Origin of the sequence: Bradyrhizobium sp. CCBAU 45384 (assembly GCF_028128665.1) — a bacterium.
Taxonomy (GTDB): domain Bacteria; phylum Pseudomonadota; class Alphaproteobacteria; order Rhizobiales; family Xanthobacteraceae; genus Bradyrhizobium; species Bradyrhizobium manausense.
In genome coordinates this window covers 1-111,707 of record NZ_LBIZ01000106.1, presented here as the reverse complement: position 1 = coordinate 111,707, position 111,707 = coordinate 1, and the positions used below count along the sequence as shown (strand labels likewise).

Annotated in this window: 111 protein-coding genes, 3 tRNA genes and 1 riboswitch (1 of these 115 running past the window's edge); of the genes, 66 read left to right on the top strand and 48 right to left on the bottom strand. The window is 64.8% G+C overall.

Annotation, left to right across the window (positions count from 1 at the left end; translation table 11 throughout):
- The 3 genes from XH80_RS17275 to XH80_RS17265 form a co-directional block, all read left to right on the top strand.
- Positions 1-1,590: the 3' portion of an ABC transporter permease gene (locus XH80_RS17275; protein ID WP_271599601.1), read on the top strand. Its footprint begins 981 nt before the window's first position; only the last 1,590 of its 2,571 coding nucleotides appear in the window; its start codon lies beyond the left edge, outside the window; the stop codon is at positions 1,588-1,590.
- Between the two features lie 284 nt (positions 1,591-1,874).
- Complete coding sequence (locus XH80_RS17270; protein WP_057740728.1) at positions 1,875-2,666, top strand: Bax inhibitor-1/YccA family protein; 792 nt, start codon at positions 1,875-1,877, stop codon at positions 2,664-2,666.
- A gap of 287 nt (positions 2,667-2,953) precedes the next feature.
- Positions 2,954-3,484 (top strand): GNAT family N-acetyltransferase, encoded by a 531-nt coding sequence (locus tag XH80_RS17265; RefSeq protein ID WP_271599600.1) that lies wholly within the window; start codon positions 2,954-2,956, stop codon positions 3,482-3,484.
- 126 nt (positions 3,485-3,610) lie between these two features.
- Here the strand turns inward: XH80_RS17265 and XH80_RS17260 are convergent, their stop codons facing one another.
- From XH80_RS17260 to acnA, 3 genes are all read right to left on the bottom strand, one after another.
- The gene (locus tag XH80_RS17260; protein WP_057740723.1) at positions 3,611-3,982 is read right to left on the bottom strand and encodes a DUF2794 domain-containing protein; all 372 of its coding nucleotides are present in this window, start codon (positions 3,980-3,982) and stop codon (positions 3,611-3,613) included.
- A gap of 583 nt (positions 3,983-4,565) precedes the next feature.
- A complete protein-coding gene (locus XH80_RS17255; RefSeq protein WP_057740721.1) occupies positions 4,566-5,345 on the bottom strand; it encodes a DUF1223 domain-containing protein in 780 nt (259 codons plus the stop codon).
- Between the two features lie 217 nt (positions 5,346-5,562).
- Positions 5,563-8,283, bottom strand: coding sequence for an aconitate hydratase AcnA (gene acnA, locus XH80_RS17250; RefSeq protein ID WP_057740719.1), 2,721 nt, complete (start codon positions 8,281-8,283; stop codon positions 5,563-5,565).
- A gap of 240 nt (positions 8,284-8,523) precedes the next feature.
- Here acnA and ccmA point away from each other — a divergent pair, with 240 nt between their 5' ends.
- From ccmA to XH80_RS17225, 5 genes are all read left to right on the top strand, one after another.
- Positions 8,524-9,126 (top strand): heme ABC exporter ATP-binding protein CcmA, encoded by a 603-nt coding sequence (ccmA, locus tag XH80_RS17245; protein WP_271599599.1) that lies wholly within the window; start codon positions 8,524-8,526, stop codon positions 9,124-9,126.
- Positions 9,127-9,382: 256 nt separating this feature from the next.
- Positions 9,383-10,051: a heme exporter protein CcmB gene (gene ccmB / locus XH80_RS17240; RefSeq protein WP_271599598.1), complete on the top strand. Its 669-nt coding sequence runs from the start codon at positions 9,383-9,385 to the stop codon at positions 10,049-10,051.
- A gap of 91 nt (positions 10,052-10,142) precedes the next feature.
- A complete protein-coding gene (locus XH80_RS17235; protein ID WP_271599597.1) occupies positions 10,143-10,928 on the top strand; it encodes a heme ABC transporter permease in 786 nt (261 codons plus the stop codon).
- Positions 10,925-11,110 (top strand): heme exporter protein CcmD, encoded by a 186-nt coding sequence (ccmD, locus tag XH80_RS17230; protein WP_271599596.1) that lies wholly within the window; start codon positions 10,925-10,927, stop codon positions 11,108-11,110. Before XH80_RS17235 ends, ccmD begins: the two co-directional genes overlap by 4 nt.
- Entirely contained in the window at positions 11,107-11,700 is a 594-nt protein-coding gene (locus XH80_RS17225; RefSeq protein WP_271599595.1) for a DsbE family thiol:disulfide interchange protein, read from the top strand. The genes ccmD and XH80_RS17225 overlap by 4 nt, the downstream gene beginning before the upstream one ends.
- 41 nt (positions 11,701-11,741) lie before the next feature.
- On the opposite strand, the gene XH80_RS17220 is transcribed toward XH80_RS17225, so the two are convergent.
- From XH80_RS17220 to ftsY, 3 genes are all read right to left on the bottom strand, one after another.
- The gene (locus XH80_RS17220; RefSeq protein WP_271599594.1) at positions 11,742-12,923 is read right to left on the bottom strand and encodes a hypothetical protein; all 1,182 of its coding nucleotides are present in this window, start codon (positions 12,921-12,923) and stop codon (positions 11,742-11,744) included.
- Positions 12,924-13,118: 195 nt separating this feature from the next.
- Positions 13,119-13,721, bottom strand: a complete 603-nt coding sequence (locus XH80_RS17215) for a septation protein A (RefSeq protein ID WP_057740713.1) — start codon at positions 13,719-13,721, stop codon at positions 13,119-13,121.
- 146 nt (positions 13,722-13,867) lie between these two features.
- Positions 13,868-14,812, bottom strand: a complete 945-nt coding sequence (gene ftsY, locus XH80_RS17210) for a signal recognition particle-docking protein FtsY (protein ID WP_057740711.1) — start codon at positions 14,810-14,812, stop codon at positions 13,868-13,870.
- A gap of 60 nt (positions 14,813-14,872) precedes the next feature.
- Here ftsY and XH80_RS17205 point away from each other — a divergent pair, with 60 nt between their 5' ends.
- Both XH80_RS17205 and XH80_RS17200 read left to right on the top strand, forming a co-directional pair.
- Positions 14,873-15,574 (top strand): RluA family pseudouridine synthase, encoded by a 702-nt coding sequence (locus tag XH80_RS17205; RefSeq protein WP_271599593.1) that lies wholly within the window; start codon positions 14,873-14,875, stop codon positions 15,572-15,574.
- Between the two features lie 274 nt (positions 15,575-15,848).
- Complete coding sequence (locus XH80_RS17200; protein WP_271599592.1) at positions 15,849-16,958, top strand: DUF2336 domain-containing protein; 1,110 nt, start codon at positions 15,849-15,851, stop codon at positions 16,956-16,958.
- Positions 16,959-17,107: 149 nt separating this feature from the next.
- On the opposite strand, the gene mtaB is transcribed toward XH80_RS17200, so the two are convergent.
- Both mtaB and dapF read right to left on the bottom strand, forming a co-directional pair.
- A complete protein-coding gene (gene mtaB, locus XH80_RS17195) occupies positions 17,108-18,361 on the bottom strand; it encodes a tRNA (N(6)-L-threonylcarbamoyladenosine(37)-C(2))-methylthiotransferase MtaB (protein WP_271599591.1) in 1,254 nt (417 codons plus the stop codon).
- Positions 18,361-19,236 (bottom strand): diaminopimelate epimerase, encoded by an 876-nt coding sequence (gene dapF, locus XH80_RS17190; protein WP_271599590.1) that lies wholly within the window; start codon positions 19,234-19,236, stop codon positions 18,361-18,363. Before dapF ends, mtaB begins: the two co-directional genes overlap by 1 nt.
- A gap of 247 nt (positions 19,237-19,483) precedes the next feature.
- Here dapF and XH80_RS17185 point away from each other — a divergent pair, with 247 nt between their 5' ends.
- Both XH80_RS17185 and XH80_RS17180 read left to right on the top strand, forming a co-directional pair.
- The gene (locus XH80_RS17185) at positions 19,484-20,245 is read left to right on the top strand and encodes a GyrI-like domain-containing protein (protein ID WP_271599589.1); all 762 of its coding nucleotides are present in this window, start codon (positions 19,484-19,486) and stop codon (positions 20,243-20,245) included.
- Between the two features lie 5 nt (positions 20,246-20,250).
- Positions 20,251-20,955: an SIMPL domain-containing protein gene (locus XH80_RS17180; protein WP_271599588.1), complete on the top strand. Its 705-nt coding sequence runs from the start codon at positions 20,251-20,253 to the stop codon at positions 20,953-20,955.
- Between the two features lie 57 nt (positions 20,956-21,012).
- Here the strand turns inward: XH80_RS17180 and XH80_RS17175 are convergent, their stop codons facing one another.
- Positions 21,013-22,077: an MBL fold metallo-hydrolase gene (locus XH80_RS17175; RefSeq protein ID WP_271599587.1), complete on the bottom strand. Its 1,065-nt coding sequence runs from the start codon at positions 22,075-22,077 to the stop codon at positions 21,013-21,015.
- Between the two features lie 454 nt (positions 22,078-22,531).
- Here XH80_RS17175 and ffh point away from each other — a divergent pair, with 454 nt between their 5' ends.
- From ffh to XH80_RS17140, 7 genes are all read left to right on the top strand, one after another.
- Positions 22,532-24,076: a signal recognition particle protein gene (ffh, locus tag XH80_RS17170; RefSeq protein WP_271599586.1), complete on the top strand. Its 1,545-nt coding sequence runs from the start codon at positions 22,532-22,534 to the stop codon at positions 24,074-24,076.
- Positions 24,077-24,161: 85 nt separating this feature from the next.
- The gene (gene rpsP / locus XH80_RS17165; RefSeq protein WP_057740692.1) at positions 24,162-24,494 is read left to right on the top strand and encodes a 30S ribosomal protein S16; all 333 of its coding nucleotides are present in this window, start codon (positions 24,162-24,164) and stop codon (positions 24,492-24,494) included.
- Between the two features lie 10 nt (positions 24,495-24,504).
- Complete coding sequence (gene rimM, locus XH80_RS17160) at positions 24,505-25,059, top strand: ribosome maturation factor RimM (protein ID WP_271599585.1); 555 nt, start codon at positions 24,505-24,507, stop codon at positions 25,057-25,059.
- A gap of 101 nt (positions 25,060-25,160) precedes the next feature.
- The gene (gene trmD, locus XH80_RS17155) at positions 25,161-25,916 is read left to right on the top strand and encodes a tRNA (guanosine(37)-N1)-methyltransferase TrmD (RefSeq protein WP_271599584.1); all 756 of its coding nucleotides are present in this window, start codon (positions 25,161-25,163) and stop codon (positions 25,914-25,916) included.
- Positions 25,917-26,026: 110 nt separating this feature from the next.
- Positions 26,027-26,407: a 50S ribosomal protein L19 gene (gene rplS, locus XH80_RS17150; RefSeq protein WP_011083318.1), complete on the top strand. Its 381-nt coding sequence runs from the start codon at positions 26,027-26,029 to the stop codon at positions 26,405-26,407.
- A 328-nt stretch (positions 26,408-26,735) separates the two neighbouring features.
- Positions 26,736-28,142: a 3-isopropylmalate dehydratase large subunit gene (leuC, locus tag XH80_RS17145; RefSeq protein WP_271599583.1), complete on the top strand. Its 1,407-nt coding sequence runs from the start codon at positions 26,736-26,738 to the stop codon at positions 28,140-28,142.
- A 92-nt stretch (positions 28,143-28,234) separates the two neighbouring features.
- The gene (locus tag XH80_RS17140) at positions 28,235-28,444 is read left to right on the top strand and encodes a hypothetical protein (protein WP_271599582.1); all 210 of its coding nucleotides are present in this window, start codon (positions 28,235-28,237) and stop codon (positions 28,442-28,444) included.
- A 119-nt stretch (positions 28,445-28,563) separates the two neighbouring features.
- Here the strand turns inward: XH80_RS17140 and XH80_RS17135 are convergent, their stop codons facing one another.
- Both XH80_RS17135 and XH80_RS17130 read right to left on the bottom strand, forming a co-directional pair.
- Positions 28,564-29,070: a hypothetical protein gene (locus XH80_RS17135; RefSeq protein WP_271599581.1), complete on the bottom strand. Its 507-nt coding sequence runs from the start codon at positions 29,068-29,070 to the stop codon at positions 28,564-28,566.
- A gap of 146 nt (positions 29,071-29,216) precedes the next feature.
- Complete coding sequence (locus XH80_RS17130) at positions 29,217-29,477, bottom strand: hypothetical protein (protein ID WP_057740856.1); 261 nt, start codon at positions 29,475-29,477, stop codon at positions 29,217-29,219.
- Between the two features lie 152 nt (positions 29,478-29,629).
- Between XH80_RS17130 and XH80_RS17125 the strand changes: the two genes are divergently transcribed.
- The gene (locus tag XH80_RS17125; protein ID WP_271599580.1) at positions 29,630-29,851 is read left to right on the top strand and encodes a hypothetical protein; all 222 of its coding nucleotides are present in this window, start codon (positions 29,630-29,632) and stop codon (positions 29,849-29,851) included.
- Between the two features lie 7 nt (positions 29,852-29,858).
- Here the strand turns inward: XH80_RS17125 and XH80_RS17120 are convergent, their stop codons facing one another.
- On the bottom strand, positions 29,859-30,140 hold the full coding sequence (locus tag XH80_RS17120; protein WP_271599649.1) for a hypothetical protein: 282 nt from the start codon (positions 30,138-30,140) through the stop codon (positions 29,859-29,861).
- Between the two features lie 166 nt (positions 30,141-30,306).
- On the opposite strand from XH80_RS17120, the gene XH80_RS17115 reads away from it, so the two are divergent.
- Positions 30,307-30,705: a metallopeptidase family protein gene (locus XH80_RS17115; RefSeq protein WP_271599579.1), complete on the top strand. Its 399-nt coding sequence runs from the start codon at positions 30,307-30,309 to the stop codon at positions 30,703-30,705.
- 4 nt (positions 30,706-30,709) lie between these two features.
- Here XH80_RS17115 and XH80_RS17110 read toward each other — a convergent pair whose 3' ends face one another.
- Complete coding sequence (locus tag XH80_RS17110) at positions 30,710-31,513, bottom strand: helix-turn-helix transcriptional regulator (protein ID WP_271599578.1); 804 nt, start codon at positions 31,511-31,513, stop codon at positions 30,710-30,712.
- Positions 31,514-31,615: 102 nt separating this feature from the next.
- Here XH80_RS17110 and XH80_RS17105 point away from each other — a divergent pair, with 102 nt between their 5' ends.
- The 3 genes from XH80_RS17105 (at position 31,616) to XH80_RS17095 (ending at position 33,747) form a co-directional block, all read left to right on the top strand.
- Entirely contained in the window at positions 31,616-32,185 is a 570-nt protein-coding gene (locus XH80_RS17105; RefSeq protein ID WP_271599577.1) for a pyridoxamine 5'-phosphate oxidase family protein, read from the top strand.
- 91 nt (positions 32,186-32,276) lie between these two features.
- The gene (gene leuD / locus XH80_RS17100) at positions 32,277-32,882 is read left to right on the top strand and encodes a 3-isopropylmalate dehydratase small subunit (protein ID WP_188107837.1); all 606 of its coding nucleotides are present in this window, start codon (positions 32,277-32,279) and stop codon (positions 32,880-32,882) included.
- A 79-nt stretch (positions 32,883-32,961) separates the two neighbouring features.
- Positions 32,962-33,747: a hypothetical protein gene (locus XH80_RS17095; RefSeq protein WP_271599576.1), complete on the top strand. Its 786-nt coding sequence runs from the start codon at positions 32,962-32,964 to the stop codon at positions 33,745-33,747.
- A gap of 85 nt (positions 33,748-33,832) precedes the next feature.
- Here XH80_RS17095 and XH80_RS17090 read toward each other — a convergent pair whose 3' ends face one another.
- Together XH80_RS17090 and trxA are read right to left on the bottom strand one after the other, a co-directional pair.
- A complete protein-coding gene (locus tag XH80_RS17090; RefSeq protein WP_271599575.1) occupies positions 33,833-34,510 on the bottom strand; it encodes an LON peptidase substrate-binding domain-containing protein in 678 nt (225 codons plus the stop codon).
- 30 nt (positions 34,511-34,540) lie between these two features.
- Entirely contained in the window at positions 34,541-35,461 is a 921-nt protein-coding gene (gene trxA, locus XH80_RS17085; protein WP_220005010.1) for a thioredoxin, read from the bottom strand.
- A gap of 274 nt (positions 35,462-35,735) precedes the next feature.
- Here trxA and XH80_RS17080 point away from each other — a divergent pair.
- The 6 genes from XH80_RS17080 (at position 35,736) to XH80_RS17055 (ending at position 40,747) form a co-directional block, all read left to right on the top strand.
- A tRNA-Gly gene (locus XH80_RS17080) sits at positions 35,736-35,810 on the top strand.
- Positions 35,811-36,155: 345 nt separating this feature from the next.
- On the top strand, positions 36,156-36,569 hold the full coding sequence (locus tag XH80_RS17075; RefSeq protein WP_271599574.1) for a RusA family crossover junction endodeoxyribonuclease: 414 nt from the start codon (positions 36,156-36,158) through the stop codon (positions 36,567-36,569).
- Positions 36,566-37,207 carry a hypothetical protein gene (locus XH80_RS17070; RefSeq protein ID WP_271599573.1) on the top strand — a complete coding sequence of 214 codons (642 nt, stop codon included), beginning with the start codon at positions 36,566-36,568 and terminating at the stop codon, positions 37,205-37,207. The genes XH80_RS17075 and XH80_RS17070 overlap by 4 nt, the downstream gene beginning before the upstream one ends.
- Positions 37,208-37,294: 87 nt before the next feature.
- Positions 37,295-38,278, top strand: a complete 984-nt coding sequence (locus tag XH80_RS17065; protein ID WP_271599572.1) for an NAD-dependent epimerase/dehydratase family protein — start codon at positions 37,295-37,297, stop codon at positions 38,276-38,278.
- Positions 38,279-38,662: 384 nt separating this feature from the next.
- Positions 38,663-39,940, top strand: coding sequence for a PQQ-dependent sugar dehydrogenase (locus tag XH80_RS17060; RefSeq protein ID WP_057740666.1), 1,278 nt, complete (start codon positions 38,663-38,665; stop codon positions 39,938-39,940).
- Between the two features lie 213 nt (positions 39,941-40,153).
- A complete protein-coding gene (locus tag XH80_RS17055) occupies positions 40,154-40,747 on the top strand; it encodes a c-type cytochrome (protein ID WP_271599571.1) in 594 nt (197 codons plus the stop codon).
- Between the two features lie 168 nt (positions 40,748-40,915).
- On the opposite strand, the gene panE is transcribed toward XH80_RS17055, so the two are convergent.
- The 4 genes from panE to XH80_RS17035 all read right to left on the bottom strand — a co-directional run bounded on the left by panE (position 40,916) and on the right by XH80_RS17035 (position 44,687).
- Positions 40,916-41,839 carry a 2-dehydropantoate 2-reductase gene (panE, locus tag XH80_RS17050; RefSeq protein ID WP_271599570.1) on the bottom strand — a complete coding sequence of 308 codons (924 nt, stop codon included), beginning with the start codon at positions 41,837-41,839 and terminating at the stop codon, positions 40,916-40,918.
- Between the two features lie 102 nt (positions 41,840-41,941).
- Positions 41,942-42,550 (bottom strand): 2-hydroxychromene-2-carboxylate isomerase, encoded by a 609-nt coding sequence (locus XH80_RS17045; protein WP_271599569.1) that lies wholly within the window; start codon positions 42,548-42,550, stop codon positions 41,942-41,944.
- Between the two features lie 116 nt (positions 42,551-42,666).
- Complete coding sequence (locus tag XH80_RS17040) at positions 42,667-44,001, bottom strand: MATE family efflux transporter (protein WP_271599568.1); 1,335 nt, start codon at positions 43,999-44,001, stop codon at positions 42,667-42,669.
- 89 nt (positions 44,002-44,090) lie between these two features.
- Positions 44,091-44,687 (bottom strand): DUF2239 family protein, encoded by a 597-nt coding sequence (locus XH80_RS17035; RefSeq protein WP_271599567.1) that lies wholly within the window; start codon positions 44,685-44,687, stop codon positions 44,091-44,093.
- Between the two features lie 144 nt (positions 44,688-44,831).
- On the opposite strand from XH80_RS17035, the gene XH80_RS17030 reads away from it, so the two are divergent.
- The gene (locus XH80_RS17030) at positions 44,832-45,497 is read left to right on the top strand and encodes a glutathione S-transferase family protein (RefSeq protein WP_271599566.1); all 666 of its coding nucleotides are present in this window, start codon (positions 44,832-44,834) and stop codon (positions 45,495-45,497) included.
- 117 nt (positions 45,498-45,614) lie between these two features.
- Here the strand turns inward: XH80_RS17030 and XH80_RS17025 are convergent, their stop codons facing one another.
- Both XH80_RS17025 and ggt read right to left on the bottom strand, forming a co-directional pair.
- Entirely contained in the window at positions 45,615-46,913 is a 1,299-nt protein-coding gene (locus XH80_RS17025; RefSeq protein WP_271599565.1) for an MFS transporter, read from the bottom strand.
- A 96-nt stretch (positions 46,914-47,009) separates the two neighbouring features.
- Positions 47,010-48,761, bottom strand: a complete 1,752-nt coding sequence (gene ggt, locus XH80_RS17020; protein ID WP_271599564.1) for a gamma-glutamyltransferase — start codon at positions 48,759-48,761, stop codon at positions 47,010-47,012.
- 98 nt (positions 48,762-48,859) lie between these two features.
- Here ggt and XH80_RS17015 point away from each other — a divergent pair, with 98 nt between their 5' ends.
- The gene (locus XH80_RS17015; protein ID WP_271599563.1) at positions 48,860-50,248 is read left to right on the top strand and encodes an MFS transporter; all 1,389 of its coding nucleotides are present in this window, start codon (positions 48,860-48,862) and stop codon (positions 50,246-50,248) included.
- 118 nt (positions 50,249-50,366) lie between these two features.
- Here the strand turns inward: XH80_RS17015 and purH are convergent, their stop codons facing one another.
- The 3 genes from purH to XH80_RS17000 form a co-directional block, all read right to left on the bottom strand.
- A complete protein-coding gene (gene purH / locus XH80_RS17010; RefSeq protein ID WP_271599562.1) occupies positions 50,367-51,959 on the bottom strand; it encodes a bifunctional phosphoribosylaminoimidazolecarboxamide formyltransferase/IMP cyclohydrolase in 1,593 nt (530 codons plus the stop codon).
- Positions 51,960-51,983: 24 nt separating this feature from the next.
- Positions 51,984-52,066: riboswitch (ZMP/ZTP riboswitch) on the bottom strand.
- Between the two features lie 59 nt (positions 52,067-52,125).
- Positions 52,126-53,844 carry a heparinase II/III family protein gene (locus XH80_RS17005; RefSeq protein ID WP_271599561.1) on the bottom strand — a complete coding sequence of 573 codons (1,719 nt, stop codon included), beginning with the start codon at positions 53,842-53,844 and terminating at the stop codon, positions 52,126-52,128.
- A gap of 157 nt (positions 53,845-54,001) precedes the next feature.
- Complete coding sequence (locus XH80_RS17000) at positions 54,002-55,348, bottom strand: RsmB/NOP family class I SAM-dependent RNA methyltransferase (RefSeq protein ID WP_271599560.1); 1,347 nt, start codon at positions 55,346-55,348, stop codon at positions 54,002-54,004.
- A gap of 188 nt (positions 55,349-55,536) precedes the next feature.
- Between XH80_RS17000 and XH80_RS16995 the strand changes: the two genes are divergently transcribed.
- Complete coding sequence (locus XH80_RS16995; RefSeq protein ID WP_271599559.1) at positions 55,537-55,734, top strand: DUF1674 domain-containing protein; 198 nt, start codon at positions 55,537-55,539, stop codon at positions 55,732-55,734.
- Between the two features lie 58 nt (positions 55,735-55,792).
- On the top strand, positions 55,793-56,383 hold the full coding sequence (locus XH80_RS16990) for a thermonuclease family protein (RefSeq protein WP_271599558.1): 591 nt from the start codon (positions 55,793-55,795) through the stop codon (positions 56,381-56,383).
- Positions 56,384-56,438: 55 nt separating this feature from the next.
- Here the strand turns inward: XH80_RS16990 and XH80_RS16985 are convergent, their stop codons facing one another.
- Positions 56,439-56,954, bottom strand: coding sequence for a L,D-transpeptidase (locus tag XH80_RS16985; protein WP_220005027.1), 516 nt, complete (start codon positions 56,952-56,954; stop codon positions 56,439-56,441).
- 356 nt (positions 56,955-57,310) lie between these two features.
- Positions 57,311-59,257: an acetate--CoA ligase gene (acs, locus tag XH80_RS16980; protein WP_271599557.1), complete on the bottom strand. Its 1,947-nt coding sequence runs from the start codon at positions 59,255-59,257 to the stop codon at positions 57,311-57,313.
- A gap of 413 nt (positions 59,258-59,670) precedes the next feature.
- On the opposite strand from acs, the gene XH80_RS16975 reads away from it, so the two are divergent.
- Entirely contained in the window at positions 59,671-60,840 is a 1,170-nt protein-coding gene (locus tag XH80_RS16975) for a DNA topoisomerase IB (protein WP_057740634.1), read from the top strand.
- 104 nt (positions 60,841-60,944) lie between these two features.
- Here XH80_RS16975 and XH80_RS16970 read toward each other — a convergent pair whose 3' ends face one another.
- Positions 60,945-61,400 carry an SRPBCC family protein gene (locus tag XH80_RS16970; protein WP_271599556.1) on the bottom strand — a complete coding sequence of 152 codons (456 nt, stop codon included), beginning with the start codon at positions 61,398-61,400 and terminating at the stop codon, positions 60,945-60,947.
- A 101-nt stretch (positions 61,401-61,501) separates the two neighbouring features.
- Between XH80_RS16970 and XH80_RS16965 the strand changes: the two genes are divergently transcribed.
- Entirely contained in the window at positions 61,502-62,593 is a 1,092-nt protein-coding gene (locus tag XH80_RS16965; RefSeq protein ID WP_271599648.1) for an adenylate/guanylate cyclase domain-containing protein, read from the top strand.
- Between the two features lie 3 nt (positions 62,594-62,596).
- Here the strand turns inward: XH80_RS16965 and XH80_RS16960 are convergent, their stop codons facing one another.
- From XH80_RS16960 to tsaD, 3 genes are read right to left on the bottom strand one after another with little or no spacing between them, the layout of a single operon-like run.
- Positions 62,597-63,010 carry an EVE domain-containing protein gene (locus tag XH80_RS16960; protein WP_271599555.1) on the bottom strand — a complete coding sequence of 138 codons (414 nt, stop codon included), beginning with the start codon at positions 63,008-63,010 and terminating at the stop codon, positions 62,597-62,599.
- 2 nt (positions 63,011-63,012) lie between these two features.
- Positions 63,013-63,993, bottom strand: coding sequence for an NAD(P)H-dependent glycerol-3-phosphate dehydrogenase (locus tag XH80_RS16955; protein ID WP_271599554.1), 981 nt, complete (start codon positions 63,991-63,993; stop codon positions 63,013-63,015).
- 2 nt (positions 63,994-63,995) lie between these two features.
- A complete protein-coding gene (tsaD, locus tag XH80_RS16950) occupies positions 63,996-65,069 on the bottom strand; it encodes a tRNA (adenosine(37)-N6)-threonylcarbamoyltransferase complex transferase subunit TsaD (RefSeq protein ID WP_271599553.1) in 1,074 nt (357 codons plus the stop codon).
- Positions 65,070-65,219: 150 nt separating this feature from the next.
- Here tsaD and XH80_RS16945 point away from each other — a divergent pair, with 150 nt between their 5' ends.
- The 5 genes from XH80_RS16945 (at position 65,220) to XH80_RS16925 (ending at position 69,772) form a co-directional block, all read left to right on the top strand.
- Complete coding sequence (locus tag XH80_RS16945; RefSeq protein ID WP_271599552.1) at positions 65,220-65,981, top strand: uroporphyrinogen-III synthase; 762 nt, start codon at positions 65,220-65,222, stop codon at positions 65,979-65,981.
- A 66-nt stretch (positions 65,982-66,047) separates the two neighbouring features.
- On the top strand, positions 66,048-67,301 hold the full coding sequence (locus XH80_RS16940) for a COG4223 family protein (RefSeq protein WP_271599551.1): 1,254 nt from the start codon (positions 66,048-66,050) through the stop codon (positions 67,299-67,301).
- A 35-nt stretch (positions 67,302-67,336) separates the two neighbouring features.
- Positions 67,337-69,094 carry a heme biosynthesis protein HemY gene (locus XH80_RS16935; RefSeq protein ID WP_271599550.1) on the top strand — a complete coding sequence of 586 codons (1,758 nt, stop codon included), beginning with the start codon at positions 67,337-67,339 and terminating at the stop codon, positions 69,092-69,094.
- A gap of 101 nt (positions 69,095-69,195) precedes the next feature.
- Positions 69,196-69,271: transfer RNA gene (locus XH80_RS16930), tRNA-Thr, on the top strand.
- A gap of 123 nt (positions 69,272-69,394) precedes the next feature.
- Positions 69,395-69,772, top strand: a complete 378-nt coding sequence (locus XH80_RS16925; protein ID WP_271599549.1) for a hypothetical protein — start codon at positions 69,395-69,397, stop codon at positions 69,770-69,772.
- 72 nt (positions 69,773-69,844) lie between these two features.
- Here the strand turns inward: XH80_RS16925 and XH80_RS16920 are convergent, their stop codons facing one another.
- On the bottom strand, positions 69,845-70,909 hold the full coding sequence (locus XH80_RS16920) for a polysaccharide deacetylase family protein (RefSeq protein ID WP_271599548.1): 1,065 nt from the start codon (positions 70,907-70,909) through the stop codon (positions 69,845-69,847).
- A gap of 253 nt (positions 70,910-71,162) precedes the next feature.
- Between XH80_RS16920 and XH80_RS16915 the strand changes: the two genes are divergently transcribed.
- Positions 71,163-71,468 (top strand): hypothetical protein, encoded by a 306-nt coding sequence (locus XH80_RS16915; protein ID WP_057740616.1) that lies wholly within the window; start codon positions 71,163-71,165, stop codon positions 71,466-71,468.
- Positions 71,469-71,632: 164 nt separating this feature from the next.
- Positions 71,633-71,848 (top strand): hypothetical protein, encoded by a 216-nt coding sequence (locus XH80_RS16910; protein WP_057740614.1) that lies wholly within the window; start codon positions 71,633-71,635, stop codon positions 71,846-71,848.
- A 125-nt stretch (positions 71,849-71,973) separates the two neighbouring features.
- On the opposite strand, the gene XH80_RS16905 is transcribed toward XH80_RS16910, so the two are convergent.
- Positions 71,974-73,656 (bottom strand): MFS transporter, encoded by a 1,683-nt coding sequence (locus tag XH80_RS16905; RefSeq protein ID WP_271599547.1) that lies wholly within the window; start codon positions 73,654-73,656, stop codon positions 71,974-71,976.
- A gap of 138 nt (positions 73,657-73,794) precedes the next feature.
- Between XH80_RS16905 and XH80_RS16900 the strand changes: the two genes are divergently transcribed.
- The 7 genes from XH80_RS16900 (at position 73,795) to XH80_RS16870 (ending at position 81,643) form a co-directional block, all read left to right on the top strand.
- Positions 73,795-75,165: a hydrolase gene (locus tag XH80_RS16900; RefSeq protein WP_271599546.1), complete on the top strand. Its 1,371-nt coding sequence runs from the start codon at positions 73,795-73,797 to the stop codon at positions 75,163-75,165.
- A 34-nt stretch (positions 75,166-75,199) separates the two neighbouring features.
- Complete coding sequence (locus XH80_RS16895) at positions 75,200-76,567, top strand: cytochrome P450 (protein WP_271599545.1); 1,368 nt, start codon at positions 75,200-75,202, stop codon at positions 76,565-76,567.
- Positions 76,568-76,617: 50 nt separating this feature from the next.
- Complete coding sequence (locus XH80_RS16890; RefSeq protein WP_271599544.1) at positions 76,618-78,027, top strand: adenylate/guanylate cyclase domain-containing protein; 1,410 nt, start codon at positions 76,618-76,620, stop codon at positions 78,025-78,027.
- A gap of 239 nt (positions 78,028-78,266) precedes the next feature.
- Positions 78,267-78,752, top strand: a complete 486-nt coding sequence (locus XH80_RS16885) for a tellurite resistance TerB family protein (RefSeq protein ID WP_271599543.1) — start codon at positions 78,267-78,269, stop codon at positions 78,750-78,752.
- Between the two features lie 231 nt (positions 78,753-78,983).
- The gene (locus XH80_RS16880; protein WP_057740600.1) at positions 78,984-79,763 is read left to right on the top strand and encodes an SDR family NAD(P)-dependent oxidoreductase; all 780 of its coding nucleotides are present in this window, start codon (positions 78,984-78,986) and stop codon (positions 79,761-79,763) included.
- Between the two features lie 173 nt (positions 79,764-79,936).
- The gene (locus XH80_RS16875; RefSeq protein WP_271599542.1) at positions 79,937-80,731 is read left to right on the top strand and encodes a glutamine amidotransferase; all 795 of its coding nucleotides are present in this window, start codon (positions 79,937-79,939) and stop codon (positions 80,729-80,731) included.
- Between the two features lie 99 nt (positions 80,732-80,830).
- Positions 80,831-81,643 (top strand): enoyl-CoA hydratase, encoded by an 813-nt coding sequence (locus XH80_RS16870; RefSeq protein ID WP_271599541.1) that lies wholly within the window; start codon positions 80,831-80,833, stop codon positions 81,641-81,643.
- Between the two features lie 122 nt (positions 81,644-81,765).
- On the opposite strand, the gene XH80_RS16865 is transcribed toward XH80_RS16870, so the two are convergent.
- A tRNA-Ala gene (locus XH80_RS16865) sits at positions 81,766-81,841 on the bottom strand.
- Positions 81,842-82,026: 185 nt separating this feature from the next.
- Here XH80_RS16865 and XH80_RS16860 point away from each other — a divergent pair.
- Genes XH80_RS16860 through folD form a run of 3 tightly spaced genes read left to right on the top strand, consistent with a single transcriptional unit; the run spans position 82,027 to position 83,570 of the window.
- Positions 82,027-82,317, top strand: a complete 291-nt coding sequence (locus XH80_RS16860; RefSeq protein ID WP_271599540.1) for a YggT family protein — start codon at positions 82,027-82,029, stop codon at positions 82,315-82,317.
- Between the two features lie 22 nt (positions 82,318-82,339).
- Positions 82,340-82,684 carry a DUF167 domain-containing protein gene (locus XH80_RS16855; RefSeq protein WP_271599647.1) on the top strand — a complete coding sequence of 115 codons (345 nt, stop codon included), beginning with the start codon at positions 82,340-82,342 and terminating at the stop codon, positions 82,682-82,684.
- Between the two features lies 1 nt (position 82,685).
- Positions 82,686-83,570 (top strand): bifunctional methylenetetrahydrofolate dehydrogenase/methenyltetrahydrofolate cyclohydrolase FolD, encoded by an 885-nt coding sequence (folD, locus tag XH80_RS16850; protein ID WP_271599539.1) that lies wholly within the window; start codon positions 82,686-82,688, stop codon positions 83,568-83,570.
- A gap of 3 nt (positions 83,571-83,573) precedes the next feature.
- Here the strand turns inward: folD and ppa are convergent, their stop codons facing one another.
- Both ppa and XH80_RS16840 read right to left on the bottom strand, forming a co-directional pair.
- Complete coding sequence (gene ppa / locus XH80_RS16845; RefSeq protein ID WP_220003554.1) at positions 83,574-84,110, bottom strand: inorganic diphosphatase; 537 nt, start codon at positions 84,108-84,110, stop codon at positions 83,574-83,576.
- Between the two features lie 211 nt (positions 84,111-84,321).
- Positions 84,322-84,831 (bottom strand): GNAT family N-acetyltransferase, encoded by a 510-nt coding sequence (locus XH80_RS16840; RefSeq protein WP_027555342.1) that lies wholly within the window; start codon positions 84,829-84,831, stop codon positions 84,322-84,324.
- Positions 84,832-85,097: 266 nt separating this feature from the next.
- Here XH80_RS16840 and XH80_RS16835 point away from each other — a divergent pair, with 266 nt between their 5' ends.
- Genes XH80_RS16835 through XH80_RS16820 form a run of 4 tightly spaced genes read left to right on the top strand, consistent with a single transcriptional unit; the run spans position 85,098 to position 88,184 of the window.
- Positions 85,098-85,985 (top strand): dienelactone hydrolase family protein, encoded by an 888-nt coding sequence (locus XH80_RS16835; protein WP_271599538.1) that lies wholly within the window; start codon positions 85,098-85,100, stop codon positions 85,983-85,985.
- Positions 85,982-86,449, top strand: coding sequence for a DUF2269 family protein (locus XH80_RS16830; RefSeq protein WP_271599537.1), 468 nt, complete (start codon positions 85,982-85,984; stop codon positions 86,447-86,449). Before XH80_RS16835 ends, XH80_RS16830 begins: the two co-directional genes overlap by 4 nt.
- Positions 86,450-86,457: 8 nt before the next feature.
- On the top strand, positions 86,458-87,777 hold the full coding sequence (locus XH80_RS16825) for an SDR family oxidoreductase (protein WP_271599536.1): 1,320 nt from the start codon (positions 86,458-86,460) through the stop codon (positions 87,775-87,777).
- On the top strand, positions 87,777-88,184 hold the full coding sequence (locus XH80_RS16820) for a thiol-disulfide oxidoreductase DCC family protein (RefSeq protein WP_271599535.1): 408 nt from the start codon (positions 87,777-87,779) through the stop codon (positions 88,182-88,184). The genes XH80_RS16825 and XH80_RS16820 overlap by 1 nt, the downstream gene beginning before the upstream one ends.
- A gap of 92 nt (positions 88,185-88,276) precedes the next feature.
- Here XH80_RS16820 and XH80_RS16815 read toward each other — a convergent pair whose 3' ends face one another.
- From XH80_RS16815 to XH80_RS16785, 7 genes are all read right to left on the bottom strand, one after another.
- Positions 88,277-89,521 (bottom strand): flavin monoamine oxidase family protein, encoded by a 1,245-nt coding sequence (locus XH80_RS16815; protein ID WP_271599534.1) that lies wholly within the window; start codon positions 89,519-89,521, stop codon positions 88,277-88,279.
- A 271-nt stretch (positions 89,522-89,792) separates the two neighbouring features.
- On the bottom strand, positions 89,793-91,619 hold the full coding sequence (gene typA / locus XH80_RS16810; protein WP_220003560.1) for a translational GTPase TypA: 1,827 nt from the start codon (positions 91,617-91,619) through the stop codon (positions 89,793-89,795).
- Between the two features lie 242 nt (positions 91,620-91,861).
- Positions 91,862-92,134, bottom strand: coding sequence for a hypothetical protein (locus XH80_RS16805; protein ID WP_271599533.1), 273 nt, complete (start codon positions 92,132-92,134; stop codon positions 91,862-91,864).
- Positions 92,135-92,143: 9 nt separating this feature from the next.
- Positions 92,144-92,395, bottom strand: a complete 252-nt coding sequence (locus tag XH80_RS16800; RefSeq protein ID WP_271599532.1) for a hypothetical protein — start codon at positions 92,393-92,395, stop codon at positions 92,144-92,146.
- Positions 92,392-93,837, bottom strand: coding sequence for a radical SAM protein (locus XH80_RS16795; RefSeq protein WP_271599531.1), 1,446 nt, complete (start codon positions 93,835-93,837; stop codon positions 92,392-92,394). Before XH80_RS16795 ends, XH80_RS16800 begins: the two co-directional genes overlap by 4 nt.
- On the bottom strand, positions 93,818-94,534 hold the full coding sequence (locus XH80_RS16790; RefSeq protein WP_271599530.1) for a prolipoprotein diacylglyceryl transferase: 717 nt from the start codon (positions 94,532-94,534) through the stop codon (positions 93,818-93,820). The genes XH80_RS16795 and XH80_RS16790 overlap by 20 nt, the downstream gene beginning before the upstream one ends.
- A gap of 82 nt (positions 94,535-94,616) precedes the next feature.
- Entirely contained in the window at positions 94,617-95,384 is a 768-nt protein-coding gene (locus tag XH80_RS16785) for a Crp/Fnr family transcriptional regulator (RefSeq protein WP_271599529.1), read from the bottom strand.
- A 185-nt stretch (positions 95,385-95,569) separates the two neighbouring features.
- Here XH80_RS16785 and XH80_RS16780 point away from each other — a divergent pair, with 185 nt between their 5' ends.
- A complete protein-coding gene (locus tag XH80_RS16780; RefSeq protein WP_271599528.1) occupies positions 95,570-95,944 on the top strand; it encodes a response regulator in 375 nt (124 codons plus the stop codon).
- Positions 95,945-95,951: 7 nt separating this feature from the next.
- Here XH80_RS16780 and XH80_RS16775 read toward each other — a convergent pair whose 3' ends face one another.
- The gene (locus XH80_RS16775) at positions 95,952-97,499 is read right to left on the bottom strand and encodes an alkaline phosphatase D family protein (protein WP_271599527.1); all 1,548 of its coding nucleotides are present in this window, start codon (positions 97,497-97,499) and stop codon (positions 95,952-95,954) included.
- 192 nt (positions 97,500-97,691) lie between these two features.
- Positions 97,692-99,137, bottom strand: coding sequence for a TAXI family TRAP transporter solute-binding subunit (locus XH80_RS16770; protein ID WP_271599526.1), 1,446 nt, complete (start codon positions 99,135-99,137; stop codon positions 97,692-97,694).
- A 150-nt stretch (positions 99,138-99,287) separates the two neighbouring features.
- Between XH80_RS16770 and XH80_RS16765 the strand changes: the two genes are divergently transcribed.
- Entirely contained in the window at positions 99,288-99,590 is a 303-nt protein-coding gene (locus XH80_RS16765) for a 4a-hydroxytetrahydrobiopterin dehydratase (protein ID WP_057740564.1), read from the top strand.
- A gap of 91 nt (positions 99,591-99,681) precedes the next feature.
- Positions 99,682-100,062, top strand: coding sequence for a YkvA family protein (locus XH80_RS16760; protein WP_220003569.1), 381 nt, complete (start codon positions 99,682-99,684; stop codon positions 100,060-100,062).
- Positions 100,063-100,134: 72 nt separating this feature from the next.
- On the opposite strand, the gene XH80_RS16755 is transcribed toward XH80_RS16760, so the two are convergent.
- From XH80_RS16755 to XH80_RS16745, 3 genes are all read right to left on the bottom strand, one after another.
- On the bottom strand, positions 100,135-101,289 hold the full coding sequence (locus XH80_RS16755; protein WP_271599525.1) for a TAXI family TRAP transporter solute-binding subunit: 1,155 nt from the start codon (positions 101,287-101,289) through the stop codon (positions 100,135-100,137).
- A gap of 18 nt (positions 101,290-101,307) precedes the next feature.
- Positions 101,308-102,141, bottom strand: a complete 834-nt coding sequence (locus XH80_RS16750) for a hypothetical protein (protein WP_271599524.1) — start codon at positions 102,139-102,141, stop codon at positions 101,308-101,310.
- A 337-nt stretch (positions 102,142-102,478) separates the two neighbouring features.
- A complete protein-coding gene (locus tag XH80_RS16745; RefSeq protein WP_271599523.1) occupies positions 102,479-103,453 on the bottom strand; it encodes an NADPH:quinone oxidoreductase family protein in 975 nt (324 codons plus the stop codon).
- Between the two features lie 238 nt (positions 103,454-103,691).
- Here XH80_RS16745 and XH80_RS16740 point away from each other — a divergent pair, with 238 nt between their 5' ends.
- The 6 genes from XH80_RS16740 to argG all read left to right on the top strand — a co-directional run bounded on the left by XH80_RS16740 (position 103,692) and on the right by argG (position 109,786).
- Positions 103,692-104,531, top strand: coding sequence for an SDR family oxidoreductase (locus tag XH80_RS16740; RefSeq protein WP_271599522.1), 840 nt, complete (start codon positions 103,692-103,694; stop codon positions 104,529-104,531).
- Between the two features lie 114 nt (positions 104,532-104,645).
- Positions 104,646-105,317, top strand: a complete 672-nt coding sequence (locus tag XH80_RS16735) for an invasion associated locus B family protein (protein WP_271599521.1) — start codon at positions 104,646-104,648, stop codon at positions 105,315-105,317.
- A 166-nt stretch (positions 105,318-105,483) separates the two neighbouring features.
- Positions 105,484-106,686, top strand: a complete 1,203-nt coding sequence (rlmN, locus tag XH80_RS16730) for a 23S rRNA (adenine(2503)-C(2))-methyltransferase RlmN (protein ID WP_271599520.1) — start codon at positions 105,484-105,486, stop codon at positions 106,684-106,686.
- Positions 106,687-106,812: 126 nt separating this feature from the next.
- The gene (locus XH80_RS16725) at positions 106,813-107,307 is read left to right on the top strand and encodes a hypothetical protein (protein WP_271599519.1); all 495 of its coding nucleotides are present in this window, start codon (positions 106,813-106,815) and stop codon (positions 107,305-107,307) included.
- A gap of 269 nt (positions 107,308-107,576) precedes the next feature.
- Complete coding sequence (locus XH80_RS16720; protein ID WP_271599518.1) at positions 107,577-108,353, top strand: phosphatase PAP2 family protein; 777 nt, start codon at positions 107,577-107,579, stop codon at positions 108,351-108,353.
- 95 nt (positions 108,354-108,448) lie between these two features.
- Positions 108,449-109,786 (top strand): argininosuccinate synthase, encoded by a 1,338-nt coding sequence (argG, locus tag XH80_RS16715; protein WP_271599517.1) that lies wholly within the window; start codon positions 108,449-108,451, stop codon positions 109,784-109,786.
- 176 nt (positions 109,787-109,962) lie between these two features.
- On the opposite strand, the gene XH80_RS16710 is transcribed toward argG, so the two are convergent.
- The coding region (locus XH80_RS16710) for an OmpA family protein (protein WP_271599516.1) at positions 109,963-111,707 on the bottom strand (1,745 nt) is incomplete at its 5' end.

Here is a 111,707-nt window from a genome sequence, read left to right as displayed (position 1 = left end):
TTGCTCGCCGCGATCGGCTCGGTGATCGGGCTGGCGCTGGGAGCAGCGATGCCGTTCGCCATCGTCGGCCTGTTCGGCAAGCTGCTGCCGCTGCCGGTGGTGCCGGCCGTGCACGAGGGCGAGCTCGCGCTGTCCTTCGTCTACGGCCTGCTCACCGCGCTCGCCTTCGGCCTGTGGCCGCTCGGGCGCGTGCATGACGTGCCGGTCGCGGCGCTGTTCCGCGATACCATCGCCGCCGAATGGCACCGGCCACGGCTGGGCTATCTCGTGTTCATGGGGGTCGTCATCGCGCTGCTGGTTGCCGTGGTGATCGGCCTGTCCTTCGACAAGCGCATCGCCGCGGTGTTCGTGATCTCCTCCGTCGTCGTCTTCGCTGTCTTGCGCGGCGTCGCCGGCCTGCTGATGGCGATCGCGCGAAAACTGCCGCGCACGCGCTTCACCATGCTGCGGCTGGCGACCGCCAACATTCACCGGCCGGGCGCGCTGACGCCATCGGTCGTGCTGTCGCTCGGGCTGGGTCTCGCCGTGCTCGTCACCATCACCCAGATCGACGGCAATCTGCGCCGGCAGTTCCTGGCCGCGCTGCCCGACCGCGCGCCGTCGTTCTACTTCATCGATATTCCAAGTACGCAGGCCGCTCCCTTCGACGACTATCTGCGCCAGATCGCTCCTGGCGCGAAGGTCGAGGACGTGCCGATGCTGCGCGGGCGCATCGTCGCCGCCCGCGGGTTGCGTGCCGAGGACCTCAAGCCCACGACCGATTCCGAATGGGTGCTGCAAAGCGACCGCGGCCTGACCTATACCGGCGAGCTGCCGAAGGGTTCCAAGGTGGTCGAGGGCGAATGGTGGGGCGCCGATTATTCCGGCCCGCCGCTGGTCTCGATGGAGAAGAAGATCGCCGATGGCCTCGGCTTGAAGCTCGGCGACGAGATCGTGGTCAACGTGCTCGGCCGCGACATCCCGGCGAAGATCAGCAATCTGCGCAACATCGACTGGCAGGGATTGGGTATCAATTTCGTGCTGGTGTTCTCGCCGAACGCCTTCAAGGGCGCCCCGCACACCCACATCGCGACGCTGACCGAAGCCTCAGGCGATGCAACCGGCGACGGCAAGATCATCAAGCAGGTTGCGGATGCTTACCCAATGGTGACGAGCGTGCGCGTGCGCGAGGTCATGGAGACGGTCGGCGCGGTCGTGACCAATCTGGCGCTCGCGATCCGCGGCGCCAGCGCCGTGACGCTGATCTCGGCGATCCTGGTGCTGGGCGGCGCGCTCGCCGCCGGCCATCGCCACCGCGTCTATGATGCGGTGATCCTGAAGACCCTGGGCGCAACCCGGCTGCGGCTGCTCGGTGCCTATGCGCTCGAATATCTGCTGATCGGCCTTGCCACCGCAATGTTCGGCGTGATCGCCGGCAGCTTAGCTGCCTGGATGATCGTGACGCGGCTGATGACGCTGACCTTCGTCTGGCAGGGTGCAAGCGCGGCCGCCGTGGTTGCCGCCGCCCTGGTCGTCACCGTCGGGCTCGGCCTCGCCGGGACGCTGCTGGCGTTGAACAAAAAGCCCGCCACGGTGTTGCGGAATTTGTGACAAAAGGTAGCGGCCGGCCGCGCGGGAGCGGAATCGAAGGGATTCCCGCGATTAACCACGTCTGCTTGTCAGGCTCACGTCAGGATTGCGCCGCAAGGGCGACATTCAGCCGCGCGTGAACCGTTGCAGTGAATGTGTTAGTTTCCCACATATCGGATGGGTGCGGAGCCCCGATTGTTAGCCAAAATTAATGTCGGCAGGCATCGGTATCCGAGATAGAATTTGACGAACCGGCGGCATGGCACCCCCTGTGCCGGGCCGGGCCAACCAACGGGAATTCGACCATGTCGGACCTAGACCGCAATTACGCTTCTCCTTTCGGCAGGGCCGCCGGGCGTGTTGACGCCGCGACGGTCGACGCCGGACTGCGCGCCTACATGCTGCGCATCTACAACTACATGAGCATTGGCCTCGCCATCACCGGCCTTGCCGCGCTCGGTGTCTACATGGCCGCCGTGACCGATGTTCCGACCCCGGAAGCGGTTCGCGTCGGCAAGCTGTTCCTGACGCCGTTCGGCTACGCGATGTTCGTGAGCCCGCTGAAATATCTGTTCATGCTGGCGCCGCTCGCCATGGTGTTCGTGATCTCCGCGGGCATCAACCGTCTGGCCCCCTCGACCGCCCAGATCCTGTTCTGGGTGTTCTCGGCGCTGATGGGAGTCTCGCTGTCGACCATCTTCCTGGTCTACACGCATGACTCGATCGTTCGGGTGTTCTTCATCACCGCGGCGACCTTCGGCGCGCTGAGCCTCTACGGCTACACCACCAAGCGTGACATGAGCGGCATGGGCTCGTTCCTGTTCATGGGCCTGATCGGCATCATCATCGCGAGCCTGGTGAACCTGTTCCTGGCAAGCTCGGCGCTGCAGTTCATCGTCTCGGTCGTCGGCGTGCTGGTGTTCGCCGGCCTCACCGCCTGGGACACCCAGCGGCTGAAGAACGAGTACATCTACGGCTACGCGTCGGCCGGCGGCGACATCGCCGAACGTGCGGCCATCACCGGCGCCCTGTCGCTGTACTTGAACTTCATCAACCTGTTCACGCTGCTGCTGCAGCTGCTCGGCCAGCGCGACTAAGCGCTAGACCAGAGCGAACGGACACGAACCCCGGCCGAAAGGCCGGGGTTTTTGTTTGTGCGGCGCGCGCCACGCACACGCTGTCATCGCCCGGCTTGACCGGGTGATCCAGTACACCGAGACGTCAGTGGTTTATCGAGAGGCCGCGGCGTACTGGATGCCCCGCCCCCCGTGCGCAATCGCGCACTAGGCGGGGCATGACGGCGGAGAAGGTGGAGGCAATGAGGAGCATGGGGAAGCGTTGTTGCCCCTTCCAGCGTCCGCGAGAAGGCTCTAATCTCCTCCCCATGTCCGCACCCGAAATCAGGCCCACCATCGAGGCCGACCTTCCCGCCATCACCGCCATCTACCAGCAGGCCGTCCGCGAGGGCACCGCGACGTTCGAGCTGGATCCGCCTGACCTCGCCGAAATGACGCGCCGCTATCGCGTCCTGGTCGACGGCGGCTATCCCTATTTCGTCGCTGTGATCGACGGCAGCGTCGCGGGCTACGCCTATGCCGGCGCCTACCGGCCGCGTCCGGCCTATCGCTTCACGGTCGAGAACTCGATCTATCTCGATCCCGCCTTCCACCGCCGCGGCATCGGCTCGATGCTGCTGCAGCGGCTGATCAGCGAATGCGAGGCGCGCGGCTTCCGCCAGATGATCGCCGTGATCGGCGATTCCGCCAATGCCGGCTCGATCGGCGTGCACACCAGAGGCGGCTTCAAGATGATCGGCACGCATCCCAATGTCGGCCTGAAATTCGGCCGCTGGCTGGATACGGTGATGATGCAGCGGGATCTCGGTGAAGGCGCGAAGACGGTGCCGGGGAAGTAGGTCTCGTAGGAAGCAAGGTCTCGTAGGGTGGGCAAAGCGAAGCGTGCCCACGGTCTGTGACGAAGGAGAAAGGTCGTGGGCACGGCGCTTTGCGCCTTTGCCCACCCTACCGCACCGATCGTGTGGTCAGACCACCGCCAACTTCCGATCGATCACCAGCAGCACGCGCTCGAGCTCGTGGCCGCGGCGCAGGATCAGGCCGGTCGCCGAGATCACGCTGTACATGCCCTGCTTGCGCGCGAGCCGCGGATCTTTCTCGATCCGGTAGATCGGCACTTCGGAGGCGCGGCGAAAGACCGAGAACACCGCGCGATCTTTCAGGAAATCGATGGCATAATCCCGCCACTCGCCGTCGGCGACCATGCGGCCATAGAGATTGAGAATTCGGTGCAGCTCGAGCCGGTTGAATGTCACCCGGCCGGGTTGGGCGTTCGCAGCGGCGGGGCGCGCCACTGCGCGCTGCTCGCTCGGATCGGCATCCTCCGACGTCAAGCTCATGGGGCGCCTCCTCATCGCTCAGCCATGACCGCCTCCGCGAAGACCGTCCCCGGAACCGCGGATCATGACATCTGCATGATCGCGCCAACTGTTCCCGCCCGCAAGGGGCTCTTGAACGGCCGCCGAAGGATCAGGCCGACCTCGCCAACGGCCAGCTCGTCATGACACACGCGGCGGTGGAACTTCTCAGCGGCAAACCGTCACGGCATCGTTAGCAGGAATCACAGGATCGCCGCTTTTCCGCCCACCGCCCGCCGCCCTGCATTGCGAAAACACTGGTGTGCGTTGACCCGGTCCTTTCGGTTCCGGATTCCTCAGCCCCCAGCCCCCCGGGGTCGAACAGGATCGGGTCTGTACGCGCGACAAGGAGGGCCAACGCAAGTTGGTCCTTTTTTGTTTGTGGCGGGGTGTTTCACACCATTGTCATTCCGGGGCGCGCCACTTGGCGCGAACCCGGAATCCATTGGGCGACAGCACGCGCGGTGAAATGGATTCTCAGGTGCGCAATTGCGCACCATAGTTCGCGCTACGCGCGCCCCGGAATGACGAAGACAGATTGTCCTGAGAGAATTCTACGCGCGCTTCAATGCAGCGACGTGTACGCCGCGCCCAGCATCGGGCCAGGTCTCTCGCGGCTGCCGTCCTGGACGTAGACCACCGCACCATCGACGCCATCGCGCGACGTCAAATTTTCGATCGGCACGGTCCAGCTTTCCGGATGTCCGTGCCAGTCGCCGACCTTCAGTACATTGCGCACGACGTTGTGGTAGGTGATCTGCTGTCCGCGGTTCTCGCCGCGACTGATCTCGATTGGCACCGATTTCACGATCGAGCAGATCCAGACCTCGCCATGCGAGACCGTCGGCTCGTTGCTCGCAGCAACCGACACATTGATCTGCTTGCCCGCGAGCGACATGGTCACCGGCACGCTCATGACGCCCGTGCCAGCGTCGGTCTTGCCGATCGCGCTTTCGATGCCGGCGCGGTCGCTGCCGATGACATGCGCGGCGCCGTTGACCACGACCTGCGGCGTGTAGACCTCGCGGTCACCACGCATACGCGAATAGGCGCGCTGCCGCGCCGAGAAACGTGAATCCGCCAGCGTATCCTTCCAGCCGAGATAATCCCAATAATCGATCGGCATGCTCAACGCGATGATCGAGGGGTCCTTGGCGAGATCGCCGATGACCTTGTCGGCAGGCGGGCACGAGGAGCAGCCCTGCGAGGTGAAGAGCTCGACCACGGCGCGGGGATCCGCCTGGGCGGGGCGGATGACGGCGACGATGGCGCAGATGCCGAGTGCTCCTGACCAGAATGCTCCGGACCATCGCGAAACGAAATTAGAAACCATCATGCCAGTCATGTTGAAAGTCACACAGGTCACTCGTTGGGGGAAGATCTTATCGCCTGATGGTCACCGTAGTCTTACGGGCGCGGTACATTCAACTATCCAGGGCAGGATTTTGCGGGCGAACCCATCCGAAACATACCGCAAAACGTACGAAGGCGGCCTTTTGATAGGCCGCCTTGGTTTAACCTTCTACTCACGTCGCGGTGAGCCACCGTTCACAAATTCGCGCTTAAGCCGCGAGTTTACGCAGCACATAGTGCAGAATGCCGCCGTTCCGGTAGTAATCGAGCTCATCCAGCGTATCGATGCGGCAGAGCAGCGAAACGCGCTGCAGCGAACCGTCGCCCGAGACGATTTCCGCGGTCAGCTTCTGGCGCGGCTTGAGTTCGCCGACCAGGCCACGCAGCGTGACCTTCTCGTCGCCCTTCAGGCCAAGCGACGACCACGAGGTGCCTTCCTCGAAGGTCAGCGGCAGCACGCCCATGCCGACCAGGTTGGAGCGATGGATGCGCTCGAAGCTCTGGCAGATCACGGCGCGAACGCCGAGCAGGCGCGTGCCCTTCGCAGCCCAGTCGCGCGAGGAGCCGTTGCCGTACTCGGCGCCGGCGAACACGACGAGCGGCACCTGCTCCTGCTGGTACTTCATCGCGGCGTCGTAGATCGACATCTGCTCGCCGTCGGGCCAGTGCTTGGTCAGACCGCCTTCGGGGATGTTTCCATCCGCGCCCTTCAGCATGAAGTTCTTGATGCGAATGTTGGCGAAGGTACCGCGCATCATCACTTCATGATTGCCGCGACGCGTGCCGTATTGGTTGAAGTCAGCGGGGCGCACCTGGTGCTCGCTGAGATATTTGCCCGCAGGCGAGGTGAGCTTGATCGAACCGGCCGGCGAGATGTGGTCGGTGGTGATCTTGTCGCCGAACATGGCGAGGATGCGCGCCTCGACGATGTCGGTAACAGGCTCCGGCTCCTTCTTCATGCCTTCGAAATAAGGTGGGTTCTGCACATAGGTCGACGACATGTTCCAGCGATAGGTCTCGCTCTCGACCGTCTTGATCTTGCGCCAGTTGGCGTCGCCCTTGAACACGTCGGCATACTTCTTCTTGAAGATCGTCGAGGTCACGAACTTCTTCATGAAGGCGTTGATCTCCTTCGTCGTCGGCCAGATGTCCTTGAGGTACACCGGCTTGCCGTCCTTGCCTTCGCCGATCGGCTCGACGGCGAGGTTCTTGGTGACGCTGCCGGCGAGCGCATGCGCGACGACCAGCGGCGGCGAGGCCAGATAGTTCGCCTGCACATCCGGCGAGACGCGGCCTTCGAAGTTGCGGTTACCTGACAGCACGGCCGCAGCGACGATGCCGTTGTCGTTGATCGACTTCGAGATCTCCTCAGGCAGCGGACCGGAATTGCCGATGCAGGTGGTGCAGCCGAAGCCGACCAGGTTGAAGCCGACCTTGTCGAGATCCTTTTGCAGGCCGGAATCGGCGAGATAGCCCGCAACCACCTGGCTGCCCGGAGCGAGCGAGGTCTTCACCCACGGCTTGGCCTTGAGGCCCTTTGCAGCCGCGTTGCGCGCCAAGAGGCCGGCGCCGATCAGCACGCTCGGGTTCGAGGTGTTGGTGCAGGAGGTGATGGCCGCGATGACGACGTCGCCATGGCCAATCTCGAAGTCCTTGCCCTCGACGGGGAAGCGCTTCGTGGGCTCCTCGGCCTTCTTGTACTCGGTGCCGAGCGCGAGCGAAAAACCCTCGGCGACCGACGGCAGCGCGATGCGGCCTTCGGGACGCTTCGGACCCGCCATCGACGGCACGACGTCGGCGAGATCGAGCGTCAGCGTCTCCGTGAACACGGGATCGGCCGACTTGGCGGTGCGGAACAGGCCTTGCGCCTTGGCATAGGCCTGCACCAGCGCCACGCGCGGCGCGGCACGGCCCGAGGTCTTGAGGTAGTCGATTGCGGCGGCGTCGACGGGGAAGAAGCCGCAGGTCGCGCCATATTCAGGCGCCATGTTGGCGATGGTCGCCTTGTCGGCAACGGAGAGGTTGTCGAGGCCGGGACCGAAGAATTCGACGAACTTGCCGACCACGCCGAGCTTGCGCAGCATCTGCGTCACGGTCAGCACGAGGTCGGTCGCGGTGACGCCTTCCTTCAGCGCGCCCTTCAGCTTGAAGCCGACGACGTTGGGCAGCAGCATCGACAGCGGCTGACCGAGCATGCAGGCTTCCGCCTCGATGCCGCCGACGCCCCAGCCGAGCACGGCCAGACCATTGACCATGGTGGTGTGCGAGTCGGTGCCGACCAGCGAGTCAGGGTAGGCAACCTCGAAAGTGCCGGTCTTCTTGCCGACCGTCATCTTCTCCTTCTTGGTCCAGACCGTCTGGGAGAGATATTCGAGATTGACCTGGTGGCAGATGCCGGTGCCGGGCGGCACGACCGAGAAGTTCGAGAACGCCTTCTGGCCCCACTTCAGGAACTCGTAGCGCTCCTGGTTCTGCTTGTATTCTTCCGTGACGTTCTTGGCGAAAGCCTTGTTGTCGCCGAAGAAGTTCACGATCACGGAGTGGTCGATGACGAGATCGACGGGGACCAGCGGGTTGATCTTCTCAGGCTCGCCGCCGAGCTTCTGCATCGCATTGCGCATGGCGGCGAGGTCGACCACGGCCGGAACGCCGGTGAAATCCTGCATCAGCACGCGGGCCGGGCGGAACGCGATCTCATGCTCCAGCGACTTCTTGCGCAGCCATTTCGAGACGGCGACGATGTCTTCCTTCTTGACCGAGCGGCCGTCTTCGTTGCGGAGCAGGTTCTCGAGCAGGACCTTCATCGAATAAGGAAGTTTCGAAATTCCCTTCAGACCATTCTTCTCGGCCGTGGGCAGGCTGTAATAGACATAGGTCTTGGCGCCGACCTTGAGGGTCTTTTTGCATTTGAAGCTGTCGAGCGAGGTCATGTAGGAAATCCCAATTGTTAGACATACCCGGCAGGGTATTTTAACACCGTCAGCGTAGCAGGCTGGGTCGCTTGCAGGGGCAGGTTAAGTTGCTGCATCAAGTAGTTCCGGGCTTATAGAAGTTTTCTAACCGCGCCGCCACAGCCACAACAGGACCGAGCAAGCCGCGAGCCAAAAATTCTGATGCGCTACCCCAAGATTTCCTGAGGCCCGGCTGTGAACGGGTTGGTCCCAGTCAAGATGCAGCTGGCCGGACGCGGCGTGACTTGCGTGCGCGGCGGCCGCGAGGTGTTTTCCGGGCTCGATTTCGAGGCAGTTGCCGGCGAGGCCATGGCCGTGGTCGGCCGTAACGGATCGGGCAAGACCTCGCTGCTGCGGCTGATCGCGGGCCTGCTCATTCCGGCCGGTGGCAAGATCGTACTGGACGGTGGCCACGGCGACATGACGTTGCCCGAGCAGTGCCACTATCTCGGCCATCGCGATGCCCTGAAGCCGGCGCTGAGCGTGACTGAAAATCTGTCATTTTGGGCTGAATTTCTCGGCGGCGAGCGCGGCGACGCGGCTGAAAGCCTCGCCACTGTCGGCCTCGACCACGCGGCCCATCTGCCCGCCGCCTTCCTGTCGGCCGGCCAGCGCCGCCGGCTGTCGCTGGCCCGGCTGCTGACGGTGCGGCGGCCGATCTGGCTGCTGGACGAGCCGACCAATGCGCTGGATGCGGCCGGGCAGGACATGTTCAGCGGGCTGATGCGGGAGCATCTGGCGCGCGGCGGGATGATCATCGCGGCGACCCATGGGCCGCTGGGGATTGACGCGCGGGAGCTGCGGATCGGGGGGATGGTGTGAAACAGTCCAACCCTCAGCTTTCCAAGCGGCCGAGTTCGGCTCTCTGCGTTCCCTCTCCCCTTGTGGGGGAGGGTCAGGGAGGGGGGTACCACACGGGGACTCTCTCGGTCGACCGAAGTTCTTCTCTGCTCTCAAGTGCACCATTTCCTGGGCTACGCCCCTCCCCAACCCTCCCCCACAAGGGGGGAGGGAGCGCAGCGTGCGCGGGGCGCGAGCCGGGCTCTCATGGCCGTCTCGCAACCGCCGGGGGCCCCGCATGACCGCCCTCGCCGCCCTGATCCGCCGGGACATCAAGATCGCGCTCCGCGTTGGCGGCGGGGCGTTGATTGGCGTGCTGTTCTTCCTGACCGTCGTCGTCCTGATGCCGTTCGCGGTCGGGCCGGACCTGGCGCTGCTGTCGCGGCTGGGGCCGGCGATCCTGTGGCTCGGGGCGCTGCTGGCCAGCCTGCTGACGCTCGACCGGTTGTTCATGGCCGACCATGAGGACGGCTCGCTCGACCTGATCACGATGAGCCGGACGCCGCTGGAACTGGCCTGCGCCGCCAAGGCGCTGGCGCATTGGCTGGCCGCCGGCCTGCCGCTGATCGTCGCAACCCCCGTACTCGGGCTGCTGCTCAATCTGGACATGGTCGCCACGGCTGCGGTGGCGCTGACGCTGCTGGCGGGCACCCCCGCCCTGACCTTCACAGGCATGATCGGCGCGGCGCTGGCGGTGACGCTGCATCGGGGCGGGCTGCTGATGGCCGTGCTGGTGCTGCCGCTGTCGATTCCCGTGCTGATCTTCGGCGTTGCGGCCTCGCAGGCCGCGATCACGGGACCGCTGTCGTTCGGCGCGCCGTTCTCGATCCTCTGCGCGCTGTCGCTGGTCAGCCTCGTGGTCGGCCCGTTCGCGGCGGCGGCGAGCCTGAAACATGGCCTTGATTGAAACGAGCTCGGTTGCCTTGACCCCGATCAACTTTCGCCGCGCGCTTTCATGCTGATTGCGTGAGCAGTCCCGGGTGCTTTATCAGGATACAATGTCGCTGATCGACCTCGCCAACCCCACCAGGTTCCTCGCGCTCTCGGCGCGGGTGCTGCCGTGGCTCGCGGCCGCGACCATCGTCCTGCTCGCGATCGGCCTCTATCAATCCGCATACGCGCCCGACGATTATCAGCAGGGTGCGACCGTGAAGATCATGTTCATCCACGTGCCCAATGCGTGGCTGTCGATGTTCGTCTGGGGCGTGATGAGCGTCGCTTCGCTCGGCACGCTGGTGTGGCGGCATCCGCTCGCCGATGTCGCAGCGAAAGCCGCAGCTCCGATCGGCGCCAGCTTCACCTTCCTCGCGCTGCTCACCGGCTCGCTGTGGGGCCGGCCGATGTGGGGCACCTATTGGGAGTGGGATGCGCGACTGACTTCGGTGCTGATCCTGTTCCTGATGTATCTCGGGCTGATGGCGCTGTGGCGGGCGGTGGAAGATCCCTCGCGCGCGGCGCGCGCTGCCGCCGTGCTGACGCTGGTCGGCGCGCTCAATCTTCCGATCATCAAATTCTCGGTCGACTGGTGGAATACGCTGCACCAGCCGGCTTCGGTGATGCGCATGGGCGGCTCGACGCTCGACAAGGCGTTCCTGATTCCGCTCCTGGTGATGGCCGTCGCATTCACGTTGCTGTTCGTCACGCTGCACCTGGCCGCGATGCGCAATGAGATTTTGCGCCGGCGCGTGCGCTCCCTGCAGATGATGCAGGCGAGCCGCGTAGCGTTTTCGAGCGGAGTGGGTACCGGTTCGCGTGAAGAAAACGCGTCAAAAGGCGCCGCATGACGATGTCGCTCGGACCTTACGCGCCCTTCATTGTGACATCCTACGCGGCAGCGGCCCTCGTGGTCGCGCTCCTGATCGGCTGGGTCATCATCGACTATCGCAATCAGACGGAGCGGCTGCGCCAGCTCGAGCGCAGCGGGGTCACGCGCCGCTCGGCCCGCAGCGCAGTGGATGCACCATGAGCGATCAAACCACGTCCGCACCTCCGCAGCGCCGCACCTTCCTGATGGTGCTGCCGCTGCTCGCCTTCGTCGGACTTGCGGTGCTGTTCTGGTTCCGGCTCGGCAGCGGTGATCCCTCGCGAATTCCCTCCGCGCTGATCGGCCACCCCGCACCGCAGGCCACGCTGCCGCCGCTGGAGGGATTGCAGGCCGACAATGTGCAGGTGCCGGGCTTCGATCCCTCCGCATTCAAGGGCAAGGTCAGCCTCGTCAATGTGTGGGCGTCCTGGTGTGTGCCCTGTCATGATGAAGCGCCGCTCCTGAGCGAACTTGCCAAGGACAAGCGCTTCCAGCTCGTCGGCATCAACTACAAGGATACGCCCGAGAACGCCCGCCGTTTCCTCGGCCGCTACGGCAATCCGTTCGGCCGCGTCGGCGTCGACGCCAATGGCCGCGCCTCGATCGAATGGGGCGTCTATGGCGTGCCGGAGACTTTTGTCGTCGGCCCTGAAGGCACCATCGTCTACAAGCTGGTCGGCCCGATCACGCCGGATAATCTGAAAGCCGTGCTCCTGCCCCAACTCGACAAGGCGCTCAAAGCCGGAAGCTGACGATTTCGCCGATGAGCTCTCCGCGGGCTGAGCTCACGGAATCATCGCGACGATTGATCCGTGTGGCCTGCAAGCAGCCCGGCCACGACATCCCAGCCCTTCTCGAACATATGGCCGACCTTGTGACCGAGGGAATGGTCCGGTCGCAACCGCGGCGATTCCAGAATATGCGTCAGGTGGCGGTGATCGCCCGGAATGGTGCGGATCTCCGCAACGATGGCGGTCTGGACGGCGCTCATCAGGTCATCCAGGTGCTGGGCCCAGACGGACCCTTTGAGCTCGATCTCAGTCCTCAGTGTCTCCTCGATCCGGTAGATCTCGCCAACGATCTCCCTGGCGCGTACCGGGCGGTTGTTCCTGAGCGCAAACAACAGGAGGAGATGCTTCTCCTCGATCTGATCGAGCACCATTGAAACCGCAACCGCGAAGGGGGACGCTGCGATCCGCGCTGCGGTCCGGTCACCGGCCGGAGCGGTCGCGACGGACAGCAGCTCCCAGGGGATTTCCAGACGTCTTGCGAGGATCGTGAGCGCGAACGGCACGGCATCGACACGCTTCGCCTTGAGCGCGGTCAAAAGGCCAAGGACCTTGTCAAGGCTGACGCCCTCGAGCCGCGCAATCTTCGGCGCGAGCGCCCGGCCAAACTCCGCAAGCTCCCGCTGCATGTCGAGGTAGCGCAGCATCTTCTTGAGGTCGTCGAACGTCGCATGCGCGCTGGTATAGGCCATCAGCCCATCGCGAATGCTGGCAGCCCCCTCGGCCGAACCAAGCAGGCCGTTGAGGGAGATCAGGACCTTCTTCTGGAACGCCTGGGCCATCTGCCGCGCCTCGTGCTGCCTGTCGGCCGAGATGACATCCGTCGCTTTGGCGATGTAGTCCGCGGCCATGCTGCGCAGCATCTGCTCCGTCACGAGGCTCCAGATCGGCGCGAGCGATCCGCGGGCGATCTGGCCGCTATTGGCCCGCTCCGGCGCCCTGTCGACCAGGACCGGCTCGAGCGGCTCGAAGAAGTAGCGCGAGGGATTTCCGACCCGATAATGATTCTGGCCCGTGTTGCGAAACTCGGCACGCAGCGCCGCGATCAATGGCTCGGAATGCGGAATGTCTTCGCCGAGGGAATGTAGCCGCTCCAGTTCGGCAAGCAGGCGGCGCCGGACCTGCGGAGCGAGTTGCCGAAGGTACTGGATCAGATGTTCAGCGGTGTGGTCCTGTTTTGCGCTCACCACCGGGCCCTCCGGCGTGCCACCATTCTTTATGAGAAAGGCTACTGCCTTCGGCCCTTCAGGCAAGGCAAGGCGCTGAATAATTTCAGGTTGCGGTTACAGAGCAATGAAGGAACCGGCCGGAACCGCCGCCCGATCCGGAGCGCGCGCGTGAACAGGCTCGGTTGCCGTTAGCAGGCGGGAACCGGGCCGGCGCTAGCCCTTCCTGATATCCCCCGCTTCGGCCTCGCTGGTCTCCAGCGACACCGGCTCGATCCCATAGCGCTTGGTCAGCGGCATCTGGGCGATGGCGAAGATCATCGTGATGGGCGTAACACCGAACACCTTGAAGTTCACCCAGAAGTCCGTGCTCTGGGTGCGCCAGACGATCTCGTTCAAGACCGCCATGCCGGCGAAGAACAGCGCCCAGCGCAGCGTGAGGATGCGCCAGCCCTGCGGGGTCAGATTGAACATCTGATCGAACATCACCGCGATGAAGGAGCGGCCGAACAACAGGCCGCCGCCGAGGATCGTGGCGAACAGGCCATAGATGATGGTCGGCTTGAGCTTGATGAAGGTCTCGTCGTGCAGCACCAGGGTCAGCGTGCCGAACACCAGCACGATCACGCCGGTCACGATCGCCATGATCGGAATGTGCCGCGTCACCACATAGGAGGCAGCCATCGCCGCCACGATCGCGACCATGAAGGCGCCGGTTGCAGCAAACAGATTGAACTTCGCATTGACGAAGAAGAACACGAGCAGCGGACCGAGCTCGGTCGCCAGCTTGAACAGCGGATGCGGCTGGGTCTTGTCCATTCCTTGACCTTTGTTGTTGTCATGCCCCGCCTTGTGCGCAATTGCGCAATGGGGCGAGGCATCCAGTACGCTGCGCCGCCGCTTGTAGACCACAGGCGCCTCGGAATACTGGATCCCCCGCCTTCGCGGGGGATGACGAATAAAACCTACGATTCGATTCCGGCGATGGCGCGGGCGAAGTCGCGCGCGGTGAACGGCGCGAGATCGTCGACGCCTTCGCCGACACCGATGAAGTGCACCGGCAGTTTGAACTTCTCGGCAAGCGCCACCAGGATGCCGCCGCGCGCGGTGCCGTCGAGCTTGGTCATGACGAGACCGGTGACGCCCGCCGTGCGATGAAAGGCCTCGACCTGCGACAGCGCGTTCTGGCCGACGGTGGCGTCCAGCACGAGCAGCACCGCATGCGGAGCTGTCGCGTCCACCTTGCGGATGACACGCACGACCTTCTCGAGCTCGTTCATCAGCTCGGCCTTGTTCTGCAACCGGCCGGCGGTGTCGATCAGGAGCACGTCGATGTTTTGCTGTTTCGCCGCGGTCAGCGCATTGAAGGCGAGGCTCGCCGAATCCGAGCCCTGCGCGCCCGCGATCACAGGCGTCTTGGTGCGCTCGCCCCAGACCTTGAGCTGCTCGATCGCGGCGGCGCGAAAGGTGTCGCCGGCGGCGAGCATCACCTTGCGGCCTTCGGAGGCGAATTTTTGCGAGAGCTTTCCGATGGTCGTGGTCTTGCCGGAGCCGTTGACGCCGACCACGAGGATCACGAACGGCTTCTTGGCCGTGTCGATCTCGAGCGGCTTCGCCACCGGCGCCAGCACCTTCTCGACCTCGGTCGCGACCACGTCCTTGACCTCGTCGGCCGAGATCGCCTTGTCATAGCGCCCGGTGCCGACGGCATCCGCGATCCGCACCGCGACCGACGTGCCGAGATCGGCGCGCAGCAGCACGTCCTCGATGTCGTCGAGCATGGCGCGGTCGAGCTTGCGCTTGGTGACGAGGTCGGCGACCGCGGTCCCGAGCGAGGACGAGGTGCGCTTCAGCCCGTTGGACAGGCGGCGCCACCAGCTCAGCTTGGGGGTGTCAGTGGTATCGTTCATGGTGGCGGTGTGTTAGCCGTTCCGGCTCCCAAACGAAAGCCTTGACCGAAAGACCTGCAATTGCTCGATGTTCCCGAATTGACCACTGAGGAGATTTTAGCCCGCGTGCTCCACCGCGACGGCTTGATGCTGGTCATCGACAAGCCGGCCGGCCTGCCGGTGCATCGCGGCCCCAAGGGCGGCCCCAATCTGGAAGACTCCTTCGACGCGCTCCGGTTCGGTCTGCCGCGACCGCCGGTGCTGGCCCACCGGCTGGACAAGGACACCTCCGGCTGCCTGGTGCTCGGCCGCCATCGCAAGGCGACCGCCTCGCTCGGCCTCCTGTTCAAGCACGGCAAGATCGGCAAGACCTACTGGACCGTGGTCGAGGGCGGCCCTGCCGAGGACGAAGGCACCATCGACATGCCGCTCGGCCGGCTCAATGCCGAGCGTGGCTGGTGGCAGAAGCCCGACCCCGAGGGACAGAAGGCGATCACCAACTGGAAGGTGATGGGCCGCGGCGACGGCTTCACCTGGCTGGCCATGGAACCGGTGACCGGCCGGACCCACCAATTGCGGGTGCATTCGTCCGCGACCGGCTGGCCGATCTTCGGCGATAACATTTACGGCAACGGCCCGCGCTTCGGCGAGCCGAAGCTACATCTGCATTCCCGCGAGATCGTGGTGCCGATCTCCCGGAACAAGGAGCCGATCCGCGTGGTCGCGCCCGCCCCGCCCCACATGCACGAAAAACTCCGCGCCTGCGGCTGGAACGGGGAGTAGCAGCGGTGTTGCCTACCTCTCCCGCTTGCGGGAGAGGTCGGATCGCGAAGCGATCCGGGTGAGGGCTTTCTCCTCTTGGGGATTGTCCCATTGCGGAGACACCCTCTCCCCGGCCCTCCCCCGCAAGCGGGGGAGGGAGCGCGCCGACGCGGCCGCGACGCCCCGCTGAAACAGCGCGCTCTCCACATGGTTTACGAAACGTTCAGGGCTCGCCTCTAATGATAACGGTCGCTTAGAAAAAGCTTCCGTCATTCCGCTCAGGACGAGCAACGTCATGTCCACGGCCCAGCTATCGATCATCGACGAGGTCGAATCCGCGATCCGGACCGGCTCGGCGGAAAAGGGCATGGAGACCGCCCGGCGCGTCACCGACCTGTTTCTCTCCTCCGCCGGAAGCTTCAACGACGAGCAGATCGCGCTGTTCGACGACGTGCTCGAACGCCTGATCGGCACCATCGAGCTGCGCGCCATCGCCGACGTCGCAGCGCGCGTGGCGCTGGCCGAGATCAGCGCCCAGCTCGCGCCCATCGCACAGGCACCGCCCTCGGTGATCCGCCGCCTCGCCAACAATGACGAGATCCGCATCGCCGGCCCCGTGCTGCAGGAATCCGCCCGGCTCGACGATGGCGAACTGGTGAAGATCGCCGCCAGCAAGAGCGAGCCGCATCTGCTCGCGGTCGCCGGCCGCTGGTGGCTGAAGGAGATCGTCACCGACGCGCTGCTGGCGCGCCGCTATCCGAGCGTCAGCAAACGTCTCGCCGCCAATCCGGGCGCGCGCGTCTCCGGCAACGGCTTTGCCATCATCGTCGGCCAGGCCGAATCCGATCCCGAGCTTGCCGTCAGCGTCGGCGTCCGCGTCGACCTGCCCTCGGATCTGCGCCGCCAGTTGCTGCGTTCGGCGACGGACGCCGTGCGTACGCGGCTGCTGTCGCGCGCGCCGCCGCATCTGTTCGAGGAAATCCAGAACGCGATCGCTGCCGTCACTGTCGGTATCGAGCGCGAGATGTCTGCTGTCCGCGACTTCGAAGGCGCCAAGCGGGCGATCGGAAATCTCAAGGCGACCGGCCAGCTCAACGAGGCGACACTGCTGAACTTCGCGCGACAGCGTCGTTACGAGGAAACCGTGGCCGCGCTCGCGGCACTGTCCGGATCGACAGTCGAGGTGATCCGTCCGCTGATGCAGAGCCTGCGCGAAGACGGCCTGCTGGTGCCGTGCAGGGCGGCGCTGCTGAGCTGGGAGACGACGGTTGCCGTGCTCGAAAGCCGCTTTGCCACCGGTGCGATGAAGCCGGCGGATGTTGCGAGGGCGAAGGGCAATTTCGCGCGGATGACGGCGGAGAATGCCAGGCGCACGCTACGCTTCTGGCAGGTGCGGGCGTCGTAGCCGGCGCAAGTTCGAGGGCTCACTGCGCACTCCACACTCCGCCGTCATCCCCCGCGAAAGCGGGGGATCCAGTATTCCAGAGACGGCTGTGGGATACGGAGGGGCCGCGGCGTACTGGGTCGCCCGGTCGAGCCGGGCGACGACACCTGTTATGTGGTCAGCCGCTCGCCATCACGGCCGGCGATCGCCAATCGCACGACACTGCCGATGCGCTCGTCCGCGATCGCCACCGGCAGATAGTGCTCAGTCCGCCCCAGGCTCTCGCTCTCGACCAGCACATCGCGCGTCGCACCGATCTCGGTTTGCAGCCGCCGGCGCAACACCGCCTCTCCGGCTGCACGCAACTGCCTCGCCCGCTCCTTGATCACGGGCCTTGCCACTTGCGGCATCCGCGCAGCCGGCGTGCCGGGACGCGGCGAATACGGGAAGACATGCAGGAACGTCAGCCCGCATTCCTCGACGAGATCGAGCGAGCGCGAAAACATGTCTTCAGTTTCGGTCGGGAACCCCGCGATGATGTCGGCGCCGAAGGCGATATCCGGGCGTAGGCGCCGTACCTGATTGCAGAACACGATCGCATCATGCCGCGAATGCCGCCGCTTCATCCGCTTCAGGATCATGTCGTCGCCTGACTGCAGCGACAGATGCAGATGCGGCATCAGCCTGGCATCGTCGGCGATGGCATCGAGCAGATCAGCGTCCGCCTCGATCGAATCGATCGAGGAGATGCGCAACCGCTTCAGCTCCGGCACGTGCCGCAGGATCTGCTTCGTCAGCACGCCGAGCTTCGGCGCGCCCGGCAGGTCAGCGCCATAGCTGGTGAGATCGACGCCGGTGAGCACGATCTCGGCATGACCGCGCTCGACCAGGGTGCGCACCTGATCGACCACGGCGCCCATCGGCACCGAGCGTGAATTGCCGCGGCCATAAGGGATGATGCAGAAGGTGCAGCGATGGTCGCAACCATTCTGCACCTGCACGAACACCCGTGGCAGGCCGCTCGCATAGCCATCGACGAGATGGGGCGCCATCTGCTTCACCGACATGATGTCGCTGACGGCGATTTTCTCGCCGGTGCCAAGACCGAAAGCGTCGCGCGCCGCGCGCCAGGCTTCGCTTCGCATCTTGTCGTCATTGCCGACGACGCGATCGACCTCGGCCATGTCGGCGAACATCGCGCTTTGCGTCTGCGCCGCGCAACCGGTGACAACGATGCGCGCACCCGGCCGTTCACGCTTCATCTTACGGATCGACTGCCGTGCCTGTGCCACCGCCTCATTGGTGACGGCGCAGCTGTTGATGACGATGGTGTCGGACAGGCCCGCGCCTTCCGCTTTGCTGCGGATCACCTCGGCCTCGAAGGCGTTGAGGCGGCAGCCGAAGGTGACGATGTCGACCGCCATCAGCCCACCGGCGCGAACAGCGCCGGATCGAAATGGCCTTCATATTCGAAGGTCGCGGTGCCCGTCATCAGCACGTGATCGTCACGCTCGCGCCATTCGATGCCGAGCTTGCCGCCGGGCAGCGTCATCTCGACCTTGCGCTCGGTGCGCTTCAACCGCGCTGCTGCGACCGCGGTCGCGCAGGCCGCCGAGCCACAGGCCCTCGTCAGACCGGCGCCGCGCTCCCAGGTGCGCATGGTGATGTGCTCGCGATCGACGATATGGGCGAGCGTGATGTTGGCACGCTCCGGGAAGATTGGATGATTTTCCAGGAGCGGACCGAAGCGCTCGAGATCATAGGCGTTGACGTCGTCGACCCAGAAGATCGCGTGCGGATTGCCCATGCTGACCACGGAGGGCGAATGCAGGATCGGCTTGTCGATCGGCCCGATCTGCAACTCGATGTAGCGGGTGTCGCGAAACTCCTCCGCCAGCGGAATGTCCTGCCAGCCGAACTTCGGCGCGCCCATGTCGACGGTGTAGAGATCCGGCGCCGGGCCCTGCCAGGCATTGAGCAGGCCGGCCGCGGTCTGGAAGGTCGCCGTGGTCTGCCCGCTCTTCTCGAAGATGCGGCGAACCACGCAGCGCATGCCGTTGCCGCAGGCCCCGGCTTCGGAGCCGTCATTGTTGTAGATGCTGATGAAGGCTTCGGTGCCGTCGAGCCGCGGCTTCTGCAGGACCATGAGCTGGTCATAGGGCACGCCGCCTTGCGCGGACGCGACCGCGCGGGCGTCTTCAGGCGTGATGCGGCCGGCAGAATCGCGCATGTCGACAACGACGATCTCGTTGCCGATGCCGTTCATCTTGGCAAATGCATGGTTGGCGAGCGCGCTCATGAAAATTCCCGAATTTCGCCCGTCTTATATGGTGATCCCAGGTCCCTTGGCCAGTGATTTGCGCCCCGCGGGGCCGGGCCGTCTGCCATGACGCAGACGTCATGGGACGAATTTGGCGCTCGCGTGTTAGAACGGCGAAAGCTCGCGCGGAGGGGGATGCGCGACCGGATTTGGCCTTCGTAAGGGCCTTCGTCGTTGAGGCCTTCTTGGTTAAGGCCTTCTGGGTTAAGGCCTTGGGGAGAATAGAATGATTAGGTTTCGTCGTCTCGCTCTGGCCGCGCTGATCCCGGCAGCGGCCTTGTCGCTGGGCCTGTCGATCGCCCGGGCTCAGACACCGAGCCCGGCGCCCGCGGCCTCAGCAAGCTCCTCGCCGGCCCCGTCGGCCTCGCCTTCACCGGACGCCAGCGCCTCGCCCGCGGCAACGCCATCGCCGGCAGCCAGCGCCTCACCCGCGCCGGCGGCATCGCCCTCTCCTGCAGCTAGCGCCTCACCGAGCCCGGCGGCACCGCCGCCCGCTGCGGCCGCCACGCCGGCCCCGGTGCAGACCGCCGATCCCTTTGGCCAGGAGACCACGCTCGAGCCGAAGAAGGTCGTGATGATCAAGGGCACGGCCAATTGGGATTCGGCGTTCGACACCCTGGTCGACGCCTTCAAGGCGCTGAACGCGCTGCTCGACAAGCAGGGCATCAAGCACGCCGGCAACGCGATGATCGTCTACACCTCGACCGACGACACCGGCTTCACCTTCTTCGCCGAAATCCCTGTCGACCAGGATCCGAAGAACCTGCCCAAGGACATGAGCATCGGCAAATCGCCTGAAGGCAAGGCGCTGAAATTCGTCCATCGCGGCTCCTACGACAACATGGACAACACCTATGAGGCGATCACCAATCACCTCGACGACAAGAAGCTGGAAGCCAAGGACACGTTCATCGAGGAATACCTCACCGATCCGCTGAAGACGGCCGAGGACAAGCTCGTGATCAATGTGTTCGTGCCGCTGAAGTGAGACCGATGAAAAAGCCTGCCGTCCTCGCTGCAATCTTCGCAGCCACGATGCTGACAATGCCCGCACGCGCCGACGATTTCCCGTCCGCCATCTCCGTCAGCGGCGAGGCGATTGTCTCGGCGGCGCCTGACCTTGCGCAGATCGACGCCGGCGTCGCCAACGACGCCAAATCGGCCAAGGAAGCGTCCGATGCCAACAACGCGGCGATGGGCAAGGTGCTGCTGGCACTGAAGGGCGCCGGAATCCCGGAGAAGGATTACCAGACCTCGCGACTGTCGCTGCAGCCGCAATATGCGCCGAACCGCTCAACCGGCGCTTCGCCCGTGGTCGGCTTCCGCGCCTCCAACCGCGTCACCGTGAAGATTCGCGACGTGACCAAGGTCGCTGGTGTCATCGACATCCTGGTCGGCGCCGGCGCGAACGACATCGGCAACATCTCGTTCGAGGTGACGCAAGCCTCCAAATTGCTCGACGATGCGCGCGAGCAGGCGGTCGCCGATGCCCGCCGCAAGGCCGAGATCTACGCCAAGGCCACCGGCGTCACGCTGGGCGCGCCGCTCAGCATCTCCGAAGGCGGCGCGCCGGTGCCGCTGTTCAAGGGGCGGATGACCGCCGCTCCAATGGCCGCTCCTGCTGCGGTTGCGCCGGGCGAGGAAACGCTGTCGGTGACGGTGAATGTGAGCTGGGCGATCAAGCCGAAAGAGCAGTGAGTCTCGTGTCCCGGCGCTGCGCTGCGTCCGGGGCACGAGCGGTATGTGAGGAGAGAGCTAAATCTCCACCACCTGCCCGGGCTTCATCGCCACGAACCGCTCCTGCGGAATCTTCGCGGCATCGAGCGCTTCCATCAGCGCCTTCGCCGGCGCGTCGATCGCTTCATCCGTCAGCTGGAATGTGCCGTGATGATGCCCGAGCGCTTGCTCGGCGCCGCAATCACCGAGCGCCTTCACCGCATCTTCCGGGTTCATGTGCTGGTCGCGCATGAACCAGCGCGGCTCGTAGGCGCCGATGGGGAGGATTGCCAGACGCAACTTCCCGTGCTTCTCGGCGACGCGGCGGAAATGGCTGCCATCGCCATAGCCGGAATCGCAGACCACGTAGATTTTGCCGGCCGGCGTCTCCAGCACAAAGCTCGCCCACAGCGCCTTGTTGCGGTCGAACATGCCGCGCGCGGTCCAGTGCCGGGTCGGCACCAGCGTCGCGGCGATGCCGCCGCCGAGCTCGACGCGATCGTGCCAGTCGAAGGCCTCCACCTTGATCGTCGAATCGTAGCTCCGCATCGTCACGTCGTTGCCGAGCGGGGTCACCACGCGCGGCGCAAAGTTCTTGGCGAGCCGCGACAGCGTCGCGATGTCGAGATGATCGTAATGGCCGTGCGAGACCAGCACGATGTCCACCTTCGGCAGCTTTTCGAAAGCGATGCCGGGATCGTTGTGCCGCTTCGGCCCGGCAAAGCTGACCGGCGAGACCCGCGAGGACCAGACCGGATCGACGAGGATGTTGAGGCCGCCGGCCTGGATCAGCCAGCTGGCATGGCCAACGAAGGAGAGCCGCACCCTGCCGCCATCGACGCGCTCGGGCGGCGTATCGGCATGAGGGCTCGGGGCCCACACAGGCCATTTGGCCCGCTCCCGCCCGCCGCTGAATTGCCAGCGCAGCACCTCGCGGAGCGATTTTGGCGGCGAGCCGTCCGGGTCGAAGAAATGCAGACCGTTGAAATGGTCGGAAACGGGGCCGTCATAGGTTTTCATGCTGGATATCCAGAGGGGCGGGACACCGATCAGCGCGCCGGCTCCTGCAAGCAGTCCGAACAGACGGCGGCGGGTGATTGGCACGGCGGGGCTCAGGGTTGGTCGCGGCGGTAAGACATCACCGGCTATATGGGCGGGGCCGCTGAAAAAGGAACCCGTCACCGGAAAGCGCCTGCTTTCAAGGCCTTATCCTGGAAACGGCATCCCGGCGCCCTAACTTTCCTTGACTTTTGGGCGCGAGCGGCGTTTAACCCGGCCACTTTCTCGGAAAGGCTTTCTTTTCGACCCGCCGACCGGCCCTGGAGGCCGGAGGTCAACGCCCGACAGCGCGATGCGCCCTCGGGCGTGAAGGTGTTTGGAAGATCACGTTCGAGAGTGCGGTCATCCCCCGCGAAGGCGGGGGGTCCAGTATCCCAGAGGCGGCTCGGCTTGAACCGAGGTGCCGCAGCGTACTGGATGCCCCGCCTTCGCGGGGCATGACAGCGGTGAGAGTAGCGGAGCGTTCTTCCCGTCGGAAGACAGCAACAGGACAACTTCATTGTTCGACAATCTGTCGGAACGGCTTGGTGGCATTCTCGATCGTCTGACGGGGCGCGGTGCGCTGACCGAAAAGGACGTCGACGCCGCGATGCGCGAGGTGCGCCGCGCGCTGCTCGAGGCCGACGTTGCGCTCGAAGTGGTGCGCAGCTTCACCGAACGCGTGCGCGAGCAGGCTATCGGCGCCACCGTCGTCAAGTCGGTCACGCCAGGCCAGATGGTGGTCAAGATCGTCCATGACGAGCTGATCAACACGCTCGGCGCCGAAGGCCAGACCATCGACGTCAATTCGGTGCCGCCGGTGCCGATCATGATGGTCGGCCTGCAAGGCTCGGGTAAGACCACCACCACCGCCAAGCTCGCCCGCCGCCTGGTCCAGCGCGACAAGCGCAAGGTGCTGATGGCCTCGCTCGACGTCTATCGCCCCGCGGCGATGGAGCAGCTCGCCGTGCTCGGCCGCGATCTCGACATTCCGACCCTGCCGATCGTGGCGGGCCAGCAGCCGCCGCAGATCGCAAAGCGCGCGCTGGAGGCCGGCAAACTCGGCGGCTACGACATCGTGCTGCTCGACACCGCCGGCCGCACCACGCTCGACGAAGAGATGATGGCGGAAGCAGCTGCGATCAAAGCGGCTGCGAACCCGCACGAAGTGCTGCTGGTTGCGGATAGCCTCACCGGCCAGGACGCGGTGAATCTCGCGCGCTCGTTCGACCAGCGCGTCGGCCTCACCGGCATCGTGCTCACACGTGTTGACGGCGACGGCCGCGGCGGCGCCGCGCTGTCGATGCGCGCGGTCACCGGCAAGCCGATCAAGCTGATCGGCACCGGCGAAAAGACCGACGCGCTGGAAGATTTCCACCCCGACCGTATCGCCGGCCGCATCCTCGGCATGGGCGACGTGGTCTCGCTGGTCGAACGTGCCGCCGCCAATATCGACGCCGAGAAAGCCGCGCGCACCGCCGAGCGCATGCGCAAGGGTCAGTTCGACCTCAACGACATGCGCGAGCAGCTGCTGCAGATGGCCAATATGGGCGGCATCAGCGGCCTGATGGGCATGATGCCCGGCATCTCCAAGATGAAGAACCAGATCGCGGCCGCCGGCATCGACGACAAGATTTTGAAGCGTCAGGTCGCGATCATCGATTCCATGACCCGCGACGAGCGCCGTCATCCGGATCTGCTGAAAGCGAGCCGCAAGAAGCGCATTGCTGCCGGCAGCGGCCAGAGCGTCGAGCACGTCAACAAGCTGCTGAAGATGCACCGGAACATGGCCGACGTGATGAAGGCGATGGGCTCGGGCAAGCGCGGCCCGCTCGCCGGCATCGCACAGGCGATGGGCTTTGGCGGCGGCATGAAGATGCCTTCGCCGGAAGAGATGAAGGCGCTGCAGGAGAAGATGGGCGGCGGCGGACAGTCTCTGCCCAGCCTGCCGAAGGATCTGCCGCCCGGACTTCGCAGCGGCCTGCCGAACCTGCCCGGACTGACCGGGCTGAGCGGCAAGCCGACGCTGCCGGGTCTCGGCGGCTTCCCCGGCAAGAAGAAATGAGGAATTCGTCGCTCGGGATCGGACCGGTCTCGTTCAACGCGGAATACCTATCAACCGAACAAAACGTACTTTGAAGGAGAACTGAATGTCCGTCGTTATCCGCCTCGCCCGCGCAGGCACCAAGAAGCGTCCCGTCTATCACGTCGTCGTCGCTGACTCGCGTTTCCCCCGCGATGGCCGCTTCATCGAGCGTCTCGGCTATTTCAACCCGCTGCTGCCGAAGGACAACGAGACCCGCCTCAAGCTCGACATGGACAAGGTGAAGGCCTGGCTCGCCAAGGGCGCACAGCCGTCGGACCGCGTGTCTCGCTTCCTCGATGCCGCCGGTGTCAAGAAGCGCGAAGCGCGCAACAATCCCGAGAAGGCCGTGCCGCGCAAGGAGCGCAAGGCGCAGGCCGAAGCCGCCGCGAAGGCTTAAGGGCTAGGCCATGTCGGCGCTGATCTGCGTCGCGCGGATCGGCGCCGCGCATGGCGTGCGCGGCGCGGTCAAATTGTGGACCTTCACCGAAGATCCCTTTGCCGTGAAGCGCTACGGTCCGCTTCTCTCCAAGGACGGCAAGCGCCAGTTCGAGCTGGCGCAAATCCGCGAAGCCCGGGATCATCTGGTCGCGACCTTCAAGGGCGTCGCGACCCGCGATGAGGCCGAGCGCCTCAACGGCATCGAGCTCTACGTCGCGCGCGAAAAGCTGCCCGCGACCGACGAGGACGAATATTACCACGCCGATCTGATCGGGCTCGCCGCCGTCACCACCGACGGCGACGCACTCGGCCGCGTGCTCGCGATCCATAATTTCGGCGCCGGCGACATCATCGAGATCGCCCCGCTCAAAGGCGCGACGATGCTGCTGCCGTTCTCCAACGCCGTGGTGCCTGAGGTCGATCTCAAAGGCGGCCGTGTCGTGATCGCGCTGCCGCAGGAGATCGAGGGGGAGGATCGCGATGCTCCCACCACGAGTCGTCCCGGCGAAGGCCGGGACCCATAACCACCAATCTCAATTTTTCGCTAAGCTAGTCGCTGCAGCCGCCGCAACACGACCGGCTGTGGCTATGGGTCCCGGCCTTCGCCGGGACGACGATGGAAACGATGACCAACTCCTTCCCCTGGCGCGCGACGGTGCTGACGCTGTTTCCGGAGATGTTTCCGGGGCCGCTCGGCGTGAGCCTGGCCGGTCGCGCGCTGGCCTCCGGCCTCTGGCAGATCGAGGCGCGGGATATCAGGGCTTCCGCCACGGACCGTCATCGCAGCGTTGACGACACTCCCGCCGGCGGCGGCCCGGGCATGGTCCTGCGGGCCGACGTTCTGGCGGCGGCCATCGATGCCGCCGAGATCGGTCCCGAGCGCCCTCGCCTGCTGATGAGCCCGCGCGGTCGGCCATTGACCCAGGCTCACGTGGTGGAACTCGCCCAGGGCCCCGGCCCCCTCATCGTCTGCGGGCGATTCGAAGGGATCGACCAGCGGGTGATCGATGCGCGTGGCCTGGAGGAGGTCTCGATCGGCGATTACGTGCTCTCAGGGGGCGAACTCGCCGCGATGGCGCTGATTGACGCCTGCGTCCGGCTGCTGCCGGGCGTGATGGGCAAGGAAGCTTCGGGAGCCGAGGAGAGTTTTTCCGACGGCCTGCTTGAATACCCTCAATACACGCGTCCCCAGTTGTTCGAAGGGGTTCCGATCCCGGAGATCCTGACCTCCGGCGATCATGCCAAGGTCGCCGCCTGGCGGCGGGCGCAATCCGAGGCCCTGACGGCGGCCCGGCGGCCTGATTTATGGGCCCAAATCCCGCCCAAAGCCCCGAATCGGCCCGGACGCCAAAAAACGCCAAAAAACAAGACAGACGGGTGACAAACGCTCCGGCTTGCCTTATAGGAGCGGCCACATCCGCAATGGCTGGATAGACGAATTTCGCGCAGCCCCCGTTTCTAAAGGCTGGGCGCGCCGATGGAGATTTACCCATGAACCTGATCAAGCAGCTCGAGCAAGAGCAATTCGACAAGCTGTCCGCCGGCAAGGACATTCCGGAATTCGGTCCCGGCGACACCGTGATCGTCAACGTCAAGGTCGTCGAAGGCGACCGCACCCGCGTGCAGGCCTATGAAGGCGTCTGCATCGGCCGTTCCGGCGGTGGCCTGAACGAGAGCTTCACCGTCCGCAAGATCTCCTACGGCGAAGGCGTCGAGCGCGTGTTCCCGGTGATGTCGCCGATGATCGACTCGATCAAGGTGGTGCGCCGCGGCAAGGTCCGTCGCGCCAAGCTCTATTACCTCCGCAACCTGCGCGGCAAGTCGGCCCGCATCGTCGAGAAGCAGGACCGCCAGGCCGCCGTCGGCGAGTAAGCTTCGCAACCAGACGAATATTTCGAAAAGCGCGGGGCTCGGCTCCGCGCTTTTTTGTTGCGCCAGCCGCGCGCGTCAAAGCACTCGCGATTCCAATTCGGCCTGCTATATATTCCTGGAATGTTTCCAGATCTGACCAGCTTCGTGAGCCCCCAGCGCATCGTCATCGACGATCGCTCGCGGCTGCCTGGCCGGTTCTTCGGACGCTTCGCGACCTCGGCAACGTCAGAACTTACGCGCGCAGCCTAAAAGCTGCGCTGACGATTTTGTTGCCCTGCGCGGCCCGCCGCGCTCATCGCTTACACACATTCCTTCGGAGCTGAAGCTCATGTCCAAGCCGACCACCCTGTACGACAAGATCTGGAACGACCATCTGGTGCACGAAGCCGAGGACGGCACCTGCCTGCTCTATATCGACCGCCATCTGGTGCACGAGGTGACCTCGCCGCAGGCGTTCGAAGGCCTGCGCGCGACAGGGCGCAAGGTGCATGCGCCCGAGAAGACGCTCGCCGTCGTCGACCACAACGTGCCGACCACCGACCGCACCATGCCGAACCCGGACCCTGAGAGCATCGAGCAGATCAAGGCGCTGGCCGAGAACGCCAAGGAATTCGGCATCGAATATTACAACGAGTTCGACAAGCGCCAGGGCATCGTCCACGTCATCGGCCCCGAGCAGGGTTTCACGTTGCCCGGCACCACCATCGTCTGCGGTGACAGCCACACCTCGACGCATGGCGCGTTCGGCGCGCTCGCGCACGGCATCGGCACCTCCGAGGTCGAACACGTTCTGGCGACGCAGACGCTGATCCAGAAGAAGGCAAAGAACATGCGCGTCACCGTCGACGGCAAATTGCCTGACGGCGTGACCGGCAAGGATATCATTCTCGCCATCATCGGCGAGATCGGCACCGCAGGCGGCACCGGCTATGTGCTGGAATATGCCGGCGATGCGATCCGCGCGCTCTCCATGGAAGGCCGCATGACGGTCTGCAACATGTCGATCGAAGGCGGTGCGCGCGCCGGTCTGGTTGCACCCGACCAGAAGGCCTACGACTTCCTGCGCGACCGGCCGAAGTCGCCAAAGGGCGCGGCCTGGGATGCGGCGATGCGTTACTGGGAGGGCTTGCGCTCCGACGACGGCGCGCATTTCGACCACGAGCTGCGCCTCGATGCAGCAAAGCTGCCGCCGATCGTGACCTGGGGCACTTCACCTGAGGACGTCATCTCGGTCACCGGCATCGTGCCAGATCCTGACAAGATCGCTGATGAGGCCAAGCGGCTCTCCAAGCATCGCGCGCTGAAATATATGGGCCTGACGGCGGGGACGAAGATCACCGACATCAAGCTCGACCGCGTCTTCATCGGCTCCTGCACCAACGGCCGCATTGAAGATTTGCGCGCGGCAGCGAAGATTGCCGAAGGCAAGACCGTTTCCGCCAACGTCAACGCCATGGTGGTGCCGGGCTCCGGCATCGTGAAGGAGCAGGCCGAAGCCGAGGGGCTCGACAAGATCTTCATCAAGGCCGGCTTCGAATGGCGCGAGCCGGGCTGCTCGATGTGCCTCGCCATGAACCCGGACAAGCTGAAGCCGGAAGAGCGCTGCGCCTCGACCTCGAACCGCAATTTCGAGGGCCGCCAGGGCTTCAAGGGCCGCACGCATCTGGTGTCGCCGGCGATGGCCGCGGCCGCCGCGATCGCGGGCCACTTCGTCGACGTCAGGGACTGGCGCTAAGCTGCTCCCTCCAATTTGAACGAACGCGGCAAGCCGTCGTTAAGCCGCAGCGCCGACAGTGTCCTCGCGACGATCTCGCGAGGACACGTCTCATGGCCAACAAGCCTGAATATGTGGATCTGATCGGCGAGGCGACCCGCCAGCACCGGCGGCGCGCGCCGCAGCTGCACATCGTCGCCAAGCCCGAGGTCGAGGAGACCTCCAAGCTCAGCCGCTGGCCACCGGCGATGTTCAAGCAGTGGAAGATCGAGACGCTGATGCGGTGGAAGCCGTCGTCGTGGAATGTGAAGGGCTGGCTCTAGCCAGATTCTCCGTCATGCCCGGGCTTGTCCCGGGCATCCACGAACTTTCTTACCCAGACCAAGAACGTGGATGGCCGGGACAAGCCCGGCCATGACGAGTGCTGAGCTAACAACTCACATCACCAATAGCGGTACGGATAGTGCCAGCGATGCCAGCGGCAGATGCGGCGGGGGCCGTAATAGGTCCAGATGATCCGGCAGCGGCGCGGATAGTTATAATAGGGATAATAGCCGCCGTAATAATAGCGCCGGTGGAAGTGGCGATAGCCGTAATACGGACGATAGGTGCCGCCCCAGTGGCGATGGTAGCCGCCATGTCCGCCAAAGTGGTGGAAGCCGCCATAGCGATAGCCGCCACCGTGGAAGCCACCGAAGTGCCCTCCCCCGCCATGGAAGCCGCCGAAATGTCCGCCGCCGCCGTGGAAATGTCCACCGCCCCCGCCGCCATGGCGGACCTGGATCATCATGTCGTCGCTTGCAGCCTTCGCCGCGGGCAGCGCGGTCGGATTGATCGGCGTCATCGCTTCAGCGCGGCGCGCAAGTCCTGACGACAACATCAGAGCAGCAACCGCGGCGAGCCCGAGCAGGCGCAGCGAGCTTGTCCCGGGACGCATGATCCTCGGCATGGAATGTCTCCCTGAAACTGGACAGCGTCATCGCGGCGTCGTCGTCCCGCCGTCGCTGTTCATTTGCAGTCGCTCACGAGGTTAAACTAGAGTCGACGACGTGAATGCGCCATGAATGAACGACGCGCCGCGCAAGGCACGCTGCGTCACCAGAACGGCCCGTAGCCGAGCACGAAGGGCGCGGGCACAGCGTAAGGATAGGGACGGTAATAGACGGGCCGCGCGTAGTAGTGCGGATCAGGCCGCGGAGCGTAGCGGGCAGCATCGTATCGCACGTGCCGTCGCCCATCGAACACCGCGCGGCCCGCAGAGGCGTCCGGCAGCTTCGTCACCTTCTGCGCGACGGATGCGTGAGGCAGGCTTGCGGCGAGCCCGGCAGCAACGGTCAATGCGATCCATCTCGTCATGACGACCTCCGCCGGCAACATGAGAGGATCACGCGGCGGCCTGCAAGTCAAAAGCGGCCAATCTGGAACGCTGCACCTGAATCTGCCATGGATGAACAACCAGCCGTCAGCGACGTACGTATCTTCTGGTCGAGCTGATGCAGGAGATGGTCATGACACAGTTTCGAGCATTGCTGATATCGCGCCTGGCCATCGCAGCGAGCATTGCGCTTGGCGTCGTCCTTGGCGCGAGCTCGGCACTGGCCTCGCAAGGGCCGGGCGTCGAGAGCGGCACGGCAAGCCCGTTGACGCAGCTGGTGATGGCGATCCTGGTCTATGGCGTGTCCGCGCTGGTTGTCGGCGCCGGCCTGATCGGCGCGCTGCGCGGGCACTGAACCGGTATCAGCCGCGACGCCAGTAGCAGCTCATATGCGGCGTGATCACGGTGCCGCTGGGCCTGTGTTCCTGCACATAGGCAACGTTGCACTCGCGCACCGCATCGGGACCCGGATTGTAGCGCGGATAGACGCCGTCAGGGCTGTCATAGGGCGTGACGCGCAGGCGGGTCTGGGGCCGCTTCCGCGGCGGCGGGATGTCGTCGGGCGACACCGCCTGGGCCATGCGGACGACAGTGCCGGCCGTCTCTGCTTGGGCACTCATGCCGACTTGCGAAAACAACCCCATGCACAGTAGAGCCGCCGCTGTTTTTGCTCGCATTTTATCGCCCACCTGAACCACCCTCGACCGAGGCCCACTTGGCCCCCACGCTCCCCGTTTTGGCCGCGCCCGTCAACCTCACGCGCTTATAAAGCCGGATGCATCGCTGCGAAACCCGCGCTAAGAGGTGCGCATGTGGATGGACCTGAAAGCGCCCTCGCTGGCCGAGATGGAAGCTGCGGCGCACGACACTTTCGAGCGCCTGCCGGCGGAGTTTCGCGGGCTCTGCGAGGGCCTGATCATCCGCGTCGACGACTTCCCGACCGAGGAGGTGCTCGACGAGATGGACTGCGAGAGCGAGTTCGACCTGCTCGGCCTGTTCCAGGGCGTCGGCCTGCCCCAGCAGAGTCTTGGCGATGTGGCGCGGCTGCCGAACATGGTCTGGCTCTACCGCCGCCCGATCCTGGATTACTGGGCCGAGCACGACGAAAGCCTCGGCCATATCGTCCGTCACGTCCTGATCCACGAGATCGGCCACCATTTCGGTCTCTCGGACGACGACATGGCAGCGATCGAGGCGCAGGCCGAATAGGAAATCATCGATCGCGCGGCGATGGCGCAGGCAGAAGCATCGTCAGCCGATAGTCGGGCCAGCCCGCGAGCGATAGCGACACCTGCTGATAACGCCGCAGTCCCATGGTCGGATGATTGAACGCGCGTTCGCCGCCTTCGCGGGTCAGGACGCCCTGTGTGTCCCAGCAACGTTCGAAGTCCGCGCTTGCTAGTCTCAGCTCCTCCACGAGCCGGCGAATGTCCGGATCGTCGGAGTAGGCTGTCACCGCGGCACGGAACTCGGCGACGACGCGCTGCGCACGGGAGGCCCAGTCAAGGATCAGGCTTCGCGCCTCCGGCCTGAGGAAGATGTAGCGCAGCAGGTTCTTTTCACCGTCATCATCGAGCCATCCTGCAAACAAGCGCGACGCTTGCGCATTCCAGCGGCGGGCGCTCCATGTGCGATCGAGGATGTAGGCGGGACCATCGATTGCATCGACGCAGGCCAGGATCTCCCCGGGTGGATCGTCTCTGTGGCCCGGCCGCTCGGGATCGCGCTTGCCCGCGACTTCAAACAGATAAGCGCGCTCGGCAGGTGACAGGCGCAATCCGCGGGCGATGCGCGCAAGTGCCGAAGCAGAGACGGACACATCGCGCCCCTGCTCGATCCAGGTGTACCAGGTGACGCTCAAGCCGCAGAGCTGGGCGACCTCCTCGCGCCGGAGGCCGGGCGTGCGCCGCCGTGATCCCGCGGCGATGCCGAATTCCACCGGAGACTGACGCTCCCGGAGCGCCCGCAAGAATGCGCTGAGCGAGAGCGCCGGAGCGATCGGATCTGCTCGTTTCATGGTGGTTTTTATACCAGCATATCTTATGTTCTTAAACCGGTACCCGAGATGTGTTAGCTTCTTTGCCTCGGAGCGCTGTCACCGAGCAGAGGACCCACGGACATGGGCAAGCAATTCACCGGGATCGAACCCGAGCACAGGGCTTTCATCGAGCGGCAGAAGATCTTCTTCGTCGCGAGCGCCCCGCCGAAGGGGCGCATCAACGTCTCCCCCAAGGGCCTGTCGTCGTTCCTTGTTCTCGGAGAGAATGACGTCGCCTACCTGGATTGCACCGGCAGCGGCAGCGAGACCCGCGCCCACCTGATCGCATCGGATGACAAGCGCCTGACCATCATGTTCTGCGCCTTCGAAGGCCCGCCGGTGATCCTGCGGCTCTATGGCCAGGGCCGCTCGATCATGCGCGGCACGCCTGAATATGCCGAGCTCGCCCCTCGCTTCGAGGACATGGTGGGCGCCCGCCAGATCGTGCGTCTCTCGGTCGATCTCGTGCAGACGTCGTGCGGTATGGGCGTGCCACTATTCGACTACAAGCAAGAGCGTGGCAGCCTCATCCGTTACTGGACGGCCCAGGGCGTCAACAACTTACGAAAATACTGGGGCCTGAAGAACATGAAGAGCATCGACGGCCTGCCGACCGGCTTTGCCCCTGACAGCATGGCTCCGCCAAGCTGACTGGCAGATCAAGACTGCCGAATCCGGCCTAGGATTTATGCGCCAACCGGGCTAAACAGCCCTCCCCTGACTTCGAACCGGGAATCCCGAGATGGACAAGTTCACCACGCTGGAAGGCGTCGCGGCGCCGCTGAAGATCATCAATGTCGACACCGACATGATCATTCCGAAGCAGTACCTCAAGACCATCAAGCGCACCGGCCTTGGCAAGGGGCTCTTCTCCGAGCAGCGCTACAAGGACGACGGCAGCGAGAACCCGGATTTCGTCCTCAACCAATCAGCCTATCGCAACGCGAAGGTGCTGGTCGCCGGCGACAATTTCGGCTGCGGCTCGAGCCGCGAGCACGCGCCCTGGGCGCTGCTCGACTTCGGCATCCGCTGCGTGATCTCGACCTCGTTCGGCGACATCTTCTACAACAATTGCTTCAAGAACGGCATTCTGCCGATCCGCGTCTCCCAGGAAGACCTCGACAAGTTGTTCGACGACGCCGAACGCGGCGCCAACGCGACGCTGACGATCGACTTGCCCAACCAGGAGATCCGCGGCCCCGACGGCGGCAAGGTCAAGTTCGAGATCGACCCGTTCCGCAAGCACTGCCTGATCAACGGCCTCGACGACATCGGGCTGACGATGGAGAAGAAGTCCTCGATCGACAGCTATGAGGAGAAGCTCAAGCGCGAACGCGCCTGGGCCTGAGTTCAAGTCTCATTCGAGCCCCGGCGCTTGTCGCGCCGGGGCTTTTTCTTTGCCCTCGTTTTCCCGTATAGCTCGCCTCATGCTTCCCGAGATCGTCACCTTCTGGCATGGCCCGATGGACGCGCTACGCCAGACCTGCCTGCGCTCGCAGCTGGCGGCCGGCCACAAGGTCACGGTCTATAGTTTCGACACCATCCCGGGCCTCCCGGCGGGCGTCGAGAATGCGGACGCCGAAGCGATCCTGCCGCACGCCTTCTCCGAACGGTTGCGGCCGCCGCAGCCTGACGGCAGCTGGCGCGACTGGACCACGCTTCAGTTCAGCGACTTCTTCCGCATCAAGCTGATGGCGAAGAATCTCGGCCTCTGGCTCGACGCCGACGTGCTGCTGCTCAAACCCGTCGAGATCGATCCGGCAAAGCCATACTTTGCGTGGGAGCGATCCCGCCGGCTCGGCAACTCCGTGCTCTATCTGCCGCCCGACCACCATATCGTCGGCGCCTTCGAGAATCTGATGGCGCAGGAGGAGCTGACGCCGGAATGGCTGTCGCCGAGCCATCGCCTGAGCTTTGCGATACGGAAGCTGAGCGGCGGCTCGCAGCGTCTGTCCGACCTTCGCATCGCCATCTTCGGTCCGCCGGCACTGACCATCCTCGCCAAGCGTTCGGGCGATCTGCAAAAGGCGCTGCCGAAGCGATCGTTCTACGCGGTACATTCCGAGCCAAAGCTGTTCTTCGAGCCGTCGAGCTATCTCGGCATCGTCACCGATCCCAACGTGATCGGCCTGCACATCTCAGGCAAAGGCCGCTCGCTGCAGCCGCCGATTCCGGGCAGCCTGTTCGCCTGGGCGGTGGAGCGGTTCGGGTAGCGGCCACGCAGGCAGTGCGCTCCCTCTCCCGCTTGCTCCCCGCCAGGAGAGGGGGCACACCGCATTAGCGGATGCACCGCGCCCGTCACTGCAGCGGCGGATCGCCGCTGGTGCGCTTCTTGGCGAGGTCCATCTCGGTCACCGCGATCAGGATCTCGGCCCGGGTCTTCAGGTCAGGCGCTTCCAGCATGGCCTGCTTCTCGGCCGGGCCGTAGGGCGACATCATCGCCAGCGCATTGACCAGCGCCTCGTTGGGCGCGCTCTCGACGCCCTCCCAGTCGACCTTGAGATTGTTGGCCTTCAGAAACTCCGCCAGCGCCACCAGCAGCGCCTCGCGGTTGACCGCCTCCTCACCCAGCCGCGCCTTGAAATCGTCGGTGAAGGCGAAGAAATCGACCTTGCACTGCCGGTAGGGGGTCAGCACGTCGAGCTCCTCGATCACCTTGAAGCGGGCAACGCCGGTCAGCTCGAGGATGTAGCGGCCGTCGCCGGATTCGGCGAGCTGGGTGATGCGGCCGACGCAGCCGACGCGGAACAGCGCCGGCCTGTCGGAATTTTTCGGCGAATGCGCCACGTCGGGCTGGATCATGCCGATCAGGCGATGACCATCGCGGAAGCTGTCGTCGACCATCGCCAGATAGCGCGGCTCGAAGATGTTGAGCGGCATCTGGCCGCGCGGCAGCAGCAGCGCGCCCGGCAGCGGAAACACCGGAATGATTTCCGGCAGGTCGGCGGGGCCGCGATATTCGATGTTGATCGGCATCTCAGTCCCCGCCTGAATTGCGACCTGAGCTTATGAGAACAGGATGGTCGACAGCCGCTTGCGGCCCTCGACGGTGGCCTCGTCCGCACCGCCCCAGGCTTCGAAGAACTGCACCAGCTGCTTGCGGGCGCCGTCATCGTTCCATTTGCGGTCGCGCTTGACGATCGCGAGCAGCTGCTCGGTCGCGGCTGCCCGGTCGCCCTTCGCGTTCAGCGCGGTGGCTAGGTCGAAGCGCGCCTGATGATCGAGCGGGTTTGCGGCGACTTTCTGTTCCAGCTCGGCAATTGGACCGAGCTGCTTGGCCTGCTCGGCGAGATCGATCGCGGTCTGCACCGCCTTCACGGCCGGGTCGTTGCGCTTGGATTCCGGCACCATGGCCAGCGTCTGCTTGGCCTGCTCCATCGCGCCCGAAATGGCGTAGCATTTGGCGAGACCGGCAAGCGCGGGGATGTTGGTTGAATCATACTGCAGCACTTCGGCGTAGATCTGCGCGGCGGCAGCAGTGTCGCCCTCGGCGAGCACGGCCTCGGCCTCCTGCAGGATCTCGGCGATGTTGGGCTCGCCCGGCGCCGTGACGCCCTTGGTCAGCTTCTCGATGAAGGCGTTGACCTGGCTCTCCGGTACCGCGCCCATGAAGCCGTCGGCGGGCTGGCCGTTGACGAAGGCGATCACGGCCGGGATCGACTGGATGCCCATCTGGCCCGGGATCGCCGGATGCTGGTCGATGTTCATCTTGACCAGCTTGACCTTGCCCTTGGCCGCCTTGACGGCCTTTTCGAGCACGGGCGTGAGCTGCTTGCAGGGGCCGCACCATTCCGCCCAGAAGTCGATGAGCACCGGCTGGCGCTTCGATTCCTCGATGACGTCCTTCACGAAGGTTTGGGTGGTGGTGTCCTTGATCAGATCGGCCGCAGCCGGGGCCGCTCCGTTACCCTGGTCGATGATCGTCACGGGATCCCCTCGTCTGATGTCTGGAATGGCGGCTCTTTAGCACGTCGCCATCGTCTATGCTTCGTTTCAGGCCCTAAAATTGGGCCGGGCCGGCCGAATTTCAATCCGTCGCTGCCGATTCGGCAGTTCCGGGCCGTTTTGGGTCGATTCGGCCGCTCCAGGGCTCATATTGGGGCTCGGAATGCGCATCTATGCTGCCGGTAGCTGTTGCATTCGCCTCCCGCTTTTGGCATACGACAGCCGTTGCCGGCGCGTCACGCGACCGACACAGGATGCGGGTGTAGCTCAGTGGTAGAGCACGACCTTGCCAAGGTCGGGGTCGAGGGTTCGAGCCCCTTCGCCCGCTCCAATTTTTCCCAGCGCATCCAGCCAAGTCAGGTCAGGCCGTGGTTTTCCACGCTGCTGGCGGCTGGCGTGGGTGTCATACGACGATTTTGGTCATGGGCCCTTCTCCCGACGCTGCGACGTCGCGGCGCATCGGCGCGCGGGATTGATCTGAAGGCATCGCCTTTCGCCGAGGTGTATGACGTCGGTTCGGCACTGCACGATCGCGCCCCAGTCGTGTGCGACCAGGAGAGGCTAATAACTAAAAGTTGCCAAGTCGGCCCGCGATTAGTTGTAGTAGATTTCGCTTGCTCGCAGACGTAACAGAATTCGATAATATCCTCTTTTAGCAGGTGTTCACGCGGACCCAATGGAATTGTCGTTCCCGATAGAATTCATAGTTCACGGAACTGCCGTCTCACTTCAAGCAAAGCGAGCCGAGTCCAGGAATGAGTGGAAAGCGCGCGTCAAGACTGCAAGCACGGCGGTCATTCCTCAGCCGCATTTCGCCAGCCAAGAACCGATCGGAATCACCTTGTATTATTTGCCGGATGAGCCAATGAGTGGTGATATCGACAATATCGTAAAGCCAATTCTCGACGCCCTCTCAGCTCACATTTACGTCGATGATCAGCAAGTCGAAAGACTTGTTGTTCAGAAATTCGAACCGGGCATTCCGTTCGAGGTCGAAAATCCGACTGAGATGGTGGCGGCGGCCGTCAGCGGACCTCGTCCCGCGTTGTATGTGCGTCTCTCGAACAGGCCCCGCGGGGAGTTGCGATGACAGCTAGAATTTCAGAAGCCGAGTTCTTGCAAGGCCTCATTCCTCAACTCCGTTCGGAAGGCTATGAGGTATATCTGCATCCAACCGCTCCCGTTGTGCCGCCATTCCTTGCTGACTTACATCCCGACGCAATTGCGATCGGAAAAGACAAAAAGCTAGCTATCGAACTTGTTACATCGGAAAGTGCCCAACAGAAAAAGACGCGGGCTCTCGCGAACCTGATCAAAGATCATCCCGATTGGGAACTACGAGTTATTGTCGTGACGCCGGCGAGCCGCGATGGCGAACTTCAGGTGCAGTCTCGCGAGCAGATTCAAAACTTTCTCGACGAGATCAAACTGCTGCAGGACTCAGACCATGTTTCTGCGGCCTTCATACTTGGCTGGGCCACGTTTGAAGCGATCGCTCGACGGCTAATGACTGCAACATTTGAGAAGCCGCAGACGCCCGGTCGCATTGTGCAGCAGCTAGCGCAAGAGGGATATGTCACGCCATCCGAAGGTGACTTCCTCCGGATTCTTGCGGCGAAACGTAACGCATTAATTCACGGGAATCTTCACGATTTGCCTCAAAAGGGAGAGGTCGAGTTCTTCCGTGCAATATCGGAGAGACTTGCGGACGAACCCGCAGCCGCCTAGCGGGATGGCCAGAATCCATGCGCGGATACTTGCATTCCGGCGGATTGAGACCAGACCGCTTCGTCTGGTAGGTAAGTTAAACACGTAATGACAATCTTGGTCACCGGCAGCGCTGGCCACCTCGGCGAAGCCATTCTTCGCACGCTCCGGCGTCGCGGCTCCCCGGCGCGTGGGATCGACCTCAAGCCGTCGCCGTTCACCGATGCCGTCGGCTCGATCATCGATCGCACCTTCGTCCGGGAGCAGATGGACGGCGTCACGGCCGTGATCCACACCGCGACGCTGCACAAGCCGCATGTAGCGACCCACGGCAAGCAGGCCTTTGTCGACACCAACGTCACCGCGACGCTCAATCTGCTCGAGGCGGCGCTGGCGGCCGGTGTGAAGAGCTTTGTCCTCACCAGCACCACCAGCGCGTTCGGCGCGCAGCTCCGGCCCGAGGCGGGACAGGCGGTGTGGGTCACCGAGGAGCTGGCGTCGGTGCCGAAGAACATCTACGGCACCACGAAACTGATGGCGGAAAATCTGTGCGAGCTGTTCTTTCGCGAGAGCAGCCTGCCGGTGGTCATCCTGCGGACCTCGCGGTTCTTTCCTGAAGCTGACGACGATCCTGCGATGCGGTCGGCCTACGCACTGGACAACGCGCAGGCCAACGAGCTGCTCTATCGACGGCTGGATATAGCGGACGCGGTCAGCGCCCATCTGATCGCGGTCCCGCGTGCGCCCGCGATCGGCTTCGGCCGTTACATCGTCTCGGCGACCAGTCCGTTCTCGCAACATCAGCTCGCCGCGCTCGCCCGCAATGCTGCCGATGTCGTGCGCGAGCTCTACCCGGATTGCGCCGAGCTCTATGCCGCGCGCGGCTGGCGACTGTTCCCCGGGATCGACCGCGTCTATGTCAACGCGCGCGCGCGGCGCGAGCTCGGATGGCATCCCGAATTCGATTTCGCCCATGTGCTGCGCAGCTTGCGCGCCGGCTCGGATTTCCGCAGCGCCCTGGCGCGCGAGGTGGGATCGAAGGGCTATCACGACACGCCGTTTGACGACGGGCCGTACCCGGTCGTGAAATAGTCGCCGGTTTTGCCAAATCGCACGATGTTTCAGACCCTGTGGCTGGCGTCACCGTGCGCGAACCGGCACCTCGCCGTTCTACTGCGCCTGGGGTTTGTTTTCGCAGCCTTGTATCGGTCGGCTTGCTTCGCTGCTCGCAAAAGAGGCGGCGCCATCCCGATTCCGCGTTGCAGCGAGAACGTTGTCGTCGCCGCCTGCGAGGATGTGAGGAACATCCGTCTCAATTTGATTGAGCGCAACTGCCGCGCACGCGACGCGCTTCTCACGGCCCGCAGATGTGCTAACCTTTTTGCGTCTGCCTCGCGGGCAGACTTCGAACTTCGCCTACTCACACAGCAAAACAAGAATGTGCAGCCCCGATGGCTGCCTTAGGGGAGTGACGCGATGAAATCGATCATCCATCGATCCGTGTTGGCGCTTGCAGCGGTTGCCCTTCTTGCCGGGACCAGCGTTGCCAGCGCACAACAACAGCAGGACAAGAACCGGGCGCTGAAGAAGTACGAATCCGGCACCAAGGAATTCTGGACCCATCCGCCGGACGACTGGTTCCTCGGCGACGAAACCGAAGCGCAGAAGGGCCTTGCGCCGCCCTCGGGTCCGCCGACCGGCGCCTCCGACGCCGAGCTCGCCAACATCGTCAAGAAGGTGAAACTGCCGCCGGGCTTCAAGATGGAGGTCTACGCCTCCGGCGTGCTGGCGGCGCGGCAGATGGCCTGGGGTGACAAGGGTACGCTGTTCGTCGGCTCGTTCGGCCTCGGCAACGTCTACGCCATCAAGGACAATGGCGGGAAGAAAGAGGTCAAGACCATCCTCAAGGGCCTGAACATGCCCACGGGTCTCGCCGTCAAGGACGGCGCGCTCTACGTCATCGCGGTCGACAAGCTGATCCGCTACGACGACATCGAGAACAAGCTCGACAATCCCGGCGAGGGCAAGGTTGTCTACGACGACATGCCGTCCTATGCCGCGCATGGCTGGAAGTACATCGCCGTCGACAAGGATGGCTGGTTCTACATTCCGTTCGGACCGCCCTTCAACGTCGGCATTCCGCCGACCAGCGTCTCGCAGATCCGGCGCGTCGATCCCAAGACCGGCAATGCCGAAATCTGGGCGCTCGGCGTTCGCAACTCGGTCGGCGGCGACGTCGATCCGCGCACCGGCAAGTACTGGTTCACCGAGAATGCCCGCGACTGGGTCAGCGATGACCTGCCCTCGGACAAGCTGAACATGATCAACAAGATCGGCGAGCATTTCGGCTATCCCTACTGCCACCAGGGCGACCTTCCCGATCCGAAGTTCGCGATGGGGCACAAGTGCTCCGAGTTCACGCCGCCCGTGCTGAACCTCGGCGCCCACGTCGCTCCGCTCGGCATGAAGTTCTATACCGGCGACCAGTTCCCCGCCGAGTACAAGAACAACATCCTGATCGCCGAGCACGGCTCCTGGAACAGGCATAAGTACCAGGGCGCCCGCATCATGCGCGTGATCGTCGGGCCCGATGGCAAGAATGCCAAGCAGGAAGTGTTCGCCTCCGGCTGGCTCGAGGGTGACCAGGGTTATCTCGGCCGCCCCGATGACATCGTTCTGGCCAAGGACGGTTCGATCCTCGTCGCCGACGACTGGGCCGGCGCGATCTACCGCATCAGCTACAGCAAGAAGTAGCGCGACCTGACCAAGAGGCTGCGGTGGCCTCGAAAGGCGCCGCAGCCTCTTTCGTTTCAGAGTCTCAACCCGTCGTTCCGGATTGCGCGTCAGCGCAAGTCCGGAACCCATAACCCCGACTCGTGGTTATGGATTCTCTGATACGCAATTGCGCATCATAGCTCGTGCTCCGCACGCCCGGAATGACGCGCTCGATAGATCGGAATTGTCCTCATGCGCCGTCAGTATTCTTTGTACGCAATCGGCGCGCTCTCGCTCGCTGCGATCGCATTCGTCCCCGCCAGCGCCGCCGACAACGCCGCCGTCCAGGAGAAGGCGGCCGTCTGCTCCGGCTGTCACGGCGAGAACGGCATCTCGCAGACCGAGAACATTCCCTCGCTGGCCGGCCAGCCCGATCAGTTCCTGCAATGGCAGCTCGTGTTCTTCCGCGCCGGCTCGCGCAAGAACGAGCAGATGCAGCCAATCGCAGAGGAGATCACCAACGAGGACGTCCGCAGCCTCGGCGCCTATTTCGCGGCGATGACGCCGCCGAAGGCCGCCGAGGACAAGGATCCGGATATGTCGAAGAAAGGCGCGCAAGTTGCCGTCGGCCGCCGCTGCGCCTCATGTCACACGGACAGCTTTGCCGGCACCAAAGCCGTCGCGCGGCTTGCAGGTCAGCGCGAGGAATATCTGGTCAAGGCGCTGCACGACTACAAAGCGGGCCAGCGCGTCGGCGGCGGCGTCGCCGCGATGGCCGACGTCGCCTATCACATGAGCGACGAGGAAATCACGGCAGTGGCGCATTATCTGGCGTATTTCAACTAGCGCCGGGCTGTTGCGGCAAACTCACTCGTCCCGGCGAAGGCCGGGACCCAAAGCCACAGAAAGTAACTCGGCGAAGGCTCGGCGTTCACCAGCGCATGCCGCGGTAATCTTCGATAGATCACGCGGTCCCGGCCTTCGCCGGGACGACACCGAATGTGTGGCTGCTACCTACCCCGCACGCTGCTTCTCATACGCCTTCAGATGCGTATACGCGATGCGCAGCTTCGGCACCGGCACCTTGGCCGCGTCGGCGCGCGCGATGAGGTCGCCGATCACGTGATCGGCTTCGACCGGCAAGCCCGCCTTGATGTCGCGGAACATCGAGGCCGTCATCGGCGAGCCCTCGGTGGTGAGATTGCCCTTGACCCGCTCGAAGAACGGACCGCCCGGCGGATAGCCTGATGCCGTCGCGATCGCGCTGGTCTCGTCCAGCATGCCGAGCAGAAAATCCCGGCCGCCGGGCGCGGCGAGGATGTTGCCGACCGAGGTGCGCATCAGGCTGGTGCTCGCCGCGAGCGAAGACAGGAATACCCACTTCTCCCACATGTCCTGCAAAATGTTCGGGCTGGCCGTGGCACCCTTGATGCCGCTCTTGAAGGTCTCGTCGATCGCCTTGACACGATCCGACATCGTGCCGTCGCGCTCGCCGTAATTGATCGACTGCATCGGTTGCAGCTGCACCACTTCGCGCTTCTCGTTCAAGGTTGCGGCGATGGCGCAGAGACCGCCGAGCACGCGCTCCTTGCCGAATTTTGCATCGAGGATGTCGAGATGCTTCATGCCGTTGAGCATCGGGATGATCGCAGTGTTCGAGCCCACCGCCGGCGCAAACGACGTAATGGCATCATCGAGGTCGAACGCCTTGCAGCTGAGCAGCACGACGTCGAACTTGTCCTTGATCGCGTCGGCCTGCACGGTCGGCGGATTCTTCAAGGTGACATCACCATTGGGGCTCTTGATGACGAGGCCCGCACTTGCGAGCTCGCTGGCGCGCCTGGTGCGGACCAGGAAGGTGACGTCGCGGCCGGCCTGCAACAGCCTGCCACCAAAATAGCCGCCGATGGCGCCGGCGCCGACCACGAGGATGTGCATTGTAGAGCTCCGCTTTTGCTATTGGCGCGAATGGCGAGTAGGGAGTAGCGAATAGTAAGCGCGATTTCCACTCGCCTATTCGCTACTCGCCATTCGCGCGCTTCACTTTCCCGACACCATCTCCTCGACCTCGCGCAGCTGCTCCTTGCCGAAGAACATCTCGTTACCGACGAAAAAGGTCGGCGAGCCGAAGGCGCCGCGGGCGACCGCCTCCTCGGTATTCTTGATCAGCTTGCCCTTCACCTCGGGCTCCTGGGCGCGGGCGAACAGCTTTTGAGCATCAAGGCCCGAAGACGCCAGCGCCTTCGCCGCGATTTCGGGATCATCCATCTTCTTCGGCTCGCGCCACATATGATGGAAGGCGGCGTCGACATATTTCTCGAACACGCCCTCGAGCTGCGCTGCGATCGCGGTGCGCATCAGGTTCAACGTGTTGACGGGAAAGTGGGGGTTGAAGACGTAAGGCTCGACCTTGAAGCGCTTGATGAAGCGCTCGGTCTCGACGGCCTGAAATTCGCGCTTGTTCTTGATGCCGGCCAGCGTCTCCGCCGGCGATCTGTTGTTTGTCGACTTGAAGATGCCGCCGAGAAGGATCGGCACATATTCGAACTTGACGCCGATCCGCTGCTCGATCGCGGGGATCGCGAGATGGCTGAGATAGGCGTTCGGGCTGCCGAAGTCGAACAGGAATTGCGGGGCTGTGCGGGTCAATCTCGTTCTCCCTGACTTTGGCTCTTTGACCTGGCTCTTCGATCTGGCTTTGCTCCATTGTGGCGCAGGGCGCGCCACAGGTCCACCGTTTAATGACGGTCATAATATCTTGCTGATCAGCCCAGACGTTGGATTGCCCCCTTGCGCCACACCAGGAGGTAATAGCCCATCTGCAAGAGGAACATGGCGCAGAACACGATCGGATAGGCGGCCCATACGCCCTGGAGGCCGATCGCGCGGCTGAGGATCACCGCCGACGGCAGCTCGATCGCGACAATGGCGAAGATCGACAGCAGCATCGGCGTCAGCGCCACGCCCGCCGCGCGCATCGCGCCGGAGAACGTGGTCGCAAGTCCGAACGGCACCGAGCTCCACAAGGCGACGAAGAGGAGGCCCTTCGCCACGTCGAGCACGGCGCCGTCGGTGATGAAAATGCCGAGCACGGCGCGCGGCACCATATAGATCAGCGCCACCAGCCCGCCGGTCAGCACGAGATTGAACGCAAGACCGGTGCGGACGATGCCGTCGAGCCGCGCCCGGTCGCCGCCGCCGACGGCCTGCGCGCCGAGGATCGAGACCGCGATCGAAATCGACATGGCCGTGAACTGCGTGTAGCCCATCACCTGGTTCACGGCGCCATACGCAGCGGTCGCATCGGATCCAAAGCCGTTGACGAGCCCGAGCAAGACCAGTTCGGCGATGGCCATGACCACCATGCCGATGGCGCTCGGCAGGCCGATGCCGAGGATCTGTCCGATCACGGCGCGATTGAGCCTGACATGGCGCAGCAGTGCCGCGTCCGGCGCAAGCGCGTGCTTCTTTCGCGGCAGATAGGCGCCCAGCACCATCAGCGTCACTGCGTTGGAGATCGCGGCGGCCCAAGCCGGGCTGGTGATGCCGATGTCGAGGTGGATCAGCATCGGTGTCAGGATCAAGCCGATCGTGGTCGACAACGCCAGCGCCAGCAGCGGTGTCACGGCATCACCGACGCCGCGGATCATCGCCGTCATCAGCAGGAAGGTGAAGCCGAGGGGCATCGTCAGCAGCATGACCCGCGCATAAGCGCTGGCAGGAGCGAGAATGTCCGCAGGCGTTGCGAGCGCCATCATCAATTGCCGGCTGAGCAGACCACCCACCAGTCCCACTGATATCGAGAGCAGCAGGCCGACCGCGAGGGTCGTGCCGGCGACCATCTTGATCCTGTCGTGCTTGCCCGCGCCGAAGGCCTGGCCGATCAGCACGGTGGCGCCGGTGCTGAGGCCCATGACGAAGGCGAACAGGAAGAAGAACACCGGGAAGAACGTCGAGACCGCGGCGAGCGCGTCAACGCCCATCATCTGGCCGAGATAGACGTTGCTGACGGTTCCGAACAGCGATTGCAGCGCGTTGCTCAGCATCAGCGGCGCGAGGAAGCGCAGGAAAGTTTGCCAGAGCGGTTTTGGAGTAGACATGGATGGGCCTTTCGTCAGGGCGAGCAAAACCGTTGCCGCGCAACGCGCGGCTCGGCCGTCGATGGGGTGGTTGGAGAGCGGCGCGCGGCTTACGCGCGGTCGCTGTAAGCGAGCTTGACGATGTGGTCGCGGATGTCGGCCGGCCAGTCGGCAATCAGTCCGGTGAAGCGGCGCCGGTCATCGGCGAACAGCGCGCGCGAAGCTTCCTCGAACTGCGCGAGGTTGCCGGCCATGGTCGACATGAAGTGATAGGCCGCTTCGCGCGCCTGCCGCTCGCGGTCCTTGTCACCGCTCGCGCGCCTCGCCTCTTCGACCAGCTTTCGCAGCGCGACCGATGCGCCGCCGGGCTGCGCATTGAGCCATTCCCAATGCCGCGGCAGCAGCGTCACCTCGCGCGCGACCACGCCAAGCTTCGGCCGGCCGCGCCCGCGCGGCTCGGCCGGCGGCTCGGTCTCCTCGACCGGCGGCGGAATCTGCTTCGCCAGCCGCGCCAGCACCTCGCGATCCCCGCCGCGCAGATCGAAGTCGATCGATCGGCCCGTGGCGTCCGAGAAGATGATGATGGCCTCGTCCGGCCGCGGCGCGATCCGCTTGACGACCAGCGCGACTTCTCCAGCCGGCCCGGACACCAGGCGACGCTGCCCCTGGAAGGCGGTGAAAGTCCTCAGCATTGAAATCATTGCCATATTGACTGCGATGGCCGCTTTAATACCCGGGTAAATAGCCGCCGTCAATATACCCGGGTGAAAATATCCGGCCGGCCGGCTCGACATTGTGTTCCCGGGCTGGCAGGTACACGGCCGAGACCACCCGGCCCCAAGGATTTCGCGATGCTGACCGTCCACCATCTCAACAATTCGCGTTCGCAGCGGGTGCTGTGGCTGCTCGAGGAGTTGGGCGTGCCCTACGAGATCGTGCGCTATCAACGCCAGCCCGACATGCGCGCGCCCAAGGAGCTGCGCGCGATCCATCCGCTCGGCAAGTCGCCAGTCATCACCGACAACGGCAACACCATCGCCGAGTCGGGTGCGATCATCGATTATCTCGTTGCGACCTACGGCAACGGCCGGCTGATCCCGCCGCCGAACACACCGGAGCGGCTGCGCTTCACCTATTGGCTGCATTATGCGGAAGGGTCCGCGATGTCGCCGCTGCTGCTAAAGCTGCTGTTCACACTGATGCCGAAGCGTGCACCGGCGCTGCTGCGTCCGCTGGTGCGCAAGGTCTCGAACCAGGCACTGACCACGCTGGTCAATCCGCAGCTCAAGCAGCACATGGATTATTGGGAAGGCGAGCTCGGCAAAAGCGAGTGGTTCGCCGGCAGCGAGTTCACCGCCGCCGATATCCAGATGAGCTTCCCGCTGGAAGCCGCGCAAGCGCGCGGCGGGCTCGAGCAGGGCCATCCCAGGGCGATGGCGTTCCTGGAGCGCATCCATGCGCGGCCGGCCTATGCGCGGGCGCTGGAAAAGGGCGGGCCTTATCAGGTAGGGCGGTAAGTCTCTTTCCCGTCATTTCCGGGCCGGTGCGCAGCACCGAACTATGGTGCGCAATTGCGCACCTGAGAATCTCGAGGTTCCGGGTTCACGCTTCGCGTGCCCCGGAACGACAGCAACTCACTGATCCGCGTGCAACACCCGCCCGCGTGTCTCCGGCAGTGCGAACGCCGCGATGAAGAACACCGCGTAAGCCACCACCGCGAAGATCGCGATCGCATTGGCCAGCGACGTCGTCGCCGAGAGCGCGCCGACGAGGAACGGAAACAGCGCGCCGATGCCGCGGCCGAAATTGTAGCAGAAGCCCTGGCCCGAGCCGCGCAGGCGCGTCGGATAGAGCTCGGTCAAGAACGCGCCAACCCCCGAGAAATAGCCCGAGGCGAAGAAGCCAAGCGGGAAGCCCAGCACCCACAGGATCTCGTTGATGAGCGGCAGCTGCGTGTAGAGCAGCACCACGGCGATCGCGCCGATCGAGAAGATCAGGAACAAATTGCGCCGTCCGATTCGGTCGGCAAGCCAGGCGCCGACCAGATAGCCGACGAACGAGCCGATGATCAGCGTCGAGAGATAGCCGGTCGAGCCGACGATCGACAGATGCCGCTCCTTGGTCAGGAACTGCGGCACCCAGAAAGTGATGGCGTAATAGCCGCCCTGGCAGCCCGTCGCCATCAGCGATGCCAGCACCGTTGTCTTCACGATCGGAAAGGTGAAGATCTCCCACAGCTTGGGATGACTGCCCGTTTCCGCGTGCTTGGCGCGTGCGGCGGCCGCGATCTCCGGCTCAGTGACGGAGCGGCGGATATAGAACACCAGCAGCGCCGGCAGCGCCCCGATCACGAACATCCAGCGCCACGCCGTCTCTGCCGGCATCAGCGAAAACAGGATCGCCTGCGAGAGCACGGCAAGGCCCCAACCGACGGCCCAGCCCGACTGCACCGAGCCGACGGCGCGTCCGCGATATTGCGGCCGGATCGCCTCGCCCATCAGCACGGCGCCGGCGGCCCATTCGCCGCCGAAGCCGAGGCCGAGCACGGCGCGCGCGATCAGGAGTTGCTCGAAATTCTGCACGATTGCGCAAACCAGCGAGAAGAACGAAAACCAGATGATGGTGATCTGGAGCGTCCTGACCCGGCCGATATGGTCGGACAGATAGCCGCCGAGCCAGCCGCCGATGGCGGAGGCGAGCAGCGTCACCGTGCCGGCAAGGCCGGCTGAGGCCGCATCGACCTTCCACAGCGCGATGATGGTGCCGATCACCAGCGGGTAGATCATGAAGTCCATGCCGTCGAGCGCCCAGCCGGCTGCGCAGGCCCAGAAGGTGCGGCGCTCGGCGACGTTCATGTCGCGATAGAAAGCAAGAAGGCTGGTGTCCTCGATCTCGGCGCGCTCGATGCGCTGGAGCGGAGCGGCTGTTGTCATGTGCGTTTCCCCGGCAAATTCTTTTGATTGGCCGGTGGTAGCACGCGCGGCGGCCGGCGCAAGCCGGCGCGCGCCGTTGTGCCATGCGGGAGCGGGTTACTGTCCAGCGGCTTCCGCACCGCGCGTGCGCGGATCGGGCGCCCCGAGGGGGCCGTTCGGCGTCACGGCAATCGAATTGGCCGATGTCTGTCCCATCGGCTCGACAATGGGATGGTCCATCGCCTTCAGCTCGGCCAGCACGTCGTCGGGGAAGCCGCGCTCGATGCGCACTTCATCCGGAAGCCATTGATGATGCAGCCGCGGCGCCGCCACGGCGGCCGCGACGTCCATCCTGTAGTCGAGCACATTCACGATGACCTGGAGCACGGTCGAGATGATGCGGCTGCCGCCCGGCGAGCCCGTCACCAGCACCGGCTTGCCGTCCTTCAGCACGATGGTCGGCGACATCGAGGACAACGGCCGCTTTCCGGGCCCGGGTAAATTGGCCTCATAGCCAACGAGACCGTAGGCGTTGGAAGCGCCGACGGCAGCAGTGAAATCGTCGAGCTCGTTGTTGAGCAGCACGCCGGTGCCGTCGGCAACGAGGCCGATGCCGTAGCTGAAGTTCAGCGTGTAGGTGTTGCTGACGGCGTTGCCACGGCTGTCGACGACGGAGTAGTGCGTGGTGTTGCTGCCCTCGCGCGGCGAGGCCGCGCTCGCAATAAGGTCCCTGGACGGCGTGGCGTGCTCGGTGGAGATGCCGGTGCGGAGCTTGGCAGCGTAGTCCTTCGCAATGAGCGTATCGATCGGCGCGTTGACAAAGGCCGGATCGCCGAGATAGCGCGCGCGATCGGCATAGGCGCGCTTCATGGCCTCGATCAGGAGATGCAGCGATGCTGGCGAGCCCTGCTTGAGATCCGCCAGCTGAAAGCCTTCGAGGATGTTGAGCGTCTCGACCAGCACCACGCCGCCGGAGGACGGCAGCGGCATCGAGACGATGTCGTAGCCGCGATAGGTGCCGTGCACCGGGGTGCGGATCGCCGGCTGATAGGCCTTCAGATCGGCCGGCGTCATGATGCCGCCGGCGTCGGAGACGGCCTTGGCGATCTTCTCCGCCACCGGACCCTCGTAGAATCCGCGCACACCTTGGGCCGCGATGCTCGCCAGCGTGTCGGCGAGGTCGCGCTGCACCAGCCTGTCGCCTTCGCCAAGCGGCGTGCCATCAGGCTTTGCGAAAATCCTGGCTGACGATGGAAAGCGTGCCAGTCGCGGATACCAACCCGGCAGCGTGTCGGCCATGTCGTCGGTGACGACAAATCCATCGCGGGCGAGTGTGATCGCAGGTTGGAGCAATTGCGCGAGCGTGAATTGTCCGGAGCCGTATTTTTCCAGCGCCAGCGCCAGGCCTGCGACAGTGCCGGGCACACCGATGCCGAGCCCGGAATCGCGCGACTTGGCGGCATCAGGCTTGCCGTCGGGCCCGAGGAAAATCTGCGCCGTCGTCGCCGCAGGTGCGGTCTCGCGATAGTCGATCGCGACGTCCTCATTGCGTTCGGCGGAATGGATCACCATGAAGCCGCCACCGCCGATATTGCCGGCGCGCGGATACGTCACCGCCATCGCAAAGCCGGTGGCGACGGCCGCGTCGACGGCATTGCCGCCGCGCCGCAAGATGTCGGCGCCGACCTGCGCCGAGATCTTCTCTTGTGCCACCACCATGCCATGCTCGGCGGGGATGGCGTGCACGGCGTCCAGCGCGGGCGGCACATACGCTCGCCGCGCATCCTGAGCGGTTGCCGCTGCAAGTCCAAACGCCAGAGTGGCGATCAGCGCGAAAAAAGCACGTCGTGTCGAAAATGGCGCCATCATCAAATTTCCGCCAAGGCTTCAGGCCAGTTCTAACGCGTCGCAACAATGCTATACGGTTTGCGCCAAGAGCGGCAAAACTGTTTTGTGATGAGGACTGCGTGACGACGACGACCGCCCCCGATGCGCGCCTAGCCGGCGCCCTGCGAACCTATCCGCCGCGCGCCGCCGTCATCAGCTGGATCTTCTTCGATTGGGCCGCGCAGCCCTATTTCACGCTGATCACGACCTTCGTGTTCGCGCCCTATTTCGCCACCAACGTCGCGCCGGATCCTGCCACGGGGCAGTCGTTGTGGGGCTTTGCGATGGCAGCAGCTGGCCTGGCTATTGCGCTGTTGTCCCCGGTGCTTGGCGCCATCGCGGATGCCTCCGGCCGCCGCAAGCCGTGGATCGCCGCGTTCGGCGCAGTTCTGGTGGTGGCGTCGTGCGCGCTGTGGATCGGCAAGCCCGGCGATCACGCCATCATTCCGCCGTTGCTCATTGCGGTTGCGCTTGCCAGCGTCGGCGCGGAATTCGCCACCGTGTTCAACAATGCCATGATGCCGACGCTGGTGCCGCCAGACCGCATCGGCCGACTCTCCGGTACCGGCTGGGCTACCGGTTACATCGGCGGCATCGTCAGCCTGATTATCGTGCTCGGCTTCTTCGCCGCCAACCCCGAGACCGGCCGCACGCTGCTCGGCTTCACGCCGCTGTTCGGGCTCGATCCCGTCACCCATGAAGGCGATCGTGCTGCGGGACCATTGACCGGGCTCTGGTTCATCGTTTTCGTAACGCCGATGTTCTTGTTCACGCCGGATTATCCGGCGAAGCGCCCGGTGCGCGAGGCGCTGTACGAAGGACTAGCTGATCTCAAGCAATCGCTGCAGGATCTGCCGCAGCAGAAATCGCTCGCCGCGTTTCTGCTTGCCAACATGATCTACACGGATGGTCTCGTCTCGCTGTTCGCCTTCGGTGGCATCTATGCGGCCGGCACCTTTGGCTGGCACACGATCCAGATCGGCACGTTCGGCATCATTCTCGCCATCGCCGGCACCTTTGGTGCCTGGCTTGGCGGCAAGCTCGATGACTACCTTGGTCCGAAGCGCGTCATCGCCGGCAGCATGTTGATCCTGCTGCTTTCGGTCGCGGCGATCCTGCTGGTGGACAAGGACAGTGTGTTGTTCGTCAGGGTCGCGCCGCCGGTGCCGGGCGGGCCATTGTTCGGCGCCGCCGCCGAGCGTGCCTATATCGTGCTCGGCTGCCTGATCGGCGCGGCCGGCGGTCCGCTTCAAGCGGCCTCGCGCACGCTGCTGATCCGCCTCGCGCCGAAGGATCGTATCGCGCAGTATTTTGGCCTGTTCGCGCTGACCGGGAAGGTGACGTCCTTCATCGGCCCGCTGCTGATCGGCGTGATCACCGCGGCCACCGCCAGCCAGAAGGCCGGCATGGCCGTGCTGGTCGTGTTTTTCGTGACGGGATTCGCGTTGTTGATGCGGGTGAAAGAGTAGCCAAGCTACGCGATCTCAGCGCCGTCATTGCGAGAAGCGAAGCGACGAAGCAATCCAGACCCTCTCTGTGGAAACAGACTGGATTGCGTCGCTTCGCTCGCAATGACGAGTTGATAGATCAGTGCCGGAAGTGCCTCGTCCCCGTGAACACCATGGCGATGCCATGCTCGTCGGCGGCCTTGATCACCTCGTCATCGCGCATGGAGCCGCCGGGCTGCACCACCGCGGTGGCGCCGGCCTCGATACAGGCGAGCATGCCGTCGGCGAACGGGAAGAACGCATCCGACGCCACCACCGAGCCCTTGGTCAGCGGCTCCGCCAGCTTCAGCTCGTTGGCCGCATCCAGCGCCTTGCGTGCCGCGATCCGGGCTGAATCGACACGGCTCATCTGACCCGCGCCGATGCCGACGGTGGCGAGATCCTTGGCGTAGATGATGGTGTTGGACTTGACGTGCTTTGCCACCCGGAAAGCGAACTTCAGGTCGCGCATTTCGGCTTCGGTCGGCGCGCGCTTGGTGACGACCTTGAACGTCATGTCGTCGACCACGGCGTTGTCGCGGCTCTGCACCAGAAGCCCGCCGGCCACCGTCTTCGCCGTGAGGCCCGGCGCGCGGGGATCGGGCAGGCTGCCTGCGAGCAGCAGGCGCAGGTTTTTCTTGCCGCCGATGATGGCGATCGCCTCTTCGCTGGCGTCAGGCGCGATGATGACCTCGGTGAACATCTTCGTGATCTCGCGCGCGGTGTCGGCATCGAGCGGCCGGTTCATCGCGATGATGCCGCCGAAGGCGGAGGTGGAATCGCAGGCCAGCGCCTTGCGATAGGCCTCGACGAGGTTCGCGCCTTCAGCGACGCCGCAAGGGTTGGCGTGCTTGACGATGACGCAGGCCGCGGTGCGCTTGGTGTCGAACTCGCCGATGCACTCATAGGCCGCGTCGGTGTCGTTGATGTTGTTGTAGGAGAGCTCCTTGCCCCGGAGCTGCCGCGCGGTCGAAACGCCCGGGCGCTTGTCGGGCGTCGCGTAAAACGCCGCGGTCTGGTGCGGGTTCTCGCCGTAGCGCAGCGACTGGATCAACTTGCCGCCAAAGGCGCGGAAGTCGGGTGCGTCAATCTCGAGCTGCCGGTTGAACCAGTTGGAAATGGCGGCGTCATAGGCCGCGGTGCGAGCATAGGCCTTTGCCGCAAGCCGCCGGCGCAGCTTCAGCGTGGTCGCGCCGTTGTTGGCAGCGAGCTCGTCGAGAACGGCCTTGTAGTCGTCGGCCTCGACCACGACCGCGACGTCGTCATGGTTCTTCGCGGCGGCGCGGATCATCGCGGGGCCGCCGATGTCGATATTCTCGATGCAATCCTCGAAGCCGGCGCCTTTGTCGACGGTGGCCTCGAACGGATAGAGGTTGACGACGAGGAGATCGATCGGCGCGATGCCGTGCGCCTTCATCGCCTCGGCATGTTCCTTGTTGTCGCGAATTGCGAGCAGGCCGCCATGCACCTTCGGATGCAGCGTCTTGACGCGGCCATCCATCATCTCGGGGAAGCCGGTGAGGTCCGAGACATCCTTCACCTTGAGGCCGGCCGCGGCGATCGCCTTTGCGGTGCCGCCAGTCGAGACCAGCTCGACGTCATGCGCGGCAAGCGCCTTGGCGAACTCGATCAGGCCCGATTTGTCGGAGACGGAGAGCAGGGCGCGGGTGACGCGACGGGGACGGTCAGTCATGAGCAAGATCCTCTGTTCAGGGAGTGTCTATGCCCAGGCGCGCGGCGGATTATGTGTCGCGCTTCCCGATGGTGCTCCATCCAAGGTCGCCAGTCGCGCGAACGAGCGCTCGATAGCAGCTTTTGGCCGTTTTCACAACGCCGAGATGGGGCCGAATCGAGCGCGTCTACAGCGGAAGTTCCGGCTCGCGCCGTGCGTTGCGGCGGGCATTGGTGACCGCGGGCGAGGCGGTGGAGCGCACAAAGCTCCAGCGGATCGTGGGCGCCTGGCGGGCATCCTGGCGGATCACGATCTGGGCGGTGCGACGCGGGCCGTCATTGCCGGCCAGGAACACGCTGTCCTCGAGCTCGACCTTGTCGTCCAGCGCCTCGAAGGTCCAGACGTCGCGGTTCGGCAGCACCAGCATGACGCCGCGCGCATCCGACAGCCGGCTCGCTTTCACCGCGGGATGCAGATGAAAGCGCAGCGCGAAATCGGCGTCAGCGCCCTTGAGCCGCGCGCCTTGCGGCGGCGACAGCGTGTCCTCGCCGTCGATCCGCGTGCCGTCATTGGCGACCATCAGCACGCGCCGATGGATCACGCCGAACTTGGCGAGATAGCCATTATGCGAGGTCGTCAGCAGCGTGCCGCCCTCGACGACCTCGCGATAGCTCTCGACCTCATGAGGGCCGCTGATGATCGGCGCGCCGTGCAGCAGCCGCTTCATCGCCGACATCTCGACGAATTGGCAGGACGAGGTGTCGTGATAAGTCAGCGTCGAATGCGCCGCGGTGCCGCGCGCAAACGGCCGCCAATTGTCGCGGCCTGTGGTCGGCATGCCGCAATTGGTGACGATGCGGCTGATGCCTGAGGACAGTTCGAACGACAGGCAACCGGCATGCGCGTCGTGGCTGACGCCGGGCGGCGGCGGCGCGCCGGTGTCGATGATGACAGTGGTCGGGCCCGCATCGAGGCGCTGGAAGCCGGTGTGCGGCATGTTCGCCATCGGCGCGCCATGGGTATCATCATAGGCGAGCAGCGTCGCGAGCAGATCCGATGGCGTCGCGCTCATGCCGTTGAACAAAGCGAAATTGCCGTCGCCGTGCCGGAAGAAGCGCAGCATCGGCATCATGCGGTCGATCGCATTGAGCAGCGCCGGCGGCGGCGCGATGTTGCGCGCGGCAAAGGTCTGCCGCAGCGGCAACAGATCGATCAGGAGCTCGATCAGCGCACCCGGATTGCGCGAGATGTGGCCGCCGTCGGGGAGGATCTGCCGCTGCAACTCGTCGGAGAGCTTTTTCGATGCGCTGCGGATATGGCGGGCCTGATTGGCGAGGCAAAGCGTGGTGTAGCACAGCGCGATCTGCACCTGGAGTTTCGGCACCCCGTCGGGGATGTTGACCATGGTGTAACGCAGGAAGCGGATCTCGCGCGCCAGTGCGCGCAAGTAACGGCGGTAGAATTTGTTGTCGGTGTCGTTGAGCACCAGCGGCGCCTGCGACAGCAGCGAGATCACGCGTCGCGCCAGCACGTCGGCGCGGCGGGCCACCGGCCGGCGCTTGTTGGCGGGGTTGCTGATCCAGTCCTCGACCAGCGCGCGCGCATTGGCGCGGGTCAGCGCGGTATCGGCGGCGCGCAGATGCCGCAGCCAGCCGAAACCGAGCAGCGCGACCTCCCAATCCTCCGACGGCGGATCGAGGTCGAAGATCGAGCGGCCATGGCAATTGACGATCTTGCCGGCGAAGACGAAGCGGCCGGCATAGATCTCGGCCGCGCGCGTCGCATCCGCAGTGCGCAAATCATGCGGCGCGATGATCAGCCGATCGGTCCGGCCCGGCCAGACCCGCGACAGCGCGACGGAACCGCCGCTCGCGCGCGCGAGCATGTTCCGCGCGAAGCGGTTCATGACCAGCGTCGAGATACGTCTGCGTTGAGCGACCGACACGCCTTGCCTTGAAGGGGGAGAGGATTCCGACGAATCCTTATTAATCCCAAAATCGAACGGCCGACACCACCTTGAAAGGCCCCGAATCAGGGTGGTGGTAGCAAAATCCGGTGCAAAATCAGGATTTAACGAGCCGGGCTGCGAAAAATCCGTCGAGCCCGCCGAGCTTCGGGTCGGCATGCGGCAGGTGGCTCGGCAGGGTCCGGAGATCGCCCTCGGCCGTGATGGTCTCGCTGAGGCCGGAGACCTCGCTGGCTTCGATCGGCACACGGCGCAGCGCAGGCTCCGCAGCCAGCAGCGTGGCGATGGCCTGCTCGCCTTCCTCGGGTTCCAGCGAACAGGTGCAATAGACCAGCGTCCCGCCTGATTTGAGCAACGAGACTGATTTCTTCAGCAGCCGCCGCTGGAGAACGGTCATTGCGGCGACGTCGGACTCCTGCCGCAGCCATGCAACGTCGGGATGCCGGCGGATCGTTCCGGTCGAGGTGCAGGGCGCATCGATCAGGATTCCATCGAAGCCGTCCGCTGGCCCGGTCCATTCTACGGCGTCAGCAACGACAGTCTCGGCCTGAAGCGACAGGCGGTTCAGATTTTCGCGCAGGCGCGCCACCCGGGCGGGCGAACGGTCGAGCGCGGTGACTTTCGCGCCTGCCAGCACCAGCTGCGCGGTCTTGCCGCCGGGCGCGGCGCAGAGGTCGGCGATGGATTTGCCCTTGATGTCGCCGAACAGCCGGACCGGCAGCGCGGCAGCGGCGTCCTGCACCCACCATTGTCCTTCGGCGAAGCCAGGCAGCATGGTCACCGAGCCGTGCAGCAGCGTGCGCACCGAACCGGTCGGCAGCACTTCGCCATGCAGCCGGCTCGCCCATTGCGCGGCATCGGACTTCACCGTCAGGTCGAGCGACGGTTCGTGGCCGAGCGCCAGCGCCATGTCCCGCGCGGTCGCCTCGCCGTAATGCGCGCTCCAGCGGGCCAGCAACCAGGGCGGCAGGTCGAGCGATTGCGATGCGACCTCGTCGACCAGCGCCTGACCCTCGCGCGCGCAGCGGCGCAGCACGGCGTTGACGAGACCGGCATAGCGCGCGGCGCGCCGATCGGATTGCACCAGGCGAACCGAGAGATCGACCGCGGCGTGGTCGGGCACGTCCATCCAGAGAATCTGGGCGGCGCCGATCAAGAGCGCGCTCTGCGCGCGCGGCGCGTCGGACGGAATGCCTTTGTCGAGCAGGCGCGACAGCACATGGCCGAGTGTGCCGAGACGGCGCAGAATAGTTGCGACCAGGCGCCGCATCAGCGCGCGGTCGCGGTCGGCGAGCGTCTTCAGTCCGGGATGGGCGCCGGAGCCATCGAGCTGGTCATCAAGCGTGCGGTGCTTGTGCAGGACGCCGTCGACGATATCGGCAGCGATCCGTCGCGCCGCAAGACCGGGCACTTCGGACGGAGGGGCAAAACGTTGAGATGGCATGCGGACGTAAGGTTCTGAGCGAGGCGGCAGTTCCGCCTTATGGCGCATGCCTTGAGAACACCTTCTGTGGCATGCGAATATGCCAAATGTAAGAATGGTCTCTGGCGATTTCAGCCCGCCGGAGCCATTTCAGCAATGCGTTATTGGACGTCGCGCAGGTCGAGATCCTGCGCTAGGACCCATGGATCATGAACGACCAACCTCCCGCTCCTGATCGCAAGCCCTTGTCCCCCGCCGCGCAGCGCGCGCTGGCCGAAGCCGACGAACGTCGGCGGGCCGCGGCGGCGCGTGCCGAGGCCGTGCCGAAGGAATTGCAGGGTCCGAAGGGACCCGAGCCGACGCGCTACGGCGATTGGGAGCGCAAGGGCATCGCCTCGGATTTTTGAGACGCAGCTCTTTTGCGGTCGCTTGTCTGTGCAGCCGACTCAGCCTTAGCGTGCGCGGATGTCGCGCTTCGATCCGGATCGTTCCTATCGACCTTCTTACGGCGGCTCACCGTTCGGCCGCCGCTTCTCCGGACTTGTGCCCTGGATGTTCGTGGTCGGCGTCGTGGTGGCGGTCGTGCTGGCTTTTCGGCATGGCACCGAGTGGCGACTTCCGCTTCCGGCCGATGAACGCGCACAGGATGCCGGGATCATTCTTCAGCAGTCCGGCAATCCCGACAGCCGTTTGCCGATCGATGTCATCCGCACGATCGACGGCGACACGTTTCTCGCGCGCGTGCATCAAGGCGACGGACGCGATCTCGTGGCGCGGGTTCGCCTGCGCGGCATCGATGCGCCCGAGATGAAGGCGTCCTGCCGGGACGAGTTGGACAAGGCGGAAGCGGCCACCGATGCTTTGCGCAACCTGCTCGCTCAGGGCGGCGTCACCATCTACAATCTCGGTTCGGAAAAATACGGACGCGTGCTCGCCGATGTTGCGACCAGACGAACCGCAAACGTTTCGGCGGCGATGCTCGCGGGCGGGTACGCACGCAGCTACAATGGCGGTCATCGCGACGGCTGGTGCAGACGCGGCTGGCGCTTCTGGTGATGAAAAAGCCGCGTCGGACGACGCGGCTTTTCAAATCCTGGCTTGATCGCAATGATCAGCGCGTCACGACCACCGTCGTTCCGACCGAGACGCGGCTGTAGAGATCGGTGATGTCGTCGTTGAGCATGCGGATGCAGCCATAGGAGACGAAGCCGCCGACCGAGCCCGGCACATTGGTGCCGTGGATGGCATATTCGCCGCCGGCCAGCGTCATCGCCGCAACGCCCATCGGGTTGCGCGGCGAGCCGCCGGGGATCACGTCGGGAAGCTGCGGCTTGTCGCGCTTGACTTCGGCGGGCGGCGCCCAGGCCGGGTTGCGATACTTGCCGTCGATGCGGGTGGTGCCGGCCCATTGCTTGCCTGATTTACCGACGCCGACGGGATATCGCACGGCGTGGCCGTCATCGAGGATCAGATAGAGCCGGCGTTCGTTGGTTTTGACCACGATGGTGCCGGGCGAATAGTTTTCCAGGTGGGTTCCAACGATCTCCGGCCGCGCTTCGGCCGCCGTCGACATCAAGGCCCCTGCCCCGATGGTGGCAGCCAGCGCCAATGCAATCTTCATCGACATCGATTTTCCCCTCAGCCCGAAAAGGATCGTCCAAATTCACGCAAAACCGGCAATTGCCCGCCTGCCCAGACATTCTTAACCGCGCTTGTTAACCGGACGGTTTCCACGCGCGGCCGCCAGGGGCGAGCCAGGACGGGAAAGAAAGGAAATGTTCGAAATAAGGTAAATGACCTGAAAACAACACTCGGCGGGAAAGATGCGGGTGTAGGCGCCCGCGCGCTGACAAGCGCGTGAGGGTGCGACAGGCAGTCATTCCGGGGCGATGCGAAGCATCGAACTATGGTGCGCAATTGCGCACCTGAGAATCTCGAGATTCCGGGTCGCGCTGTCGCGCGCCCGGAATGACGGTGCCTGGCCTACGCCGACTTCTTGTTCTGCCGGTTCTTGACGAGATCGTCGACCACGGCGGGATCGGCCAAGGTCGAGGTGTCCCCCAGGCTGCCTGGCTCGTCTTCGGCGATCTTGCGCAGGATGCGGCGCATGATCTTGCCGGAGCGGGTTTTTGGCAGGCTAGGGGCGAACTGAATCTGGTCGGGCGATGCGATCGGTCCGATCTCCTTGCGCACCCAGGTGACGAGTTCCTTGCGCAGATCCTCGGTCGGCTCGATGCCGGCCATCAGCGTCACATAGGCGTAGATGCCCTGGCCCTTGATGTCGTGGGGGAAGCCGACGACGGCGGCTTCCGACACCTTCTCATGCGCCACCAGCGCGCTTTCGACCTCGGCGGTGCCCATGCGGTGGCCGGAGACGTTGATGACGTCGTCGACGCGGCCGGTGATCCAGTAGTAGCCGTCGGCGTCGCGGCGGCAGCCGTCGCCGGTGAAGTACTTGCCCTTGTAGGTCGAGAAATAGGTCTGCTCGAAGCGGGCATGATCGCCATAGACGGTGCGCATCTGGCCCGGCCAGGAGCGCGTCAGGCAGAGATTGCCTGTTGTCTCACCCTCGAGCACCTTGCCGTCGGCGTCGACGATTTCGGGCGCGACGCCGAAGAACGGCTGCGTGGCTGACCCCGGCTTCAGCTTGGTCGCGCCCGGCAACGGTGTGATCAGGATGCCGCCGGTCTCGGTCTGCCACCAGGTGTCGACGATCGGGCAGCGGTCCTCGCCGACGACGCGGTGATACCATTCCCAGGCTTCCGGATTGATGGGCTCGCCGACCGAGCCGAGCAGGCGAAGCGAGGCGCGTGATGTCTTCTTCACCGGCTCGTCGCCCGACTGCATCAGCGCGCGGATCGCGGTCGGCGCGGTGTAGAAGATGTTGACCTTGTGCTTGTCGATGACGTTCCAGAAACGGGAATTGTCCGGGTAATTCGGCACGCCTTCGAACATCAGCGTGGTCGCGCCATTGGCGAGCGGTCCGTAGAGAATGTAGCTGTGGCCGGTGACCCAGCCGACGTCGGCGGTGCACCAGTAGACGTCGCCGTCGTGATAGTCGAACACGTATTGATGCGTCATCGAGGCGAACACGAGATAGCCGCCCGAGGTGTGCAGCACGCCCTTGGGCTGGCCGGTCGAGCCCGACGTGTAGAGGATGAACAGCGGATCCTCGGCATGCATATGCTCGACCGGGCATTCCGTCGTCACCATCTTGGCGGCGTCGTGATACCAGAGATCGCGCGACGGATTCATCTCGACCTGACCGCCGGTGCGCTTGACCACGACGACCCAGTCGACGCCATCAGCCTTGGCGAGCGCCGCGTCGACATTGGCCTTCAGCGGCACCTTCTTGCCGCCGCGCAGGCCTTCATCCGCGGTGATGATGACCTTGGACTGGCAGTCGTTGATGCGTTGCGCGAGGCTGTCAGGCGAGAAGCCGGCGAACACCACGGAATGGATCGCGCCGATCCGTGCGCAGGCCAGCATCGCGTAGGCCGCTTCCGGAATCATCGGCAGATAGATGGTGACGCGATCGCCCTTCTTGACGTTGCGGGTGCGCAGGATGTTGGCCATCCGGCACACCTCGTCGTGCAGCTGCCTGTAGGTGATATGCTTCGATTGCGAGGGATCGTCGCCTTCCCAGATGATCGCGGTCTGGTTGCCGCGCTTGGCGAGATGGCGGTCGATGCAATTATAGGCGACGTTGAGGATGCCGTCCTCGAACCATTTGATCGAGATGTTGCCGGGCGCGAAGGAGACGTTCTCGATTCTGGTCGGCGCGTGCATCCAGTCGATGCGCTTGGCCTGCTCGGCCCAGAAGCCGTTCGGGTCCGCGATCGAGCGGGCGTACATGTCCTTGTACTTGGCCTGGTCGACCCAGGCGCGCTTGGCCCATTCCGCGGGGACGTCGTAGATCTTCTCGGACATGCTTCCCTCCACATACGGCAAGCCGAGTACAGTGACTGGCGAGCCGACTTCATCATCGTTTAGCGATTATGCGTCGGGCTAACCGCCCCCGACAAGGATCACAAGCTGGACCTTCGGTGAGCGGCGGGCCATGCGGAAGATCAAGCGGGACAGGCCTGATGTCGCAAATCTGAAACAGGCTGGGGCGCGGCTTTCGGGCTCTTTACCCAAATCGCCGGAAAGGGGCCGCGCAGGGCGCCCATGCGTCGCAGGAGGTATTTAGAAACCTCTTTTCACTGATTCGGGACTCGCAATGCCGTTCGGAACACCCTAAGTGGCTAACCCGGGTCCCCAGAGACCCTCCGGCTCAGGCTTGGAACAAAAATCAGAACAGCGGCATTGAACGGCAGCACACAGGGCCAAGGCGTAACACTATGATGGATCAGCAGAATCTCGGGACGATGCGGCCTGCCTCGGCCGATCCTGCTGCCATTGCGCTGGCCAAAGCCCTCGGACAGTGGCCGAAACCATCGGGTTCCACCCGTCCCAGCCCCAAGAAAGTGTTCGATTCGGCCTCCCCGGCGACGGTTGAGGCCCTTGCCAAGGAGCTGGGCCTGCGGCTCGGCGACCAGAACGAGCTGACCATCCGCCGCATCAAGCGCGGCAAAGGCTATGCCTTCGTTCGCCCCAACGGCGCCCATATCCGCGACGCCCGCACCATTCGCCGGCTGCACGCCATGGCGGTGCCGCCGGCCTATCGCGAGGTGCGCTACTCGGCCGATCCGAGCTCGCATCTTCAGGCGGTGGGTCGCGATGCCGCCGGCCGGCTGCAATATCGCTATCACGCCGACTGGGAGAAGGTCCGCGAGCACCGCAAGGCGCATCGCCTGGAAAAGCTCGTCGGTGCCCTGCCCAAGATCCGGCGCAAGGTGTCGGCGTTCCTGTCGGGCGATGAGCCGACGCGCGAGTTTGCACTTTCCGCGGTGATCGAGCTGATCGCGCGCACCGCGATCCGTCCTGGCAATGAATCCTATGCCCGTCTCAACGGCACTCGCGGCGCCACCACGCTGCTGAAGTCCAACGTGACGCTGGAGGACGATTGCTTCGTGCTGACCTTCAAGGCGAAGGGCGGCAAGGCGGTGCGCAAGGAGTGCGATGCGGCCAAGCTGGTGCGCGCCATCGGCATTTTGCAGGGCGTCCCCGGCAAGCGCATGTTCCAGTATCGCGATGCCCAAGGCATCGTGCGCGCGGTCAGCACCACGCAGGTGAACGCGTTCCTGCGCGAGATCGCCGGCATCAAGATTTCGCTGAAGGATTTCCGCACGCTAATGGCCTCCGCCGTCGTCGTGGAATCGCTGTCGCGGATCACGCCGGCGACCAGCCAGCGCGGCCGTAAAAAGCAGGTGCTGAACGCGATCCGCGCCGCGGCCGACAAGCTCTCCAACACCCCGGCGATCTGCCGCAAGAGCTACGTCCACGACACCATCGTCACCGCGTTTGAAGAGGGCATCCTCGAGCGCTTCGCTGCGACCATGAAGGGCCAGCGCTCGCAAGCAAGGCGCGAGCAGCTCTTGGCGCAGGTGGTTGCGACCGCGGCTGTCTAATGCCGTGCTGTAGGGTGGGCAAAGCGAAGCGTGCCCACGATTTGCTGGTGGTGAAAGGTGGTGGGCGCGGCGCGAAGAGCGCGCCTTTGCCCACCCTACAAGATCTACATATTGTCCGAGACGCCTTTGTCCGGACCGGGATCGCGGCCGGCGGCGACACTGGTGAGCCGCTCCAGATAATGCGCCCAACCCTTGGCGTGCGCGGCCACCTGTTCCTCGGTCGGCAGCCCGCTATGCGTCATGCGCAGCAACGTGCCGCCATCGCGCTCGATCAGGTCGATCTCGATCAGGCTCGAGCCGGGCGGCACTTCCTGGCCGCCCTCCCAGCCGAACGTGTAGGCGAGACGATGCACCGGCACGACCTCGCGGAAGGCGCCGCGGGCGACGCTGGCACGCGGGCCGATGCCCTTGAGCAGGTAAAGCCCGCCGGGATGCGGCTCGGTGGTCGCATCGGAGCCCATCCAGCTCAGGATTTTCTCGGGATCGGTCAAATAGGCGAAGACGGTGGCGCGCGGGGCGGCGATCTGGGTCTCGCGTCGCAAGACGAACGGCTCGGTCATCGGCGATCATCCCTGAGGTGATACTGGCACATGGCGGCGCCAAAGCAGCCCGTCAAGGATTGCCCGTGACAAAGGCGGCCCTCCTTCGCCATCATCGGGTCATGCAGCTCTCCCCAACCCTTGCCTGGCTTGTCGATTTCGCTTCCGAGTGTCCCGGCGCCGATCGCCTGCTTGCGGAACTCGGCGCGCATCTGCTCGCCGATGGCGTGCCGCTTGCGGCAGGCGCCCTGACGCTGGAGGTGCCGCATCCTCTGATCGCGAAGCGGACATGGCTGTGGCGGGCGGACAATGGCCGGGTGATCGAGGCCCTCGGCTTCGCGCCGGGCGGGCTCGCGCCCGATTTGCCTGACGATGCCGGCCGCCGCTGGCTGCGCGGCATCGCTGATGGCGACGTGCACGAAGATGTTGTCGGACGTGAGGGGCCGCTGCTCGGCTGGATTGGGCCGCGTCCGTTCACATCAGACGACATCGAGCAGCTGCGCCAGGCCGCACGCTTTGCCGCAACGCCGCTCGCGACGCTCGCAGCGCGCGCCACGTTGCGGGCGACGCTGGAAGCCTATCTCGGCAAGCGCAGCGCCGAGCGGGTGCTGGCGGCACCCCTGCGGCGCGACCTCGGCGAGACCATCCAGGCCGCGCTGCTCTATGCCGATCTACGCGGCTTCACCACCTTGTCGGAAACCAGTCCGCCCGTTGAAATCGTCGCCGCGCTTGATGCCTGGTTCGATCGCATTGCCGGTGCCGTCCATGCCTTCGGCGGCGAGGTGTTGAAATTCATCGGTGACGGCGTGCTGGCGATCTTTCCGGTGGTCGAGGCGTCGCCACGCAGAGCCTGCGAGGCCGCTCTGCGCGCCGCAGGCGCCGCCGAGGCCGGGATGGCGTATCTCAACGCCGAGCGCGGCGCGCAAGGTCTGCCGCCGCTTGCGTTCGGCGCTGCGCTTCATCTCGGCGAGATGCTCTGGGGCAATATCGGTGCCGCCAATCGGCTGGACTTTACGGCGATCGGCCCCGCCGTGAATCTCGCCAGTCGGCTCGAGGGCCTGTGCAAGCCGCTCGGCCGGACCGTGCTGGTGTCGGGCGCGCTCGCGGCCGAGACGGACATGCCCCTGATTGCGCTCGGCCTGCACAAGCTGCGCGGCATTGCCTCGCCCTGCGAGGTCCTCGCGCTGCCGGAAGCGCAGGGACGAGCGTTGTAGCTCCTATACCCCGCCCATCTTGCAGACGAGCTTCCATTCCTCTGCGGTCACGGGCTGCACCGAGAGGCGCGAATATTTCACCAGCGCCATGTCTGCGAGTTTCTTCTCGGCCTTGATCGCGGCCATCGTCACCGGCGTCTTCAGCGGCTTGTCGGCCTTGATGTCGACGCAGACGAATTTTTCGGTCTTGTCGGTCGGATCGGGGTAGGCCTCCTTGATGACCTCAGCGATGCCGACGATCTCCTTTCCTTCGTTGGAATGATAGAAGAACGCCTTGTCGCCCTTCTTCATGTTCACGAGGTTCTGGCGCGCAGTGTAGTTGCGCACGCCGGTCCAGGCTTCTCCCTTGGCGCCTTTCGCGACCTGCTGGTCCCAGGACCACACCGACGGTTCGGATTTCACCAGCCAGTACGCCATGCTTATTCCTCTGCCTTGAAGGGTCGGGTCAAGAGCCCTGATATCGCTGCGTCGATCGTGCTTCGGCCGCCCAGGATCGACGCGACCGCTTCCGATACCGGCATCTCGATGCCCTGCGAAGCTGCAAGTTCGATCAGGACCGGTGCGGTGAACTCGCCCTCGGCCAGCTTGCCGGCCGGTGGCTGCTCACCTCGGCCCAGCGCGAGCCCGAGCGCGAAATTGCGTGATTGCGGGCTCGCGCAGGTCAGGATCAAATCGCCAAGACCGGACAGGCCGGTGAGCGTTTCGCTGCGCGCGCCGAGAGCGCGGCCGAGGCGCGTCAGCTCGGCGAAGCCGCGGGTCGTGAGCGCAGCCTGCGCGGACGCGCCGAGCTTGCGCCCGACCGCAATCCCGACCGCAATCGCCAGCACGTTCTTGGCCGCGCCGCCGATCTCGACGCCGCGGATGTCGGTGGAATGATAGGGACGGAATGTCGGTGAGCCCAGCGCCTGCACCAGGCTGCTTGCGAGCGCATCGTCCCTGGCCGCGAGCGTCACGGCCGTCGGCAAGCCGCGCGCGACGTCGTCGGCAAAGCTCGGGCCCGACAGGATCGCAGGCTGCGCACGGGGCGCGGCTTCCGCGATCACGTCGGTCATGAATTTATGGGTGCCGTGCTCGATGCCCTTGGCGCAGGCGATGACAGGGACAGGTTTTGTGAGATACGAGGCCAGCATGTTGACCGCGCCGCGCAGATGCTGTGCCGGCGTCGCGATCAGCAGCATCTCCGCGCGCGATGCCGCCGCAAGATCGCTTGTCACCACGATGTCTGGTGCGAGGCGCACGCCCGGCAGCCGCGGATTGTCGCGGCTCGATTGGATGCGCGCGGCATGCTCGGCGTTGCGCGCCCACAGCGTCACGTTCCGTCCGGCCCGCGCGGCCATTGTCGCCAGCGCCGTGCCCCAGGCCCCGGCACCGATCACCGCGACGGAGCGGAATGCGGTCATGGCTAGTATCCCGCCCGCGTCTTGCCGTAGCCATCAGGCGCCGTAGCGTTGGCGTCGAGCAGCCAGCGCGCGCGCGGCTGCGCTTCCATCGTGTCGGTGATGCCGAGGGCAAGGCGCTCGGCGCCGGCCCAGGCGATCATCGCGCCATTGTCGGTGCAGAGCGCCGGCGGCGGCATGATCAGCTGCGTCCCCGCTTGCCGTGCGACATCATCAAGCGCGCCGCGGATCGCCTGATTGGCGGCGACACCGCCGGCGGCGACCAGGGCGCGCGGCGCGCCGAACTGCTCGCGGAACAGTTTCAGGCCAACGCTTAAGCGGTCGGCCGTTGAGTCCAGCACTGCAGCCTGGAAACTGGCGCAGAGATCGCTGATGTCCTGCGGCGTGATTTCAGTGAGCCGGCTCGCTTCGGTACGCACCGCCGTCTTCAATCCCGACAGCGAGAAATTGGCATCGGGACGATGCTGCATCGGCCTTGGAAACGCAAAGCGCGAGGCATCGCCATTCGCGGCCGCGCGCTCGACCTCGGGGCCGCCGGGATAGGGCAGGCCCAGCATCTTTGCGACCTTGTCAAAAGCCTCGCCGATGGCGTCATCCACAGTGGTGCCGAGCCGCACATATTGACCGACGCCGGTGACCGCGACGATCTGGGTGTGGCCGCCGGAGGCGAGGAACAGGCAATATGGAAATTCGATGCCGTCGGTGAGACGAGGCGTCAGCGCGTGCGCCTCGAGATGATTGACCGCGACCAGCGGCGTGTCATGCACCATCGCGATTGCCTTCGCGGTGGTGAGCCCGACGATGACGCCGCCGATCAGGCCCGGCCCTGCAGCGGCCGCGACACCGTCGAGCTGGGCGAAGCCGATGCCTGCATCGCTCATGGCGCGATCGATGATGCCGTCGAGCAAGTCGACATGGGCGCGCGCAGCGATCTCCGGCACGACCCCGCCGAAGCGGGCATGCTCCTCGACTTGCGATCGCACGACATTGGACAGAATCCTGCCGCTGCCGTCGGGCGCGCGCTCGATCACGGCCGCCGCGGTCTCATCGCAGGTGGTCTCGATGCCCAGTACCAGCATTGGCGAATTGTTATCCAATTTGCGCCCTTGCGCTCATCCGTAAAGCAGAGTTCTGCTAACGCGGTAGCATTCCGGGGTTGGCTTAGGCAATCGTCACGCGCCGCCATCCCGCGCGAATGCTCCACCGCCACGTGTTTCGGGAACAGCGCGATGTCCATTCTTGTCACACGGCCGCATCCCGACAACGCGGCAACGGCGGAAAATCTGCGCGCGCGGGGACATGTGGTGCTGCTCGCGCCGGTGCTCAAGTTCGAGCCGGTCGCTTTCCATGACGAGAGCGAGGCCGGTTACGGCGCCATCATCGTCACATCGGCCAATGCGATCCGCGCCGTCGCGCCGCAATTGCAAGATCCTGGCCTGAAGAACCTTGGCCTCGTGGGGTTGCCGCTGTTCGCGGTCGGCGAGCACACGGCTTCCGTGGCGCGCGAATTCGGCTTTACGGACGTGATCGTCGCCGGTGGCGATGCCGCATCCTTGCGCGACAGGGTGATGCAGGCTGTGCGTGACAAGCGCGTTAGCAAGAACAGCACGCTGCTCTATCTTGCGGGGGCGGATCTGTCGCGGGATCTCGGCGGCGAGCTCGGCGCCGAGGGGTTTAGCGTGATCACGCAGACGACCTATCGCATGGCCCCGGTCAAGATTCTGCCGCGCGAAGTCTGCAAAGGCTTCGCCGCCCATGGCATCGAGGCGGTGCTGCATTACTCCAGGCGCAGCGCGCGGGCCTTCCTGGACGCGGCCCGGGACGAGGGTGTCGAAATCTCGGCACTGGCAGTCCCGCATTGCTGCCTGTCCGAGACGGTCGCAAGCGTGCTGCGCGATGCCGGTGCATCGCAGGTCCTGGTCGCCGCGACCCCGGACGAAAATGCCCTGTTCGACGCCTTGGAGCGTGCTTTGCGGACCCGTTTGGCGTAAGAGGACGGGCCGAATCCGACGCAATCGGGCTCGTCTCTGGTAATGCAAGTGTGAGGAACCGTCACGATGGCCGACGACAAGCCTGAAGACGCAGGCAAGCCTGAAGATGCCGGAATGCCCCCGGAGTCCGGCCGTGCCAAGCGCATCCCTCCGACCATCGACCTCGAGGCGACCGAAGTCACCACGCAGCCCCAGGACGTGGTGGTCGAGCCGGAGGCGGGGCCGTCGGCCGAGCAGGCCAATGCCGGGCAAGCCAGTGCCGAGGACGCCGAGGTCGAAACCGCCAAGGCCGAAACCGCCAAGGCGGAGCCGGAGCGCGATGAGGCTCGGGCCGCCGCTGCGCCTACAGCCATTTCGCCCTGGGTCATCGCGCCATTTTCAGGCGCCGTTGCAGCTGCGGTTGTGATTGCGGTCGGCTGGATGCTGGGCTGGCCCGCGGTGCAGGCGCCGCCGGCGGCGCCACAGGTGACGAGTGCAGCCGTCGATGCGCTGAGCGGGCGTGTCGCCGCAGTCGAAGCCAAAGCGGGCAAGCCCGCCGCCGATCCGGCCGTTGTCGCGCGGCTCGATACGCTGGAAAAATCCGTCGGCACCTTGCGCGGCGATATCGCCAATCTGCGCGCGCAGTCCGACAAGACGGCGAGCGCATTGAACGATGCCAAAGCCACGCCGCGCGACACGGCGGCTTCGTCCAGCCTCGCCGCCCTCGACGCGCGTATCTCCCAGCTCGAGCGCGCCAGCACGACCGCCCGCGCCGAGCTCGCGCAGCAGGGCGAAAAGATCGCCGACGCGAAAGCGATGGACGACAGGCCGTTGCGCCATGTGGTTGCCGCTACGCTGCTCGACGTCGCCGTTCGCCATAACGATCCCTATGAGGCACAGCTCGCCGCGGCGCGATCGTTTGCAACGAAGCCCGAGGTCTTGAAACCGCTCGATGCGTTCGCCGCATCAGGCATTCCGACGCCGGTTGCCCTGACCCGCGAGCTTCTCAACATCGTGCCGAAGCTGTCGCCGCCGCCGGAAGCGCCGAGCAGCAATGCCGGCATCGTCGAGCGTCTTCAGGCCGGGGCGTCGAAGCTCGTCCGCATCGAGCGCACCGACGGGGGCGGCAACGATCGCGGCGCCGTCGTCGCGCGGGTCACGGCGGCGGCGCTGCGCAATGATTTCGCCGAGGCGCGCCGCGAACTGAAGGCGCTGCCCGAAGCTGATCGCGCGCCGGCGCAGGCCTGGCTCGACAAGGCCGATGCCCGCGACGCCGCGCTCGCGGCCTCCCGCAAATTCGCCGACGACGCTCTGGCTGGTCTCACCAAGCCTGCTCAATAAGACTCGCGCAACACTCCGCGCGTATGGGGATCACCATGCTTCGCATCGTCCTCTTCCTCGTTCTGATTGCGCTTGCAGGCGCCGGCGCGGCCTGGGTCGCCGATCAGCCCGGCAATGTGGTGCTGACCTGGGGCGGCTGGCGCGCTTCGCCGAGCATCCCGGTGTTCGTGCTCTGCCTCGGTATCTTCGCGGTCCTGGTGGTGTTCCTGTGGAGCATCCTGACCGTCATCTGGAGAATGCCGGGACGGGTGCGCCGCCGGCGGCGCGAGAAGCGTCATGCGCGGGGGCGCCACGCCATCACCCACGGTCTGCTCGCGATCGGTCATGGCGATACCGCGCTCGCCCGCCGTCATGCTGACGCGGCGCGGCGGCACACGCCGGATGATCCGCTCGCGCTGCTCTTGCACGCGCAATCGGCCCAGCTCGACGGCAATCGCGACGAGGCCCAGCGCGCCTTCCGCGCCATGGCCGAGCGTGAGGACACCCGGCTACTCGGCCTGCGCGGCCTGTTCATCGAGGCGCAGCGCGCCGACGATGCGGTCGGTGCTGTGATGATCGCGGAGGAAGCGCTCAAGCTGTCGCCATCCTCGACCTGGGCCTCGCATGCCGTGCTCGGCTTCCGCTGCGCGCGCGGCGACTGGGGCGGCGCGCTCGCGATCCTCGATTCGAACCTGTCCGCCGGGCTGATCGACAAGCAAGCCTACCGCCGCCAGCGCGGCGTGCTGCTCACGGCGCGCGCGCTGGAACTGGAGACCATGGACCGCGACGTCGCGCGAGAGAGCGTGATGGAAGCGGTCAAGCTCGCGCCGACGCTGGTGCCGGCCGCGGTGCTTGCCGCGAAGTTCGAGAGTGAGGCGCATCAGGTGCGCCGCGCCATGAAGCTGGTCGAGGCCGCCTGGCTCGCCAATCCGCATCCCGATCTCGCCGATGCCTACGCGCATGTGAAGCTCGGCGATTCCGCGCGGCAGCGCCTGCAGCGGGTCGAGACGCTCGCGGCCAAGACGCCCGCCGACAAGCCCGGCCATGTCGAGGGACAGCTCGCGATCGCGCGCGCCGCGATCGATGCCTCCGAATTCGGCCGTGCGCGCGCGGTGCTGTCGCCTTATGTCAACAATCCGACCCAGCGCGTGGCGCTGCTGATGGCGGAGCTCGAGCGCGCCGAGCACGGCGACAGCGGCCGTGCCCGCGCCTGGACCTTGCGCGCGGTCCGCGCCCGTCACGACCCGGCCTGGACCGCGGACGGCTATGTCAGCGACCGCTGGCGTCCGGTCTCCCCGGTCACCGGCCGGCTCGACGCCTTCCAGTGGCAGACGCCGGTGGCGAGCCTGCCCTCGGACAAGGGCACGACGATCGAATCCTCGGCCTTCGAGGAAGCCATGCTTGCCGCCCCGCCGCCGAAGCGCGTGACGGCAGCCAATGAGGCGCCTGCGGAACCGGTGGTGATCGCGCCGGCGTCGGCGCCAGCCCCCGCGCCGGCCGCGCAGGACAACGCGCCGCCGATGGCCAAGGAAACCGCGAAGGAAGAGCCCGCGGCGGTGCCTCCCGAGCCGGTCAAGCCGGCCCCTGAAGCCGCCGAATCATCGCCATCAGCGGCAACCCCGGTGTTCCGCACCCGCGCCGACCTCGGCAAGCCGGCACAGGCGCCGATCCAGACGGTCATCCCGATCGTCCGTGCCCCTGATGATCCCGGCATCGATGACGATGGTCCGAGCGATGAATTCACGGAACAAATCGGCACGCCGAAGGCCCAGGCCGGCGGCTGGCGCGGATTCTGGTCCCGCTGGGGCGCGTGAGCCGCATTTCGCCTGCCGCTTGTCCTTGCCAATTCGGGCCATGCCCGATATCAGGAGCGCGCGTATCGGGGCCGGCATCGCGCCAAGCCCCGGCAGGGTTCGCCGCAATAGCTCAGTCGGTAGAGCACGTCATTCGTAATGACGGGGTCGGGGGTTCGAATCCCTCTTGCGGCACCAGCCTTCGCAGGCTGCGCCTGCTTCGGCTCGGCAAGCCGCAGCCTGCGCTTGCGTGATTTTTCTCACATAAGCTCACGCGTCTCCTCCCTAGTGTCGCCTCACGCAAACACGGGGAGATTTGACATGCGCAAGATCGTTCTGGTTGCCGCCATGGTTCTGGCCTCTGCGTCTGCCCAGGCCGGCGGCTCACGCAGCCTCTCGCTGGCCGCGGCCAACGACCAGGCTCCGGCACCGCAGGCCACAGTGGCGCCGACCGCCACCACCACGCAGGTGAGCGAAGCCGCTCCAGCGGCTGTGACTCCTGTTTATGTCGATCGTCCTCCGGCGGTTTCGACCACCGCGCCAGCCACGACCCCATCAGCGACCGCGCCAACATCAACACCTGCTGCCACCCAGCCGGCGCCGAAGGCGACGGCAAAGGCGGACAAGCCCAGGCATCACAGGACCTGGACCGAAGGCCGGATCATCAGCGAACTGCATCGCCACGGCATCTACTGGTGAGGCCGCTCTTCTTCCAAAACAAAATGGCCGGGCTGAGCCCGGCCATCGCATTCTTGTCGAACCTCAAAACGCCTAGCGCTGCGAGACCGTCTGCACCACGCTCGAGACTGGACGCCCGTTCGTCGCACTCGACGCCGGCACCTTCAACTCTCTAAGCACCGCTTCATCATACTCAGGCAGCGAGTCGAAATTCGTCTTCGCCTTGATCTGCACGACCTTGTAGCCGCCGGCCTTGAGGCGCGCGAGCAGCGTCGGCAGTGCTTCGCCGGTACGCTTCTGGAAGTCGTGCATCAGGATGATGCCCTTGCCGAGCTTGTCGAGCTTGGTCATCACGTTGCTGATGATCTTGTCCGGCGTGCTCTCCTTGCGGAAGTCGAAGGAGTCCAGGTCGGTCGAGAAGATCCCGACATTGCGGCTGCCGAGATAGCTCACCAGCGCGGCATTCTGCGACAGTTGCGGGAAGCGGAAGAACGGCGACGGATTGGTGCCGAGCGCCCACTTCACGGCACTGAAGCCCTTCTCGATCTCGTCCTTGGCCTGCTGCTCCGTCATCTTCTTGCCGTTCAGGTTGAAATGCGACCAGGTGTGCGCACCGACCGTATGGCCCTGCGCGAGCACCTGGCGCAGGATTTCCGGATGGTAGGTCGCATGCTTGCCGACCGAGAAGAACAGGCCCTTGGTGCACTCATCCGCGAGTGCCTTGAGCACCGCCGGGGTGTTGACCGGCCACGGACCGTCGTCGAAGGTCAGCACGACCTCCTTGTCGGTGAGGAAATCAAACTGCTTGTACTGCTCGAAGCCGAAGCCCGGACCGCCGGTCGTGTCGATCTCGACCACGCGCGAGACGCCAAGGGCATTCGGATTGCTGCAGTTCGCCTGCTGAACCGGTGCCACTGCGGGGGCGGGTGCGGGGCTGGCTGCCGCAGCGGGAGCGGCCGGCTTGCCCGCGATCGCCGCGGTGGTCTCGACGTCATCCTTGGCGGCGAGCTTGGCCTGCGCCGGCAGAGCATCGGCGGCACGGGCAGCTGTTGTCTTGGGGGCGCCCTGGTCGGCGCGGGCGGAATAAAAATACCAACCTCCGGCGATCACGATCGCCGCAACCACACTGGCCAGCATCAGGCCCAACGCATTACGCATCGCTACTCTTTCCAATTACGCAACCAAACCAGCGGAATTTCCCGCGTCGCGAGCCATTAATGCGAAGGAACAGTTAACGTGACACCAACGCGGCAGCGGTTCTGGAGGAATTTCAGGTGGGTGCGCCAAAGTGACCGAAGTCACAGAGGCGCGCTCGCCCGTGACCGTCATCACAGTGGAAACTGTTTTGCTGGAGCATCGTAGTTCCCATCAACAACCGGCCCCGCTGCGGCGGTGCCAATGGGAGCTGCAAATGACCAAGTCGTTCACTGCCAAATTCACTGCCAAGATCCGCGACACCAGCCTCGCTTTGGGCTTTGCCGCCATCGTCTCGATCGTCTCGACGACCTCGAGCTTCGCCTTCACCGCCGAGGCGCAGCAGATGTGCACCGGCGACGCCTTTCGCCTGTGCTCGTCGGAGATCCCCAACATTCCGAAGATCACCGCGTGCATGATCAAGCATCGCTCGGACTTAAGCGCCGGCTGCCGCGCGGTGATGGACAAGGACCTCGCCAAGGGCGCGTCACGCAAGGTTGCTGACGCCCAGGACGGTCAGTAAGAGCCCGAGCCGTTCGGTCGCTTCGAGCTCCCCTCGCGATCCGCTTCGGCTCAACGCCGGAGCCATCCCGCCGCGCCAGCCTGTCTGGCAACAAAGCCGTTGCGGGTGCGGCATCACCGCTCTAGCTTCGCCCGCACAGCTTTCCGGGTACGAGGCATTATGCGATGAGCCGCCTTTTTTTCATTGTCCCTTTGATCCTGTGCGCCTCAGGCGCCCTCGCGCAGCAGCAGCCCGGCCATGATGCCTGCGCGCGCGACGTCACACGTCATTGCCGCGCCGTGATGAGCAACGGCGATAGCGCCGTGCTCGCCTGCCTGAAGGAGCATCGCGCGCGCCTCAGCAAGGCCTGCGACAAGGTGCTGACCGAACACGGGCAGTAAACAAACTCCTCGTCATTCCGGGGCGCGCCGCAAGGCGCGAACCCGGAATCCATTTCTCCCCGCTTATGCTGTTCGATGGATTCCGGGTTCGCGCTTCGCGCGCCCCGGAATGACGGGGTGAGCACCTAGGTGCTGCTCCCCGCCGCGACAACGGGCAACACCTCAGCGCTCGCGCGATCCGGCGTCTCCTCCTTCCAGCGTACCGAGCCGAACGGCCGCTCCAGCATGCGGCGGATCCGCACCGGATCGGGGCCGATGTGGAAATCGATCGCCTGCTGATGCAGCGCACGTTCGGACTGGGTCGAACGGTTGCGCTGGCGTAGGTAATCGAACCAGGTGGGGCAGTGATAGCGCTCGGTCCACAATTCGGGATCGGCAATGTCGCGCGCGATCGACCAGCCATAGGCGCCGTTGCGCTGCCGGGAGAGCTGCACGTCCTGCATCACATTGTGGAAGGCGCGCGCATTCTCCTGGGCGACGCGATATTCGATCTCGACCACCAGCGGTCCGCTGCGCCCCGTCAGCGACAGCTTGACTTCAGGATCGGCCAGCACCTCGGCATCCTCGTTGCGGGCGCCGACGCGCGGCATTGCAAGCCAGATCCCCAGCAGCGGTGAGATCAGCATCAGGCCGGCGGCCGTGAGCAGCGCGACCTCAACGCCGGCGTAGTCGGTGAGATGGCCCCAGCCCCAGGCGCCGATCGCAATCCCGCCGGAAATCGAGGCCTGGAACGCGGCGAGCGATCGACCGGCGACCCAGCGCGGCGCGGAGAGCTGCACGCCGATGTTGAACAGCGCCACCGCCGCCATCCAGACCGCACCGGCCAGCACCAGCGCGGCCGCGGTCAGCACCGGCTCGGTGCTCAGGGCGACCGCGGCCATCGCAAACGCCATTGAGATGGTGCAGGCGCGGATCGCAGCTTCGCCGCTCATGCGCTTGCGCAGCTCGTGGATGTTCAGTGCGCCGACCACCGCGCCCATGCCGAACGCACCCAGCATGATGCCGTAGGTCTGCGCACCGCCATGCAGCAAGTCGCGGGCGACCAGCGGCATCAACGCCATGATCGCGCCGCCGATCAGGCCCATCACCAGCGTGCGCAACAGCACGATCTTGATCGGCGGCGAGTTGGTGATGTAGCGGAAGCCCGAGACCATGGCGCGGTTGAGCTTCTCCCGCGGCAGGCGCGAGGGCTCGACCACGCGCCGCCAGAGCAGCAGCACCACCAGCAACGGCAGATAGAGGATCGCGTTGCAGGCGAATGCCGCGACCGCGCCGGCGGCGGCAACGATGACGCCGCCGACCGCGGGGCCGAAGCTGCGAGCGATGTTGTAGCTGATGCCGTTCAGCGCCACCGCCGACGGCAGTGCGTCCGGCGGCACCTGCTCGCTGACCGAGGACTGCCAGGCCGGACCGAACAGCGCATTGCCGCTGCCGACCACGAAGCAGAAGGCGAGCAGCGATTCCGGGGCGATGAGCTTGAGCCCGGCCAGGATCGTGAGGGCCGACGCGCCGGTCAGGGCGATCATGAGGGCCACCAGCGTCACGATGCGGCGGTCGTACATGTCGGCGATGGCGCCGGCCGGCATCGAGATCAGCATGATCGGCAGCATCAGGGCGGTCTGCACCAGCGCCACCTTGTCGGCGGAGGCCGCCATCTGCGTCATTGCCCAGGCCGCACCCACGCCCTGGATCAGGAGGCCGAGATTGGAGAGCAGGCTGGCCAGCCAGATGCGCCGGAACACGGTGTACCGCAGCGGCGCGGTGATGCCGTCGGCGGAACGTCTCTGACGGTTCGTCTGCTCGGTCATATACCCTTCCAAGTCGTCTGGCAGAAATGGCTTGAATAATTCCGGCAGGCCCAGTGATGCCCGCGAAAGTCGTTCGCTGTCCAGTGGTTAGGCCGCTATAAGCAGTGCAAAGACTTAGGTTTTATCGGGGAGGATTGAATGAAGCTGTCACGACGGACAATCCTGCAAGGCGCAGCCAGCCTGCCTTTCGCGGTTGCGAGCTTGCAGATGGAGGCGCTGGCGCAGACATCGTCGACGGCCGGCAGTTCCGAGGTGCCGCCGATCCTGTTTGTCCATGGCAATGGCGATTACGACGCCCTCTGGATCACGACGCTGTGGCGGATGGAATCCAACGGCATCGCGCGCGACCGTATGATGGCCATCAATTTCACCAATCCCAGGGCGCGTGACGACGATGCGGTCGAGCAGCCCAACCGGTCCTCGACCGAGGAGCAGCGCCGCGAGCTTGCCGCGGCCATCGCTGAACTGAAACGTCGTACCGGCGCGGCGCGCGTGGCGCTGGTCGGCAATTCGCGCGGCGGCAACTCGATCCGCAACGTCATCAAGAACGGCGGCGCCGGCGATGTCAGCCACGCGGTGCTGTGCGGCACGCCCAATCATGGCGTGTTTGCGCTCGACGCTTTGCTCGGCAGCGAGTTCAACGGACGCGGGACCTTCCTGCGCGGTCTGAACGAAGGCGAGAGCGAGGTGACGCCTGATGTCGCCTTCCTTACCCTGCGCAGCGACGGCATGGACAAATATGCGCAGCCCGACGGCCGATTCATGGGCAAGCCGGGCGTGCCGACCAATGTCACCGCCGAAGGGCCGGAGCTGAAGGGCGCGACCAATCTCGTGCTCGGCGCGATCGATCATCGCGAGACGGCGTATCATCCGCGGGCGTTCCGCGAGATCTACAAATTCATCGCCGGTCGCGAGCCCGCGCGCATCGCGATCACGCCGGAGCGGACGGTCCATATCGGTGGACTGGTCACGGGCGCCGCGGATGGCGCGCCGACCAATCGCCCCGTGGCCGGTGCAACCGTCGAGATCTACCATGTCGACCGCGAGAGCGGGGAGCGCAAAGGCGAATTGGTTTACCGCTTGACCACGGGCGCCGATGGACGCTGGGGGCCGGCCGAGGTCGATCCCGCCTCGCCGCTCGAGATCGTCCTGACCTCGCCGGACGCCCCGATCACGCACTTCTACCGCTCGCCCTTCCCGCGTTCCTCCAATGTCGTGCACCTGCGCGCCGCGCGGCCCTTCCTTCCGCAAGAAAAGGATGCCGGCGCGGTCGTGATCATGTCGCGCCCGCGCGGTTATTTCGGGCTGCCGCGCGATACCGTTCTGCTCGATGGCCGCGAGCCCGCGGACGTCACGCCGGGCGTGCCTACGGATGCGACAGCAACCCTGCGCCTTCCGGCCAGCGAGGTCGGGCGTAACATCGTGGCCCAGTTCAACGAAGAACGAATTGTGGCGCGCGCCTGGCCGGCCTCCGAGAACAGGATTGCGGTTGCGGAGCTGACTTACTAGCTATTTGCTTGCGTCAGGTCTGCGGGAGAGAGCCATGAACATCGCCAGCATGCGCCGGCCTATCATCCCGCCGACGCCGCCGCGTGCGCCCGACAACATGTCGTTCTTCGGCCGTATCGCGGTGATCAAGCGGAACATGATCGCGACCTGGGGGCAGCGCGCCTATGAGGAAGAGGTCATCCAGGGCCGCTTCTTCCTGCACAAGAGCTTCATCCTGAACCAGCCGGATGCGATCCGGCACGTCCTGCTCAGCAACTACCAGAATTACACGCGGACCCCGGCGGGCATCCGCATGCTGCGTCCGGTGCTCGGCGAGGGTCTCCTGCTCGCCGAGGGCCACGCCTGGACATTTCAACGGCGCACCCTGTCGCCGGCGTTCACGCCGCGCGCTACCGCCAATCTCGTCCCGCACATGACGGCGGTGCTCGACGAGACCATTGCCAAGCTCGAGACCCGAACCAACGAGCCGGTCGATCTGCGCGAGATCATGCAGCGCATGACGCTCGAGATTGCCGGACGCACGATGTTCTCGTTCGGGATGGACCAGCACGGTCCGACCCTGCGCAACTTCGTCATGGAATATGGCGAGCGGCTCGGGCGGGCCCATTTCCTCGACATGGCGCTACCGGTGTCGTGGCCGACGCCGATGGATCGGGCCCGCGCCCGCTTCCGCAAGCGCTGGACCCAATTTGTCGCGATGCTGATCGCGGAACGGCGTGCGGTGGGAAAGAAGCACGGCGCGCCTCCGCGCGATCTGTTCGATCTCATGGACCAGGCGCGCGACCCCGAGACGGGCAAGGGCTTTTCCGACGAGCAGCTCGTTGACGAGGTCGCGACCATGATCCTGGCGGGCCATGAGACCACCGCGACCGCACTGTTCTGGGCGCTCTATCTGCTGGCGCTCGACCCCGACACGCAGGAAGAGGTCGCTACCGAGACGCGCGGCGAGCATCTCGACAGCATGGTCGATATCGACCGGCAGAAATTCACCCGCGCGGTGATCGATGAGACCATGCGGCTCTATCCGCCGGCCTTCCTTGTTGCGCGCGCCGCGCGCGGCAAGGACATCGTGGCCGGAGCCGAGGTCAACAAGGGCGACATCATCATGATCGCCCCCTGGCTGCTGCACCGGCACGAGAAGCTATGGGATCAGCCGAACGCTTTCATCCCGAAACGCTTCATGTCGAAGGAGCCGCCCGATCGCTTCGCCTATCTGCCGTTCGGTGCCGGCCCGCGCGTCTGCATCGGTGCGCCGTTCGCGCAAGCCGAATCCGTGCTGGCACTGGCACGACTGATCGGCGCGTTCCGCGTCGAGCTGATGGACGCAGCACCGGTCATTCCGTTCGGCGTCGTCACGACCCAGCCGGACCACTCACCCATGTTCCGCATCACGCGGCGGTGATAGGCCGTGGTCTGGCCGCCGGCGTGATCCACCCCAGATAGAGTTGCACCATGACCGACATCCAGGCCCAGATTTCCGTTCTGAAGCAGACCGCGGATCCTGCCGTCGTCGAGGCCATCGCGCAGCTGATCGCCAATGGTCACGACCGCGACCTCAACCGCATCAACGCATTGGATTTTGCCGATCGGACCGGGCTCGATCAGGAGAAGGTCATTTCCGGATTCCTGCATGCCTCGCGTCTCGGCCTGTTCGACATCGGCTGGAACGTGCTGTGTCCCGGTTGCGGAGGGGTTCTGGGCGCGCACACGACGTTGAAATCACTGAAGCACGATGATTACAATTGTGCGCTCTGCGCGGCCGGATACGAGGCGTCGGTCGACGAGATGGTCGAGGTGGCCTTCACCGTCAGCCCGCAGGTCCGCCGCATCGCCGCTCACGATCCCGATACGCTGCCGATCTGGGAATATGTGCGGCAGATGTTCTGGAGCTCGGGCGTCGACATCAACGAAGAATCCTTTTCGCGCCTGATCAACGAAGTGACGCTGGAAGCGTTGGAATTGCCTGCCGGCGAAAAGGCGATCCTCTCGCTGAATCTGCCGAGCCAGTTCATCATCGTGTTCGAGCCGGTCACCCATTCCGCGCATTTCCTGGACGTCCAGGGCGAGCCGACCAGCGAACGCCAGCAGCTTTCGATCATGTTCAACAAGCTGGAGGCGCCGACGGGGACTACCGTGATGCGTCCCGGGCCGCTGCGCCTCACGCTCGAGAATCAATCGGGCGGTCGCGTTCTGCCCTCGGTCTGGATTGCCGCCGACGCGATGCACGAGATGATCGGCAAGCGCAAGCCGATCCTGACCGCCAAGAGGATGCTGTCGAACCAGACGTTCCGCGACGTCTTCAAGGCCGACAATCTCAATGTCGATCAGCGATTGAAGATCACCTCGCTGACTTTCCTGTTCACCGACCTGAAGGGCTCGACGGCGCTGTACGAGCGCGTCGGCGACCTCAGCGCCTTCGATCTCGTGCGCGCGCATTTCCGGGCGCTGCTGGAGATCATCGCCGCCGAGAAGGGCGCCGTCGTGAAGACGATCGGCGATGCCGTCATGGCGACCTTCGTCAGGCCCGAGCACGCGATCACGGCGGGGCTGCGCATGCGCGCGGCGATGGATGATCTGAACAAGCAGCGCGGCGCCAACGATCTCATTCTCAAGATCGGCATCCATGAAGGCCCGTGCCTTGCGGTGATGCTCAACGAGCGGCAGGACTATTTCGGCCAGACCGTCAACATCGCCGCGCGCGTGCAAAGCCTGTCGACCGCGCAGGAGATCCACATCACCGGTCCGGTGCTCGACGCGCCGGCGGTGGCCGAGATCCTGCAGCGGCGCGAGATCAAGCCGATCCAGAAGCAGGCGGCCCTGCGCGGCATCGCCGACAAGATGGTGGTGTACGAGATACCGTGAGGGACGGGGGTGATCGCCATATTCTCCGTCGTCATGCCCGGCTTGACCCGGGCATCCACGTCTTTCGTTGCGGACATACGTGGATGGCCGGGACAAGCCCGGCCATGACGAGAGAACAGATTGCCGAAACGTAATGCAGCGCGCGGAACTGACGCACGTTGCGCCGGTTGAGTTTCCCGCTCATATAAGGCTTGTAGCGGCCGCGCTTGCTGCGGCGTCATCGATTTCGGTAGGACCTTATGCTCGACGGCTTGCGCCAATTCATCGCCGACATTGTTGCTCCCCATGGTCAGGACCGCGCCTTTGGCGACAGCGACTACCGCCTGGCGGCAACCGCGCTGCTGGTCCACGTGGTTTCCCTGGACGGCCAGCCGACGCCGGCCGAGCAGCGCAAGCTGCACAGTCTGATCGAAAGCCATTTCAAGCTGGACCGCGGCACCGCCGACCGGCTGATCGCGGATGCGACATTGGTCGAGGGCGAGGCGGTCGATCTCTATCACTTCACCAGCGTCATTATGCGCTCGCTCGATGAAGAGGGGCGCAAGCGCATCGTCCAGATGATGTGGGAGCTGGTCTATGCGGACGGCCAGGTCACCGAGTTCGAGGACAACGTCGTCTGGCGCGCCTCGGACCTGCTCGGGGTTTCCCAGCGCGACCGGATCGATCTCAAGCACGCCGTCGCCGGGCGTGCCGGCGGGCAGGTCACGGACGCCCTCGGGGGCTGAGCAGTCGCCCATGCGGCACGGATGGCCGGTTGTCCCGACCACATGACGAAACTTTAATGTAACGTCGCGCCGCCCCGAATTCGGGATCCCCCTGAAATCCCGTGGGTTTTTCCTCCTTCCGCGTTGCTCTCGGGTTGCCATGCGGCCCTCCCCGCTTGCCTGTCGCGCGTGGCCTATGCTCCAGTTCCCGCTGTTTCGGGGCCCAAAAAATTACATCAAGAGACTGCGATCGTGACTGAGCGGGTAACGTTGATCACCGGTGCGTCGGCGGGCATCGGCGCGGAGCTGGCGCGCGTGTTTGCCGCGAATGGACATCGTCTCGCGCTGACGGCGCGGCGCGCGGACCGGCTCGAAGCGCTCGCGAACGAACTCGCTGCGACATGCGGCAAGAGGCCGATCGTGATCGCCTGCGATCTCCAGCAAGCCGACGCCGGCGAGCGGATCGCCGCTGCGCTCGCTGCCGAAGAGGTCGAGCTCGACAATCTCGTCAACAATGCCGGTTTCGGCGTGTTCGGTGATGCGATCGAGCGCGACCGCGACGAGCAGGTCGGCATCGTCGATGTCAACGTCCGGGCGCTGACCGATCTGTCGCTGCGCTTTGCCGATCAGCTCGTCAGGAACAAGGGCGGCCTTCTCAATGTCGGCTCGGTCGCGGGCTTCCTGCCCGGTCCCGGCATGGCCGTGTATTACGCCTCGAAGGCCTATGTGATTTCGCTGACCGAGGCGTTGCGGGCGGAGCTCGCACCGCGCGGCGTGCGCGTCACCGTGCTGTGTCCGGGACCGGTGCAAACCGAATTCCAGGGGCGTGCCGGGGTCGGGTCCGGGCATGATACGGCGATTCTCAACGTTCCCGCCGCGGACGTAGCGCGGCAGGCCTATCGTGGCTTGATGGCGAACAAACGGGCAGTGCTGCCGGGTCTCGGCATCAAGATTGTGCCTTTCGCGCTGCGCTTCTTCCCGCGCGGCTTCATCCTGTCCGCCACCAGCCGGTTTCAACGGCAGCGGAGCTGAAGCAGCCCGAAGCACCCGTGGTGGCCCGGAGCTTGCTTCTGCATCAAACAGAAGTGCATCAAGCAGGAGTGCATCAGGCAGGAGTATGGGCTGCGTGTGTGCGCAAACTCACACGATGTTAACCTTCGCTTAGCTATGCTGGCGGCTTGAACCGATAGCACTCGCAAAAGGCCATGTCGTTTCGGACGGACAGGTTTGGTGGCGCAGAAGTGGTGTCCTTCCGAGGGAGGACGCCGTGCGCGGCCGCCGCCAATCCCTGCCTGCCGGTCCTGATCGTTCTCCATCAGGAATCCTCCACACCTGGCCGCGTCGGCAATGCGCTGCGCGCGCTCGGCCATCGCCTCGACATCCGCCGTCCGCGATTCGGCGATCGCCTCCCCGATACGCTCGATCAGCATGCCGGAGCGGTGGTGTTCGGCGGGCCGATGAGCGCGAATGATTCGGATGATTACATCCGCCGCGAGATCGACTGGATCGAGATTCCGCTCCGCGAACAGCGGCCGTTCCTCGGCATCTGCCTGGGCGCGCAGATGCTGGCGATGCAGCTTGGCGCGCGCGTCGCACCGCATGCAGAGGCGCTGACCCAGATCGGCTATTACCCGATCCGCCCGACCGCGGCAGGTCGCGCGCTCTGTCCGGACTGGCCGGCGCAGGTCTATCATTGGCATCGCGAAGGCTTCGAGCTGCCTGATGGCACCGAGCTGCTTGCGGAGGGTGATGACTTTCCCAACCAGGCATTCCGTGCCGGCAACGCCTTCGGCGTGCAGTTTCATCCTGACGTGACCTACGCCATGATGCATTGCTGGACCACGCGTGGCTATGACGGTCTCGGCGCGCCCGGCGCCCGCGAGCGGCATCATCATTTCGCGGACCGCGCGGTCTACGATGCCGCGGAACGCGCCTGGCTCGATCATTTCATCGATGGCTGGCTGGCGCGCCGGCCGGTGCTGGCGCAAGCCGCCGAGTGATCGCGCCTTCACGCAAGCCCTCGCCTCATTCCTGACTATGCTAGGCTCGCTGCCGTTGAGCGCGCGCGAACGCGCGCCGGCCGACAAAGGGAGAGCGCCATGGCCTATGAGCACATTCTCTATGAGGTGAGCGATCAAATCGCGACCATCACGCTCAATCGCCCTGATCGCATGAATGCGTGGACGCCGACCATGGAGCGCGACGTGCGCCATGCCATGGAAGCATCAAGTGCCGATGACAATGTCCGTGTCATCGTGCTGACCGGCGCGGGCCGCGCCTTCTGCGCCGGCGCCGACATGGATGCGCTGAAAGGGCTCGACCCCAACGATGTCAGGCGCGCTTCGAGCCTGCCGCCGTTCGACATGAACCGCCGACCGGATTGGCAGACGCGCTACGGCTTCTATCCATCGATCGGCAAGCCTGTAATCGCGATGCTCAATGGCGCGACCGCCGGAATCGGCCTCGTCCATGCGCTCTATTGCGACCTGCGCTTTGCCGCGGACAATACGGTGTTCACGACGGCCTTTGCGCGGCGCGGCCTGATTGCCGAGCACGGCATCAGCTGGATGCTGCCGCGCATCGTCGGCCACGCCAACGCGATGGATCTCTTGCTCTCGGCGCGCCGCGTCTCGAGCGACGAGGCGCTGCGAATCGGTTTGGTCAACCGGCTCTGCGCGCCCGACAGGCTGCGCGAGGAAACCTACGCCTATGCCCGCGATCTCGCCGATTTCGTCTCGCCGAGCGCGATGGCCGTGATCAAGCGGCAGCTCTACGAGGTGCCGTTCCAGACGCTGGCCGAGGCCACGATCGAGGCCAACAGGGAGATGATGGTGGCGCTGAACGGCAGCGATTTCCGGGAGGGCGTGGCGAGCTTCATGGAGAAGCGGCCGCCAAGGTTTACGGGGAAATAGGGGGGTGCTTCGGGGAAAAGTCCGCCGTCGCCCTTCGGGCTATGGCGGGACAGCCCTCGCTCATTCGCTACGAGAGAGCACGGCTGGCTTGCCTAGCCGTAGCTCGCGAAGCGAGCGAAGGCTGGTGGAGCCAGGCGGGATCGAACCGCCGACCTCGTCATTGCGAACGACGCGCTCTCCCAGCTGAGCTATGGCCCCTTTGCTGGCCGCTCTGGTGAACGCGGCCGACAACCGGGCGCCATTTAAGTCCCCGCCAAGGTCAAGTCAAGGACAGGTGTAAGGGGGGTTTTAGCCATCCGGATGCCGACTTCCCTTGTTTGGGTCGGGGGGAACCGATATCTAGCCAAGATCACCCCGCGGCAGGCCCAGAGAGTGTTTCGCTGATGCGTCCGATAGTCTTCATTCTGATCCAGATCATCAATCTCTACATCTATCTGCTGATCGCATCGGCAATCCTGTCCTGGTTGATCGCGTTCAACGTCGTGAATACTCGCAACCAGTTCGTTGGCGCGATCGCGGAATTTCTCTATCGGATTACCGAACCGGTCCTGGGGCCTATCAGGCGCCGGCTGCCCAGCATGGGCGGGCTCGACGTCTCTCCGATCGTCGCCTTCTTCATCCTCTGGTTGATCCAGCTCTATCTCGCTGAATACGTTTATCCGAACGTACCCTAGGCGGTGGAACCGTGATGGAGCCCTGAGCGCCTTGACGGAACCCTGGCGCATCTCCACCACGGGCGTCAGCATCGCGCTGCGGGTGACGCCGCGCGGCGGACGTGATGGCGTCGACGGGATCGAGCAGCTTAGCGACGGCCGCAGCGTGCTGAAGGTGCGCGTGCGGGCCGTCGCCGATGGCGGCGAGGCCAATCGCGCCGTTCTGGCGCTGCTGGCGAAATCGCTTCGTGTGCCCAAGGCCAGCGTCAGTCTCGTGTCGGGAGCGACGGCGCGGCTGAAGCAAGTCGCCATCGAAGGCGATCCGGCAAGGCTTGTCCAAGCGTTGCGCGAGCTCGCGCCAGTCAAATCGACAGACAAGGGGAACTGACATGACCGCCAAGATCATCGATGGAAAGATCATCGCCGCGGACCTTCGCGCCCGCGTCGCCGACGAGGTCGCCCGCGTCAGGCGCGAGCACAATCTGGTGCCTGGCCTTGCCGTGGTCCTGGTCGGCAACGATGCCGCCAGCGAAGTCTATGTCCGCTCCAAGCATACGCAGACTCAAGCCGCGGGCATGGCCTCATTCGAGCACAAGCTGCCGGCAGACGTTTCGCAGGCGGAACTGCTGACCGTCGTCGCAAAGCTCAATCGCGATCCCGCCGTGCATGGCATCCTCGTGCAATTGCCGCTGCCCAAGGGCCTCGACACCGAGGCCGTGATCAATGCCATCGATCCCGCCAAGGATGTCGACGGCCTGCATCCGAACAATGCGGGTCGGCTCGCCGGCGGATTCCAGGCCCTGTCGCCCTGCACGCCGCTCGGCTGCATCATCCTGACCAAGAGCGTGCACGCCTCGCTCGAAGGCCTGAACGCCGTCGTGATCGGCCGCTCCAATCTGGTCGGCCGCCCGCTGGTGCAATTGCTGCTGAACGAGAACGCCACGGTGACGATCGCGCATTCGCGCTCGCGCGATCTGCCCGGCATCGTGAAGCGGGCCGACCTCGTCTATGCCGCGGTCGGCCGGCCGGAGATGGTGCGCGGCGATTGGCTGAAGCCGGGCGCGACCGTGATCGACATCGGTATCAACCGCATTCCGAAAGACGACGGCAAAACCCGTCTCGTCGGCGATGTCGCCTATCAGGAAGCGCTTGGCGTTGCCGGCGCGGTGACGCCGGTGCCGGGCGGCGTCGGCCAGATGACCGTCGCCTGCCTGCTCGTGAATACGCTGCGCGCGGCCTGCGCGATCGCAGGCCTGCCGAAGCCGGCGGTGTGACGATCAGCCCTTCTTCTTCTTCTCGCGCTCGATGCCTTCGAGGATCAGCTTCGCGGCTTCCTCGGGACCGCCCCAGCGCAGGATCTTCACCCACTTGCCCTTCTCGAGATCCTTGTAGTGCTCGAAGAAGTGCTGGATCTGCTGCAGCGTGATGTCGGGCAGGTCGGAATACGACTTCACCTTGTCGTAGCGCTGCGTCAGCTTCGACGACGGCACCGCCAGAATCTTCTCATCGCCGCCGGCCTCGTCTTCCATGAACAGCACGCCGACCGGGCGTACGCTCATGACGGCGCCGGGAATGATGGCGCGGGTGTTGATGATCAAGACGTCGCAGGGGTCGCCGTCGTCGGACAGGGTGTGCGGGATGAAGCCGTAGTTACCGGGGTAACGCATCGGCGTGTACAGGAAGCGGTCGACCACGAGCGTGCCGGCTTCCTTGTCCATCTCGTATTTGATCGGTTCGCCGCCCACCGGGACTTCGATGACGACGTTGACGTCGTGGGGTACGTTTTTTCCGATCGAGATAGCATCGATACGCATAAGGCAGGCTCCGTTGTCGCCGAGGTTAAATCGCGCCCGGCAGCGATTTTGGCGCTGTCATACGCGGGCTTGGCCCCTCGATCCATCGTGTTTTTGCGAAATAATGAATCCCGCGATCACCTGCGCAAACGCTGGCGGTATCGGCGGGTGGAAAGGCTGCCGGCCAAGATCTCAGCAGCTCAATTGGTCCAAACCTTGATCGGTTCGGATCTTAATTGGTCCAGGCGAAGGCAACCTTGTCGAGCGACTTCGGCCCGAACCGCTCCGAGGAGCGTGCCACCATGCGGCCGCCCAGGGCCCGGTAGAACTCGGTCGCCGGATCATTGTCCGACAGCGCCCACACCACCATGCTCTTCAGATTGCTCTGCATGAGATCGCGCCGGGCGGCGGCGAACAGACGGCGGCCGAAGCCGAGGCCCTGAAACTCCGGACGCAGGTACAGCTCATAGATCTCGCCGTCGAAATGCAGGCTGCGGGCGCGGTTACGGCCGTAATTCGCATAGCCCGCGATCTTGTCGCCGAACACCAGCACGCTGACGCGGCTGCCCTTGCGGATTGCGCTGTCCCACCATTGCGGACCGCGGCGGTTGATCAGCTTCTCGAGCTCGGCACCGGGAATGATGCCCTGATAGGCGGAACGCCAGGCTTCGTCATGGGTGGACGCCACCGCAGTCGCATCTGCAGCTTTGGCCGGCCGAACCTCGATCAGGGTTGTGCTCATGAACGCGATCAAATCAAGTCGCCGCGCCGGCGGCAAGACCTATCGTTAATTATCGGTTAACCTGTGGACTTTCTGCATCAGTATTTGAGCCATGTTGTGCCGAAAAAAGACAAGACGCCACTTCGATCGGCACCGGCGTGCCATCAGTCGGTGCAAAACTGCTTTGCGGCAACGAATGAACGGCAACGGCAGCGCAGAAAGTCCGCCCCAAATGATTCGTTCCTACTAGTGTCGCCATCGCCGTTCGTGCTCCCTTCCGGCAACCCATGCGACTGTTCAACATCCTTGCGCGCCTGCCTCTGCTGGTTCTGCTGACTGCGTCGCCTGTGTGCGCACAGGTCACGTTCGGGGCATCGGGCCCGGAGGGCGAGCCGCTTCGCCGACAAGAATGGCGCGTGCCGTCACCGGATACCGATTTTGCCGCGCGCGCGCTGCTGTTTCGCCCCGCGGGCGCCGGCCCGTTCCGGCTTGCCGTGATCGCACATGCGTCAACGCAGAACGTGCTCCGTCGTGCGCAAACGCCGCAGCCGGAATATCGCGCCCTGGCAGCGTTTCTCGTCGCGCGCGGCTTTGCCGTGCTGGTGCCGGAGCGCCTCGGGCATGGCGCGACCGGTGGCCGCTATGTCGAAGATCAAGGCGGCTGCGACGAAGCGGATTACGCGCGCGCCGGCCACGCCACCGCGGCGGAAATTTCGCTCGCGCTGGACTATCTGCAAAAGCAGGATTTTATTCGTAAGGACGCCGCGGTCGTGATCGGGCATTCCGCCGGCGGCTGGGGCGCGCTGGCGCTTGCGCATGCCGATCCGAAAGCGATTGCCGCGATCATCGCCTTTGCACCCGGGCGCGGCGGTCATGCCAATGACGAACCCAACAAGATCTGTGCGCCGCATACGCTGCTCGCTGCGGCGGCTGAATTCGGCAAGACGGCGCGCATTCCCGTGATATCGCTGGTTGCAGCCAATGACAGCTATTTTGCACCGGCATTTTCGAAAACACTGGCGGATGCGTTTCGCAGTGGCGGCGGCAAGGATGATGTTCGCACGCTGCCATCAGTGGGCAGCGAAGGCCATTGGATGATCGAGACCGAGGCCGGCGTCAAAGCTGCAAGCGGCGAGCTCGATCGCGTGCTAAGGCCGGTGGCGAAGAAGCCATGATGCTGTATTTCCTTGTCAAATATCTGCACGTGCTCGGCGCCATCATCATCCTCGGCACCGGAACCGGCATCGCCTTCTTCATGCTGATGGCCCATCGCACCGACAATGCCGAGTTCATTGCACGCACGGCATCGGTGGTGGTGATTGCGGACGCGATCTTCACGCTGTCAGCGGTGATCCTGCAGCCGGTCACCGGCGGCCTGCTGATGGTGCTCTCGTCCACGTCGATCACGGAGCGTTGGATCCTCGCCTCGCTCGTGCTCTATGCCATTGCAGGCCTGTTCTGGATTCCTGTCGTCTTCATGCAGATCGAGATGCGCGATCTCGCGCGCAAGGCCGCCGAGCAGAAAGCCGCGCTGCCGGAGCGTTACTTCGTCCTGTTTCGCCGCTGGTTCGCGTTCGGCTTTCCCGGCTTCGGCGCGACGATGGCGATCCTCTGGCTGATGATCGCAAAGCCGTTCTGAGGAATCCGATGAACCAGCGAACCATTTTCGTGCTCGGCGCCTCCGGCCTGATCGGCCGTTTCGTCACCGACGATCTGCGCGCGAGAGGTTTTCGCGTTGTCGGCGTCGCACGCAAGCTGTCGCCGGCGCAGACGATGAGCGCGCTCGATATCGAGCTGCCGATCCTGTCGCTCGATGCGCCCGCGCTGACACGCCTGCTGAGCGAGCACGAGGTAGACGTCGTCGTGAACTGCCTCGGCGTGCTTCAGGACGGCCCCGGCAGCGACACCAATGCTGTGCATCGCGATTTTGTCGGGCGTCTGCTTCAAGCCATTGCCGACAGCGGTCGTGTGATCCGGCTGGTGCACATCTCGATTCCCGGCAACGCGGATGCTGATCGCACCGCTTTCGCCATGACCAAGCGCGAGGCCGAGCGGCTGATCGCAGCATCCGGCATTCCCCATGCCATTCTGCGGCCCGGCTTCGTGGTCGCGCCGTCAGCCTATGGCGGCAGCGCCATGCTGCGCGCGCTCGCCGCGTTTCCGCTGGATCTTCCGGCCAAGGAGATGGCGACGCCCTTTCAGCCCGTTGCGGTCGAGGATATCTCCGCGACCATCGCCTGGCTCGCCGCGCGTGAGATCGATGATGCCTCCGTGAAGGCCGTGAGCTGGGATCTCATGCAATCCGAGCCTGTCACGATGGCCGGCGTGGTCAAGCAGTTCCGCCGCGCATTCGGCACGGCCGGCTGGCCTGACATCGCGATGCCGTCCTTCATGCTCGATCTCGGCGCGAGACTGGGCGATCTCGCCAGCGCGCTCGGCTGGATGCCGCCGCTGCGCTCCACCGCGATCGCCGAGCTTCGCCGTGGCGTGCGAGGCGATCCCTCGGCATGGATCACCGCCACCGGCATCGCGCCGAAGACGTTGGCGGATGCGATCGGGCGCCATCCCGCCGCCATCCAGGACGTCTGGTTCGCGCGGCTGTTCCTGACCAAGGCGCTGATCATTGCGAGCCTGGTCGGGTTCTGGCTCGTCTCCGGCTTCATCGCCCTGGTCGTGTCCTACCGCGCCGCGGCCGGCATCCTGACCGCGCACAACTTCCCGCCCGGGCTGGTCGATCCCGTCACGACAGGCACCAGCCTGATGGACATGAGCATCGGCGCGCTGATCGCCTTCCGCCGCACCGCTGCGATCGGCCTGGTTGCAGGCATCGTCGCCTCGCTCGGCTACATGTTCGGCGCCGCGATCCTGACGCCTGATCTCTGGATCGAGCCGCTCGGCGCGCTGGTGAAGACCGGGCCGGCGATCGTGCTGATGCTGGTCGCGCTGCTCATGCTGGATAATCGCTAATGTCAAAATGGCCCGATGACGACGTGATCCTGTATGACGGCGTCTGCATCTTCTGCTCGCGCTGGGTGCGCTTCGTCGCGCAGCGCGACACAGCGAAACGATTTCGCTTCACGCCGATCCAATCGGTGTATGGCGCCAGGCTCGCCCGCACCTTCGGCATCGATCCTGAAGATCCCGATACGAACGCCGTCGTTCACGGCGGCAAAGCGTTCTTGAAGTCCGACGCCGCGCTGACTGTGCTGTCGCATCTGCCGGGCTGGAGCTGGGTGCGCGCACTCTTCGCCGTCCCAAAGCCGCTACGCGACCCCATCTACAGCCTCATCGCGCGCAATCGCTATCGCATCTTCGGCAAGTATGATGCGTGCTTCGTGCCGGATGCTGATTTGCGCACGCGGGTGATCGAGTGACTCGTCATTGCGAGCGCAGCGAAGCAATCCAGAATCTTGCCGCGGCGGCAGTCTGGATTGCTTCGCTGCGCTCGCAAGGACGGCGTGTGAGGCTAGCGTTTGCCCATCGCCGCCAGCACCTCCTTCGCCGCCCGCTCCCCGCTATCCCGCGCCCCATGCGCCGTCGTGAAGAACGTTGGCGACGTTGCTTCGCCCGCAAAGAACAGCCGTCCATCCACCGGCGCCGCGAGCACGGCGCGATCGCCGGCATGCCCGGGCAATGCGTGCGAATACGACCCTCGCGCAAACGGATCGCGCCCCCAGCGCGACTCATACAGCGGCTTCAGCTTGCGGCGGATATCGTTGCCGAGAAAACCTGCGATCTCGTCGATGCTGTGCGCCGCGATGGCGCCGTCGCCGGCATCTTCCAGCGCGCGGGCAAAGCTGCCGCCGAAAAAGCCTTCGATGCAGGGTTGGCCGAACGGGCGGATGTGATAGGTGCCCATCTCGGTGCGCATGGTGGCGCCGCGCAAGTTTCCTTCTTTCGGGAAGGCTTCGGCGCCGTCGAGCGCGAGCGTGACCTTGTCGTCGACGCCAAGCGGCAGGCCGGCTGCGGCATCGACCTTGGCCGGAAGAGGCGGAGAGAAGCGGATCGCCTCGTCAGCGATCAGATTGGTCGGCACGGTGACGATCACCCTGTCGGCGGTCAGCGTGCCCTGTGATGTCTCGATGCGCACGCGCCTGTTCGAGTGATCGATCAGCGTGGCATTGCAGTTCAGCGCCACCGGGCAGGGCGCGCCATAGGCCGCGATCAGCGCGCCATAGCCGCGGCGGACGCGCCAGTTGAGCTCGCTGTCCTCATAGGCGTCCCAGTCGAGCGTCGACATGTCCTTGAGTTCGCAGCCGTTGATATAGGTCGAGATCGCGTCGATCATCGGGTTCCAGCGATTGCCGGGCTCGAGGCTCAGGCTCGCCGGCTCGTCCTTGCCCTTTTGCGCGGCCTGCCAAAGCCGGTCGTAGAACGCGTCCATCGCGCGCATGAAATCGTCGCGCAGGCTTTGCGGAAACGCATTGCCATAGGCGCGCTCGCGCCAGGGCGGCAGGTCCTTGTTGAGCTCGAAACCGAGTGTTCGCGCGATCGGCACGAAGGAGTTCTTGTCGGCCGAATGCAGCCAGCCGCAGCCGACGTCGAAGGTTACGTCAGGCGAGGCTTGCACGGTCCAGGCGCGCCCGCCGAGCCTGTCACGCGCCTCCAGCACGATCACGGAGAGACCGGAGCCACCAAGCGCATGCGCCGCGCCGAGGCCGGCTGCACCGGCTCCGATGATGGCGACATCGACGGAGGAGGGGAAGGACATGGATGGGCTCTAGCACGTTCGTGCAGTGCGCTGAAGCCAGACCGGTAACCGGGTTTCGTAGGGTGGGCAAAGGCGCCCTTGCGCCGTGCCCACCATCCAGAAGTGGTGGGCACGCTTGCGCTTTGCCCACCCTACGGCACTGTGCTGAACTGTCATCGCCCGCGCAGTGCGGGCGATCCATTATTCCAGAGGCAGGTGTTGTAGAGCCGAGAAGCCGCGGCGTACTGGATTCCCCGCTTTCGCGGGGAATGACACCGAGCGAGAAAGACCCTTACGCCACCGCTTCCTTGGCCTTTTCCGCGCGCTTGCGCTCGTTCGGGTCGAGATGCTTCTTGCGCAGGCGGATCGACTTCGGGGTGACCTCGACGAGCTCGTCGTCCTCGATATAGGCGAGCGCCTTTTCCAGGGTCATGCGGATCGGCGGGGTCAGGCGCACGGCTTCGTCCTTCGAGGTCGTGCGGATATTGGTGAGCTGCTTGCCCTTGAGCACGTTGATCTCGAGATCGTTGTCGCGGGTGTGCTCGCCGACGATCATGCCCTTGTAGACCTTCCAGCCCGGCTCGATCATCATCGGGCCACGGTCTTCCAACTTGAACATGGCATAGGCCACCGCCTCGCCCTGGTCGTTGGAGATCAGGACGCCGTTGCGGCGGCCCTGGATCTCGCCCTTGTACGGGGCGTAGCCGTGGAACAGGCGGTTCATGATCGCGGTGCCGCGGGTGTCGGTGAGCAGTTCGCCCTGGTAGCCGATCAGGCCGCGGGTCGGCGCGTAGAACACCAGGCGCTGACGATTGCCGCCTGATGGCTTCATCTCGATCAGCTCGGATTTGCGCTCGCTCATCTTCTGCACGACGACGCCGGAATGCTCCTCGTCGACGTCGATCACGACTTCCTCGATCGGCTCCAGGGCGCCGCCGGTGGCTTCGTCCTTCTGGAACACGACGCGCGGACGCGACACCGAGAGCTCAAAGCCCTCGCGGCGCATGGTCTCGATCAGGATCGCGAGCTGCAATTCGCCGCGGCCCGAGACTTCCATCGCATCCTTGTCGGCGGATTCGACGACGCGGAGTGCGACATTGCCTTCGGCTTCACGCAGCAGACGGTCGCGGATCATGCGGCTCGTCACCTTGTCGCCCTCGGTGCCGGCGAGCGGGGAGTTGTTGACGATGAACGACATCGACACGGTCGGCGGATCGATGGGCTGGGCCGGCAGCGGCACCTCGACGGTGGGATCGCAGAAGGTGTCGGCGACGGTGCCCTTGGTCAGGCCCGCAATCGCGACGATGTCGCCGGCTTCGGCTTCATCGAGCGGCGTGCGCTCGAGGCCGCGGAACGCCAGGATCTTGGTGATGCGGCCGGTCTCGACCAGCTTGCCGTCGGCATGCAGCACCTTGACCTGCTGGTTCGGCTTGAGCACGCCCGACGAGATGCGGCCGGTGATGATGCGGCCGAGATAGGGGTTGGCCTCGAGGATGGTGCCGATCATGCGGAACGGGCCTTCCTCGACCTTCGGCGGCGCGACATGGCGCAGCACCAGGTCGAACAGCGGCTCCATGCCCTTGTCCTGCGGACCCTCGGGGCTCTCGGCCATCCAGCCCTGCTTGGCCGATCCATAAAGGATCGGGAAGTCGAGCTGCTCCTCGCTGGCGTCGAGCGCCGCGAACAGGTCGAACACCTCGTTGATGACCTCGGTCGGGCGCGCGTCGGGACGGTCGACCTTGTTGATGACGACGATCGGCTTGAGGCCGACCTTGAGCGCCTTGGAGACCACGAACTTGGTCTGCGGCAGCGGGCCTTCGGCGGCGTCGACCAGCACCAGGGCGCCGTCCACCATGTTCAGGATGCGCTCGACTTCACCGCCGAAATCGGCGTGGCCGGGCGTGTCGACGATGTTGATGCGGGTGTCCTTCCACTGCACCGAGGCGGCCTTGGCCAGAATGGTGATGCCGCGCTCGCGCTCCAGATCGTTGGAGTCCATGGCGCGATCCGTCACCTTCTGGTTCTCGCGGAACGTGCCGGACTGCTGGAGGAGCTTGTCGACCAGGGTCGTCTTGCCGTGGTCGACGTGGGCGATGATGGCGACGTTACGAAGATTCATGAGTGAGCTTCTTTGCGGTCGGACAATGGGTTAAGCGCGATCTCGCCGGTCAGACCGGGACCTCTTCGCGGGAACAACGCTGGAAACGTGGAAAACGGGGCCTGCTTCGCCCAAAAAAGGAAACCCGGCCATGTCGATCGGGCACCCCGTGCGTTTGCGGCGCAATATATGCAAAAACCGCCAAAAAACAATGCGTTCTTTGCCGGTTGGTTGACTGAATTTTGTCCGGGAATTCCCGGGACTTAAGGTCGGGTTGCGGGATCGGTGGGGGCTTTTCGCCCCTTGATGGCCAGCCCGATCAGCGCGGCTCCTCCGATGGCGATGAGTAGTCCCAAAGAGACCAGCGGTGCGACGTCCGAGTCGATCTTTCCGCCTTCCACCAGGGACATCCCGCCGAACAGCAGTGCGCAGAGCCCCGGTAGCAGCATGATGACGCCGAGGACCGCCATGAGCGCGGTCAGGCAGCCGCTGCGCTGCGGGGGAGGCGAAGTGGGCGGGGTTTCGATGCTGCTCATCGTGCCACGCTACTGACGCGGCTTCGGTGGGGTCGCCGCGCGGATGAAGAGGAAGACCGCAATTCCGATCAGGACCAATCCAATCAGGACGAATGCGCCGCCTTGGCCGGCGAATGCGATGAAGCATAGGCCAGGGAAAAGCAGCACGATGCCGGTGACCACCATGAAAGCGGTCAGGCAACCGTCGCGCCGTGGCGGCGCCGTCGAAGATGTGTCCTCTTGAGGGGGCAGTGTCGGAGGAGTCGTGCCGGTATCGCTCATCGCGGCACCTCCTCGCCTTGGCGTGCCTCGCGATAGGTCTGGCCGGCCAGCGCGGCGCGGATGCCGTCGATCTTGCCGTTCCGGTAGAACAGGTTGTAGGTGTCGAACGGGACGATCGCGCCGCTTTCAGTGACGAAATGGATGCAACTGCGCTTGACGTTGCCGACGCAGAAATTGAAGCGATCGAGAAACTGCACGATGGTGACGCGGAATACGTTCTCGTAGGTCAGCCCTTGCGGCACCTCGAAGCTGGGCAGACAGCACAGCAATTCGCAGACACGCTCGGAGGTGTTGAGCGGACCTGATGACAGCGAGAACAGATCGACGAACTTCTCCCGCAGCATCGGATATTTTTCCGGGCTGATGGTGTTGGGCATCACCGCGACGAGCTGCTCCTGCGGAATCAGCGACGTCAGCGGAAGCACCTTCTCGCCGTTGCGCAGGCCGTAGCCGATCGAGATGCTTTCGGGGTTGCAGGGCAGCGGGATCATGTCCTTGTCACCGAACACGCCGGTCTCGATGACGCGCTGGCGAATCTCCGACAGCATGATGCGGTCGGCCTTCTTGTCGAAATTTTCGTTGCGACCGGCATCCTGCACCGGCTGCAGCGTGACACCCCGAACGCACTTCCAGCTCAGCGCATGGCGAACGATATCGCCGATCTCGGCATCGTTGATGCCGCGTTTGATGGTCGCGACCAGCGTGGTCGAAACGCCGAAATGCTCGAGATTTTCCAGGGCCTGCTGGCGGATCTTGCGCAAATCCGCGCCACGCAGATTGACCAGCGCATCGCGTTGAAGCGAATCGAACTGGAGATAGACCTCCAGCCCGCGCTTGTTCTCGGCGAGCCGTGCCACGAAATCCTTTTCGCGGGCGATGCGCAGGCCATTGGTGTTGATCATGACATGGCGGATCGGGCGGGCGCGCACGGCGTCGAGGATCTCGAAGAAATCAGGGTGCAATGTCGGTTCGCCGCCGGAAATCTGCACAAGGTCGGGTTCGCCCTCGCTGGCAACCAGCGCGTCTAGCATCTTGTCGACCGTCGCGAGCGGGGTGAATCTGGTTCGCGTGGGCGCCGATTCGGCGAAGCAGACAGGGCAGGTGAGATTGCAGTGCTCGGTGATCTCGATCAGCGCCAGGCAGGAATGCTGCTCGTGGTCGGAGCAGAGACCGCAATCATAGGGACAGCCGAATTCGGTCCGGTGCTGGAATTGCAGTGGCCGGTCGCCCGGCTTGATGAAATCCTTGCACAGACGCCAATAGGCCGCGTCGGTGGAAACGAGCGTCGACTGGACGCCGTGCTCCCTGCAACGCTTTTCGTACCAGACCTCGTTGTCGAGAATCTGGATCTTGGTCGGCACCAGCTTCAGGCAGACCTCGCAAAGGGACTGGGTCTGGCCCCAGAAGATGTAGGGGCGCGACTTACGCAACGGCGCGTTCATGTACAGGTCTCGCTTGGGGCGCCGTCGCCAGCATGATTGCGGCGTAGAGCAGGATGGACAGCGACAGCAGGTGAAACAGTGTGAGGGGGCCGATCAGCGTGCCATAGGGCTTGAGGAATTCCCAGAGGAAGCGCTGCGCTCCGTAGAAGAGCAGAACCAGGTAGAAACCATTGGTGATCGCGTACGCGTTTCGGTTCAAGACCGCCAGCACATAGAGCAGCACGAACACGCCCATCGCGGCGCTCTCGTAGAGCTGCACGGGATGGCGGAGAATGCCGTCGCCGAAATCGTGGCCCCAGGGCAATGCCGTCGGCGTGCCGTAGGTAAAATCGTCGAGGCCTGCAAAATAGCAGCCGAGCCGCCCGATTGCGATGCCGAGAGCCAGCGGCAGTGCAAACCGTGCGCCGGTGCGCACGCCGATCCCCGTGGACCATTTGTAGAGCTCGACGGCCGCGATGCCGCCGGCGAGCGCGCCCTCGACCGATCGCGCAATGCCGCTCTCGCCCGACAGCCACAGATTAGCGGACCCGAACAGATAGGCGCCAAGGCCGGCGCCGAACATCAGCGCGGCGATATAAGGCAGCGCGAAGGATTGCGCCGGAAACCGCAAGCCTTGTCGCGACAGCCAGTAGACTGCTGCGCCCGCCGCCAGCCACGCCGCAACATCGAAGACAGTGTGAAGAAGGGCCCCGCTCATGCAGGGTTAGTATAACACGGCGAACGTACAGCGTCGCGCACCGGCATCCTCGCCCAGAGCGGGAGAGGCAAGGAGGCGAGCGTCACCCCGTGCTGCTCGCTTCCTCGGTCGGATAAACCCCGCGCAGCACCTCCTCGAAATGCCGCTTCACGGCGTCGTTGCAGAGGCAGGCGCGCAGCCGCAAGCCGTCATGATTGCGGACCAGGATCGCGCCGCGCCTGGTGTCGAGCACGCCTTCCGCCTTGAACGATTGCAGCACGCGGCTGGCATAGCTGCGTCCCACGCCGAGCAAGGTGGCGAGCTGCTCATGCGTCAGGGGCACGCTGTGCTCATCGCCGGTCCGCTCCATCGCTGCGACGATCCATTTCGCCGTGCGCTGCTCGATCGAATGGATCGCGTTGCAGGCGGTCGACTGGAAGATCTGCGCCAGCATGCAGTCGGCATAGCGGGCGAAGATGTTGCGCAGCGACGGCGAGCGCGCCTTGGCCGCGTCCAGCTTGCCGACGTGAATATGCGCGAACGGCCCGCCGAATTTCACGCAGATGCGGGTATAGGCCGGCAGAAATCCCTCGCTGACGATGCCGCCCACCGCGCCTTCGCGGCCGACCAGAATGGTCTCGACGTCGCGGCCGTCTTCGTTCGGGACGAGAAACGTCGCGAGCGACGGCCCGCAGGGAAAGTGCACGACCTGGACATCGTCGCCGGGATTGTAGAGCAGCTGGCTCGCACCGACGTCGCCAACGGTGATATGCGGTGCAAGCAGCGCATAGTCCGCCGCATTCAATCGCCGCAGCAGATTGTTGGCCGGGCGGCTGTCGATCTCGCTCGTCTTGCTGATACGCGCATCCATCGCAAACTCCCCCATCCTCCTCTCCACATTAGCGAGTTCCGGCCACGGCCTGTGTGCACATGTGGACAGACTTCAAAACTGTTCTGTGGTGAGTTTCGTTCCGGGAACCCTCCGATGCGCTGGGCGCAGGTATCGCATGAGGTTGTCCTGACGGTGACAACATGCAGCCCTCGATAGCCAACATCATGATACCTGCCTCCCCGGCCGACATCCCTGCCGATGTTCTGATCGTCGAGGACGATCCGATCATCGCGATCGATTTTGAGGATCGGCTGCTCGGATTTGGCGTGAGCAGCGTGCGCACCGTGGGGTCGGTGGCGCAGGCGCTGGATGCGATCGCAAGGCGTGCGCCCGACTTCGCGCTGCTCGATGTCGAGCTGATCCGCGAGAAGAGCTTTGCGATCGCCGAGCGGCTGGCAGCGCTGGAGATTCCCTTCGTCTTCGTCACCGGCTATGGCGCGGAGACCAGCATTCCCGCGCAGTTCGCCGCGCGTCCGCGGCTGCAAAAGCCCTGCTCCAGCGATGCGCTGGAGGCGGCTTTGCAGGCGCGCGGCGGCTAAATCAGCTTCAGGCGAGCTTCGGCTCGAGCGTGGTCGACCACAACGCGACGTCGGCGCGGTCGCGCAAGGTCACCGTCATCTGGCCGGAGGCGCCGTCGATCTTGACGTGGCCGAAGAACTGCATGCCCGCGGACGGCGGCAGGTTCTGCTTGTCGAGGCCGGGCGCCTTGACGAAACGCACCTCGGGGCCAAACGTGTTGTCCATCTCGCCGGGCCCGAACGTTCCCGCATGCAGCGGACCCGACACGAACTCCCAGAACGGCTCGAACTCCTGGAATTGCGCCTTGTCCGGATTGTAATAGTGCGCGGCGGTGTAATGCACGTCGGCGGTCAGCCACACCGTATTTTTGACCGGCGCCATCTTGATGAAGCGTAGAAGGTCGGCGATCTCGAACTCTCTCCCGCGCACCGGGCCGTCGCCCTGCGCGAAGGCTTCCGACCCCTTCTTGTTCGGCGCATCGTCGTAAACGAGGATGCTGAGCGGCATGTCGGAGGCGATCACCTTCCATGTCGCACGCGAATTGAGCAGGCCGCGCTTCAGCCAGGCCATCTGCTCGGGCCCGAGGAAGTAGCTGGCCGGGCCGTATTCGGTCTCGAGATTGGCGCCGTTCGGGCCGCGATAGCTGCGCTCGTCGAGCACGAACACGTCGAGATGCGGGCCGTAGGAGATCTGGCGATAGACCCGGCCCGGCTCATTGATGCTCTCGCGCATCGGGTACATTTCGTGGAAGGCGCGGCCGGCGCGCGCGGCGAGCAGCGAGATGTCGCGCACCTTGTAGGTCGCCGGCAGATCCTTCGACAGCGACCAATTGTTGGTCACTTCGTGATCGTCCCATTGCACGAAGATCGGCACCTCCGCATTGAAGGCGCGGACATTGTCGTCGGTGAAATTGTATTTGTGCGCGGCACGAAACTCGTCCAGCGTCTCCGCAACCTTGGCCTTCTCGGGGATGGTGACGTTCTTCCAGGTCTTGCCGTCGGCAAGCTTGACCTCGGAGGGGATCAAGCCGTCGGCATAGATCGTGTCGCCGGAATGCAGGAAGAAGTCTGGGCGATGCTTGCGCATCGCCGAGAAGGTGAACATGCCGCCGTCATCTGGGTTGATGCCCCAGCCTTGGCCGGCAACGTCGCCGCCCCAGACGAAGCTGACGTCGCGGCGGTCGGCCGGCGCGGTGCGGAAGCGGCCGACCACCGGCTCGCCTTCGATCGCGGTGTGGGAGAGGTCGCGGAAGCGGACGCGATAGAAGATGTCCTGTCCGCCGGGCAGATTGTCCACCAGCATCTTGGCGGTGAAGTCGCTCTCCGGCAGCGCCGCGATCGGCGGCAGCGCCCGGGCGCCCTTGAAAGATTCCGTCGTCGCCACCTCGACCAGCATTTGCGCGGGCCGGTCGGTGCGGGCCCAGACCACGCCGCCGTCGACGCTGACGTCGCCGGACTGCACGCCATGGGTGACCGCGGGCCGGTCGGCCGCGCGCGACAGATGCGGCATCGCGATCGCGCCGACTGCGCCGGCGCTGGTGGTGAGGAATTTGCGGCGGGAGAATTTGATCTTCATGGGATGGCTCGCTGGCTAGCGGTCTCGCGCACATTTGGCGCCGTCATTCCGGGATGGTCCGAAGGGATCACGATGCGACCCTGAGGACCAGACCCGGAATCTCGAGATTGCGGGTTCGCGCTTTGCGCGCCCCGGAATGACGGTGGAAGCTATATTGAGCCAATGTGACGCGGCAATTACGGGCGCAAACGTCTATGCGTTGCCGGCGGCCCGGAATTGCGCGCCGGCGCGTTGCAGGTTTTGCGGCAGGCTGGCCAGCACCGCCTTGCGGTCGGCGACCGCGGCGTGGAATTGGTCGAGCGCGATGTTGAAGGCGGTCAGCGCGCCTTCCTCGATGGCGCCGTGGTCGTAGCAGCGCAGCGTGTCACGCAGGATATCGTCGGCTTCGGTCTGCATCTGGTCGAGCTCGTCGGCCGTCTCGCTCTTGCGGGCGGCAGTGAGCATGTCGAGCAGGCGTTCGCGTAAATGGCTGTTATTGTCGCGCTCGTCCTTCTTCAGATAGCCCGCGAACCAGGCGCCGAGCGAGCCCATGGCCGAAAGCGCCATCAGGCTCCACCAGATATAGTCGCTGTATTTGTCGAGGAAGGTCTTCTCCTCGCCGTCGACGAAGGCGGCGGCGCCCGGATGCACGGGGATCACCGCGTCCTTGTCGGTGTCGGGCGTCTCGATCTTGGCGGCCTGCGGGAAGTCGGTCAGCAATTGCTGGCGCACGGCGAAGAGCTGCCGGGTGAAGGCCGCAACCGTGGTCTCGGACAGGCCTTTGCGCGCCACGATGTGGTGCGCGAAGCTGATGGTCTTGACCTCGTCCTCCGGACGATCGGGCGAGCCGCCATAGGTCCCGGCGGGAATTTCCGCGGCTTCATAGACCGGATGGTTCTGCGCGATGGCATCGGCCGAATCGATCGCGAGGAAAGTCGGCGTGCCGGCATCCTTGGCGGAGGTGGCGATCGCATCCGCCGTGATCTTGCTGTTGACCGGGCCGGCCGCAAGATAGACGTCGACCTTCTCCGCCTTGATCGCCTCGGCCACTTCGGTCGCCGGGAATTGCACGATCTCGACCTTGGCGGGATCGACGCCGTATTGCTGCAGGATCACCTTGAGCAGATTGACGTTGGCCGCCGTGCGGCCGACCACGCCGACGCGGTGACCGGCGAGCTGCGAGATCTTGGTGATCTTCGCGCCCTTCTTCTTGCCCTTGCCGGGTACCGACCACAGCACCACGACATTCTTGCGCAGCGTTGCGACGGCTTGCGCGTTCTTGGGGACCTCGAGATCACCGCGAACGATGGCAAGATCAGCCTTGCCTTCGGCGAGCTGCTCGGCGCTGGCGGTGGCACCGTCGGTCTGGATCGGGCGCAGCCGCACAAAACCTTTGCTCTGCGCAAAGGCCTGCGTCAGCGTCTGGACCACCTTGACGTCGTCGCTGTTGGCGGGACCGACCGCGATCTTCAAGGTCACCGGCCGCATTGCGAAATAGTAGCCGCCGGCGAGCGCGCCGATGATGGCGAGCACCAGCGCCAGAGACACGAGCGCGGTCTTCCGCGCCGCGGATCGCGGCGAAGGCGGAGAGGGGGCTTCAGCCAGGTTTGAATCCCCGGTCATCGATCTCCCAAACAGGCGCTTCAGGCTCAGTTTCATCTTGGCCGGCGATTTACGCCCGCAATTGTAGCAAATTTCTTGTCCGCCGGGGTTACATCTCCGTCATGGTTAGCGGATCGGCCAAATCCAAGGTGAACCCGGACCGTAAGCACGGTGTTAGGGTAAAGTTCCCCTGAAACGGAGGTCATCATGGCAGAACGTCTATCGGCGGACGCCCGCAAGCAGGCGCTGGGCACCCTCCCCGGCTGGGCCGAGGTCCAGGACGGCAAAGGGATCGGGAAGACCTTTGTCTTCAGGGATTTCAACGAGGCCTTCGGCTTCATGACCCGGGCGGCGCTAACAGCCGAAAAAATGGATCACCACCCGGAATGGCGCAATGTCTACAAGACCGTAGAGGTGGTGCTGTCGACCCATGACGCCGGCGGTCTGACCAAGCTCGACATCGAGCTTGCCACGGCGATGAATGCGATTGCCAAGCTGACGCAGGGCTGACGTCTTGCGGGTCCGGGCCGCATCCCCATCTTGTGATCGTCACCGGATGCGGCCTTCGGTCGCGCCGCCGTAAGCGGGAGTTTTGGGAAAGATGGCTGCCGAACACAGCGTCGGCTTCGAGCCGGCGGATCGGCTCGCGGAAGATCGTGACAGCGTGCGCCGCCGCTTCTGGCGCAAGCTGAAGCGCGTCGCCGCGCATCTGCCGTTCACGGAAGATCTGCTCGCGGCCTATTACTGCGCGTTCGACCGGCAGACGCCGCGCCATGTCCAGGCGTCGCTCTTGGGTGCGATCGCCTATTTCATCCTGCCGTTCGACTTCATCCCCGACGTGATGCCGGTGCTCGGCTTCACCGATGACGCCGCCATTCTCGCCACCGCCATTCGCATGGTCGCGAGCCACATCACGCCAGAGCACCGCGAAGCGGCGCGCGCTGCATTGAAGCGTGGGGTGGATGAGGGGGAGGCCGCGTAGCCGTCCCTATGTCGTCCTGGCGATAGCCAGGACGACTCTGAAAGAGATTCCACCACCCACCGCGCCCCACCACTACTTCTTCTCCGCCCGCGCCTTCTCCGCGTCCCACGCCTGGAATTGCCTGAACAGCGTTTCCCTCTCTGCGTCGGTCACTTTCGCGGCCGCGGGGGTTTGCTTCAGGAATGCCTCGAAGCGTTGCCGCGTCACCGGCTCGATGCCATGTTTGTCGAGCCATTGCTGTGCCACCGGCAATCTGTTCCAGCCGGACAGGGGGGCCGCCAGCGAGACCTCCTTCCACTTCGGATGGAAGGGCGGGTTCTGGAGCGCGGGGAATTTCGTGAAGAAGGCGTCCACGAACAGTGCGAGCTTGCGATAGCGCTCGGTGTTCGGGGCCCAATTATAGGCGGCAAGCACCGCGGGCACCGCGATCGTGTCCACGGTCTCGCCCTCCTTGATCAGGTTCGGATAGTCCTTGGCGTTCAGCGTCGCCGGCAGATAGTCGCTCTGGAGCGGCTTTGCATAATCGACCCCCGCAAGATGGAAGCGTCCGTCATTGGCGAAGTTCGAGACCGATTTGTAAGGCTTGCCCCCGACCACGATGACGGCGTCGATCTCGCCGGCTTTCAGCTTCTCCATCGCGATGCGCTGCTCGACATAGACGAACTTGGCCTTGATCCCGAGCCGCTCGAACACGGTCAGCGCGGTGACGAAGGTGCCGCCGTTGGGCAGGTCCACGCTGACGGTCTTGCCCTCGAGATCCTTGAGCGTCGCGACTGACTTCGGCGCGATCACCTGCATCTCTTCGTTGTAGAGCTTGGTCACATAGGTGAACTGCTTCTTGATATCCTTGGCAAAGCCCCTGCGTTCGAGATAGTCGAGCGTGTCGGCACGCACGACCCCGAGATCGACGCCCTGCAGGAACAGAATGTCGGCCACGCTCTGCACCGAGCCGCGGCCGACGATCGGCAGCACGCGGATCTTGTTGCCGTCGTCGAGCACGGAGGCGAGATCGGCGCCGAACTGCACATAGGTGCCGCCGATCGTGCCGGTGATCAGTGTGACAGTGTTGGCGTTCAACGACTGCTTGGTCGAGGTCGAGCCGAACTGGAAGATGGCCTTCAGTCCGTCCGAGACCTTGGCCGGATCGTATTCGGTCTGCTCGGCGCGTGCCGCGAATGCACAGATGGTCATGATGGCGGCAACCGCCATTTTCAAAGCGTTACGCATGATGTCCTCTAAAAAGCTCTAATTGCGAAACTGGGCGAGGCGCTGCCCCGCCTCCGCCGATCCGAGCGCCGCGGCCTTCTGGTACCAGTCGCGCGCGGCGGCCGCGTCGCCGGCGATGCTCCGCGCGTCGCTGGTGCCCAGCACGGCCGGGTCATAAGTCTGTCCCAGCAGGAACGCGGCCGTTGCATCCTGCGCATTGGCCGCGCGTTCGAGCAGCAGACGGGCCGCAACGATATCGCCGATCCTCAACAGGCTCTTCGCGCGCGTCATCAGCCCGGCCAGCGTGTCGGCGTCGAGCGTCTTGACGGGCGCAGGGGGCGCAGGCGGCGCAGCGACGGGTGCGGGTGCCTGGGCTTGCAGCGCCGACTGATAGGCGGTCGCGATCGCTTCGCGGCTCGGCGTTGACGGTGCAGGGAGGTCTTGGGTGTCGGCGCTCGCCAGCTTGGTGTCGGTCACGCGGACCGGATGCTCGAGCGGGATCTGCCGTACGGCCGGCGGGCTGGTCGACGCCATGGCCTGCTCCGCGATGCCCACCCAGCGACCGGCATTGGCGGCCAAGAGGCCGCGAAAGTCGGACTGAAACAGTGTGACCAGAGCCGCCAGGGTGGATGCCGCCAGAACGGCCGCGAGAACACGCGGGACAAATCTGGAGCGCAATTCCACCGGTGCATATTCGCGTGGGTCCGGCGCACCGAGCGGATCGGACAAGAAGAGTGGAATTGGATCGTCCTGTGAAAGTTCAGCCCGCGCGGCGCGAGCACGGATAAAGGACGCGGTTGGCGGATGTGATGCGGCTCGATTGGAGTCGAGCGCCCTCGACTCCTTCGACGGGCGATGCGCCGTCGTCTCCATGGTGATGCTCCCCATTACTACGCAACGCAGGGGCATTCCCGGCTTCAGTCTTCTTGCTTTTGTCCAGAAGTGTCCCGCAAATGGAACCGGTAAAACGCAGTTTGAATCAGCCCAAAAAACGACGGCGGTTTGCGCGAATCGGGAAAAAGTTGGGTTTGATTGGGGCGGCGCGGGGGAATGCACCGCAATTTCGGCGGTGATGGTTGAGGGAGGTTCAACCACACGGCGCCGCGCTCGAGCACAGCGTAGAGGGAGTGGACGCGCGATAACACACGCCAATGTCATCCCGGCTTTCGCCAGGACGACTTGCGGGGGTAGTCTTCGCTATTGCGTCACCTCACGGATGCAAGATCACCTTACCCATGGCCTGGCGTCCCGCCAGCACCTTCAGTGCGTCGGCGGTCTGCGCCAGCGGGAAGGTGCGGTCGACATGCGATGAGATCTTTCCTTCCGCCGTCCATTTCACCAGCTTCTCGAGATTGGCGCGGTTCTTTTCCGGATTCTGCCGGGTCCAGGCGCCCCAGAACACGCCTCTGATATCGCAGCCCTTCAAGAGCGCCAGGTTCAGCGGCATCTTCGGAATGTCGCCGGCTGCAAAGCCGATGACGAGGAAACGGCCTTCCCAGGCGATCGAGCGCAACGCCTGTTCGGCATACGCACCGCCCACCGGATCGAAGATGATGTCGACGCCCTTGCCGCCGGTGAGCTTGCGCAGGCCTTCCTTCAGATCTTCCTTGGCGTAGTTCAGCGTCAGCTCGGCGCCGTGCGCTTTGGCGAATTCGAGCTTCTCTTCGGACGAGGCGCAGGCGATCACCTTCAGGCCCATCAGCTTGCCGAGCTCGCACGCGGCAAGGCCGGTGCCACCGGCAGCGCCGAGCACGGCAAGCGTCTCGCCCGGCTTCGGGCTGGCGCGATCCTCCAGCGCATGCAGTGCGGTGCCGTAGATGATGATGATGCCGGCCGCGCGGTCGTAATCGAGATTGTCGGGAATCTTCACGATACCGGCTGCCGGCAGCGCGATCTTTTCGCGCGCGCCGTTGTGACCACACGAGGCGACCACGCGATCGCCGACTTTGAGATCAGTCACGCCGGGTCCAACGCTCTCGATCACGCCGGCGACTTCGGCGGCGGGCGAGAACGGGAACGGCGGCTTGATCTGGTACTTGCCCTGGATCATCAGGATGTCGAAGAAATTCAGCGCCGCCGCCTTGATCGCGATCACGGCCTCGCCGGGACCAGCCACCGGATCCGGCACATCGGCGAGCACGAGATCGTCGGGCTGGCAATATTGCGAGCAGAGGATGGCTTTCATGGCGACACCTTCTTGAGAAGTAAGTACTGGGGCGTTTCGAGTGGAATTATAGTTGGGCCGGTTTTGCCGGATTTGCCGCGACCGGACAATCCGGATTCTTTGTCTGAGGCTATGTTCGGCCTATCCTCGTCATTGCGAGCGCAGCGAAGCAATCCAGAGTCCGTCCGGCGGAAATAGTCTGGATTGCTTCGCTACGCTCGCAATGACGGAGCAAGCGGAAACAGCGAGGATTCAAACGATGTTTGAAACAGGTCTGCTTAGGGACAAGCGCATCCTCGTCACCGGCGGCGGCTCGGGCCTCGGTGCTGCGATGGGGCGCCGCTTCCTCAGCCTGGGCGCCGAGCTCGTGATCTGCGGCCGCAAGCTCGACCGTCTCGAAGCGACCGCGAGCGAGATGCGCGCAGAGACCGGCGGCAAGGTCACGACCATCGCATGCGACGTTCGCGATGGTGCCGCGGTCGACGCGATGATGGACGCGATCTGGCGCGAGGCGCCACTCGACATCCTCATCAACAACGCCGCCGCGACCTTCATCGCGCAGAGCGAGCATCTGTCGTTCCGCGCGGCCGATGCGATCCTGGCGCCGACGCTGCATGGTGCGATGTACTGCACGCTCGCTGCCGGCAAGCGCTGGATCGATGGTGCGCACCATGGTGTCGTGCTCTCGATCCTCTCGACCTCGACCATCACCGGCCGTGCCTTCACGGTCCCGTCCGCGATGGCGAAGTCGGCGGTGCTGGCGATGACCAAGAGCCTCGCGGTGGAATGGGGCCCGAAGGGCATCCGCACCGTCGCGATCGCGCCGGGGCCATTCCCGACGCCGGGCGCGTCGGGGCAGCTCCGCCCCGAGGGCCGCGACGAAGGCTGGACCACCCGCAACCCGCTGGGACGCGTCGGCCAGCATAGCGAGCTTGCCGACCTCGCCAGCTTCCTGGTCTCGGATCGCGCCGGATACATCAACGGTGAGATGGTGGTGATCGACGGAGGCGCGCATTTGCGCAGTTCCGGGGCCGAGGACCTGTTGCGATGGACTGATGCGCAATGGGCGGAACAGCGCGCCGCGCGGTCCAAAAGCTAACCGTGGTTTCCCGCTAACTGCCTTCCCAAACTGGACTTTCCCGGTTATCCCTGCGCGGGGACAAATCGCCGCCGGGCCATCTTCCAGTCACAATATTGAGGGAACCACTCCAGCATGTGGCGGGCGCTCTTTTTTGCTTTGATGACTGGCGTGGCGGCGTGGGGGTTGGGTGAATCCGCGCGCGCCCAAACCGCGCAACCGGCGCCGAAGGCGGCGGCCAAGCCAGCGGCACCAGCCGCCAAGACTGAAGCCAAGTCCGAAGCCAAGACTGAAGCAAAGACGGCCGCCAAGCCCGAGAGCAAGCCGGCCGCCCCTGCAGCGGCAGTCGCCGGTGGCGCGGAGCCGACGCTGATCGGCCAATTCGGCACCTGGGGTGCCTATGCGGCGACACCCAACGGCAAGAAGGTCTGCTTTGCGCTGGCAAAGCCTTCCTCGTCGAAGACAAATCCGCCAAACCGGCCGCGCGACCCCGCCTATGCCTTCGTCTCGACCCGGCCGGCCGAGAAGGTGAACAACGAAGTCTCGGTGATGATCGGCTACGCGCTGAAGCCGGGCTCGGAATCGACCGTCGAGGTCGGCGGCGCCTCCTTCGCGATGTACACGCAGGGCGACGGCCTCTGGATCAAGAACGCGGCCGAGGAGGAGCGGATGGTGGAGGCCATGCGCAAATCCGCCGATCTCGTGGTCAAGGGCGTCTCGGCCAAGGGAACGGAGACGACCGATACGTTCTCGCTGAAGGGTCTCGCCCAGGCCCTCGACAAGATCGCGCAGGATTGCCGGCGGTAAGGCTAAGTAATTGCCACGGTCGCAATCGGCGGTTCCGGTTGCTATATAAAGCCAGTTCCAGATCTCTTCCGTCATTCCGGGGCGATGCGCAGCATCGAACCCGGAATCTCGAGGTTCCAGGTTCAGCTCTTCGAGCCCCGGAACGACCAACCCATTAGGCCCATCAATGCAACCGACGACCGAGCCGCACAACGCAATCCTGGTGGAGAAGACTCCGCTCGAAACCTATGTGCCGCCGGCAAAGCCGTCGCTGATCGGCCTGTCGCGCACTGAACTTGCCGACCGTCTCGGCGAGATCGGCGTCGCGCCAGCACAGCGCAAGATGCGCGTGCAGCAGCTCTGGCACTGGCTCTATTTCCGCGGCGCCCAGAGCTTCGACGACATGACCTCGATCTCGAAGGGCATTCGCGCCGAGCTCGCGCAGCATTTCACCGTCGACCGGCCCGAAGTCGTGGCCGAGCAGATCTCCAACGACGGCACCCGCAAATGGCTGCTGCGCCTGCCGAGCGGCGACGTCGTTCAGAAGGCGCATGAAGTCGAATGCGTTTACATCCCCGAGACCGATCGCGGCACGCTCTGCGTCTCCTCGCAGGTCGGCTGCACGCTCAATTGCTCGTTCTGCCACACCGGCACGCAGCGCCTGGTGCGCAACCTCACCGCCGGCGAGATCGTCGGCCAGATCATGGTCGCGCGCGATCGTCTGAATGATTGGGCTGACCGCGAGGACGGCACGCGCCGCGTCACCAATATCGTGATGATGGGCATGGGCGAGCCGCTCTACAATTTCGACGCGGTGCGCGATGCGTTGCTCATTGTCGGCGACAATGAAGGCATCGGCATCTCTCGTCGCCGCATCACGCTGTCGACCTCGGGCGTGGTGCCGAACATCGTGCGCGCCGGCGAGGAGATCGGCGTCATGCTCGCGATCTCCTTGCATGCGGTGCGCGACGAGCTGCGCAGCGAGCTGGTGCCGCTCAACCGCAAATATCCGATCAAGGAACTGCTGCAGGCCTGCCGCGACTATCCCGGAGCCTCGAACGCCCGCCGCATCACCTTCGAATATGTGATGCTCAAGGGCGTCAACGATTCGCTCGACGATGCAAAGCTGCTGGTGAAGCTGCTCAAGGGCATTCACGCCAAAATCAATCTGATCCCGTTCAATCCCTGGCCTGGCACCGCCTATGAATGCTCGGACTGGGACCAGATCGAAAAATTCTCCGAATACATCTTCAACGCCGGCTATTCCTCGCCGGTGCGCACCCCGCGCGGCCGCGACATCCTCGCCGCCTGCGGCCAGCTCAAGTCGGAGACGGAAAAGCTCTCGGCCCGCGAGCGCCAGGCGCTGCGCGCCATGGCGATGACGGATTAGCAATGGCAATGCCCTCGATGCTCGTCATGGCCGGGCTTGTCCCGGCCATTTATGTTTTGAGTTCGTCATTCCGGGGCGCGCGCAGCGCGAACCCGGAATGACGGTGATACTCAAGGGGGCTCTCAGATGTCCCTGATCGGCCGCCTCATCGTCATCTTCATCGGCTTTCTCGCCGCCTGCTTCGTCGGCGGCATGATCGTCGTCGGCGCGCTGCTGTTTCCTGAGTTCTCCGATCTCGGAGCCGGTCCTGTCGATCAGGGCACGATCGACATTCTGCTCGGCTTCGGCTTCATCTTCGTCTCCGGTTTTGCACTGGTGCCGGCGGCGGTGATCGTGGCGATCACGGAAGCGCTCTATATCCGCAGCGCGCTCGCCTATGCAGTCGGCGGCGGCCTGGTCGGGCTCGCCTGCTATCTCGGCCTCATCCCGTTCCATCCCGATACGTTCCAGTTCGAAGGTATCGTGCGCCGGCATCTGGAGATCATGACCGGCGCGGGCATCGTCGCCGGCGTTGTCTACTGGCTGATCGCCGGCCGCAATGCCGGCGCCTGGCGCATCCCGCCGGCCCCGCGCCGGCCGCCTCCGCCGCTCCCGTCGAATTCAAGGCCGGATATGCGGTGACTTGCGGAGTGTAGGAATGATGCGAAGCTGCGCGCCAAACATTCAGTGTCGTCCCGGCGAAGGCCGGGACCCATACCCCCAGGGAGATATTTGGCGAAGTCTCGTCGTCCGGTACCGCTATCGAGTTCCTGTCGATAGACCTCGCGGTGTGGGTCCCGGCCTCCGCCGGGACGACGTTGTTGGAGCATTGCCGTAACATCGCGATCGCTCGCTCGCCGCAGCCGAATCCAGGGTTTCCATCCCGGTCCCACTCCGCTAAACCGCGCGCCATGAACCGGACTGGACTCTTCATCACCCTGGCGCTGTGGCTCGTGATCGGCGTCGTTTTCGGCCTTTATCCCGAGCTCGATCTCAAGCTCGCCGCGCTGTTCTTCGATCCCCAAACCAAATCCTTTCCGCTCAAGCTGAATGAATGGGCCGCCATCGCGCGCGATGCTGCGATGTGGGTCTCCTGGGTGTTCGTGCTGCCGTCGCTGGTCGCGCTCGTGGTCAAGATGATCAGGCCCGACCGCCCCCTGATGGTGTCGGGACGCGCGATCGTGTTCCTGCTGGTCACGATCATCATGTCGGCCGTGATTCTCTCCAACCTCACCTTCAAGACCTATTGGGGCCGGCCGCGCCCGGTGGTGGTGACCGAGTTTGCCGGCGATCAGCAATTCGTGGCGTGGTGGGATCCGCGCGGCGATTGCGAACGCAATTGCTCGTTCTTCTCGGGCGAGGGTGCGACGGCATTCTGGACGCTGGCCCCCGCCGCGCTGGCGCCTCCGGCCTGGCGGCCGCTCGCCTATGCCGGCGCGGTGGTGTTTGGCGCCGTGACCAGCGGCCTGCGCATGGCCTTTGGCGGCCACTTCTTCACCGATGTCGCAACCGCCGGCCTCGTGACCTTCGTCGTGATCTGGTTCACTTTCGCGCTTGTCTACCGCTGGCCGCGGACCCGGTTCTCGGACGAGGCGGTCGATGCCGCACTGACCCGGCTGAACATGCCCGCCTATCGGCTCCGCAAGCGCCTGTTCGGCCGCAAGACGGGTCCCGCACCCTCGATCTGAAGCCATTAAATGGGTGCCGAGGCGTGCGAAATTTGATATTCGCGCGGTCACGTTCACCCTCACATCAGCCCCTTGAAACCCCGATTGGAAGCCCCATGACCACGATCCTGAAAAGCCTGCCCAAGGGTGAAAAAGTCGGCATCGCTTTTTCGGGCGGCCTCGACACCTCTGCGGCGCTGCTCTGGATGAAGCAGAAGGGCGCGCGCTGCTACGCCTATACCGCCAATCTCGGCCAGCCCGACGAGGCCGATTACAACGAGATCCCGCGCAAGGCGGAAGCGTTCGGCGCCGAGAAGGCCGTGCTGGTCGATTGCCGCACGCAGCTGGTGCACGAGGGCATCGCCGCCATTCAATCAGGCGCCTTCCACATCTCGACCGGCGGCATCACCTATTTCAACACCACGCCGCTCGGCCGCGCCGTGACCGGCACGATGCTGGTCGCGGCGATGAAGGAGGACGGCGTCAACATCTGGGGCGACGGCTCGACCTTCAAGGGCAACGACATCGAGCGCTTCTATCGCTACGGCCTGCTCACCAATCCATCCTTGCGCATCTACAAGCCCTGGCTCGACCAGCAATTCATCGACGAGCTTGGCGGCCGCGCCGAGATGTCGGCATTCATGACCGCGCAGGGCTTTGCCTACAAGATGAGCGCCGAGAAAGCGTACTCCACCGACAGCAATCTGCTCGGCGCCACGCACGAAGCGAAAGATCTCGAGAGCCTCGACCGCGGCATCAAGATCGTCAACCCGATCATGGGCGTGCCGTTCTGGCGCGACGATTGCGTCGTCAAGGCCGAGAAGGTCGTGGTGCGTTTCGAGGAAGGCCAGCCGACCGCGCTGAACGGCAAGACCTTCTCTGATCCGGTCGCGCTGTTCCTCGAAGCCAATGCCATCGGCGGCCGCCACGGCCTCGGCATGAGCGACCAGATCGAGAACCGCATCATCGAGGCCAAGAGCCGCGGCATCTACGAGGCGCCCGGCATGGCGCTCTTGCATATTGCTTATGAGCGCCTCGTCACCGGCATCCACAACGAGGATACGATCGAGCAGTACCGCATCAGCGGCATGCGCCTCGGACGTCTGCTCTATCAGGGCCGCTGGTTCGATTCGCAGGCGTTGATGCTGCGCGAGACCGCGCAGCGCTGGGTTGCCCGCGCCGTCACCGGCGAGGTCACGCTGGAGCTGCGCCGCGGCAACGACTATTCGATCCTCAACACCGAGAGTCCCAACCTGACCTATGCGCCTGAAAGGCTCAGCATGGAGAAGGTCGAGGACGCCGCGTTTACGCCGGCCGATCGCATCGGTCAGCTCACCATGCGCAATCTCGACATCGCCGATACGCGCACCAAGCTCGGTCTCTATTCGAAGACCGGCCTGCTGTCCGGCAGCGAAGGCTCGCAGATTTTCCGGCTCGAGAGCGACAAGGAATAGTCTTGTAGGGTGGGCAAAGGCGCGCTCTTCGCGCGCCGTGCCCACCACTTGCAAATGGTGGGCACGGCGCAAGTGCGCCTTTGCCCACCCTACGATTGCTGTGTCCGGGGCACGAGAACAACCAAAACAAAAATGGCCGGGATCGCTCCCGGCCATTTTGCTTTGTGGCGATCGTCTCAGCGCGGCGGCGTGACGCCGGGCGGGGGCGGCGGCAGCGAGGCCGTGCCGCCATTGAGCAGCGGCGTGATGCGACGGATGGTGACGCGCCGGTTGATGCGGCTCGGACCGTCGGTCTGCTCCTTCAGGTACTGCTTGCCGTAACCCTGCGACGTCAGGTTCTCGGCGGGCACGCCGAACTGCTGCGTCAGCAATTCGGCCGCGGCCTGCGCGCGGCGATCCGACAGCGACAGATTGTCGACGTCGTTGCCGACCGCATCGGTGTGTCCCTCGATCAGGAACACCTCGCGCGGGTTGCGCTGGATCGCACGATTGAGGCCGTCGGCGATCACCTGCAGCCGCGCCGCCTGATCCGGCGGAATGGTCCACGATCCGGTCTCGAAATTGATCGTGTTGACATCGATGCTCGGCATCGCCATGCGGACGTTCGGCGAGTAGCGGATCTCGTCGAGCGAATAACGCCGCTCGATCCGCTGCACCGGCGGTGCTTCCATGGTCTCGTAGATCACATCAGGCGTCGCCTCCTGAGCGTCGACGATGTAGCGATCGTAGGGAATGTTGACGACCGGCGGCGGCACGTCGACATAGAAGCCGCCCACCGACCGCGGATCGCGGTAGCTGTTGTCGATGATGATGACCTCGCGCCCGCCGGGGTCCCTGCGGATACGGCGCAGCAGCGAACCATCAGGACCGACCACGGTGATCACCTCGCTGCCATCGGGACGGATCACGACGGTGCGGGTTTCGCCGCCGACGGTCTCGGTGCGGATGTCGCGGGCGCCGTAGCGGAAGCGGTAGAGATCGTTGCCGCGAACATATTCCTGACCGCCGGGGTCGCGGATGATGATGCGATCCGGTTCGGTGTAGACGGTGCGGCCGCCTTCGACGATCTCCTGCCGCTGGTTGCGGTAGTCGGCGATGGTGGCGCCGATCACGGCACCTGCGACGACGCCCGCGCCGAAGGCGAGCGGCGTCAGGTCACGCTGCTGCGGGCGCGGCGGCGGCGGCAGCGGAGCGGCCACTGCCGGCGCTGCACGGAACGCCGGCGTAACCGTCGGCGGTGCGTATTGAGCCTTGTCGGGCGGCGGAGCCGCGGCCGGCGAGGCAGGGACGACTGTCGGAGCTGCAACGCCCGGCGGAGGCGCCGGGGGACGCGGCGCGGCGCCCGCCTGCGGTGCCACAGGCGGTGTTCCGGGAGCAGGCGCCGTTCCGGCAGCGGGTGCGCCCGCGGGTGGCGTTCCACCCTGGCGTCCTGGCGTTGCGCCACCGGGCGCCGGCGTTGCCGTTGGAGCCGGGGTTGGAGTCGTTGTTCCTGCGGCCGGCGGAGCGCCGGGGCGTCCCGGCGGCGTCGCGCCAGGCGCTGGCGTTGCTGACGGCGTCGGTGTGGCTGTCGGGGTTGGAGTCGGCGTCGGCCGGCCTGCCGGCGCTGCGGGCGTCGGTGTGGCCGTCGGGGTTGGAGTTGGCGTCGGCCGGCCTGCCGGCGCTGCGGGCGTCGGTGTGGCCGTCGGGGTTGGGGTCGGCGTCGGCCGGCCTGCCGGCGCTGCGGGCGTCGGTGTGGCCGTCGGGGTTGGGGTCGGCGTCGGCCGACCTGCCGGCGCTGGGGGTGTCGGCGTGGGCGTCGGGGTTGGCGTTGCCGTGGGCGCCGGCCGAGCCGCAGGGGCCGCGGGCGGCGGAGGTGTTGGCGTTGCGGCCGGACGAGCCGGTGTCGCGGCCGGCGCCGGGAGCGGTGCAGCGGGAGCGTGCT

Coding starts and splice junctions, on each gene's coding strand:
- XH80_RS17270 (WP_057740728.1), top strand. CDS start 1,875: ATGTCGGACCTAGACCGCAATTACGCTTCTCCTTTCGGCAGGGCCGCC.
- XH80_RS17265 (WP_271599600.1), top strand. CDS start 2,954: ATGTCCGCACCCGAAATCAGGCCCACCATCGAGGCCGACCTTCCCGCC.
- XH80_RS17260 (WP_057740723.1), bottom strand. CDS start 3,982: ATGAGCTTGACGTCGGAGGATGCCGATCCGAGCGAGCAGCGCGCAGTG.
- XH80_RS17255 (WP_057740721.1), bottom strand. CDS start 5,345: ATGACTGGCATGATGGTTTCTAATTTCGTTTCGCGATGGTCCGGAGCA.
- acnA (WP_057740719.1), bottom strand. CDS start 8,283: ATGACCTCGCTCGACAGCTTCAAATGCAAAAAGACCCTCAAGGTCGGC.
- ccmA (WP_271599599.1), top strand. CDS start 8,524: ATGCAGCTGGCCGGACGCGGCGTGACTTGCGTGCGCGGCGGCCGCGAG.
- ccmB (WP_271599598.1), top strand. CDS start 9,383: ATGACCGCCCTCGCCGCCCTGATCCGCCGGGACATCAAGATCGCGCTC.
- XH80_RS17235 (WP_271599597.1), top strand. CDS start 10,143: ATGTCGCTGATCGACCTCGCCAACCCCACCAGGTTCCTCGCGCTCTCG.
- ccmD (WP_271599596.1), top strand. CDS start 10,925: ATGACGATGTCGCTCGGACCTTACGCGCCCTTCATTGTGACATCCTAC.
- XH80_RS17225 (WP_271599595.1), top strand. CDS start 11,107: ATGAGCGATCAAACCACGTCCGCACCTCCGCAGCGCCGCACCTTCCTG.
- XH80_RS17215 (WP_057740713.1), bottom strand. CDS start 13,721: ATGGACAAGACCCAGCCGCATCCGCTGTTCAAGCTGGCGACCGAGCTC.
- ftsY (WP_057740711.1), bottom strand. CDS start 14,812: ATGAACGATACCACTGACACCCCCAAGCTGAGCTGGTGGCGCCGCCTG.
- XH80_RS17200 (WP_271599592.1), top strand. CDS start 15,849: ATGTCCACGGCCCAGCTATCGATCATCGACGAGGTCGAATCCGCGATC.
- mtaB (WP_271599591.1), bottom strand. CDS start 18,361: ATGGCGGTCGACATCGTCACCTTCGGCTGCCGCCTCAACGCCTTCGAG.
- dapF (WP_271599590.1), bottom strand. CDS start 19,236: ATGAGCGCGCTCGCCAACCATGCATTTGCCAAGATGAACGGCATCGGC.
- XH80_RS17185 (WP_271599589.1), top strand. CDS start 19,484: ATGATTAGGTTTCGTCGTCTCGCTCTGGCCGCGCTGATCCCGGCAGCG.
- XH80_RS17180 (WP_271599588.1), top strand. CDS start 20,251: ATGAAAAAGCCTGCCGTCCTCGCTGCAATCTTCGCAGCCACGATGCTG.
- rpsP (WP_057740692.1), top strand. CDS start 24,162: ATGTCCGTCGTTATCCGCCTCGCCCGCGCAGGCACCAAGAAGCGTCCC.
- rimM (WP_271599585.1), top strand. CDS start 24,505: ATGTCGGCGCTGATCTGCGTCGCGCGGATCGGCGCCGCGCATGGCGTG.
- trmD (WP_271599584.1), top strand. CDS start 25,161: ATGACCAACTCCTTCCCCTGGCGCGCGACGGTGCTGACGCTGTTTCCG.
- rplS (WP_011083318.1), top strand. CDS start 26,027: ATGAACCTGATCAAGCAGCTCGAGCAAGAGCAATTCGACAAGCTGTCC.
- leuC (WP_271599583.1), top strand. CDS start 26,736: ATGTCCAAGCCGACCACCCTGTACGACAAGATCTGGAACGACCATCTG.
- XH80_RS17140 (WP_271599582.1), top strand. CDS start 28,235: ATGGCCAACAAGCCTGAATATGTGGATCTGATCGGCGAGGCGACCCGC.
- XH80_RS17135 (WP_271599581.1), bottom strand. CDS start 29,070: ATGCCGAGGATCATGCGTCCCGGGACAAGCTCGCTGCGCCTGCTCGGG.
- XH80_RS17130 (WP_057740856.1), bottom strand. CDS start 29,477: ATGACGAGATGGATCGCATTGACCGTTGCTGCCGGGCTCGCCGCAAGC.
- XH80_RS17125 (WP_271599580.1), top strand. CDS start 29,630: ATGACACAGTTTCGAGCATTGCTGATATCGCGCCTGGCCATCGCAGCG.
- XH80_RS17120 (WP_271599649.1), bottom strand. CDS start 30,140: ATGGGGTTGTTTTCGCAAGTCGGCATGAGTGCCCAAGCAGAGACGGCC.
- XH80_RS17115 (WP_271599579.1), top strand. CDS start 30,307: ATGTGGATGGACCTGAAAGCGCCCTCGCTGGCCGAGATGGAAGCTGCG.
- XH80_RS17110 (WP_271599578.1), bottom strand. CDS start 31,513: ATGAAACGAGCAGATCCGATCGCTCCGGCGCTCTCGCTCAGCGCATTC.
- XH80_RS17105 (WP_271599577.1), top strand. CDS start 31,616: ATGGGCAAGCAATTCACCGGGATCGAACCCGAGCACAGGGCTTTCATC.
- leuD (WP_188107837.1), top strand. CDS start 32,277: ATGGACAAGTTCACCACGCTGGAAGGCGTCGCGGCGCCGCTGAAGATC.
- XH80_RS17095 (WP_271599576.1), top strand. CDS start 32,962: ATGCTTCCCGAGATCGTCACCTTCTGGCATGGCCCGATGGACGCGCTA.
- XH80_RS17090 (WP_271599575.1), bottom strand. CDS start 34,510: ATGCCGATCAACATCGAATATCGCGGCCCCGCCGACCTGCCGGAAATC.
- XH80_RS17075 (WP_271599574.1), top strand. CDS start 36,156: ATGGAATTGTCGTTCCCGATAGAATTCATAGTTCACGGAACTGCCGTC.
- XH80_RS17070 (WP_271599573.1), top strand. CDS start 36,566: ATGACAGCTAGAATTTCAGAAGCCGAGTTCTTGCAAGGCCTCATTCCT.
- XH80_RS17065 (WP_271599572.1), top strand. CDS start 37,295: ATGACAATCTTGGTCACCGGCAGCGCTGGCCACCTCGGCGAAGCCATT.
- XH80_RS17060 (WP_057740666.1), top strand. CDS start 38,663: ATGAAATCGATCATCCATCGATCCGTGTTGGCGCTTGCAGCGGTTGCC.
- XH80_RS17055 (WP_271599571.1), top strand. CDS start 40,154: ATGCGCCGTCAGTATTCTTTGTACGCAATCGGCGCGCTCTCGCTCGCT.
- panE (WP_271599570.1), bottom strand. CDS start 41,839: ATGCACATCCTCGTGGTCGGCGCCGGCGCCATCGGCGGCTATTTTGGT.
- XH80_RS17040 (WP_271599568.1), bottom strand. CDS start 44,001: ATGTCTACTCCAAAACCGCTCTGGCAAACTTTCCTGCGCTTCCTCGCG.
- XH80_RS17035 (WP_271599567.1), bottom strand. CDS start 44,687: ATGGCAATGATTTCAATGCTGAGGACTTTCACCGCCTTCCAGGGGCAG.
- XH80_RS17030 (WP_271599566.1), top strand. CDS start 44,832: ATGCTGACCGTCCACCATCTCAACAATTCGCGTTCGCAGCGGGTGCTG.
- XH80_RS17025 (WP_271599565.1), bottom strand. CDS start 46,913: ATGACAACAGCCGCTCCGCTCCAGCGCATCGAGCGCGCCGAGATCGAG.
- ggt (WP_271599564.1), bottom strand. CDS start 48,761: ATGATGGCGCCATTTTCGACACGACGTGCTTTTTTCGCGCTGATCGCC.
- purH (WP_271599562.1), bottom strand. CDS start 51,959: ATGACTGACCGTCCCCGTCGCGTCACCCGCGCCCTGCTCTCCGTCTCC.
- XH80_RS17005 (WP_271599561.1), bottom strand. CDS start 53,844: ATGAACCGCTTCGCGCGGAACATGCTCGCGCGCGCGAGCGGCGGTTCC.
- XH80_RS17000 (WP_271599560.1), bottom strand. CDS start 55,348: ATGCCATCTCAACGTTTTGCCCCTCCGTCCGAAGTGCCCGGTCTTGCG.
- XH80_RS16995 (WP_271599559.1), top strand. CDS start 55,537: ATGAACGACCAACCTCCCGCTCCTGATCGCAAGCCCTTGTCCCCCGCC.
- XH80_RS16990 (WP_271599558.1), top strand. CDS start 55,793: ATGTCGCGCTTCGATCCGGATCGTTCCTATCGACCTTCTTACGGCGGC.
- XH80_RS16985 (WP_220005027.1), bottom strand. CDS start 56,954: ATGTCGATGAAGATTGCATTGGCGCTGGCTGCCACCATCGGGGCAGGG.
- acs (WP_271599557.1), bottom strand. CDS start 59,257: ATGTCCGAGAAGATCTACGACGTCCCCGCGGAATGGGCCAAGCGCGCC.
- XH80_RS16975 (WP_057740634.1), top strand. CDS start 59,671: ATGATGGATCAGCAGAATCTCGGGACGATGCGGCCTGCCTCGGCCGAT.
- XH80_RS16970 (WP_271599556.1), bottom strand. CDS start 61,400: ATGACCGAGCCGTTCGTCTTGCGACGCGAGACCCAGATCGCCGCCCCG.
- XH80_RS16965 (WP_271599648.1), top strand. CDS start 61,502: ATGCAGCTCTCCCCAACCCTTGCCTGGCTTGTCGATTTCGCTTCCGAG.
- XH80_RS16960 (WP_271599555.1), bottom strand. CDS start 63,010: ATGGCGTACTGGCTGGTGAAATCCGAACCGTCGGTGTGGTCCTGGGAC.
- XH80_RS16955 (WP_271599554.1), bottom strand. CDS start 63,993: ATGACCGCATTCCGCTCCGTCGCGGTGATCGGTGCCGGGGCCTGGGGC.
- tsaD (WP_271599553.1), bottom strand. CDS start 65,069: ATGCTGGTACTGGGCATCGAGACCACCTGCGATGAGACCGCGGCGGCC.
- XH80_RS16945 (WP_271599552.1), top strand. CDS start 65,220: ATGTCCATTCTTGTCACACGGCCGCATCCCGACAACGCGGCAACGGCG.
- XH80_RS16940 (WP_271599551.1), top strand. CDS start 66,048: ATGGCCGACGACAAGCCTGAAGACGCAGGCAAGCCTGAAGATGCCGGA.
- XH80_RS16935 (WP_271599550.1), top strand. CDS start 67,337: ATGCTTCGCATCGTCCTCTTCCTCGTTCTGATTGCGCTTGCAGGCGCC.
- XH80_RS16925 (WP_271599549.1), top strand. CDS start 69,395: ATGCGCAAGATCGTTCTGGTTGCCGCCATGGTTCTGGCCTCTGCGTCT.
- XH80_RS16920 (WP_271599548.1), bottom strand. CDS start 70,909: ATGCGTAATGCGTTGGGCCTGATGCTGGCCAGTGTGGTTGCGGCGATC.
- XH80_RS16915 (WP_057740616.1), top strand. CDS start 71,163: ATGACCAAGTCGTTCACTGCCAAATTCACTGCCAAGATCCGCGACACC.
- XH80_RS16910 (WP_057740614.1), top strand. CDS start 71,633: ATGAGCCGCCTTTTTTTCATTGTCCCTTTGATCCTGTGCGCCTCAGGC.
- XH80_RS16905 (WP_271599547.1), bottom strand. CDS start 73,656: ATGACCGAGCAGACGAACCGTCAGAGACGTTCCGCCGACGGCATCACC.
- XH80_RS16900 (WP_271599546.1), top strand. CDS start 73,795: ATGAAGCTGTCACGACGGACAATCCTGCAAGGCGCAGCCAGCCTGCCT.
- XH80_RS16895 (WP_271599545.1), top strand. CDS start 75,200: ATGAACATCGCCAGCATGCGCCGGCCTATCATCCCGCCGACGCCGCCG.
- XH80_RS16890 (WP_271599544.1), top strand. CDS start 76,618: ATGACCGACATCCAGGCCCAGATTTCCGTTCTGAAGCAGACCGCGGAT.
- XH80_RS16885 (WP_271599543.1), top strand. CDS start 78,267: ATGCTCGACGGCTTGCGCCAATTCATCGCCGACATTGTTGCTCCCCAT.
- XH80_RS16875 (WP_271599542.1), top strand. CDS start 79,937: ATGTCGTTTCGGACGGACAGGTTTGGTGGCGCAGAAGTGGTGTCCTTC.
- XH80_RS16870 (WP_271599541.1), top strand. CDS start 80,831: ATGGCCTATGAGCACATTCTCTATGAGGTGAGCGATCAAATCGCGACC.
- XH80_RS16860 (WP_271599540.1), top strand. CDS start 82,027: ATGCGTCCGATAGTCTTCATTCTGATCCAGATCATCAATCTCTACATC.
- folD (WP_271599539.1), top strand. CDS start 82,686: ATGACCGCCAAGATCATCGATGGAAAGATCATCGCCGCGGACCTTCGC.
- ppa (WP_220003554.1), bottom strand. CDS start 84,110: ATGCGTATCGATGCTATCTCGATCGGAAAAAACGTACCCCACGACGTC.
- XH80_RS16840 (WP_027555342.1), bottom strand. CDS start 84,831: ATGAGCACAACCCTGATCGAGGTTCGGCCGGCCAAAGCTGCAGATGCG.
- XH80_RS16835 (WP_271599538.1), top strand. CDS start 85,098: ATGCGACTGTTCAACATCCTTGCGCGCCTGCCTCTGCTGGTTCTGCTG.
- XH80_RS16830 (WP_271599537.1), top strand. CDS start 85,982: ATGATGCTGTATTTCCTTGTCAAATATCTGCACGTGCTCGGCGCCATC.
- XH80_RS16825 (WP_271599536.1), top strand. CDS start 86,458: ATGAACCAGCGAACCATTTTCGTGCTCGGCGCCTCCGGCCTGATCGGC.
- XH80_RS16820 (WP_271599535.1), top strand. CDS start 87,777: ATGTCAAAATGGCCCGATGACGACGTGATCCTGTATGACGGCGTCTGC.
- XH80_RS16815 (WP_271599534.1), bottom strand. CDS start 89,521: ATGTCCTTCCCCTCCTCCGTCGATGTCGCCATCATCGGAGCCGGTGCA.
- typA (WP_220003560.1), bottom strand. CDS start 91,619: ATGAATCTTCGTAACGTCGCCATCATCGCCCACGTCGACCACGGCAAG.
- XH80_RS16805 (WP_271599533.1), bottom strand. CDS start 92,134: ATGAGCAGCATCGAAACCCCGCCCACTTCGCCTCCCCCGCAGCGCAGC.
- XH80_RS16800 (WP_271599532.1), bottom strand. CDS start 92,395: ATGAGCGATACCGGCACGACTCCTCCGACACTGCCCCCTCAAGAGGAC.
- XH80_RS16795 (WP_271599531.1), bottom strand. CDS start 93,837: ATGAACGCGCCGTTGCGTAAGTCGCGCCCCTACATCTTCTGGGGCCAG.
- XH80_RS16790 (WP_271599530.1), bottom strand. CDS start 94,534: ATGAGCGGGGCCCTTCTTCACACTGTCTTCGATGTTGCGGCGTGGCTG.
- XH80_RS16785 (WP_271599529.1), bottom strand. CDS start 95,384: ATGGATGCGCGTATCAGCAAGACGAGCGAGATCGACAGCCGCCCGGCC.
- XH80_RS16780 (WP_271599528.1), top strand. CDS start 95,570: ATGATACCTGCCTCCCCGGCCGACATCCCTGCCGATGTTCTGATCGTC.
- XH80_RS16775 (WP_271599527.1), bottom strand. CDS start 97,499: ATGAAGATCAAATTCTCCCGCCGCAAATTCCTCACCACCAGCGCCGGC.
- XH80_RS16770 (WP_271599526.1), bottom strand. CDS start 99,137: ATGAAACTGAGCCTGAAGCGCCTGTTTGGGAGATCGATGACCGGGGAT.
- XH80_RS16765 (WP_057740564.1), top strand. CDS start 99,288: ATGGCAGAACGTCTATCGGCGGACGCCCGCAAGCAGGCGCTGGGCACC.
- XH80_RS16760 (WP_220003569.1), top strand. CDS start 99,682: ATGGCTGCCGAACACAGCGTCGGCTTCGAGCCGGCGGATCGGCTCGCG.
- XH80_RS16755 (WP_271599525.1), bottom strand. CDS start 101,289: ATGCGTAACGCTTTGAAAATGGCGGTTGCCGCCATCATGACCATCTGT.
- XH80_RS16750 (WP_271599524.1), bottom strand. CDS start 102,141: ATGGAGACGACGGCGCATCGCCCGTCGAAGGAGTCGAGGGCGCTCGAC.
- XH80_RS16745 (WP_271599523.1), bottom strand. CDS start 103,453: ATGAAAGCCATCCTCTGCTCGCAATATTGCCAGCCCGACGATCTCGTG.
- XH80_RS16740 (WP_271599522.1), top strand. CDS start 103,692: ATGTTTGAAACAGGTCTGCTTAGGGACAAGCGCATCCTCGTCACCGGC.
- XH80_RS16735 (WP_271599521.1), top strand. CDS start 104,646: ATGTGGCGGGCGCTCTTTTTTGCTTTGATGACTGGCGTGGCGGCGTGG.
- rlmN (WP_271599520.1), top strand. CDS start 105,484: ATGCAACCGACGACCGAGCCGCACAACGCAATCCTGGTGGAGAAGACT.
- XH80_RS16725 (WP_271599519.1), top strand. CDS start 106,813: ATGTCCCTGATCGGCCGCCTCATCGTCATCTTCATCGGCTTTCTCGCC.
- XH80_RS16720 (WP_271599518.1), top strand. CDS start 107,577: ATGAACCGGACTGGACTCTTCATCACCCTGGCGCTGTGGCTCGTGATC.
- argG (WP_271599517.1), top strand. CDS start 108,449: ATGACCACGATCCTGAAAAGCCTGCCCAAGGGTGAAAAAGTCGGCATC.